General features: G+C 50.8%; 92 protein-coding genes, 1 tRNA gene and 1 pseudogene (1 of these 94 running past the window's edge). 33 read left to right on the top strand and 61 right to left on the bottom strand.

What is annotated here, in order from left to right:
* From ACN0YN_RS17685 to ACN0YN_RS17635, 11 genes are all read right to left on the bottom strand, one after another.
* A protein-coding gene (locus ACN0YN_RS17685; RefSeq protein WP_417386360.1) for a tetratricopeptide repeat protein crosses the window boundary here: on the bottom strand, positions 1 to 93 show its 5' end (the start). It extends 1,296 nt beyond the left edge of the window; 93 of the gene's 1,389 nt are visible here — the first part of the coding sequence; the start codon lies at positions 91 to 93; its stop codon lies off the left edge, out of view.
* Positions 90 to 1,391 (bottom strand): FG-GAP repeat domain-containing protein, encoded by a 1,302-nt coding sequence (locus ACN0YN_RS17680; RefSeq protein WP_417386359.1) that lies wholly within the window; start codon positions 1,389 to 1,391, stop codon positions 90 to 92. The genes ACN0YN_RS17685 and ACN0YN_RS17680 overlap by 4 nt, the downstream gene beginning before the upstream one ends.
* A gap of 497 nt (positions 1,392 to 1,888) precedes the next feature.
* Positions 1,889 to 2,368 (bottom strand): hypothetical protein, encoded by a 480-nt coding sequence (locus tag ACN0YN_RS17675; RefSeq protein WP_417386358.1) that lies wholly within the window; start codon positions 2,366 to 2,368, stop codon positions 1,889 to 1,891.
* Between the two features lie 453 nt (positions 2,369 to 2,821).
* Positions 2,822 to 3,637 carry a phosphatidylinositol-specific phospholipase C/glycerophosphodiester phosphodiesterase family protein gene (locus ACN0YN_RS17670; RefSeq protein ID WP_417386357.1) on the bottom strand — a complete coding sequence of 272 codons (816 nt, stop codon included), beginning with the start codon at positions 3,635 to 3,637 and terminating at the stop codon, positions 2,822 to 2,824.
* Positions 3,638 to 3,960: 323 nt separating this feature from the next.
* Positions 3,961 to 5,427 (bottom strand): hypothetical protein, encoded by a 1,467-nt coding sequence (locus ACN0YN_RS17665; RefSeq protein ID WP_417386356.1) that lies wholly within the window; start codon positions 5,425 to 5,427, stop codon positions 3,961 to 3,963.
* Positions 5,428 to 5,518: 91 nt separating this feature from the next.
* Positions 5,519 to 5,592: transfer RNA gene (locus ACN0YN_RS17660), tRNA-Arg, on the bottom strand.
* A 318-nt stretch (positions 5,593 to 5,910) separates the two neighbouring features.
* A complete protein-coding gene (locus tag ACN0YN_RS17655; RefSeq protein WP_417386355.1) occupies positions 5,911 to 6,309 on the bottom strand; it encodes a hypothetical protein in 399 nt (132 codons plus the stop codon).
* 490 nt (positions 6,310 to 6,799) lie between these two features.
* A complete protein-coding gene (locus ACN0YN_RS17650; protein ID WP_417386354.1) occupies positions 6,800 to 7,099 on the bottom strand; it encodes a hypothetical protein in 300 nt (99 codons plus the stop codon).
* A gap of 327 nt (positions 7,100 to 7,426) precedes the next feature.
* Positions 7,427 to 8,359 (bottom strand): fumarylacetoacetate hydrolase family protein, encoded by a 933-nt coding sequence (locus ACN0YN_RS17645; RefSeq protein WP_417386353.1) that lies wholly within the window; start codon positions 8,357 to 8,359, stop codon positions 7,427 to 7,429.
* A 142-nt stretch (positions 8,360 to 8,501) separates the two neighbouring features.
* Positions 8,502 to 10,736: an ABC transporter permease gene (locus ACN0YN_RS17640; RefSeq protein WP_417386352.1), complete on the bottom strand. Its 2,235-nt coding sequence runs from the start codon at positions 10,734 to 10,736 to the stop codon at positions 8,502 to 8,504.
* A gap of 5 nt (positions 10,737 to 10,741) precedes the next feature.
* Entirely contained in the window at positions 10,742 to 11,866 is a 1,125-nt protein-coding gene (locus ACN0YN_RS17635; protein ID WP_417386351.1) for an HlyD family secretion protein, read from the bottom strand.
* 598 nt (positions 11,867 to 12,464) lie between these two features.
* Between ACN0YN_RS17635 and ACN0YN_RS17630 the strand changes: the two genes are divergently transcribed.
* Both ACN0YN_RS17630 and ACN0YN_RS17625 read left to right on the top strand, forming a co-directional pair.
* A complete protein-coding gene (locus ACN0YN_RS17630; protein WP_417386350.1) occupies positions 12,465 to 13,034 on the top strand; it encodes a type II secretion system protein in 570 nt (189 codons plus the stop codon).
* Between the two features lie 486 nt (positions 13,035 to 13,520).
* The gene (locus ACN0YN_RS17625) at positions 13,521 to 14,357 is read left to right on the top strand and encodes an OmpA family protein (protein ID WP_417386349.1); all 837 of its coding nucleotides are present in this window, start codon (positions 13,521 to 13,523) and stop codon (positions 14,355 to 14,357) included.
* Between the two features lie 72 nt (positions 14,358 to 14,429).
* On the opposite strand, the gene ACN0YN_RS17620 is transcribed toward ACN0YN_RS17625, so the two are convergent.
* Positions 14,430 to 15,053, bottom strand: coding sequence for a MarC family protein (locus ACN0YN_RS17620; protein ID WP_417386348.1), 624 nt, complete (start codon positions 15,051 to 15,053; stop codon positions 14,430 to 14,432).
* A 32-nt stretch (positions 15,054 to 15,085) separates the two neighbouring features.
* Positions 15,086 to 16,483 carry a sulfatase gene (locus ACN0YN_RS17615; protein ID WP_417386347.1) on the bottom strand — a complete coding sequence of 466 codons (1,398 nt, stop codon included), beginning with the start codon at positions 16,481 to 16,483 and terminating at the stop codon, positions 15,086 to 15,088.
* Between the two features lie 195 nt (positions 16,484 to 16,678).
* Here ACN0YN_RS17615 and ACN0YN_RS17610 point away from each other — a divergent pair, with 195 nt between their 5' ends.
* Positions 16,679 to 17,662, top strand: coding sequence for a Gfo/Idh/MocA family protein (locus tag ACN0YN_RS17610; RefSeq protein WP_417386346.1), 984 nt, complete (start codon positions 16,679 to 16,681; stop codon positions 17,660 to 17,662).
* Here ACN0YN_RS17610 and ACN0YN_RS17605 read toward each other — a convergent pair whose 3' ends face one another.
* Positions 17,663 to 18,898, bottom strand: a complete 1,236-nt coding sequence (locus ACN0YN_RS17605; protein ID WP_417386345.1) for a lactate racemase domain-containing protein — start codon at positions 18,896 to 18,898, stop codon at positions 17,663 to 17,665.
* 240 nt (positions 18,899 to 19,138) lie between these two features.
* Here ACN0YN_RS17605 and ACN0YN_RS17600 point away from each other — a divergent pair, with 240 nt between their 5' ends.
* From ACN0YN_RS17600 to ACN0YN_RS17585, 4 genes are all read left to right on the top strand, one after another.
* Positions 19,139 to 19,726, top strand: a complete 588-nt coding sequence (locus ACN0YN_RS17600; RefSeq protein ID WP_417386344.1) for an RNA polymerase sigma factor — start codon at positions 19,139 to 19,141, stop codon at positions 19,724 to 19,726.
* 127 nt (positions 19,727 to 19,853) lie between these two features.
* Positions 19,854 to 20,408: a PspA/IM30 family protein gene (locus ACN0YN_RS17595; RefSeq protein WP_417386343.1), complete on the top strand. Its 555-nt coding sequence runs from the start codon at positions 19,854 to 19,856 to the stop codon at positions 20,406 to 20,408.
* 428 nt (positions 20,409 to 20,836) lie between these two features.
* The gene (locus ACN0YN_RS17590; protein ID WP_417386342.1) at positions 20,837 to 22,372 is read left to right on the top strand and encodes a hypothetical protein; all 1,536 of its coding nucleotides are present in this window, start codon (positions 20,837 to 20,839) and stop codon (positions 22,370 to 22,372) included.
* Between the two features lie 225 nt (positions 22,373 to 22,597).
* Positions 22,598 to 23,656 carry a BPSS1187 family protein gene (locus ACN0YN_RS17585; RefSeq protein WP_417386341.1) on the top strand — a complete coding sequence of 353 codons (1,059 nt, stop codon included), beginning with the start codon at positions 22,598 to 22,600 and terminating at the stop codon, positions 23,654 to 23,656.
* A 21-nt stretch (positions 23,657 to 23,677) separates the two neighbouring features.
* Here ACN0YN_RS17585 and ACN0YN_RS17580 read toward each other — a convergent pair whose 3' ends face one another.
* Positions 23,678 to 24,490: a class I SAM-dependent methyltransferase gene (locus tag ACN0YN_RS17580; RefSeq protein WP_417386340.1), complete on the bottom strand. Its 813-nt coding sequence runs from the start codon at positions 24,488 to 24,490 to the stop codon at positions 23,678 to 23,680.
* Positions 24,491 to 24,925: 435 nt separating this feature from the next.
* On the opposite strand from ACN0YN_RS17580, the gene ACN0YN_RS17575 reads away from it, so the two are divergent.
* The 4 genes from ACN0YN_RS17575 (at position 24,926) to ACN0YN_RS17560 (ending at position 28,554) form a co-directional block, all read left to right on the top strand.
* A complete protein-coding gene (locus ACN0YN_RS17575; RefSeq protein ID WP_417386339.1) occupies positions 24,926 to 25,438 on the top strand; it encodes a sigma-70 family RNA polymerase sigma factor in 513 nt (170 codons plus the stop codon).
* A complete protein-coding gene (locus tag ACN0YN_RS17570; protein ID WP_417386338.1) occupies positions 25,438 to 26,805 on the top strand; it encodes a FecR domain-containing protein in 1,368 nt (455 codons plus the stop codon). The genes ACN0YN_RS17575 and ACN0YN_RS17570 overlap by 1 nt, the downstream gene beginning before the upstream one ends.
* Before the next feature lie 136 nt (positions 26,806 to 26,941).
* Positions 26,942 to 27,940, top strand: a complete 999-nt coding sequence (locus ACN0YN_RS17565) for a DUF1559 domain-containing protein (RefSeq protein ID WP_417386337.1) — start codon at positions 26,942 to 26,944, stop codon at positions 27,938 to 27,940.
* A 188-nt stretch (positions 27,941 to 28,128) separates the two neighbouring features.
* On the top strand, positions 28,129 to 28,554 hold the full coding sequence (locus tag ACN0YN_RS17560; RefSeq protein ID WP_417386336.1) for a carboxypeptidase regulatory-like domain-containing protein: 426 nt from the start codon (positions 28,129 to 28,131) through the stop codon (positions 28,552 to 28,554).
* A gap of 156 nt (positions 28,555 to 28,710) precedes the next feature.
* On the opposite strand, the gene ACN0YN_RS17555 is transcribed toward ACN0YN_RS17560, so the two are convergent.
* Entirely contained in the window at positions 28,711 to 30,093 is a 1,383-nt protein-coding gene (locus ACN0YN_RS17555; protein WP_417386335.1) for a hypothetical protein, read from the bottom strand.
* Between the two features lie 387 nt (positions 30,094 to 30,480).
* On the opposite strand from ACN0YN_RS17555, the gene ACN0YN_RS17550 reads away from it, so the two are divergent.
* The 5 genes from ACN0YN_RS17550 (at position 30,481) to ACN0YN_RS17530 (ending at position 38,161) form a co-directional block, all read left to right on the top strand.
* Entirely contained in the window at positions 30,481 to 31,302 is an 822-nt protein-coding gene (locus ACN0YN_RS17550) for a sugar phosphate isomerase/epimerase family protein (RefSeq protein WP_417386334.1), read from the top strand.
* Positions 31,303 to 31,859: 557 nt separating this feature from the next.
* Positions 31,860 to 32,099, top strand: a complete 240-nt coding sequence (locus ACN0YN_RS17545) for a hypothetical protein (RefSeq protein WP_417386333.1) — start codon at positions 31,860 to 31,862, stop codon at positions 32,097 to 32,099.
* Between the two features lie 244 nt (positions 32,100 to 32,343).
* Entirely contained in the window at positions 32,344 to 34,245 is a 1,902-nt protein-coding gene (locus ACN0YN_RS17540; protein WP_417386332.1) for a DUF3857 domain-containing protein, read from the top strand.
* Positions 34,246 to 34,450: 205 nt separating this feature from the next.
* A complete protein-coding gene (gene hflX, locus ACN0YN_RS17535) occupies positions 34,451 to 35,803 on the top strand; it encodes a GTPase HflX (RefSeq protein WP_417386331.1) in 1,353 nt (450 codons plus the stop codon).
* Positions 35,804 to 35,974: 171 nt separating this feature from the next.
* Entirely contained in the window at positions 35,975 to 38,161 is a 2,187-nt protein-coding gene (locus ACN0YN_RS17530; protein ID WP_417386330.1) for a tetratricopeptide repeat protein, read from the top strand.
* Between the two features lie 49 nt (positions 38,162 to 38,210).
* Here the strand turns inward: ACN0YN_RS17530 and ACN0YN_RS17525 are convergent, their stop codons facing one another.
* Together ACN0YN_RS17525 and ACN0YN_RS17520 are read right to left on the bottom strand one after the other, a co-directional pair.
* Entirely contained in the window at positions 38,211 to 39,197 is a 987-nt protein-coding gene (locus ACN0YN_RS17525; RefSeq protein WP_417386329.1) for a ParB/RepB/Spo0J family partition protein, read from the bottom strand.
* A gap of 275 nt (positions 39,198 to 39,472) precedes the next feature.
* Positions 39,473 to 41,293 (bottom strand): ArnT family glycosyltransferase, encoded by a 1,821-nt coding sequence (locus ACN0YN_RS17520; RefSeq protein ID WP_417386328.1) that lies wholly within the window; start codon positions 41,291 to 41,293, stop codon positions 39,473 to 39,475.
* 307 nt (positions 41,294 to 41,600) lie between these two features.
* On the opposite strand from ACN0YN_RS17520, the gene ACN0YN_RS17515 reads away from it, so the two are divergent.
* The gene (locus tag ACN0YN_RS17515; protein WP_417386327.1) at positions 41,601 to 41,918 is read left to right on the top strand and encodes a tetratricopeptide repeat protein; all 318 of its coding nucleotides are present in this window, start codon (positions 41,601 to 41,603) and stop codon (positions 41,916 to 41,918) included.
* An 86-nt stretch (positions 41,919 to 42,004) separates the two neighbouring features.
* On the opposite strand, the gene ACN0YN_RS17510 is transcribed toward ACN0YN_RS17515, so the two are convergent.
* From ACN0YN_RS17510 to ACN0YN_RS17400, 23 genes are all read right to left on the bottom strand, one after another.
* The gene (locus tag ACN0YN_RS17510) at positions 42,005 to 42,862 is read right to left on the bottom strand and encodes a hypothetical protein (protein ID WP_417386326.1); all 858 of its coding nucleotides are present in this window, start codon (positions 42,860 to 42,862) and stop codon (positions 42,005 to 42,007) included.
* A gap of 57 nt (positions 42,863 to 42,919) precedes the next feature.
* Positions 42,920 to 43,525, bottom strand: a complete 606-nt coding sequence (gene clpP, locus ACN0YN_RS17505; RefSeq protein ID WP_417386325.1) for an ATP-dependent Clp endopeptidase proteolytic subunit ClpP — start codon at positions 43,523 to 43,525, stop codon at positions 42,920 to 42,922.
* Positions 43,526 to 43,607: 82 nt separating this feature from the next.
* On the bottom strand, positions 43,608 to 44,234 hold the full coding sequence (locus ACN0YN_RS17500) for a ClpP family protease (RefSeq protein ID WP_417386324.1): 627 nt from the start codon (positions 44,232 to 44,234) through the stop codon (positions 43,608 to 43,610).
* A gap of 566 nt (positions 44,235 to 44,800) precedes the next feature.
* Positions 44,801 to 45,886 carry a DUF1559 domain-containing protein gene (locus ACN0YN_RS17495; protein ID WP_417386323.1) on the bottom strand — a complete coding sequence of 362 codons (1,086 nt, stop codon included), beginning with the start codon at positions 45,884 to 45,886 and terminating at the stop codon, positions 44,801 to 44,803.
* 12 nt (positions 45,887 to 45,898) lie between these two features.
* Positions 45,899 to 46,945, bottom strand: coding sequence for a DUF1559 domain-containing protein (locus ACN0YN_RS17490; protein ID WP_417386322.1), 1,047 nt, complete (start codon positions 46,943 to 46,945; stop codon positions 45,899 to 45,901).
* Positions 46,946 to 47,185: 240 nt separating this feature from the next.
* Positions 47,186 to 48,244, bottom strand: coding sequence for a DUF1559 domain-containing protein (locus tag ACN0YN_RS17485; RefSeq protein WP_417386321.1), 1,059 nt, complete (start codon positions 48,242 to 48,244; stop codon positions 47,186 to 47,188).
* Positions 48,245 to 48,534: 290 nt separating this feature from the next.
* A complete protein-coding gene (locus ACN0YN_RS17480) occupies positions 48,535 to 53,259 on the bottom strand; it encodes a hypothetical protein (protein ID WP_417386320.1) in 4,725 nt (1,574 codons plus the stop codon).
* 82 nt (positions 53,260 to 53,341) lie between these two features.
* On the bottom strand, positions 53,342 to 54,850 hold the full coding sequence (locus ACN0YN_RS17475) for a prepilin-type N-terminal cleavage/methylation domain-containing protein (protein WP_417386319.1): 1,509 nt from the start codon (positions 54,848 to 54,850) through the stop codon (positions 53,342 to 53,344).
* 52 nt (positions 54,851 to 54,902) lie between these two features.
* Positions 54,903 to 56,228 (bottom strand): type IV pilus modification PilV family protein, encoded by a 1,326-nt coding sequence (locus ACN0YN_RS17470; RefSeq protein ID WP_417386318.1) that lies wholly within the window; start codon positions 56,226 to 56,228, stop codon positions 54,903 to 54,905.
* Positions 56,225 to 57,553, bottom strand: coding sequence for a pilus assembly FimT family protein (locus ACN0YN_RS17465; RefSeq protein ID WP_417386317.1), 1,329 nt, complete (start codon positions 57,551 to 57,553; stop codon positions 56,225 to 56,227). Before ACN0YN_RS17465 ends, ACN0YN_RS17470 begins: the two co-directional genes overlap by 4 nt.
* A gap of 4 nt (positions 57,554 to 57,557) precedes the next feature.
* Positions 57,558 to 58,634 (bottom strand): type II secretion system protein, encoded by a 1,077-nt coding sequence (locus ACN0YN_RS17460; RefSeq protein WP_417386316.1) that lies wholly within the window; start codon positions 58,632 to 58,634, stop codon positions 57,558 to 57,560.
* Positions 58,635 to 58,672: 38 nt separating this feature from the next.
* Positions 58,673 to 59,548 (bottom strand): prepilin-type N-terminal cleavage/methylation domain-containing protein, encoded by an 876-nt coding sequence (locus ACN0YN_RS17455; RefSeq protein ID WP_417386315.1) that lies wholly within the window; start codon positions 59,546 to 59,548, stop codon positions 58,673 to 58,675.
* A 239-nt stretch (positions 59,549 to 59,787) separates the two neighbouring features.
* Positions 59,788 to 61,050 carry a type II secretion system F family protein gene (locus ACN0YN_RS17450; protein ID WP_417386314.1) on the bottom strand — a complete coding sequence of 421 codons (1,263 nt, stop codon included), beginning with the start codon at positions 61,048 to 61,050 and terminating at the stop codon, positions 59,788 to 59,790.
* 66 nt (positions 61,051 to 61,116) lie between these two features.
* Positions 61,117 to 62,823, bottom strand: coding sequence for a GspE/PulE family protein (locus tag ACN0YN_RS17445; RefSeq protein WP_417386313.1), 1,707 nt, complete (start codon positions 62,821 to 62,823; stop codon positions 61,117 to 61,119).
* Between the two features lie 75 nt (positions 62,824 to 62,898).
* Positions 62,899 to 64,023 (bottom strand): type IV pilus twitching motility protein PilT, encoded by a 1,125-nt coding sequence (locus tag ACN0YN_RS17440; RefSeq protein ID WP_417386312.1) that lies wholly within the window; start codon positions 64,021 to 64,023, stop codon positions 62,899 to 62,901.
* A 397-nt stretch (positions 64,024 to 64,420) separates the two neighbouring features.
* Positions 64,421 to 66,124: a GspE/PulE family protein gene (locus tag ACN0YN_RS17435; RefSeq protein WP_417386311.1), complete on the bottom strand. Its 1,704-nt coding sequence runs from the start codon at positions 66,122 to 66,124 to the stop codon at positions 64,421 to 64,423.
* Positions 66,125 to 66,588: 464 nt separating this feature from the next.
* The gene (locus ACN0YN_RS17430; RefSeq protein WP_417386310.1) at positions 66,589 to 67,764 is read right to left on the bottom strand and encodes an aminotransferase class V-fold PLP-dependent enzyme; all 1,176 of its coding nucleotides are present in this window, start codon (positions 67,762 to 67,764) and stop codon (positions 66,589 to 66,591) included.
* A gap of 27 nt (positions 67,765 to 67,791) precedes the next feature.
* Positions 67,792 to 68,793 (bottom strand): GTP 3',8-cyclase MoaA, encoded by a 1,002-nt coding sequence (gene moaA, locus ACN0YN_RS17425; protein WP_417386309.1) that lies wholly within the window; start codon positions 68,791 to 68,793, stop codon positions 67,792 to 67,794.
* A gap of 93 nt (positions 68,794 to 68,886) precedes the next feature.
* Positions 68,887 to 69,321, bottom strand: a complete 435-nt coding sequence (locus tag ACN0YN_RS17420; RefSeq protein WP_417386308.1) for a molybdenum cofactor biosynthesis protein MoaE — start codon at positions 69,319 to 69,321, stop codon at positions 68,887 to 68,889.
* Between the two features lie 36 nt (positions 69,322 to 69,357).
* On the bottom strand, positions 69,358 to 69,612 hold the full coding sequence (locus ACN0YN_RS17415; protein WP_417386307.1) for a MoaD/ThiS family protein: 255 nt from the start codon (positions 69,610 to 69,612) through the stop codon (positions 69,358 to 69,360).
* Complete coding sequence (locus ACN0YN_RS17410) at positions 69,609 to 72,590, bottom strand: anaerobic glycerol-3-phosphate dehydrogenase subunit C (RefSeq protein ID WP_417386306.1); 2,982 nt, start codon at positions 72,588 to 72,590, stop codon at positions 69,609 to 69,611. Before ACN0YN_RS17410 ends, ACN0YN_RS17415 begins: the two co-directional genes overlap by 4 nt.
* A 231-nt stretch (positions 72,591 to 72,821) precedes the next feature.
* Positions 72,822 to 73,808, bottom strand: coding sequence for an alpha/beta hydrolase family protein (locus tag ACN0YN_RS17405; protein ID WP_417386305.1), 987 nt, complete (start codon positions 73,806 to 73,808; stop codon positions 72,822 to 72,824).
* Positions 73,809 to 73,891: 83 nt separating this feature from the next.
* Positions 73,892 to 74,407, bottom strand: coding sequence for a hypothetical protein (locus ACN0YN_RS17400; protein WP_417386304.1), 516 nt, complete (start codon positions 74,405 to 74,407; stop codon positions 73,892 to 73,894).
* 108 nt (positions 74,408 to 74,515) lie between these two features.
* Between ACN0YN_RS17400 and mazG the strand changes: the two genes are divergently transcribed.
* The gene (gene mazG, locus ACN0YN_RS17395; RefSeq protein WP_417386303.1) at positions 74,516 to 75,454 is read left to right on the top strand and encodes a nucleoside triphosphate pyrophosphohydrolase; all 939 of its coding nucleotides are present in this window, start codon (positions 74,516 to 74,518) and stop codon (positions 75,452 to 75,454) included.
* A 26-nt stretch (positions 75,455 to 75,480) separates the two neighbouring features.
* On the opposite strand, the gene ACN0YN_RS17390 is transcribed toward mazG, so the two are convergent.
* From ACN0YN_RS17390 to ACN0YN_RS17375, 4 genes are all read right to left on the bottom strand, one after another.
* Positions 75,481 to 76,437 carry an ornithine cyclodeaminase family protein gene (locus ACN0YN_RS17390; protein ID WP_417386302.1) on the bottom strand — a complete coding sequence of 319 codons (957 nt, stop codon included), beginning with the start codon at positions 76,435 to 76,437 and terminating at the stop codon, positions 75,481 to 75,483.
* Between the two features lie 187 nt (positions 76,438 to 76,624).
* Positions 76,625 to 77,581 carry a GNAT family N-acetyltransferase gene (locus tag ACN0YN_RS17385; protein WP_417386301.1) on the bottom strand — a complete coding sequence of 319 codons (957 nt, stop codon included), beginning with the start codon at positions 77,579 to 77,581 and terminating at the stop codon, positions 76,625 to 76,627.
* A gap of 102 nt (positions 77,582 to 77,683) precedes the next feature.
* Positions 77,684 to 78,637: a transketolase family protein gene (locus ACN0YN_RS17380; RefSeq protein ID WP_417386300.1), complete on the bottom strand. Its 954-nt coding sequence runs from the start codon at positions 78,635 to 78,637 to the stop codon at positions 77,684 to 77,686.
* 114 nt (positions 78,638 to 78,751) lie between these two features.
* Entirely contained in the window at positions 78,752 to 79,594 is an 843-nt protein-coding gene (locus tag ACN0YN_RS17375) for a transketolase (RefSeq protein ID WP_417386299.1), read from the bottom strand.
* Between the two features lie 467 nt (positions 79,595 to 80,061).
* Between ACN0YN_RS17375 and ACN0YN_RS17370 the strand changes: the two genes are divergently transcribed.
* Entirely contained in the window at positions 80,062 to 80,484 is a 423-nt protein-coding gene (locus tag ACN0YN_RS17370) for a hypothetical protein (RefSeq protein ID WP_417386298.1), read from the top strand.
* 9 nt (positions 80,485 to 80,493) lie between these two features.
* Here ACN0YN_RS17370 and ACN0YN_RS17365 read toward each other — a convergent pair whose 3' ends face one another.
* The gene (locus ACN0YN_RS17365) at positions 80,494 to 82,089 is read right to left on the bottom strand and encodes a sulfatase (protein WP_417386297.1); all 1,596 of its coding nucleotides are present in this window, start codon (positions 82,087 to 82,089) and stop codon (positions 80,494 to 80,496) included.
* Positions 82,090 to 82,202: 113 nt separating this feature from the next.
* Positions 82,203 to 82,910, bottom strand: a complete 708-nt coding sequence (locus ACN0YN_RS17360) for an LON peptidase substrate-binding domain-containing protein (RefSeq protein WP_417386296.1) — start codon at positions 82,908 to 82,910, stop codon at positions 82,203 to 82,205.
* Between the two features lie 133 nt (positions 82,911 to 83,043).
* Between ACN0YN_RS17360 and nth the strand changes: the two genes are divergently transcribed.
* Both nth and dcd read left to right on the top strand, forming a co-directional pair.
* The gene (gene nth, locus ACN0YN_RS17355) at positions 83,044 to 83,745 is read left to right on the top strand and encodes an endonuclease III (protein WP_417386295.1); all 702 of its coding nucleotides are present in this window, start codon (positions 83,044 to 83,046) and stop codon (positions 83,743 to 83,745) included.
* A gap of 138 nt (positions 83,746 to 83,883) precedes the next feature.
* Positions 83,884 to 84,453: a dCTP deaminase gene (dcd, locus tag ACN0YN_RS17350; protein WP_417386294.1), complete on the top strand. Its 570-nt coding sequence runs from the start codon at positions 83,884 to 83,886 to the stop codon at positions 84,451 to 84,453.
* Between the two features lie 83 nt (positions 84,454 to 84,536).
* Here the strand turns inward: dcd and ACN0YN_RS17345 are convergent, their stop codons facing one another.
* From ACN0YN_RS17345 to ACN0YN_RS17335, 3 genes are all read right to left on the bottom strand, one after another.
* Positions 84,537 to 85,559: a 2-oxoacid:ferredoxin oxidoreductase subunit beta gene (locus tag ACN0YN_RS17345; RefSeq protein WP_417386293.1), complete on the bottom strand. Its 1,023-nt coding sequence runs from the start codon at positions 85,557 to 85,559 to the stop codon at positions 84,537 to 84,539.
* A gap of 80 nt (positions 85,560 to 85,639) precedes the next feature.
* The gene (locus ACN0YN_RS17340) at positions 85,640 to 87,508 is read right to left on the bottom strand and encodes a 2-oxoacid:acceptor oxidoreductase subunit alpha (RefSeq protein WP_417386292.1); all 1,869 of its coding nucleotides are present in this window, start codon (positions 87,506 to 87,508) and stop codon (positions 85,640 to 85,642) included.
* Positions 87,509 to 88,241: 733 nt separating this feature from the next.
* A complete protein-coding gene (locus tag ACN0YN_RS17335; RefSeq protein WP_417386291.1) occupies positions 88,242 to 89,327 on the bottom strand; it encodes a class I SAM-dependent methyltransferase in 1,086 nt (361 codons plus the stop codon).
* Between the two features lie 256 nt (positions 89,328 to 89,583).
* On the opposite strand from ACN0YN_RS17335, the gene ACN0YN_RS17330 reads away from it, so the two are divergent.
* The 4 genes from ACN0YN_RS17330 (at position 89,584) to ACN0YN_RS17315 (ending at position 93,782) form a co-directional block, all read left to right on the top strand.
* On the top strand, positions 89,584 to 90,954 hold the full coding sequence (locus tag ACN0YN_RS17330; protein WP_417386290.1) for a DUF1501 domain-containing protein: 1,371 nt from the start codon (positions 89,584 to 89,586) through the stop codon (positions 90,952 to 90,954).
* Between the two features lie 23 nt (positions 90,955 to 90,977).
* Entirely contained in the window at positions 90,978 to 91,568 is a 591-nt protein-coding gene (locus tag ACN0YN_RS17325; RefSeq protein ID WP_417386289.1) for a hypothetical protein, read from the top strand.
* A gap of 98 nt (positions 91,569 to 91,666) precedes the next feature.
* Entirely contained in the window at positions 91,667 to 92,593 is a 927-nt protein-coding gene (locus tag ACN0YN_RS17320; RefSeq protein WP_417386288.1) for a hypothetical protein, read from the top strand.
* Positions 92,594 to 93,305: 712 nt separating this feature from the next.
* Positions 93,306 to 93,782, top strand: coding sequence for a hypothetical protein (locus ACN0YN_RS17315; protein ID WP_417386287.1), 477 nt, complete (start codon positions 93,306 to 93,308; stop codon positions 93,780 to 93,782).
* A gap of 49 nt (positions 93,783 to 93,831) precedes the next feature.
* On the opposite strand, the gene ACN0YN_RS17310 is transcribed toward ACN0YN_RS17315, so the two are convergent.
* Positions 93,832 to 94,134: a transcriptional repressor gene (locus ACN0YN_RS17310; RefSeq protein WP_417386286.1), complete on the bottom strand. Its 303-nt coding sequence runs from the start codon at positions 94,132 to 94,134 to the stop codon at positions 93,832 to 93,834.
* Positions 94,135 to 94,213: 79 nt separating this feature from the next.
* On the bottom strand, positions 94,214 to 95,314 hold the full coding sequence (locus ACN0YN_RS17305; RefSeq protein ID WP_417386285.1) for an alkene reductase: 1,101 nt from the start codon (positions 95,312 to 95,314) through the stop codon (positions 94,214 to 94,216).
* A gap of 322 nt (positions 95,315 to 95,636) precedes the next feature.
* On the opposite strand from ACN0YN_RS17305, the gene ACN0YN_RS17300 reads away from it, so the two are divergent.
* Both ACN0YN_RS17300 and ACN0YN_RS17295 read left to right on the top strand, forming a co-directional pair.
* Positions 95,637 to 96,614 carry a YihY/virulence factor BrkB family protein gene (locus tag ACN0YN_RS17300; protein ID WP_417386284.1) on the top strand — a complete coding sequence of 326 codons (978 nt, stop codon included), beginning with the start codon at positions 95,637 to 95,639 and terminating at the stop codon, positions 96,612 to 96,614.
* A 53-nt stretch (positions 96,615 to 96,667) separates the two neighbouring features.
* Entirely contained in the window at positions 96,668 to 97,093 is a 426-nt protein-coding gene (locus ACN0YN_RS17295) for a DUF4112 domain-containing protein (RefSeq protein ID WP_417386283.1), read from the top strand.
* Positions 97,094 to 97,102: 9 nt separating this feature from the next.
* Here ACN0YN_RS17295 and ACN0YN_RS17290 read toward each other — a convergent pair.
* Positions 97,103 to 98,512 (bottom strand): annotated as a pseudogene (locus tag ACN0YN_RS17290) (sulfatase).
* A gap of 139 nt (positions 98,513 to 98,651) precedes the next feature.
* On the opposite strand from ACN0YN_RS17290, the gene ACN0YN_RS17285 reads away from it, so the two are divergent.
* From ACN0YN_RS17285 to ACN0YN_RS17270, 4 genes are all read left to right on the top strand, one after another.
* Positions 98,652 to 99,068 (top strand): GNAT family N-acetyltransferase, encoded by a 417-nt coding sequence (locus ACN0YN_RS17285; protein WP_417386282.1) that lies wholly within the window; start codon positions 98,652 to 98,654, stop codon positions 99,066 to 99,068.
* Positions 99,069 to 99,171: 103 nt separating this feature from the next.
* Entirely contained in the window at positions 99,172 to 99,867 is a 696-nt protein-coding gene (locus ACN0YN_RS17280; RefSeq protein ID WP_417386281.1) for an SGNH/GDSL hydrolase family protein, read from the top strand.
* Positions 99,868 to 99,905: 38 nt separating this feature from the next.
* Positions 99,906 to 100,343, top strand: a complete 438-nt coding sequence (locus ACN0YN_RS17275; protein WP_417386280.1) for a nucleoside deaminase — start codon at positions 99,906 to 99,908, stop codon at positions 100,341 to 100,343.
* 4 nt (positions 100,344 to 100,347) lie between these two features.
* Positions 100,348 to 100,680: a hypothetical protein gene (locus ACN0YN_RS17270; RefSeq protein ID WP_417386279.1), complete on the top strand. Its 333-nt coding sequence runs from the start codon at positions 100,348 to 100,350 to the stop codon at positions 100,678 to 100,680.
* On the opposite strand, the gene ACN0YN_RS17265 is transcribed toward ACN0YN_RS17270, so the two are convergent.
* From ACN0YN_RS17265 to ACN0YN_RS17230, 8 genes are all read right to left on the bottom strand, one after another.
* Positions 100,661 to 101,212 carry a hypothetical protein gene (locus tag ACN0YN_RS17265; protein ID WP_417386278.1) on the bottom strand — a complete coding sequence of 184 codons (552 nt, stop codon included), beginning with the start codon at positions 101,210 to 101,212 and terminating at the stop codon, positions 100,661 to 100,663. The two genes, ACN0YN_RS17270 and ACN0YN_RS17265, sit on opposite strands and share 20 nt — an antisense overlap.
* Before the next feature lie 51 nt (positions 101,213 to 101,263).
* Positions 101,264 to 103,444: a sialate O-acetylesterase gene (locus ACN0YN_RS17260; RefSeq protein ID WP_417386277.1), complete on the bottom strand. Its 2,181-nt coding sequence runs from the start codon at positions 103,442 to 103,444 to the stop codon at positions 101,264 to 101,266.
* Positions 103,445 to 103,711: 267 nt separating this feature from the next.
* Positions 103,712 to 108,127 (bottom strand): carboxypeptidase regulatory-like domain-containing protein, encoded by a 4,416-nt coding sequence (locus ACN0YN_RS17255; RefSeq protein ID WP_417386276.1) that lies wholly within the window; start codon positions 108,125 to 108,127, stop codon positions 103,712 to 103,714.
* A 30-nt stretch (positions 108,128 to 108,157) separates the two neighbouring features.
* Positions 108,158 to 108,565, bottom strand: coding sequence for a BlaI/MecI/CopY family transcriptional regulator (locus ACN0YN_RS17250; RefSeq protein WP_417386275.1), 408 nt, complete (start codon positions 108,563 to 108,565; stop codon positions 108,158 to 108,160).
* Positions 108,566 to 108,769: 204 nt separating this feature from the next.
* Complete coding sequence (locus ACN0YN_RS17245; RefSeq protein ID WP_417386274.1) at positions 108,770 to 109,918, bottom strand: glycosyltransferase; 1,149 nt, start codon at positions 109,916 to 109,918, stop codon at positions 108,770 to 108,772.
* Positions 109,919 to 109,994: 76 nt separating this feature from the next.
* The gene (locus ACN0YN_RS17240; RefSeq protein WP_417386273.1) at positions 109,995 to 111,053 is read right to left on the bottom strand and encodes a hypothetical protein; all 1,059 of its coding nucleotides are present in this window, start codon (positions 111,051 to 111,053) and stop codon (positions 109,995 to 109,997) included.
* A 288-nt stretch (positions 111,054 to 111,341) separates the two neighbouring features.
* Positions 111,342 to 111,782 carry an SMI1/KNR4 family protein gene (locus ACN0YN_RS17235; protein WP_417386272.1) on the bottom strand — a complete coding sequence of 147 codons (441 nt, stop codon included), beginning with the start codon at positions 111,780 to 111,782 and terminating at the stop codon, positions 111,342 to 111,344.
* A 184-nt stretch (positions 111,783 to 111,966) separates the two neighbouring features.
* Positions 111,967 to 112,338, bottom strand: a complete 372-nt coding sequence (locus tag ACN0YN_RS17230; protein ID WP_417386271.1) for a hypothetical protein — start codon at positions 112,336 to 112,338, stop codon at positions 111,967 to 111,969.
* 268 nt (positions 112,339 to 112,606) lie between these two features.
* Between ACN0YN_RS17230 and ACN0YN_RS17225 the strand changes: the two genes are divergently transcribed.
* The gene (locus ACN0YN_RS17225) at positions 112,607 to 114,016 is read left to right on the top strand and encodes a cation:proton antiporter (RefSeq protein WP_417386270.1); all 1,410 of its coding nucleotides are present in this window, start codon (positions 112,607 to 112,609) and stop codon (positions 114,014 to 114,016) included.
* Between the two features lie 501 nt (positions 114,017 to 114,517).
* A partial coding sequence (locus ACN0YN_RS17220) for a serine/threonine-protein kinase (protein WP_417386269.1) occupies positions 114,518 to 115,343 on the top strand: 826 nt, incomplete at its 3' end.

The following is a 115,343-nucleotide window of genomic DNA, read 5'->3' as shown; positions in this document are numbered from 1 at the left end:
CAGAGGACGAGCCAGTCGATCTGCAATGAGATAGCCACTATATCCCAGTTCTACTAGCAGAAGTATCAGAAGGAGACGAATCAGCTGGATCATGGTTTGTCCTCCTGAAGATTCAACCAGGCGGTGATTCGACCTATTCTTTGAAATGGTTTGCGTAAATTCAATCCACCTGCGACCATGTCATCTCTGCCATCTCCGTTGAGATCCCCGGCTGCAACTGTGACGAGATGGATAGGGTTACTGTCAATCTGCCAGGTTTTAAAACCCTGTTTCCCGTCGTTTTCCAGCCAGACAATACTGGCTGTCTTAGGGTCGTACCAGTCGTTGGTCATACTTACCAGCACAACATCCAGATCGCCATCTCCATCAAAATCACCTGTATCCGCAGCGTAAGTCCCCCCCAGATCCGAAATGCGATGGGTTTCAAATTCCCAGTTACCTTTATTCTCAAACCACAGGCAGCCGTGATAAGGTTGCGGATAGGCGTCGAGGTCTTCCAGGTTATCACCGGCTGGTAGAATCAGATCTTCGTCACCATCCTGATCGAGGTCGGCATGAATCAGGCCTGCCCCTCCCAGGTCGAGATTGATTGTGAACCAGAGTCGCCTTTTTTTGAACTCACCATTTCCCAGGTTTTCAAATCCCCAGAGCTCTTCTTCATCCTGAGTGACAATGGCAGCGATATCCAGATCACCATCGCCATCGTAATCAGCGACAGGGACATGAATGGTACCAGGGGCATTTAAGAGTTCATGATCTCGAAACTGCAGGTCTCCCCGATTCTCCAGCCACAAAACGGAACCACGATTATATCCAAATACGGCCACTGCCAGATCGAGATCACCATCACCGTCGAAGTCACCAGGCTGCACATCCGCCACACGTCGGACATCATTCAGGATCACGTGTTTTTTATAACCGTCTCCCTCTCGTTCGTAGAGCTCCACGCGACCAATCACTCGATCATCGGGCATGAGATTTCCAAGAATTGAAACGATGATATCCTGATCGCCATCGGCATCGATATCAACGACGGTTACATGGCCCGGTGCGGCCAGGTCAATCAGCAGAACTTCTTCCTTCCAGGAGGCTGGTCCCTCTTTTTTAAACAGGGAAACACTGCCTCGACCGGAATCACAGCCGATGATTTCGTTCTGACCATCGCCATCGAAATCCAGAATCTGCACATTCGTAATCAGCGGTAAACCCATAGGCTCTCCGCCGACCACTGCCCGCTCAAACTTCACAGGCGAAGCAGGATACGTTGTCCCCCCCGAAAAGATTTCTGCAGGTTGTCCCAGTGAGGGTAACGTGGGAAGAATCAGCCACATGACAATCGGAATCGCAATTATCATGATGACCAGGGCGAGCGCGCGGGTTTTCAGTGACATAAAAATCCATCATTGCTTGCAGGGAGTGTAACCAGAGTTGATTAGTCAATAACAGGAATACCTTGCTGTTCCAATCATATAAACCAGACAAAGGCATCGCCATTCACTTACTACGCCAAAAACTGCGTTCATATTAGAAAAAACCGCTGAATTCATGCAACGGTTTGCAGCAATCACTGAATTTTGAATGAGATCGTATCCCGTTTTCCGATTGTCTCTTCAGGGGCATTTAAACCGAGAATCATCGTCCAGAAGACGCTACCTTAAAATGTGATGTACTTTAGAGTAAGGGACGGAACCGACCCTTTTTCCCAAAGAGGGCACTTTTGAGTTGCGAGAGACCAATATCGCCCCGCGCAGCAAAAAAGGCAGATCAGCTGAAAAATTTGCCGATCTGCCTTCATCGCGGTGTAAACCTGATCAGAATTTGCTGATCTGGTTTGCTGTAGTGCCTGCTATTTCAAGTAGCCAGTTATTTTGCCAGTGGCATCCAGTTGTTAATTGTGGCCTTTACTAAATCCGGTACCCCAGTGACCATAATGAATTCCGGAGAAATCATGGTGGCCATGTGCATGAGAACGAGTCCCAATATACTGAGTCCCATTGTAATAGCTGCCTGTGTAGGCCTGGTTTGAGCCACTGTTTCCATTTTGTGCGCTCATGGTTTGATCCGAATTGTCGAAAGTCATCGGATCAAACGGTTTCCACATCCCGTTATGATCGACCAGCCATTGTCCCTGTTTGGTCAGAAACCACCAGCGACCATTGTGGTAACGATATTGCGCACGGGTTGCGTCATCAATATTCAGATGCGCTGTTCCTGCACGTACTACCGGATCGATTTGAGTAACGGTCTGATCGGGCAACACCTTGCTGGCTGCACCAGCATCGTCAGCCTGAACTTGTGCTGATAAGAAGAGGGGGCTGATTCCCAATACTGCAGCAACGGTCAAAATTTTAAAAGTGAGCGCTTTCATGTGAACACCTTCCTTTCATTTCAGGTATTTATGATTATTCCTGACCGCGATGATTAAGTGATACGCAAACGTCATACCAGCACTGAAAGAGAAGTAAATCTACTTAGGTCTGGAATAGGGAATCTACCTACCCTCCAATGCTGCAGCACTTTTTTATAAAGAATCCGTTGAGCGGAAGTGATGAAAACAGACCCGGTTACATCACGCTCACTGGCAATAAACCGTTCCTTACCAACGTCCGGAACGGTCAATACCGAGCTCTGAGTCGAAGTTTCAAGCCTGCAAGAATTTGCCCTCGCCTGCAAAATCTTGCTCAACCAGCAGGATGATGAATGACAGAAAGTCCCTGCCGTTTATGAATGCTGTCACGGTCTACCACATTAGGATGAAGTAGAAACAGGGTTTTCCAAAGACAGCGGGCAACTCACGAAATTTTTATTGAGGCGTTCGAGGTCAATCATTCGCCTGCAGGCTCAGAAAATCATGCAGCTTTTTAAGCTTGTCAGTATTGATGTGATCCACTCCCGCGGCAACCAGTTCCTGCCAGAGTTCTTCAGATTCCGGCGTCGCCCAGAAACGCACCCTGCGCCCTGCTGCATGTGCCTGACTGACAATCTCCCGCAATTTTGTGCGTTCCGCATCAGACATTTTCCCTTTCCCTCGATATTGAAAATGTGATGTCCAGCGGTCGCTGATCAGCGGCATCAGATGAGGCGGTTTTTGTGAATCCAGATCACTCAACCGACCGTCTATTCCAACATATCGCGGGTTGTCGGCTTCGATCATTTTAACAGGTCGATCTCCTGAGATCACAACCTGCACAGAATGACGAGTTGTTTCTCCATCCTGATAAGTATCGAGGAGATCTTCATATGCCTGCAGTTGTTTACGCAAAACCTGATATACGTCCTCGCCATCAGTTTTAATATCGATCAACAGAGTAAATGGCGGAGACTTTGTATCAGGTTTCTGTACGTTCTCCTGAAAATAGATCTTCAGCGGATCGAGATATAACTTCCGGAGCGTGCGATCTTTTGAAAGCTCCTCGCGACTGTGTCCCACGAGTAATTCTCCATCGACGAGAAAAATATCTGCTTCCACAGACCAGAAGCCGTTTTTCAATGCATCCTGCAGCGGGCGTTTCTGTCTGTAGTCGTTATGGGCATGGGCTCTGAAGAGAGGCTTCTGCTGATTTTGCTGCGCCAGAACAGGCGAAGTGCTGCAAGCCAGAACCAGCAGTATGACAGAGTAGAACTTTATATGAAGCACATCACCAGCCCGTGAACTCAAGATATGTAACGGCAGCCTAGGGTTAATAAAACTCAGGATCTGAGTGAATGACCTGACTGCAACAAACTGAAAAGCACCAACTCCTTCAGAGCAAATTCGCATTAAATCAGGACACAAGCTAGTAGTCGATGAAGCAGTTTTCAAGTCCTTTCTGCTCGATTCATCATTTATTCACGATCGATGGTGGCCACCTGTTTCAGAGCAGTCTGAATGAGAGAGGTAAGTTGATGCGGCTGCTTGTACCATACCATAGTTTTAGTTTAAAACGTATAAATCGGCAGGAGTCAGATACTGAAACTTCATCATGAGTTGGGCGGTACAGGTGGTATTATGGCTCGTAAAGGAAGAACCCGATCATGCAAAGACTCCATTTCGACTCCGAGATCCTGAGCTCTTCGGAGAGCTGCTTCTTCCATTGAAATCCAGTCACCGGTTTCAGTTTTATGAGAATTCTGGGACTCCCACTCATCCGCAATCTTATGGAGCTCGGGTCGGGGAATCTCACGTAGTGCCGCCCGGCACTCGGCAGTCATCTCCTGGTCATCTGAATTACGAAGTACTGCAAGTAATTCTTCGTGGCTCCAGGGCTGATCGATCAATGCTAACGCCGAAGCAGCTATGATCCGATTATCGGGAATCATCGAGCACAACGCTCTGCGGAATAGTCCTAATGAGTCTTCAGGAAAGTATTTCAGAGCAAGAATGGCAGCATCACCGATTGCATGACCAGAGATCATGCGCAGTTTTTGTTGAATGCTTTCACGATCTGAAGAGTGCAGAGTCAGGTATTCTAAACACGTATACCAAGTGTGTGGGTGAGGGATTTCTCCATCAGGATCAGTTCTATCTAGCAGACTCCAAACTTCGTTACACCAGGCCCCATTCTCCATCTCTAAAAGGATGTCCAATGCAGCTGATACTGTGCCTGACGGGGGTAATCTTAAAGCCTGGCGAAGAATTTCATATCTCCTGGGACTTTCCATTTCAAAAAGGCTTCGAAGTGCTAACCTCTGTTGATCATCGCGTTCAAAAAACTGGATCAGATCTTGCTCGCGATCGAGCTGATTCTTGGTAAACGCATCTGAGACATCTGGACGGGAGGCTTCTCCCTTGATGAGTAATCTCCAGTCACCGAAGGCAGCTGCCAATTTTTTATGGAGTTGATCGGATGCCGCTTCTTCAAAGTGTTCGAGTAAACACAGTAACTCATTGGAGTCAAACCCCAGACGTACTACGACTATTTCGTATCCTGGATGTTTTTCAAGCAAGCCAATATCCAACAGGCCCTGAAAAGCAAGAGCCACCGTTTCCAGAGAAGGATGGAGTTCGATAACCCGTCGTTCCCAAATCTCGGGTTCTTTGAGAGATTTCAGGTACCATTCATAATAGTATCCGTTGAACCAATCCGCTGTCTCGTCATAGAAGTTGACGTCAATCAATTCGCCTGTGATGCGGTTGGTCAGACGACAACATCTACCTTGATAATCGTACTCCCAGTCTGTGTTGGCTGGTACCAGACCAGTTCGTTTGATATGAGGATGGCCAAATGCTCCGGCTTCAGCAAGAGCATTTGGATATCCGCTCAGCTTATCGCGAACAATATGCAGAACGAATTCCTGACGTTGCCGGTGTTTTACGAGAGAGCAGAGCGTCCACAGAGACCAGGGAGAAATCGGGAGCGGATTCGAAAGGCATTCTGCGATGAACGTCTCTATATTATTCGACTCCAGACAAGCCTCTAGACGAGAAAGAATATCCTGGTAAAGCATTGTTTGATTCCTTAGGACGGAACCTGAAATCAAAAAAACCCCCTGGATTGTACCTGGGTACATTCGAGGGGGCCATTTGATGTAAGTCTAGTACACCCCGCAGGGTTCGAACCTGCAACCTTCGGTTTCGTAAACCGATGCTCTATCCAATTGAGCTAGGGGTGCCTGTCCCGGATGGGAAAGCGTATTTTAGCGAGGCGGTTCTCCCTTTTAAAGCCTTTCGGAAGCTGGATTTGAATCTTTTTATCAGCTCTCGTACAGATTTCCGTCCCTGAACCTGCCGAAATCAGGTTTTTGGAGGGTGAAGAGCCATATACATCAGCCGTTCTTGATCCTTTCCAATCCTGCAGTATCTGACACCAGAAACTGACTTAGGTTCCAGACATCTACAAAAAAAGGCTCTGTTCTTGAAAACAGAGCCTGGTGGACGACTATTTCAAGCGTCCTTCGAGTGTGAGTTCCCCCCTTGGGGATCAGCTCGTATTAGTGATGTCCATGATGACCGTGATGTCCATGGTGACCATGTCCACCTCGGTATCCGCTGCGGTAACCGCCTCGATAACCACCATAATAGCCACCACGTCCGTAGCCATAGCCTCCACTGTAAATCCCGATCCCGAAGGAAGGACTACTGTAGTAGAAACCGCCGGTCCCATAGGAAGGGTAAGAATAGCCGCGGCTGTAGCCATAGCTACCATAACCGTATCCGCTTCCGTAACCGTAGCCTGAGTAGCAGCCATAACCGGCGTCTGCCTGTTGAGATGGCATCACTAACAGTGCTCCCCCCAGAACCAGTCCCATACAAACTGCCAGTTTCAGCCCTTTTCGCTTTCTGTTTGGTGTTGATCGAGCCTGGTCAACCGTATCTGATGTGTTTCGCATTGTTTCGCTCCTTGGAAAAATGAACCATAAAAGAGTGCCACAGAGATTTAATAAGCGTCCTCTCTGATTCTCTGTCACTCGAATGCAGTACGGTTGAGATTCCATCATTCATCCTCTGTTTCTCCGTCTGCCGTAATTAAAAGAATCGCTATAAGCGTGCCAGAAACAGATCTTTGGGGTGAATGTTCCTTAACTCCATAAAGTTGAACGAGTTAACAATGCGACTGGATTTTGAGTTCCTGGGAAAGCTTTGAAAACCGTCTCAAAGTCGCGTCAGTTGAGATCATTCTGACGTCAGTGAAAAACAGGTTTCCGGCAGGATCTGCCGATGAGAAATGAAATAAAAAAACAAGTCTCTCACTCAAACGGTCGGGCCGAACCATAAGAATAAGAGACTTGTGAAAAATTGCCTGCGTGAACCTGCTGAGAGGAACCGGCCCGACAAGATCAGCTAATACCTGATCGTGGCGGATCTATTAAAAAACATGGATTAGAATCCATAGTAGAATCCAAAACCGGGTGTGTAATATCCACCACGGTAGTAGTTGTTATATCCGCGATAGTAGTTGTTGTATCCACGGTGATATCCACGATTATAACGCCGATAGTTATTTCGATATCTATTGTAGCTGTGTCTGTAACTTCTTCGTGCGCGATTATAGTCGCGCTGGAAATGATTGTAGCTTCTTCTCGCCTGCTTCCAGGCTGGTGGTCTTGCTTCAGAAGTTTCGATGGCACCTATAAATAAAACACTACATGCCAGCGTGGCGATGGTCAGTGCACGTTTCATGGTCTTGTCTCCTTGATAAGAACCTGTTGTCGGATTTACCCCCGATTGAATAAATCCGACAACCAACGATGTTTCAATTTTCGTTTCTATTTCAGGTAAGACGCAAGAGGTGTGCCAATCGTAGGGAATTTGAGTTTAAAGGACTTAAATCGCATGAAACTGCAGAGTTTCGCGTATTTTTCACTTCATTCTGCAAAAGAATGCAGAGTTGAACTGTTGTAGAAACGAAAAAAGTGTGGTCGAAAAGAGAACAACAAAGCCGTTCAACGACCACACTTCAGTAAATCTGAACAAACAGATCATCAGTGTAAATTTACTTGTTTCGCTTTAAACTACCGGACTGATTAAAACTCCGATCTGTTCAATTTCTGCTTTCATCTTATCGCCGTTTTTCAGAAACTTATTCTTCGAGGCACCGACGCCACTCGGAGTTCCCGTCGAAATCACATCGCCGGGTTCGAGTTGTACAAAACTGGAGATAAATTCGATGATCGCCGCAACCGGGAAGATCATCTCAGCCGTAGATGCGTCCTGTTCCACATTCCCATTAACGGACAGTTTCATCTTCAGAGTTTGCGGGTCCGGAATATCATCTGCGGGAGTGACACAGGGGCCCATCGGGCAGAACGTATCGTGCCACTTCCCATGCTGCCAGTCGAAGAAGGTATCTTTTTCGCGCAGCGTTCGTCCTGGATTAGGTCGAAATTTTCGGTCAGAGATGTCGTTGATCACGGTGTAGCCGGCAACATAGTCGAGCGCTTCCGCTTCTGAAACACCTTTGCAGGGTTTTCCAATCACGATTCCGAGTTCGAGTTCCCAGTCGATGTAATCGGGAGAGACTTCCGGAATTTTGACCGGCTGCCCTGGATGCGTGAGCGTTGTCAGAGGCGGTTTCATAAATACATAAGGGAAGGTTTTCTGCCGTTCTTCCGCTTTCCCTCCCCCTTCTTCAATATGCTTGGAATAGTTGCCGGCCAGCAGTAACAACTTGGAAGGTTCGGGAACGGGAACCAGCAACTGTACCTCATCGGTCTGAATCGAAATGGGAAACAGTTCTTCATCCATAGACTGCTTGAGCTGGGTTTCGACGGCCAGGACCAAATCCCGTTGCGCGCCGCCAGGCAGAAACGGAAGCAGTCCCTCTGATTCATCCAGAAGAACTCCTGCCAGCTCCGCGGCTGCCGCGAAAGGGATGATGGTATCTTCCGAGTAGAAACCACAGCAGGTTTGATTTTCAAATTGATAGCGACAAAGTCTCATACTGTCAGAACTCCTGAACGGTGAAATCAAGTGGGAGGCAGCTTCCGGTTCAGCGAAGATCGCCTGGCCCGATGCCATCAAGTTCGGCACACGTTCTCCTATCCTAGCGAAAAGAAGATGACAGACCAATTCTCAGCAGCAGTTAAGAGAGCTGCTTTTGGAATCTCTTCAGACTGATTCCAATAATCGCGATGCAGCAGAGACTGAGCCCAAAGACATAAGGCAACAGATCAGTCAGGTCAGCCCCTCGCAGGACAATACCTCTGAGAATCTCCAGGAAGTAAGTCACTGGAATCATGAATGTCACCAGATAAATGGGGAGAGGCATCTGAGATCGAGGGAACATGAAGCCCGACAGCAGAACAGAGGGAAGCATGATCAGAAAGGCAAACTGAATCGCCTGCAGCTGAGTTCTGGCGATTGTGGAGACCAGCATACCCAGCCCCAGGCCGCAAATCAGAAACAATAGCGCCAGCATCAGGAGTTCCCAGAGGTTACCGTGTATGGGGACGCCAAAGAAAAAGACCATTAATGTGAGCACAATCAGTGTTTCAATGAATCCGATCAGAGCGTAAGGTGCCAGCTTTCCCAGCAACAGTCCGGACTTACTGACCGGTGTCACAAACAGTTGCTCCAGTGTTCCCAGTTCCCGCTCCCGGACAATCGCAAACGAAGTCAGAAACAGTGTCACCAGCTGCAGAATAATTCCAACCAGCCCGGGAACAAAAAAATGCGAGCTGTCCAGATCCGGGTTATATAACAGTCGTGGCCTGATCTCGATGGGTAGAGCCGCCTGTCCGTCAGCGTCGCGGGCCGGTACGACATTCAGGTTCTCTGCAAAACTTTTTGTCATGCTGGTCGAGAGATTGAACCCCAGCAGATTCGAAGCATTCAGTGCCGTCGTTGCGACCTGGGAATCACTTCCGTCAATCAGCACCTGGACCGAGACCTGCTCCCCTTTTAACAGGCGATCAGAGTAATCAGGGGGAATCGTCACCCCCACTTTGGCTCGCCCGGACTCGAACGCATTGCGAAAATCTTCATGGTTAAAAACGCGGTCTATAATCTGAAATGTGCGCGTATTGGCAAACGCATCCTGAAGTTCGCGCGAACTGGCGCGGCCATCCAGATTGAAGATCACCGTTGGAATATTTTCGATCTGGGTGTCGATGGCAAATCCAAAAATCAGCGTCTGCAGAACAGGAACCGCGAAGACAAACAGCAGTGTCGACGGCTCGCGGCGGACATGCGAAAATTCCTTAACCAGAATTGCCCAGAACCCTGCCAATATTCCCGGCGTCATCGGTTCCGCAGCAGGACGCTTCAGAGGCGGTTTCTGTTCCGGCAACGATTCCTGCTTCGCGCGATCCGGAGGTTCCGTTTCGACTTCAGGCTGTTGCTGACTCGCTGTTACCGTCGTGGGAATACTGGCACCCTGATGATTCAGTTCTTCTGCCCGACTCAAGGTGACAAACACATCTTCCAGGGAAGGCGTGATGTGCCTGACCTGAACTGTTTCTGGATTGTCTGTTACCTGACTGATGAAATCCTCTTCGGACAGACTCTGATCGGCGAGCACATGAATCGTCTGACCAAACAAAGTCGCATCTCTTACCCCCTGCATTTCCCGAAACGTCGAGAGCAGCATGGCGGGATTTTCTGTTTCAATTTCCCAACGGGCGGTTCCTTCCGGGGTCACGGTCGGTAATTGTTTGAGTTCATTCGGTTTACCACAGACGATCAGTTGTGAGTTATAAATATACCCCACATCGCTGCAGCGTTCTGCTTCATCCATATAGTGGGTCGTGACAAAGAGTGTCACCCCCTGCCCGGCGAGCTGGAACAGCAGATCCCAGAGATCGCGACGGGCCACCGGGTCGATTCCAGCCGTCGGTTCATCCAGAAATACGACCTGCGGTTCGTGAATCAACGCACACCCCAGTGCCAGCCGCTGCTTCCAGCCCCCCGACAGGTTCCCGGCCAGCTGATCCAGCCGATCCTGCAATGAAGTCAGCTCGATGATTTCCTGAAAGCGCTGCTCCAGTTTTTCAGGACTGAGACCATAGATGCGTCCATAAAATTCAATGTTTTCCCGTACGCTCAGATCCGTATACAGACTGAAGCTCTGTGACATATAGCCGATGTGTCGCTTGATCAATTCAGCGTCTTCGGCCACATCATATCCCAGAACCTGCGCCGACCCGCCCGTTGGCTCCAGCACACCGCACAGCATGCGGATAATCGTCGATTTTCCACTGCCGTTGGGCCCCAGTAAACCGAAGATGGCACCGCGTTGAACAGTAAAGCTGACCTGATCGACGGCTTTCAAAGAGCCGAAATCGCGCGACAGCTGATTCACTTCAATGACTGTGGTCATGCAATCTATTCCTTCCCATGCAGCCAGACATCGGCGGCCATACCGGGACGGAGCAGTTTGTCTTTATCTTTGATACGGACTTTGATGCGAAATACCTGTTTGGAACGTTCTTCGGGGGTCTGCACATTACGGGGTACAAACTCTGCCTGGCGGGACACAAAGCTGACGCGTCCTTTAAAGATTTTGTGGGGATAGCTGTCGATCGTGACATCGACCTCCTGATCGACTTTGATATCCAGATGATTTTCCGGTACGTAACAGCGTACCCACAGTTCATTCCAGTCCAGGATCGAAACCACGGGGACGTTGCTGCCCACCAGATCACCGGGTTGCAGGGTGACTGCTTCAATGGTTCCATCCAGCGGTGCGAAGATTTTCAGTTCTTTGATCTGATCTTCAATTGTCTGCAGGAATGCTTCCGCTTTTCTGACACTGGCGGCCGCCTGTTCAATGTCTTCCTTGCGACTTCCATTTTTCAACAGCTGCCAGGATGCTTCCGCCTGCTTTAACTGTGCCCGGGCCTCATCAATCTCTTCTTTTCGCGTTCCCTCTTTCAGGAGATCCAGGGTTTTCTGTTTGACTTCTTTTTTAGATGCGGCAACCTGCATCTCGGTATTGGCAGTATCCAGTTCATCTGCAGAAGCTGATTTCTGACCGAAGAGCGTTTCAATCCGCATCTGTTTGGCCTTTGCCAGCCGATACTCCGAATCTGCCAGATGCAGTTCAGCGACCGCCGAGTCAATTTCCTGCTGTCGAGGCCCATTGATCAGCAGTGACAGATGTGCTTTAAGCTGATCGACCTTAGCGGCTGCTTCCTCGATTTCTTCTGAGCGGAATCCGGCCACCAGTTCTGCATGTTTCGCTTTGACTTCTGCCAGCCCGGCGATTGCTTCGGTTCGTCGTTCGAGTAAATCGTAGGGCTCCAGTTCAATCAGCAGGTCACCCTGAGAGACGGACTGCCCCTCTTCGATCAGCACCTGTTTCACACGTCCTCCGACACGCGACCCGGGCCTGATATCGTCGGCTTCGATGAAACCGGAAACCCGCAGGGGAATATGACGATTCTGGCTATACACGAGTGCCACGATTAACGTCACACCGGCAACAATCAAGCCTGCTATTTTCTTCAAGTGGGTTACCTCATGCTGCTGAAACAATTCATTTGAGGATACATAAATTCATTCTGATGCGCCCGTTGTTTCCTGAACTGAAATAATCAGGATGCATCTTACTCGAAACCACAGGTAGACAGTAGTAATCCTGCCTGCTCACACAGCAAGCTGCCGGAAAAGTGGTCCAGAATCAGTAATGACCTGCCAGCCCCGCCCGTCAGACAGAGTTCAATACGGTACTCAGGGGAGGAATGTTCGAGTTTTCTGCTGAATTAGATTGCACAAGAATCGGGCAGATACCCGGTTGGCCTGCGGGAGTTTGATGATTCAAAAAATAATATACCGTGAATATGGGATATCCCAAATAGCTTTATCTTGTTATCGGGTCTCAAGATAAGCAGCTTACACCAGGTATGAGTCGTTCCGCAGAATCGGTTTGGCACGTGATTCGCTTTTCCGTATTTCACAATAATCATCAAACAGAAACATTCTCTTAAACAAGTGCCCTTATAACTCCGGGCGTTCAAAGAATGTGCTCGAAGCTGTCTGATGAGCATATTGCCAACCTGTTTTAAAAGGAGAGATGGTGTCCCACTTACCATCTAAAAGAAGAGGAATGAGAAGAGGATTTACACTAATCGAACTAATGGTAGCGATTGCAACGATCGCTGTACTGATCGCATTACTCTTACCAGAGATCCAGAAGGCAAAGGATGCCTCACTGAAAGCAAGCCAGAAAGACGGCCCCTACTGGGTTTACCGCGAATACGAATACGCGGGTGGCCCTGTTATCTCGGAAATTTCCGGAACATATAAGCATTCACTTCAGGAAATCCTGGACATGTATGCAATCAATCTGAAAAAACAGCAGAAACAGAATGAACTGGAACTGGAGCAGATTGCTGAACTGGAACGATCAGGCGACGTCGATGCTGCCATCGCCCTGAAACCGATTGATACCAAAGAATCAAAACCACAACGTGTCCCCACCTGGTACACCAGTCATTCCGAATTTGGAGATCAGGATCTCTCTAAAAAAGAGAAAATTGAGAAAACCAAACGGGCACTGAAAAACTTTAAGTTTGATCTGACCCAGAATACTGCTTCTCTGGTTGCCCGGCGGAATCTGGCTGATGCGATCAGACAGTTACAGGACGATTTGAAACAACTGGAATCGCAGGACTGAACAGGTCTTCGATTCAGCAGCTGACTACTTTAAATACGACTCTCCAGCAAAACAGGTGGGGCTTGATACGGTTATCAGGTTTCACCTGTTTTTTCATTTCCCGTGTTCCAAAAGCGTACTTTTCCAGCTGTTATTGTAGATATTTCAAACTTTTAAAAAGCAATCAATTTTAGTGATGTTGCTCTTGGCAGAAAAAAGAAGACGCATTATAAATCCGCCTCTGTCGACTTCCGAATGAGTAAAACTCTCTCACTTCACTTTACTCATTCCCAGGCACGACAGGATATGCAGTCGCATATCACATCTCGAAAAACCTACCATCCCATTCAAAACAGATTTATGCCATTCATCTTTCCTTGAATCAGCTTGGCTTTTCAAGGGTGTGTGATGATTCAGTATTTGACTGATGCGTTTGCTTCAGCATCTCTGGATTCACACTCCCGGGAAACGTGATTCTATTCAGAGATCGATAAAGGAGCACTTAAGATGCCCATACTTGTACGGGTATGCCTGCTTACCGCAGTTAGTTTATTTACGATTTCACAGTCAGCCTGTCAGCGTGGACCGAACGCCCAGTTGCGTCAGAGCATGTACCGCTCGCAGCAGCTGTATGATCAGAACTCCGAACTGGCAATGCAACGTGATCAGTTCCAGCAGTCTGCCAACGCGCTGCAGCACGAACGCGATCAACTGGCCATGCGGGCTCAGTCACTGGAATCCAACCTGAATATCGCCAATAAGCGGCTCGATAACCTGAACGCAGAACGTTCAGAAATGCAGCAGCGGTATGTCAGCCTGATGAAAAAGGCCAAGGGACAACCCAGCCCCCTGGATGGCGAAGCAACCCGTCGCTTTCAGGAACTGGCAGACAAATATCCCGATTTCGAATTTGATCCGCATACAGGCGTCAGCAAATTTCACTCAGACATTCTGTTTGCGTCCGGTAGCGATAACCTGAAACCAGCAGCTCAGGAGATTCTGAACCAGTTTGCCGCCATTATGAATGACGGGAATGCCAAACGATTGAATGTTCTGGTTGTGGGTCACACAGACGATAAACCCATTTCGAAAGCCAGTACACAGCGACAGCACCGCACCAACTGGCATCTGTCAACCAACCGGGCCAACTCAGTTGTCCTTACACTCTCCAAATTCGGTGTGAAGCAGGAACGAATGGGAGCCGCCGGTTACAGTATGTTCCAGCCTGTTGTGCCTAACCAGAACGATTCGGCTCGACAGAAAAACCGTCGCGTGGAAATCTTTGTGCTCGCACCTGATGCCGTCGTCGCCGGCTGGGATCCTAATCCCACACTGTTGAATTAATATTCAGAGCAGCCACTCATACATTAAACAGACTCGTTTCAGCGAGTCTGTTTTTTTTGTAGCATCAGCATTTCAGATCTCGAAATAGGATTTGATACCACTCAGGACACTGTCGACAGCTACGGAAGCCAGAATCAGCCCGCCAATTCGGCTGACGACACTTGCTCCCGCATCTCCAATCAGTTTCTGAATCCTGCCTGCGAGCAATAGAAATCCGAGAGTAATGACGAGAACCGAAATCATCGTTAGCGTGGAGATCAGTTGTTGCCCGATATGAAACCGATGATTATCAGTAATCAGCACAACGGCCATCATTGCACCGGGTGATGCAATCGAGGGAATTGCCAGAGGAAACACTGCTTTATTCTGATGCGCACTGACATGCGTGGACTCTTCAATTTCCGACTCCGGTTTGCTTTCACCAAAAATCATGGTTAAAGCGAACAGAAACAGAACCAGGCCTCCTGCAATCTGAAACGCAGCCAGCGGAATCTCGAGTAGATCCAGCAGAATCTGTCCGCCAACAATGAACAGCAGCAGGACCAGACCGGCGGTGATGATTGCCTGGTAAGCAATTTTTCGCTGCACCATTCTGCTTGTGCCGGCTGTCACCGCGATGAATACCGGAATCGAACCAATCGGATCAATGACGGCCCAGAGATACACAAAATCTCTGAGAATATCGTCCCACTCCATACTCTATCTCGTCTTTCCTTGAATGCTGATTCTCAATCTTCCGGGCTGTATTGGGGATTCAACGCAGAGGGAATCGCCGCCTGAACCTGTTTCTGCCAGCGATGGAGGGCCTGTGATAACTGTTCCACTTTTTCGGGATGACTCCCCGACAGTTCCCTGGACTCCCCGATATCGAGCCGCGTATTGTAGAGTTCCTGATGACCGTCTTCAAAAAACTCCAGCAGTTTCCAGTCTCCCTGACGAATCACGGAAACAGGCGTCGTGCGAAACCGCTGCTGCATGCCCTGATATTTTTGCAGGTAAGCGGGAAAGTGCCAGAACAGACTCCGTGCTTCCAGTCGAGATTGCGGATCTTTCAGGAGCGAAACCAGACTTTTACCATCTAATAACGCACTTTCCGGAACCGGTATGTTCGTCATTTCCAGAAAGGTCGGATAAAGATCGACATTAACGACCGCTTCGTCAGACGCACTTCCAGGCTGTGTGACGCCGGGCCACTTAATCAGCAGCGGAACGCGGATTCCCCCCTCATACAACATTCCCTTCGAACCGCGTAATGGTCGCATGCTGGTGGCAGGACCGTATCCGCCGTTGTCGGAGGTAAATACGATGATGGTATTCTGATCAAGCTGCTGCTCCCGTAATGTTTGCAGCACACGGCCGATACTCTGATCCATACTGCGAATCATGGCTGCATATGTCGCATGCTGATGCAGTTTCCCGGCAGGTTTGGATTTGAAATAAGCGACGTCCTGCTCTTTAGCCTGTAAAGGAGTATGAACCGCGTAGTGTGTCAGATACAGAAAAAAAGGAGACTGTGCATTGTCTTTAATGAACTGACAGGCTTCCGTCGTCAGTCGATCTGTCAGGTATTCGCCCTCTTCCCCATCGCTCAACTGCGGGTTGTTATAAGGGCTGAAATAACCGCCTCGTGGACTGCCTGTCTTATTGCCAGCGATATTGACCTGAAAGCCCTGCGAAAGTGGTGACGGTCCCAAATGCCATTTCCCCACACTGGCACAACGATAACCTGCCTGCGAAAGTCGTTCGGCAATCGTTGTGAATCGATCATCCAATACGGTTTTATTCTTCGCGGGGATCAGCTTCCGATAACGGTCATTTCCCCGGGCCGGGTCCCCCACCGTATACACGCCATGCCGGGGTGTGTAAAGACCTGACATCAGACAGGCACGACTGGGAGCACAGTTAGGTGCCGCTGAATAGGCGGCAGTAAACTTCATCGATTCGTCGGCAAGTCGATCGATGTGAGGCGTTTCGAAATAATCACTCCCCATATAGCCCACATCGCGCCAACCCAGGTCGTCAATAAAAAACAGGACAATATTCGGACGCTGTTTCTCAGCATGAGCTTGTAAGGGTAATGAGAGAAACCAGCAGAACAGCAGCGCAATCCCCAGTGTACGAGGCATCTGATTTCCTTCCAGGATGAAAAGGAGTGGTTTTTGCGGTCTTGTTTGATTACGATCAAAGTCTATTGACTATTCTAAGCATCTGCCTGCCCCCTGTCATGGCCAGCGTTGCTCAAAGAATCAATTCCCGCCGACTGCGAAATGAGATCAAAGTCGAATCCGGAACACCTGAAATCTCCTGTGAGGAAGACCGTCGTGAAGAAAATCAAAGTAGGGCAGATTGGAGTAGGACATCCGCATGCAGGTGGAAAAATGCAGGCATTTCGACAGTCGGACGAATTCGAAGTGGTCGGCGTTGTCGAGCCCGATGAAAAGCTGCGGGCTTATGCTGCTTCAACGGGTGTCTATAAAGATTTGCCATTTCTGACACAGGAACAGTTACTCAACATCGACGGACTGCAGGCAGTTGCCGTCGAGACCCTGGTCCCCGACCTGCTGCCAACCGCGGAGATCTGCATTGCAGCCGGTAAACATATTCACCTGGATAAACCCGCGGGTTTATCTCTGCCGCATTTCAAACGCATTCTGGATCAGGCAGCGCAGAAACACCTGCTGCTGCAGATGGGATATATGTATCGATATAACCCGGGAATTGTTCTCCTGCGCGATCTGCTGCAGAAAGGCTGGCTCGGCGAGCCGTTTGAAGTGCACACCGTCATCAGTAAAAAAATGGATGCCGCCAGTCGCAAACAACTCGAACCACAACCGGGAGGCATGATGTTCGAGCTGGCCTGTCATGTGATTGATCTGGTCGTACAGATTCTGGGTCGCCCCGATCAGGTCACGCCGTTTGCACAGCATGCCTCTGACATTGACGACCGTCTCCAGGATAACATGCTGGCAGTTTTCAGTTATCCACGGGCACTGGCTACGGTAAAATCGAGTTGCAATGAAGTCCAGGGATTCGATCGTCGTCATATTGTGGTCTGCGGTTCGGAAGGCACCTTCCATCTGCAACCGTTTGGCAAACCATCTGCCAGCCTGACACTTTCCCAGGCCAAGGGTAAATACCGAAAAGGCCAGCAGGAAATCTCGTTCCCAGGTTACACGCGCTACAAAGATGATGTCGCAGACATGGCGAAGATTATCCGCCGCGAAAAAGATATCGACTTTTCTTACCAGCATGACTACGACGTTCAGGAAACGGTCTTAAAATCAGCGAGTCTGCCGGTCACCTGATTATTCCTGTTTCAATTGTCCGTAGGCATACTGTGCCGAGGCGATGACAGACACAGTCTCGTCTGTTTGCAGAAGTCGGTGTACTTCGGCTTCATCCTCCAGTGGAATGACGAATAAATCTTCCACATCATCGCTACTGACTTTACTGAGTAGACAGATCAGTGCCCAGTCTCCGGCCAACGCCAGTTGTGTTGCTGCCAGAAGATCTCCAGGTTGGCTGTCACGCAAAGGCTTGATGGCATCCAGCGGTTCATGACAGCGAGACAGGATCTGCAACCCTTCGCCGAGCTCGGCTGCGATCTGTGTCAGTAAAACAATGCGCCCATCCTGTGTCACCAGATTACGGGCAGTCTCCAGCACGCTTCCCAGCTGATTCCACTGATGACCGGTAGGGCCGTCCTCGACGGCAATGATCACCATCTCCGATTTGTATTCCGGCTCCAGCTTCCAGTATTCATCCAGTAACTGTTTTGCTTTGCGGAAGCTGGCTTCGAGGCTGCCAAAGACAATTTCTGCGACCGACTGTCCACCTGCGGGGATGACCTGCAGACTGTACTGCAGCCCCAGCATCCAGCCAACCTCATCAATCAACTGTCGCAAGGGACGACTTTCGGCTGGAGTCAGTTCACGGTGTGACTGTCCGCGACTTTTGATAATTGCTTCCTGAGTGGAAAAACCCGGGTAGATCGAACTGCCGCCACCGGCATAGCCAATCAGGGGATCAAAGCCGACCTTTTCAATTGGCAAAATGAAATCCGCTTCGAGCAGATGCCGCGACAGATAAATTCGTTCTCCTCCGGCTGAAGTCCCCAGATAGCCGACGGCTTCCTGGGAATCCGGTTCATGAATCACCCACGACGCCTGCTCCTGCAGTTCGGAGTTCACAGCTGCTTTCAATTTCTCCTGCAACTCACTCGATTCTGAAGGAGTCTGCAGAATGGTCACATCACCGGCTTCGATTCCACACTCGTTGAAATAGTCCCAGACCGCGTTAATGATTTCGGCAGCCGCAGGAGCCTGGTAATCAACGGCAATCGTGATTTTATCTCCCGGTACAATCGCCAGGTCCAGAGGCGGCAATTCGAGCGGAGCGTTCAAAACCTGCTGCATCCGGGCTGCGACATTTTCAATGCCGTCTGGCGCCTGGTGATAATGGATCAGACGCTCGGAATCGATTTCACTTTGAAATGAGCCGTCAAAACCATATTTCAATTCTATTTTGACCGTTTCCGTCATCGAAGCTGTTTCATCCCGCCTGACTCGACCTGATTTTCTGCTGATTCAACTGAGAATCATGTTTTTTACGAATTGGAGAGTTGAATTCCATCAAATGGGAACCAACACTGGAATGTTAGCGGTTTAGAGGTGATTTCTACAGGATATCTGATCACAATATTAGAAAGTCACTGCAGATTGCTGCGTTAAGATCCATTCCCGTTCGAAAGAATTCGCCGGTTTCCTTACAGGAATTTCACCATGACAGAAGACGATCAACTGATGATTCGAATTCAGAGTGGTGAGCTGCGCGCGTTTGATGAACTGGTTGAGAAATATCAGGGCCCGCTGATCGGTTTTTTTTTCAGAAATACCCGCGACTCGCAGCTTTCCGAAGACCTGTCTCAGGAAACACTGTTGCGCGTCTATAACCAGTCATGGGATTATCTGCCGCAGGGACGTTTCCGGGGCTGGATGTACCGGGTGGCCCGCAACCTGCTGATCGACAATATTCGACGCCAGTCACATGATGCCTTGATCAAAGCCTATACAGGTAAGCAGGCAGATGAAGACGATTCACTCAACCGCCTGGCCAGTGAAGTCGTCTCACCGGAAGAGAAAGCCAATGTCAAAGAACTGGCGTTGATAGTCGATGAACTGCTGACAACAATCCCGGAAGATCAGCGTTTAACATTCACTCTGCATCACTATTCAGAACTGACACTGAATGAAGTCGCGGAGGTGATGGAAACGAACCTGGCCACAGCTAAAAGTCGACTGCGGCTGGCCCGGGAAAAACTGCGAGAGAAATTAACCTTGTTAGGCGTTACGGGTCCTCAAAAAAATTAAGTTACTGATATAATAAAGAGATTCTCAAAAAGAAATGAACCTGATCAAAGCAATCTGCGTTGACTCCCGCGGGCCAGCAGAATCGCTTTCTTTTCACTAACACATGCAACAGTACGGAGTAGAGGGGATGAGCTATTTCAGTCGGCTCACTGACATTGTTACCTGTAATTTGACTCACCTGCTGAATAATGCGGAAGACCCCGTTAAGGAGATCGAACAGATTATCTCTGAAATGAAAGAGGGGATCGCAGGTGCCAACCGCAGCGTGAAAACCGCAACTTCGAATGAACAGGCGATTCAGCAGGAACTGGATGATTATGAACGTCAGATCTTCCAGTGGAAAGAAGCCGCGAAAAACGCCCTGGGCATGGGTGATGAAACAGAAGCACGCAATTCGCTGGTGCGCAAACAGGAAGTGGAAGATCTGAAAGCCGGTCTGGAACAGCAGCATCGGGCTGCCGTCGCGACCTGCGAGCATTTGACCACGACCCTGCATGCCCTGGAAGCCAGATTAGCAGAAGCCCGACGCAAGCAGCTGGAATTAACAGAACAAGCCGGACTGTCAGCAACATCGGCACAAAACACACCGAATCCCGCTGAAACCGAATCACCACTGACCCCCTCCCGTTCAGAACAGATTGATTCGGAACTGGCTGAATTAAAGCGTGAACTGGGCCAATAACCAGTCAGCAGGACATCATTCACGACCAGGAAAGTCGAACACGCTATAACCCGTTTAATCGATTTGTTTTATGGAACCTCTGCCCTGACAAAGTGAACATATGGTTTGAGGCTTAAATAGTTGCTTAAGAATAGGCCATTCAACAAGATGGTACTTGCAACAGATCAGTTCTAATTTAGAATTAAAGATAGAAAACTGGGGGATCTGGCAGAACTTCTTGATCCCTGGTTCCGGTTCTGATCAGGATTTCTGGAGAAGGCTCTGGAATGGCTGATACGATTAATAGAACCCGCAAGTTCTTCGCAAAGGCCTCTGGCTAACGGGTTTCAAGTCTGAAACGACTGAAATTCCCCAGCCAGTTGTCCGATGACGATTAACACACATCCTCAATTCCTAATTTACATCAATGATGTTGGAGTCGTGCCACCATGGCCAAAAAATATCTGAACCTCGAAGAAGCCGCCGCCGAGCTGGGCATGGAAAAAGAAGAATTGAACCGCTTGCGAGAAGCGGGCGACATTCGCGGTTTTGCCGACAGAGGTGCCTGGAAATTTCGCATGGAGGATGTCGAAGAACTGGGACGTACCCGCCAGGCGGATTCCGATCCAGCGATTCCGTTGTTCAATAATGAAGACCTGGAAGACGACGACCTGTTCGACTCTGCCATTCTCGATGACGACGACATGACTCTGGAATCAGATAGCGTCATTGATGAAGACGAAGTCGGTGAGCAGGCAACTGTAATCCGTGGCAGCGTACACGATGACGATGATGAGCCTGTCGAACTCAGCAGTTCCGACAGTGATGTACGACTCGTCATTGACGATGGTGACGATCTGCAGCTGGACAGCGAACCGGAACTGGTAGCCGTCGGCGAAGATTCAGACAGTGATGTGCGCCTGACCGACGATTCCAGTATTGACCTGGGCAGTGACAGCGATGTGAAACTGGTGGAAGGTGACTCTGAACCGGACTTTGAAATCCTGGATCTGGATGCAGGCAGTGACAGCGATGTCAAACTCGTCGCCGACGATTCCAGTCCGATGGGCAGCGAAAGCGACGTCGCGCTGATTGGGGAAGACTTCGATCTGGGAAGCGACAGCGATGTAGCCCTGGTGTCTGATGACAATGACGAATCATCAATCCTCGCTGAAGACAGTGGGCTTTCCCTGGCAGAAGACAGCGGCATCTCATTAGCCTCAGACAGTGGTATTTCTCTGGCAGGTCCGCTGGACAGTGGAATCTCTCTCGAATCAGCAGATGAGAGCGGTATTTCTCTCGTCGGTGACGATGCCAGCGGCCTTTCCCTGCAGGATGATACCGGCAGCGACATTTCCATCACTGCTGACAGCGGGATCTCGCTGGAACCATTCGACGTCGAAGATGATGAGCAGACTTCCCCGATGATGGCAACTGGCGGCGGCAAAGATGCAACCATGGAAATTCCAGCCCTGGGTGACGATGATGATTTTGCCGACAGCAGTTTTGACCTGGAAGATTCTAATTCCGATACCAGCGTACTGATGCTGAATGAAGATGGCGATGCCGGCGGTTCGTCAGGATCTGTCATTCTGGATTCGGATGAAGATGAAGGCGAGTCGGCAATCTTCGATGACGACGATGACTTCGCCAGCGATGACGGTATCTCCGATGTCTTCGATGATGAAGATGACTTCGACGATATTTATGACGCTGACGACGATGATTTTGATGACTCATTCCAGAGTGGTGAAAGCCACGCTGAGTTTGTCGCACCTGCTTCTTTTGGTGGCGGACGCGGCGCAGCGATGGCAGCTCCTGAAGCGGAATGGGGAGTCGGAACATTTGTCGCATTGGGCATCTCAACATTGTTAATGAGCGTCTGTGGTCTGATGATGTATGACCTCATCCGCACGATGTGGCATTACGATGACCCCTCTGCCGTCAGTTCTTCCATACTGGATATGGTCCGCGGACTGTTTTAAACGAAGCCTGCGATCGTTCATTCCAGTTCGAGATGAGATATTTCTGATATCCAGCATTCTGCTGCGCTAAGATTCCCGAACAGTGAAATCAGCGCGGACAGTTTTTTTCCGCTTCTCACCAGATGCAGGCTTTGCAGTCGGGACTCACGCGAGGCAGGTTTCTATAATGGACGCCATGTCGTGATGCCCGCCCTGCTTCTATCTGCATTGAACTGGTGAAAGAATATGAATCAGAAATCCCTGTGTCTCCTCGTTCTCCTGACGATCTTTATTTCAACTTCCCTGCAAGCGGCTGAACGCACTCTGCGCTATCGCGATCGGAAACCGCAGGAATACAAGTTGACGGCCCGCGCCAGCAAAATTGATCCCCGCGCCAAAGAGCATCCGGAAATCGATTACGTTTTTGAAGCGAAAGGGAAACCACAGGACCTGGAACATGCGGTAGTCGACACCCGCGTTAAGCCACGTGGTAAACTGGTAATCTGGCTGATGGGATATAACAGCCAGCTGTTCGACCGACTCTCCAGCTACGGGCTGCATGCCATTCAGGTCCATTATGCAAACCGCTGGTTCTCGAAAGTCTGTCGCGAAAATCCCGTCGGCGAAACCTGCCGCGGCAATGTCCGACTGGAAGCCGCGACCGGAGAAGATTATAGCGATCAGGTGACAATCCCTAAACCTGATGGCATGAAAGAACGGGCGCTGCAGTTTGTGAAATGGCTGGCAAAAGAAAATCCACAGGGTCAGTGGGATTATTACCTGACACCGGATGGCAACGATCTCCGCTGGGAAGATGTCATCATGGCAGGCAGCTCACACGGTTCCACGACAGCGGCCCGGTTCGCGAAACATCAGAAGGTCAGTCGCGTGGTCATGTTCTGTGGTCCCCGCGATCAATATCAGAACTGGCAGGCGCTCCCTTCCGCCACACCGACCAATCGTTACTTTGGTTTTTCACACGTACTGGATGGCGGTTGGACCGGAGATCATTACTGCCGATCCTGGGAGCTGATCGGCCTGAATGAATTTGGCCCCATCGTGAATGTCGACAAGGCAAAGCCTCCCTACGGCAATACCCGGCGGTTGATCACCGACTTCGATGTCAAAAACAACGACCGACGTGCCCATTCTTCAGTCGTGCCAGGCGGAAGTGCCGGCAAGGATGCGAAAGGGCAGTACATCCATGAAGCAGTCTGGCGTTACCTGTTTACAGAACCGGTAGACAAAGTCGGTAAGCCGGTTCCCCTGGATCCAGGTTGCGAGAAAAACCAGCGGGACAGCTGATTCGAATCTCTACGAATGTATTCAGGCAAACGGTAAGCGACCCCAGACCTGCACGACGCGGGGAACTCCGGTTAAGGTTCTGGGATCGGCGGCATAGTCATTGAGTTCTCTGACGATCTTGTCAATCTCTTCGGGAGTGGCGAGGTCGTCTTCGAGGACTGCGTCGGCAATGTTCTCCATAGTGAGTCCGTTCAACAGTTTGACTTCCCCCTGCAGTCCTGTTGGCTGTACGACGGAGACTTTCAGATCCTGAATCCCACAGTCATGCAGTAGTCCTGGAAGACGCTGTCCCATGTTCGGATCACCGCCTCTATTTTGAACGACCGTGTTATACAGGTCGAAGAACCTTTGAAAGGAGCGACTTTCGGGGTGAGCGAATGAGCCACTGAAATCAATATCCTCCACAACCAGGAAACCGGTGGGACGCAGTTGTTTCAAAAATGATCTGATTGCGGAGACGGGATCCGCAAGATGAGTTAACAGAAACCGGGAGTAAACCAGATCGTATTCCGGCGCTGTAGGAATTTCCTGTGCATCGGAGAGGCGGAATTCCACATTCGTGAGTCCCTGCTCTGCCGCTTCTTCACGGGCGATTGACAGTTTCGTTTCATCGATATCAATGCCCACCGCTTTTCCGGCTGGAGCGACACGCCGGGCCAGTTCGCGTGTGACATCTCCGCCGCCACACCCCACATCCAGACAGGTCATCCCTTCAGACAGATTGACCTGATCCAGTAATGCCGCCGTGCTCTTCTGCATGACGCGTCCCAGAACCCGGAGACGTTCCCGACCTTCAATCCCACCTCGAATCACATATTGATTTTTCCGGTTCATTCGCACCCACCTGAATAAGTTTTTCTCAGTATCTCAGCCTGGATTGATATCAGATCCAGTCCTCAAAACAGGTAACGTTGAAAATCCACCAAATTCACATATTATTACATTCCTGGTATTTATATTTTTATTGAATCACCGTTGCGCCTCTATTATTTTCCACCGCTGTATACCCGCCCCTCTCGATCCTGCACTTGCACGTGGGTATCCCAGCTATCACCGTAAGTATTTTCATTTAGTCCTACCTGCCATTCCTCCGATTTTCAGCTTTAATTCAGAACACTTTAGCGAAATCTCAAAAAAAGCAGGAAATTTAAAAATATCCTGTAGTCTGACCCGGTTTACTGGAATGTAGTTAGAAGGGTCTTTGTCACTCCACATTTCTTTGAGCATGCATTTGATCAGAAACTGATTTCCCTGATGAATGAAGTCATCGTGAATAATCAATTTTTCCAGCAGCTGCTACAGCATCAGGGGCAGTTGCATGCCTATGTGCTGTCACTGGTGGGAAATACATCCGATGCACGCGATCTGCTTCAGGATATTAATCAATGCCTGCTGGAGAAACAAAGCAGCTTTACACAGGGCACGAACTTTCTTGCCTGGTCACGAAAAGTAGCCTTCTACAAGATTCAGTCTTACTGGCGCGACAAAAGCCGGAGCCGCATGTTATTCGACGATGAGTTGCTGAACAGCATGTCTGAAACCATCGACAGCATGCCCGACCTCTACCATGAACAAATCGAGGCAATGCGTTCCTGCCTCACCCAGCTACCTGAAGAAAAACGAACCTTGATGCAGCAGCGCTATGGACAGTTTCTGCCACTGAAAAGCATTGCCGAATATTGGGGGAAATCAGAAAAAGCCATCAGTGTCATGTTATTGCGAATCCGATTGCGTCTCCAGGATTGCATACAGAAAACAATCGCTGCGAGGACTCGTTATTAATGATTACAGAAAATTCCGCCAACAGGGAAGATCCGCTCCCTTCATTAGTGGCTCGTCATTTTGACAATCAGCTGAATGAACGAGAACTCTATCAGTTGCAGTCACGGTTGAAGTCTGACCCGGAAGCCAGAGTTTTTTTCATCCAGTTCTCGACATTACAGACACAACTGGAATGGGTATTCACTGATTCAACGACGCCACAGGAATGGTCGCATTTACCTGCCATCGAGAAGCCTGTCAGAAAGAACTGGAATCTGATCGGATATATCACTGTCTGTGCGTGTCTGTTAACAGCCAGCTTTCTCTTCCTGTATATGATGCACCCGGTTGCATACGTCTTTCCTCAGCCGAACAGCGAGTGGACTTCAGGCCCTGTGATGCAGGAAGAACCGGTTCGCTCCGGGTCGCAGCGACATCTGATCAAGGGCGAAATTGAAATCCGTTACAAAACGGGTTCGATCGTCAATCTCAAAGCGCCTGCATTCTTTACTGTGGATGGAGACAATTCCGTCACCCTGGACCGGGGAAAACTGGTTGCCGACATTCCTGAAGCCGGGCAAGGTTTCAGAGTCGGCACAAAAGCGGGCCGCATCGTTGACTGGGGAACCAGTTTTTCTGTGAGTGTGGACAAGAGTCAAAACGCGGAGATAAAAGTTTATCGAGGAAAAGTTTCGGTTGGTGGAGATTCCGAAAACCCGAATGCCACAGAACTGACTGCTAACCAGGCAGTGCAGATTGACTCGGCTTCGAAAAGAATACAACACAGCAACTACTCCAGCAGTGATTTTATTCCACTGATTGCGCGAGATTATGCCGTAAACCACTTTTCCGACAATGTGATTTTTCAAGAGCAACTTCCGGATCAGATTGCCCGGGGAGATTTTCAGGTACTCGAACAGGACGGGGCCATTTTTCTGTTTCCCGAAAAACGAAATATTCTGCTCTCGGAAAACTTACCTGTTTCTATCTCTCAACCTGGCAATTACCAGGCAGAGGCTCAGATTGAAAAAGCAACCGATTTTATCCCACGGGGCATGACAGTAGACTGCTATCGAATTTACTACGATCCCATCAGTAACAATCAGGACATGATTCGTGTTGAAGGAGAGGTCCATTTTCATCGCCCGGTTCTCGGCATCATCACAACAAAGAACCGACTGCTTGAAACAGATGCTGTCTTGAACCCGCTCTGTGCAAGTGGTGTGTGCCCGCCCATCAAACACCAGGAGGTTGAAGCCCGCATCTCCGAAGATGGAGGACACCAGGACATTCTGAGACTCTCGGAAGATCGTAAATCACTAAAAATCATTTTGTATACGGGTACGAAATTCGTTGACGAATTTCGTGTTCTGGTTGCCAGCCCTTAACCTTTTGTTTGCAACCGTTTTGTTTATGAAATGCTTACTTTCAATATTCACAAATTCTACCTGACTCAAAGTTGTGAGTCAGGATTGCGCCATTATCTGCCGTTTTTTCATGTTATCTGTTCACAAGGAGACATTTATGAAATCTCATCGAACTGCACAGCGTTTTCGAGGATTCACGTTGATTGAATTACTTGTTGTCATCGCCATTATTGCGATATTGATCGCCCTGCTTCTGCCTGCGGTCCAGCAGGCTCGGGAAGCAGCACGCCGCTCCCAATGCAAAAATAATCTGAAACAGCTCGGTCTGGCGTTCCAGAACTATCACGATACATTCAAAATGTTCCCTCCCGGCTATGTAGACGAACGAGGATCGGGGGGAACGCTTGCAGATAACGAAGGTCATTGGGCGTGGAGTACTATGATCTTACCGTATATTGATCAGGCTCCTCTCTACAATCAGATGAATCCGGGGCCGATTACTCCATCAACAGCTTTGAACGATGCAACCGTCCGTACCAGCATGCAACAGCCACTCGCCGCATTCCGCTGCCCTTCTGATCCCGGTCCATCTCTGAATGGAAATGCAGGACAGGAAATTCAGGCCGACAGTGGCACTAATTACGGACTTCCTGTTTCAAACTATGTCGCATCCAATAACAACCGGACCCTGCGTCAGTCCCGTTCATCAAATGGTGCCAACGGGGGATCGGGAGCCACGGGAGCATTCTGGCGCGACAGCAGTTTGAGGTTTCGCGATATCACAGACGGAGCAAGTAACACAATCCTGGTCGGGGAGCGCTCCTACAAAATGGGTACTGTTGATTTTTACGCAGGTACACTTTACGCGGCTCGTGAATTTGGTGGTACCAACGGACCGGAACAGGCAAGTGGTAACCAGGGACTGATCGCCATCTTTGGCGCTGCGACATACTCCATCAATCCGGCGAACCCGTCAAATGTCGCAACCCGCCAGGCATTCAGTTCACTTCATACCGGAGGAGCTCACTTTGGTCTCGCAGACGGTGCCGTACGGTTCATCAGTGAGAACATCAATTTGAATACGGATGATGCCGTCAACAGTACGTTGGAAAGTCTGATTGGTGTCGCCGATGGTCAGATCCTGGGTGAATTCTAAACGCCCCTCCATTGGATTGGCATACTTTCATTCACGTCTCAGAACGCGAAGGGTTCTATTCGATTGAACCTTCAAGATGTAAGAGACCTGAATTTCCCACGACGATGATTGACTACCGTTTCGTTGTTTAGAAATTTGTGCGAGAGACTACGCTCAAGGCAAAGTGTCTTTTGAAAAGGATAATTGTCATGCCGCTCAGGCTTTTGAAATTGTGTGGACTGAATTGTTTGATCTACCTGATGTTGACCGGCTGCGGAAATTCAGGCCCAGACCTCGCTACTGTGACTGGTAACATCACTCTCGATGGTCAACCTGTAGCAGATGCACGGGTTGAGTTCTCTCCGTCAGAGGGACGAACTTCGGTCGGTACCACCAATGCCGATGGCGTTTATGAATTACAGTTCTCCATCGACAGAGCAGGAGCGATGATCGGTCACCATAGTGTAAAGATCACAACAGAACGTGCGGCAACAGGAGGCGAAGGGGGTGAACCGCTGGTGCCCGGCTCCAAAGAACTGCTCCCCCCAGTTTACAATTCGAAGAGCCGACTTACTGCCGAAGTTTCACCTGGCGAAAACACCATCGACTTCTCACTGCAGAGCCAGCCCAATTAACGCGAATCGGCCCTGGCCGGAAATTTATTTGCGCTGAATTGCTTTTTGGGGAGCACCGTACCTTAAAATCGAAAAAAGGGCGGCTGATCTTGCGATCAACCGCCCTCTCGCAGTTTCAATTTTCAATTACTGAAAACTCTTCTGGCGTCTCGTTGACTAGTTCGAACAAGTCGGAGCAGGTGCCGTGCAAGTTTTAGGTGCGGGAGCCGTACAGGTTGGCTCGGGGCAACAGGTTGGCACGGGTACCTTGCGGCATACTTGTCTTGGAACACATCTTGTTTTTGTCACACAAACAGTTCGCGGTACACACTTGGTTCGAGTAACATACCGTGTGCAGCAGACCTGCTCACAGGTAGTGTAAGGAACTTTGCGGGTACAGGTTTGCTGCTCATAGCTGCAGGTGGTATAGGGAACCTTGCGGGTCCGGCATTCTGAAACCATGGTGCAAGTGGTGTAAGGAACCTGTTTGGTAACACATTCTTCTTTCCAGCAGCAGGTCGTGTAAGGAACCTTGCGGGTTCGGCATTCACGGACCATCTGGCAGGTAGTATAAGGAACCTTCTTGGTTCGTGTTTCGCACTCATAGCGAACGCAGGTGTACGGTACCTTCTTGGTAATCGTGCAGGGAACTCGCTCACATACTGTGTAAGGAACCCGTTCATGCTTGCACTCGCGTTCGTATGTTGTGCAGCAGACTTTGCGGGTGACCGTCTTGGGGCACCAGACTCGTCGGCAGATAGTAGTGCCGGGGCACTGAACCTTGACTGTTTTGCAGCAACCAGGTTTGTAGATCGGGCAGCAGGAGCTGCAATCGTATTCCCAGGTTCCTGGTTCACAGACACATTTTTCAACAACCGGTCCCGGGCAGTGCTCGGTGACTGTTTTCCATTCGCCACAGCAGACTTCTACATCATGCCAGGTATGAACGGGTTTGCAGATCGTACGGCAGACATCCCGGTAGCAGGTTTTGTAATTTGTTTTGTAGATCGTGCAGCACACATCACGGTAATGTGTTTCGCAGATCGGACGACGAACTGTGTAGCAGACATCCCGGTAGCAGGTGTTATAAACCGGCTTGCAGACTGAGTAGCAGACGTCTTTGTAGCAGGTGTTATACACCGGACGACGACGTTTGCAGCACACAGTTTTGTAGCAGGTTTTGTAAACAGGACGGCATACATTGTAGCAGACCTCACGGTAGCAGGTCTGATACACGGGTTTGCAGACCGTGTAACATTCATCACGGTAGCAGGTCTTGTACACATTCTTTGTGTATTGGACGGGAACTTTTTCACAGACAGTATCATAGACTGTCTTCTGGCAGGTGTAGTTCTGCTTTTCCCATACAGTTTCAACTACGGTTTTATAGCAGGTACTTGAGCACTCTTTGGCAGCACAGTAATCGCCACAAGAAGTACATGCCTCTGTGGGACAACACTTGTATCTACCTGCTCCCAGGTAACCTGCCTGGGCTTGCTCCCCAAAGCAGGCCATAATCATCGCGGCCGCCAGAAGGGGAATCCAGGTTGCATTTTTCATTGGTCTATTCCTCTACATGAGTTGTTCAGCATACAAAATTGAAAACTGGAAACAGTTAGAATCTACTTCGTCATCAAAGTTGACACCGCTTAACCGATACACCCATTTCTCCGCAGCTTACCACTCAACCTGTTCCCCTGAGACACCACAAACCATTCGACCACTACAATCGATACCTGTCGGCGATTCTCCAGGCTTGTCCCCCCGCTCTCTTTCAACGATTATGACTGTTATGCCGATACGAATGATCTAAGTACCTGACTGGTAATCTCCAAAAGCTGCTGGAAGATTTACCGGCTAAGACTCGATCAACGAATGCCCGCCTGCTATCCTCAAATGACTCAAGGAACCTCGAATCTGTGTTCAATAGTAAAGTGAGACATTTAAATGAAGTTTGGCATTTGTCAGGAATTGTTTGTTGACTGGGAGTGGGAAAAACAATGCGATCTGATCGCTGAGATTGGTTATAAGGGAATCGAGCTGGCTCCGTTTGCTTTTGCCGAGCGTCCCTCGGATCTTTCTGCAGAACAACGGGCATCCCTGAGAAAAACGGCGGAAGATCGCGGGCTGCAAATCTTTGGCCTGCACTGGCTTCTGGCAAAAACAGAAGGTTTGCATTTGACCACTGCTGATGCAGCTGTCCGGAAAAAAACAGCCGATTATCTGATTGAACTCGGAGACCTGTGTGCCGACCTGGGAGGCGATTTAATGGTCTTTGGTTCTCCCTTTCAGCGAAATATTGAAGAAGGCATGACGCGCGAGCAGGCATATGCAAATGCCGCAGAAGTTTTCCGGAACTGTCTCCCTGCCATTGGTGAACGTGGAGTGCGGATCTGTATGGAACCGCTGACCACCAAAGAAACCGATTTTGTGAATACCTGCGCCGAAGCAATCGAACTGATCGACATGGTGGGAGCCGATAATTTTGTGTTGCATCAGGATGTCAAAGCGATGCTCGGAGCGGAAACCGAATCGATCCCGGAACTCATTCACAAATATGACACACGAACCGGTCACTTCCATGTGAATGATTCCAATCTCCTGGGTCCCGGCATGGGTGAGACCGACTACCATCCGATCTTCAAAGCGCTGAAAGAAAGTCGATACGATGGATGGATCTCAGTCGAAGTTTTTGACTATGAACCTGGCTGTGAGTTTATCGCGCGCGAAAGTTTTCGTTATATGAAAGAGGTCTGGGAAAGCGTCTGAATGACTCAAAACAAGCGATGAGTCAAAAAAATTTTTGAAAACGTCAAAAAAATTCTACCCCCTTTTTGGCCTCGTTTTGATTTGCAGCGCGCGTGTTTTAAAACAACGTCTCTACAAGACAAAGACATTAACGCAAAAACAGAATGATCGATTTTACCCTATTTTTGTAGGGTGAAATCGATTTCTTTTTTTATGTGTTCTACACAGTGTGAGTTTGCGATGATGTTTTTTATTGCGATTTCTTTTTTAAACACTCTTGACGAGTCGGTTTACAACGCACAGAAAAGATGCTTTTCATAAGAGAATTGGCTTGCAGAATTTTTCGAAATATTTACGATGATTGCCATTAAATAGATGTAAGTCCTTAGTGCGTAATGAGTGTCAATTAAAAATTCGTTTTAGTTGAATCAACGCTCATTCAAAACGGGGACAAACATCGGAGTCTGTCAAGGTTGACAGACTTCAAATTCTTATTCGTTGTGGCAGACCTTTGCCGACTTATAGCCCGGAGCCAGCGGCAAGGCAGCCCTCGTTTAACTCTCAAAGGAGGATTTGCGGTGGCAAAGAAAAAGGCAAAGAAAGCAGCACCTAAAAAGGCAGCACCAAAGAAAGCTGCTCCCAAGAAGAAAGCAGCCCCAAAGAAAAAAGCAGTGAAGAAGAAAGCTGCTCCAAAGAAGAAGGCTGCTCCTAAAAAAGCTGCTAAGAAAGCCGCCCCAAAGAAAAAGGCAGCTGCAAAGAAAAAAGCAGTTAAAAAGAAAGCTGCTCCAAAGAAAAAAGCCGCTAAAAAGAAAGCATAGTCTTTCTGTTAGCAGCAGGAAACAACAAGCCATAACGAGTAAGAAGCGATCGGTTTTTTCGATCGCTTCTTCTATTTAAACAGCTTCCCATTCTGCGAACGTAAGTCCCTGAATCGCTCTCGCACAGCATGCGTATTCATTAATACACCACATCTCTTCTTATACTGGTACCATGACTTGATTTAACGCTACAATCAGATCTCGATTCCTTTGTGATTCTGATCAGACGGAAAGTGCCCTTGCCTTGAATCAACTCAGCACAGATCGGCCTGTAAAACCAAAACGAAAACTGTGGCGTACCCGGTTTAAGATGGCGCGAAACACATTGTGTTTTGCACCACGAATTTCATATCAGGAAATCAGTCAGCCGACTGTCTCTGAAGAAGCGTTACAGCATTGGGGCGAATTCATTTTACTCAGTGATGCAACCGCGGTTTTACATCGCGATGGAACTATTACACGACGCGCACACAACATGACCGCGTTATATTCAAATGAATCTCTGGCGCAATGGGATGAAGTCTATCGGTTTTATGATCGTCAGACAGCATTGCATAAAATCCAGGCTGCCAAAGTTTATCTGCCAGACGGCAGTGCCAGAAAAGCGAAAAAAGTGGTTCAGCCATACGGACAGACAGCGATCAATTTTTATCCGCTTCGTCCCGGCGTCACTGTCGAACTGGAAGAACAACTGGATCACTTTGTCCCGGATCGAATCGCTGCCTGCATGTGGGGACAGGAGTACTTTCAGTTTTCCATTCCCTGTCGTCGACTTCGTTATACCGTCGCGGTAGCGCAACCATTCTCACTCGAGTACCGTTTGCATCTCACTGACCTGGAACCACAAACCTGGCAGCACGGCGCCTACCAGGTCTACCAGTGGGACCTGCATGATCTGCCAGGTTACGAAACAGATGATGGAACTCCACATCCGCGCGAGGTTCTTCCGTGGGTAGACTTCACAACGCTTCCTTCCTGGCAACCAATCAACCGCTTTTATCTGAACGATCTTGAACCGCCGGAAAAGACACCTCCCCAGATTCAGAAATTGTCAGCCGAGCTGATGCAGGAAGAGCAGACTGAAGAAGAGAAAATATTCACCGCTTACAAGTATGCTTCAGAAGATGTCCGATACGGGAGACATCCGAATGAACTGGCGCTGGAAAAAACCCGCGAAGTCGGATCGATGCTCGAAGACATGCGCGGCGACTGCAAAGATAAATCTTCGCTGCTGGTCTCTCTACTCAGACATCAGGGCATTCAATCTTCAGTCGCCATTTTACTGACACGCATGAATGGTTCGACGGCATTGCTACCCGGTGCCCGTTTCGATCATGCGATTGTCTCTGTGACCACATCCAGTGGCGAACGCCTGTGGCTGGATCCCGCAGGAGGACCGGTCACGTTCAAAGACATTCCGTTTAATGATCAGGGGACACAGGCGCTGCTGCTGAATCGTGAAGGAGGCGAACTCACTACCATTCCGGAAGGAGGTCCGGAGCGGCATCAGATCAATCGCGTTTGTGAAGGAATTCTCGCTGACGACTGCAGCTATCAGTTCAGTTCGGAAGTCACGACATCCGGTGATACGGCGATGGAATTTCGTTTGAAGTATGTGAACCGCAATGAAGACTACACATCGCTGACACTGGAAAAAGAACTGGCCTCTACCTGGACGGGGGCCCGTATCGAGGAGCCACGATTCCTGAACCTGAAAGAGATTTCTGAACCGGTCCGTTACAGCTGCCGCACAACCCTCGATCAATGGGCCAGACAGATTGAAGAAATCATTCTGTTTCGAATTCCCTGGATCGGCTCCATGCAGACCGCCGGTCTGATCAACGTTCAGAAACGAAACTCGGCCCTGCAGACTCCCAGTCCGATCCGGTTCACCGACAGTCATCGCATCCAGATTCCCGCCGGATTCACCGGCTACGGCCTACCCTACGAACATCATTTTGAATGCAAATGGGGCCGCTATCAGGCAACCGTTCGCGTTGAAGATTCATTCCTGATTTGTGATCGTCAGGTAGATCATCTGGGTGGGATTGTGTTTCAAAATGAGTATCCGGATTTCAAAGAATACTGGGAATCCTGCACGCGTGCCGACGCGCTGGATATCGTCTTAATGAAACATTCTCATTAAACATCTGTATCATTTGATATCTTCAAAATGCTCCCTTACCGGCTGTCAATCGAAATCTGAACTTCCAGACAGGAAATGGTGTCAGACAGAGATAAATAGCCTATTCTCTCACTGACAACCTGTTAAAATAGAGAGTAGGAGGCAGGGCTCCAGTTGAGCCCCAATATTACTCTCCTCATTATATATTAGATAAGGTTACAACTCCTTGGCGGATCCTAAACGAGAAGAACTACAAGTCAAAACAAAACGAGCCATTCTGGTCTCCGTTGTTTCTCCCTCAAATCATATCGATAAGAGTCAGGCCCTCGACGAATTAAAAGGACTCGTGGAAACTGCTGGTGTGAAAGTCGTGGGAACTCTGGTGCAGAACCGGGAGAATCCCCATCCTGCCACCTGTCTGGGAAAAGGAAAACTGGACGAGCTCAAACAGATGGTGAAGCACGTCGATGCAGAGCTCATCATTTTTGATAACAATCTCTCTCCGTCTCAGGGGAGAAATATCGAAGAGGAAACAGGCACGATCATTGTTGACCGCAGCGAACTGATCCTCGATATCTTTGCGACCCATGCCAAAACTTACGAAGCCAAACTGCAGGTTGAGCTGGCGCAGCTGCTCTATTTCCGTCCCCGATTGAAGCGATTGTGGACCCACCTGGAGCGTATCGAAGGGGGTGTTGGCGCGGGTCGTGGACCTGGTGAAAAGCAGCTGGAAACGGACCGTCGTCTGTTGGACAAACGAGTGGCTGAACTCAAACGCAAGCTCTCGGAAGTTGAACGTCGCCGGGAACGAACCGTGTCCAATCGATTCCAGCAGCTGACCGTGTCACTGGTGGGATATACCAACGCCGGCAAAAGTACCCTGATGAATGCACTCACCGGCGCGGACGTCTATATTGCAGACCAGCTGTTTGCCACGCTCGATACGCGCACACGGCGCTGGGAGCTCCCGCACTGGGGCGAAATATTATTGAGTGATACGGTCGGATTCGTCCGCGATCTACCCCACCATCTGGTCGCTTCGTTCAAGTCTACATTGGAAGAAGCGCGACAGGCAGACCTGTTACTGCATGTGGTAGACTGCAGCAATCCGGAAGTGGAACACCATATCAAAACCGTTAACAAGGTTTTGAACGACATCGGGATCGACTATAAAAATGCGGTCCTGGTTTTCAACAAATCAGACAAAGTAGAAGACCGATCCAAGCTGGATGTGTTGCGTCTGAAATATGACAACGCAATCACCGTGAGTGCCGTTTCCGGCGAAGGCCTGGATCGACTCTCCCAGGCTGTCATCGATCGGCTGGCATCAGGTTACGTTATCGTAGAACTGGAAACTCCCGTCGGAAATGGCAAGCTGCTCTCACAGTTGGAAGACCACTCTCTGATTCTGTCGCGCGAGTATTCTCACGATGATACCCGCGTCACCTATCGGGCTCGCATCGCCAGACGGTTTCTACCTATGCTGAAAACCGGTCCCGATACCGAGCTCAAACTCCATGATGATGAACTGGCTGTCCCGGGAGATATGATTCCGGAAGAAAGCGTCAACGAATACTGAGACCGGTTCCCGACCCGGTGCGCTTTCCCCTGCCAGTAAAATTGTGTATTACTGATTCATACAGAAACGTTCTCTAAACTCAACGGAGCGATGACCGCATCATTCGGAAGTGGAAACTCCGGAATGATATCCACCCGACTTCCCGAGACAGACTGACAAAGTACCAGCGCGATGAAGAAACGATGGATTTACGGCATCATCATATTTCTGAGTATCACGTCCATCGGCCTGGCGATCGACTGGTGGTCGGCTCTGCCTGAAGGAGAACAGGCAACCTATGTCGGCAGGCAAACCTGCTTCCAATGCCATCAGAAACAAGCCCAGGAATGGAAAGGCTCTGATCACGATCTCGCCATGAACCCGGCCATCCCTGAATTCGTGCTCGGAGATTTCGACAATACTGAGCTGGAACACTTCGGCATCACGTCCAACATGACCCATGAAGGGGACAAGTATTTCGTCACCACCCAGGGGCCGGATGGAAAACGGGCGCGATTTGAGGTCAAGTACGTCATCGGCGTAAGGCCGCTTCAGCAGTATCTGGCTGAACTGGAGCGCGGCAAAATCCAGGTGCTCCCGGTGACCTGGGACACAGTAATGAAACGCTGGTACTACGCCAGTCCCGACGAACCGTTTGGTCCCGAAGACCCGCTGCACTGGACCGGATCGGCTCAGAACTGGAACCACATGTGCGCGGAATGCCATACAACCAACTGGGCAAAAAATTATGACGTCGCCACCGATGCGCATCATTTCTCTTTTTCGGAGATGCGAGTGAGCTGCGAAGCCTGTCACGGCCCGGGTTCGATTCACGTAAAGCTGGCCAATTCCCATTCGCTGTTCTGGGATCGTCGTTACGGATATGGGCTGGCGAAACTGAAAGGCAAAGACGCCACCGCACAACTGGAGAGCTGTGCTCCCTGCCATTCGCATCGCCGACACGTGGCCCCCGGGCACACTCCCCTGGACCGGTTCCACGACCACTTTGCCCTCTCCCTGCTGGATGATCATCTCTATCATCCCGACGGGCAGATCAATGAAGAGGTCTATGTCTTCGGTTCTTTCACGCAGAGCAAAATGTATCGCAAAGGGGTGCGCTGCACCGACTGTCACAATCCCCATTCGCTGAAGCTCAAGTTTGAAGGCAACAAGCTTTGTACCCAGTGTCACCTGGAAGCCAAATACGATGTCCCCGGCCACCATCATCACAAGATGGGCACCAAAGGAGCCGCTTGCGTTGAATGCCATATGCCATCCAAAACGTATATGGGAGTTGACCCGCGACGCGATCACAGTCTGCGTATCCCCCGCCCTGACCTGTCGGTCAAACTGGGGACCCCCAATGCCTGCAATCAGTGTCACACAAAACCCGAAGAGAATGCGGAATGGGCGGCTCACAAAGTGGAGGAATGGTACGGACCGAAACGGAGGGACGATCCCCACTATGGCGAGATTCTGGCAGCAGGTCGCGCCGGCAAACCGGAAGCCGAACAGCCCCTCATCAAACTGACCCGGGAAAAAGAAGTCGGTCCCATTGTCCGTGCGACAGCGGTCTCCTTACTGGCAACCCGCTACAACACACCGGAAAGTCGCGAGGTCGTCGAACGCGCTTTGAAGTCCAAAGAAGAACTGGTCCGCCTGGCGGCACTCCAGGGATTTGAAGGCTGGGCTCCCGCTTCCGAACAGGAAGCCAGCCAGATCGGCAAACTGCTGGCGGAAGGACTGACGGATTCCTCGCGTGGCGTCCGGTCCGAAGTCGCCCGCATCCTCTCCGGCCTGCCAGTCATGCCGGACACCAGTCAGAACCAGAAAGCACTGAAGCAGGCACTGGAAGAATACAAGGCGGGTCTGCTGACTGACGGTGACCAGTCTGGTTCCCACATGAGCCTGGGAATCCTCTACGCAAACCAGGGAGACCTGAAGAAAGCGGAAGACGAATTTCGAACGGCGATCAAACTCTCGCCCGCCGTCGCAGGTCCGCGTTCCAATCTGGCCCAGCTGCTGGAGCAACAGGGTAGAGCAGACGAAGTCAAAGAACTGCGGACCAAAGAAGCAGAGCTGCTGGCGCGAGATGCCAGACTGCTTCCCGATAATCCCATGCTCCAATACCGACTGGGGCTGCTCTATTATCTGCTGGGTCGGGAAGACGAAGCGGTCATCGCATTGAAGCAAGCCTGCGAGCTGGAACCGCAGTCAGCGGATTTTCGGTTGATGCTGACCCTGCTCTATGAGAAACAGCAGCAGTGGAAACTGGCATGGGAATCAGCGGCCGCGCTGGTCAGGCTGCAGCCCAACAACCAGCAGTTCCGCCAGATCTATTTGAACATGCATCAAAAAGCAAACCCGGAAGGCAAGTGAATGCCTCCCGGGTCTGTGGATGACTGAGAGTATTTGTCTGACGGATCTGTCAGGCAGATCTTCTGAGAACCCCGGTGATACGCTCGAAGGTATCATTCGAATCGAAGGGAATCAGAATCTGACCTGAGTGTTCGGTCTTGAGTTTGATCTCCACCTGGGCTCCCAGGATCTCTCGCAGTTGCTGCTGGAGATCAACCAGATGATTCGTCATCTGCGGTGGTGCCGCCGCTGGTTGCTTTGTGTTCTCAAACGGGACAGTATCAACTTCACCTTTGAGGATCTTCCTCACCTCGGCTTCAGTCTTGCGGACCGAGAGTGACTCTGACTGGATCTGCTCGCAGAGTGCCACCTGTTTGTCGTTATCCAGACTGAGCAAGGTCCGGGCATGACCGGCGGAGATTTTTTCTTCCTGCAGCGCCTGCTTGACGGGTTCTGCCAGATCCAGCAGGCGGATCATATTGTTGACGGTCGAACGATCCAGACTCAGTCGCTGAGCCAGCTGCTCGATGGTACTGTCGAATTGTGACAGATAGTTTTTGAATGCCTGCGCCTTTTCGAGAACATTCAGATCTTTTCGCTTGAGATTCTCCTCGATCGCGACTTCACAAACCTGTCGCTCTTCCAGGTTCAGCACGCGGCAGGGAACCGTTTTCAATCCGGCTTCGCGGGCCGCCTTCAGACGACGCTCGCCGGCAATCAGCTGATATGCCCCTTCGTAAGGACGGACGAGCAGAGGCTGCAAAATGCCATGCTGACGGATACTGCCTTCGAGTTCTTTGAGTGAGTCTGCCGCGAAATCCTGCCGAGGCTGGTAGGGATTGCGTTCAATCAGATCGATATCAATCTGGTCCTGCTCGGCGGGAACGAATACTTCCTGTCCCTCGGGAGCCTGGCCATCACCCTGCTGATCGGAATCGGAGTCAGCTCCGCGTCCGAGTAAAGCATTCAAGCCGCGACCTAATCGACGACGGGGGGCACCGGGAGTTTCTGCGGGATCCACCTGTGGATCTTCTGGATTCTGGTTTTGATCTTCCATGACCTTCTTCTCTTATAATTAAACTGCCTGAAAATAACGGAGGGTAACACAAGGCGCGGGATTCTATTTCGAATTTCGAAATGAAGCAAGAGGGCTTTCAAACACACCCAGGTGACTTGACTGTGTCCGGTGTTTCACGTGGAACACCCACCTTGCCTGAGTTACTTCACAGCCTACTGGAGCCTCCGTCTGAATCAGTCACGCGTTGCCCAGCAGCATTGAGTTTTGATTTATCTGAATCGGGTGTTTCACGTGGAACACCTGCCTTGCCAGAACTACCGGGCGCGATAGAGCAGGACCGGCTCAGTTTCAGTTGAGTCACCGGGTACAGATTGATTTAACCTGACCAGAAGGCTGGGTGAGTAGTCATAAGAGTGAACCAGTTCAAAACGGTCTTTCACTCTCGCGAACTGTTTCTGAAAATTCGGATCTGTCGTCGCATGGGGACCCGCGACCAGATAGGCGGGATTTTGTGACGAGAGAGAATTCAGAAACTCCAGATCAGCAACCGGACCGGTCAGAGGATGCCCTTGTGCCTTGAGGTAATAAAACAGACCAGGCTCAGCGTAGGTATAGAGAATCGCATTCTCGCTGTTGTCACCTGAATCGGACCGCAGGTCAGCGAGGATATTCTGTGCGATTGACTCGAGTCCGGTTCGCGATTGCCAGGCCACCAGAGTCCAGGGTTTGAATGCGACGACCAGCAGCACAGCCACAGCCACCACACCAACAGCTGGAGTGAAACGGAAGCGATTCTGATCTGATCTGGAGGAAGGCTGGAACAGTTCCGAGAAGGATCCCCCTGACCTCTGATCCAGCCAGCCCGCCAAGGCAGCGGTTCCCAGCCAGGCAGACATGGTCCAGGGAATCGTCAGGCGGGGATAGGGATAGTAGAGTGGTGTCGCCAGCAGCAGACCACAGAACCAGGCAGCCAGCAACCAGGTCGCCAGTTCGCGATGCAGTTCTGATTCCGGTATCTGATCTTTCTCAGATGAAATCGGAAATAGAAATCTTCCCGCAGAGAAAAACAACTGCAACAGAATCCCGATCACTGCCAACAGACCAAGCACGGGACTGATCCCCACAAAAGCAGAGAGCAAAATGGGAGCGGCAGCAAACAGCCCCAACAGGACCAGGTTCCACGTGAAACCTGGCGAGGGACCATCGGAAGTAACGGAAGCAGCAGACTCTGATTTGACTGTTCTCCAATGAACGACCAGAACACAGAGTACCAGACAGACGATGCCCAGGCTGAGAAAACCAGAGGTGCCTTCCAGCATTCGATGGTTCTCCCATTGACGCCGAAAGGAATCGAGCCAACCCGAGAACCCGACGATGTAGCGACTGTGATTAGCCGAGACGACCGAATAGCCACCCGACTTCTGCAACCCGATCAGAACGGGAGACCAGACCAGAAATCCGATGACTGCAATGACCAGCCACCGGAGAAAATATCCGGCAGGCCGCGGGAGCTGACGTCGACGAAACAGAACCCATGGAATCAATCCGGAGATTCCCACCGCCAGTGGAAGCCAGCCATTGTATTTGATCGACCAGCCAGCGCCAGTCACAATGCCCGACAGCAGGGGCCATTTCCAGTCTTCGGAAATGAAACTTTTCCAGGTCAGATAGACCGCCAGCAACAGACAGAACCCGAGTCCCACATCGGTGAGTGCGACTCGGCTGTAGAGCAGATGCAGGTCGCTCAGACTGGCCAGCGCCAGCGCGACCAGCCCTGCCGCTGGACCAAACCACTCACGGGCCACCCACCAGATCAAAAGGACCGTCAGTATTCCGAAGAGGAGCGAAGGCAGAAATACCCCCAGCGGTCCGCTTCCCAGGAAGATCATCGACCACTCAATCAGGAACGGGAAGAGCGGCGGTGCGTAATAAAATCGTCCCGGGTACTCGGCCCCCTGCTCTGCGGAGAACCACAGATTCGATGCGTAGACACCTTCGTCGAAATGCTCGATCGCTGAGTCTGAAAGAAACAGAATCCGCAGCAGGCATCCCACCAGCAGGATCGAGGCGACCATGATCATTTCCGAACGCGGGATCGATGTCGTTTTCTGAGTTGTCTGCTTGAGCCGTGCCACGTCCTGCTTTCAATTTTGATGTCGTTTTATTGATCAAATCCAAGTTTCCAAATTCTACAGGAACCGTGGTCCTGTGCCTATCAATTCCCCTGATTCGTGAATTATCATAGTCTGAGCGGAAACCAGAGCCTGAATTATGTTGACAGGACAGAACAGGATTTTTGAACTCACGTTGGGATTCTGATCTGTCCGCCTATAATACAGTGAACGATGTTATCGAATTTTCATCAGGAAGACAGCCCTGTCCGAAACGGTTCTGTCCAGGTTACCCGAACAACATTAGCACGAGAAGAGAGAGATTAATTCGATGAGTACTCCAGCGAACCTGTATGACGAAGCAGTCAAAATTTATGAAGGCGGGAATATTGAGCAAGCCGTCGAGAAGCTGAATGAAGTTCTGGCGATGGATGAGAACTTCACCCTGGCCCATTCCGCCATCGCTGTGTACTACCAGAAGCTCGGCAAGTTTGACGAAGCCATTGCCCACGCCAAGAAAGTGACCGAGCTGGAACCGGATGACCATTTTTCATATCTGCAGCTGTCGGTGATCTGCCAGCGTTGTGGACGCATTCACGAAGCAGAAGATGCACTGGCGAAATCTCACTCAATGGGTCAGGGAAAATAAACGGTTCGATTCTGACCTGATAAAACTCAAAAGCCCTCACCCGAAATTCGAGTGAGGGCTTTCTTGATTCTCAGATCACGAGTTTATCACTCATCAGTGATCACACGAAATGGTGATTCTTCTTCCGCTTGAAATGGTGAGGGGGCTGCTGGCTCTTCGCCTCGAATGACCTCAAACGGATTTTCGATTTCGGCAGAGACGGTCGCGGACTGCTGTTGAATGATGGCTGGTTTTTCATCGAATGAAATTCGTGCTGGCTCCGCGGGTGTCAGTCGTTCCCGGGAGACAGCCTGACGGACGGAAGCCGTGTTTTCAAGCTGTGCAATTTTCAGAGGCGAGGTCGTGTTAAAGAGACGACCATCTGGTGACTTCATTCGAACGAGCAGAGTCAGTTCTGAATTGCGAGGTGTGGTCTGCCAGGGAAGTTCAAAACGGAACCCGGAACCGGCAAAGCCGGAGTACCAGTGAGAGCGAACTTCCTGACTGTCGAAGGTCCACAGACCAACCCGGCGATTCTCTGCGGGCTGATTCAGATCGACCAACTCCAACTCGAATTCGGCGGGTAGCTTGACCGTTTCCCCATCAGCGTCATGGGGAGTGATGACAGTCGTCCAGAGTTCATCTCCCTGTTGGCTATCCAGGTCAACGCCCCCCGTCAGCAGGCTGTTGACCTTCACACCAGTGACCCTGTAGAGGGCTTTGGTCTGCTCAGGCAGCAGGCTGCCGTTGGATGCTTTTGCCAGTTGCTTTGACATTTCTTCAGACTGATGTCGTGCCGATTCCAGCGCATGCTGCGACTCTTTCAAATCGCGCTGTAAGGCAAAGATACTGTCTTCCTGCTGACGCAGTCGGGCTTCCAGCAAATCAGAATGACCACGACCTCCACACCCCATCAGGGTGAGAATCAACAACAACGACATCCATGTCGTAAGGTATTGCTTCATTGGAAATCAATTTCAGCAGAAGACGTCTCTTCTGCTCTCCTCTAAATCAGATTGAAATTATTCTTTGGTCCCGGGCAGTTCAAGGTGCTCCAGAACGTTATCAATCAGACCGTACGATTTGGCTTCCTGGGAGTCCATGAAGTTATCGCGGTCTGTATCCTGTTCAATTTTTTCGAGCGTCTGACCAGTGTGATGCAGCAGAATCTCATTCAGACGCCGCTTCATCTTCAGTACTTCTTTTGCATGAATTTCCAGATCGGTTGCGGTTCCCTGCATCCCGGCCAGAGGCTGGTGAATCATGATGCGGCTGTTGGGTAACGCATTGCGTTTTCCAGGGGCTCCCGCAGTCAGCAGCAGTGCACCCATACTGGCGGCCTGCCCGATACAGTAGGTCGCAACATCACAGGAGATGTACTGCATCGTATCGTAGATCGCCATCCCCGCGGTCACGGAACCACCGGGTGAATTGATGTAAAAATGGATGTCTGCTTCGGGATCATCGAACTGGAGAAACAGCAGCTGGGCGACCAGACTTTGTGCCACCTGATCGTTAACCTGTGACCCCATCATCACGATGCGGTCCTGCAGCAGACGACTGTAGATATCCATGGCCCGTTCATCGCGGCCATTCTTTTCGATCACATAAGGAGTAAGGACCGTCATATAAAACTCACTTCAATTGATGATAAATTTGATGGTTGATAATCATTCGACAGTCTCTCTGCCGACTTTTGTTGTCTTCTAATTATTCTTTATCTTTGTCTTTTTTATCGCGAACCAGCAACTCGTCGACCAGGCCGTATTCAACTGATTCGGGAGCGCTCAAAAACCGATCGCGGGAAGTATCGAGGGCAATCTGATCGATTGTCTGACCGGTGTGATCGGCCAGAATTTTGTTCAAAACTTCGCGTGTATCCAGAATGTCTTTGGCCTGAATTTCGATGTCGGAAACCTGTCCGCCCACTTCGCCGTAAGGCTGATGAATCATCATTTTAGCGTGAGGCAGAATGTAGCGTTTGCCCTTCTGACCACCGGCGACCAGGATGGCACCACCACTGGCTGCCAGACCGACACAGTAGGTGGCGACGTCGCATTCAATGAACTGCATGGTATCGTAAATGGCCATCGTGGAGGTCACGGAACCGCCGGGCGAATTCACGTACAAGTGAATGTCCTGGTGACGATTTTCAGACTGCAGATACAACAGTTTCATGACGATTAAATTCGCACTGGCATCGTTGATGACACTGTCCAGAAAGATAATCCGGTTGTCCAGCAGGAGATCGCCAATCCCCATCTGACGCTGCTGTGAATAACTTCTGGCACGCTGATTTGCCTGGGTTGGCATCTGCCCGGAAAGGGGGTCAAACATGATATGATCCTGAGATGTAATGGTTGCTATAGTGACTCGTGACGAGGTTAATTCTGATTTAACTCTCACATCATTTTGAACCACCGACTATGGCTGGCCTGCATCAGGCAGTCAAGCGGCAGCTCCATTATTTCTGTTCCCTGACAGGGAGGAAGAGAGCCCGTTTTCACCCCGTCGCGATCGCGCAGGGAGACCCTCCTGTTGAATTGAAAATTATATATCGTTCCTTATCCGATTTCCCTGTGATTCGTCAAGAGACGTTATGCAAAGTTCCCTTTCGCAGCAGTCTCAACACCGCTTTCTTTTTCTCTTTATGAAAGCTTAGGTTGTCAGCACGCCAGCAAAAAGCGTACACGCATACAGTATCACAATTAACGATAAAAAAACACCAGAGACGAAATGAATTCTGGTGTGATTTGCAGCAATCAACTGGTCAGTGAGGCGCTTTATGAAGAGTACGGTAGCCTGCCTCGATCAGACTGTATCCAGTTTTACTGTAGCGTCCCCAATTCCATTTGGGCCGAGTAGATTAGATTGACAGACGCTATGGTGAAATGTGATGCGTTCTAGAAATCACCCTCTTCGAGCTCCGCCTGTTCGTATCGCTGACCGGCAGGGGTGAGCAGTCGAGCATAGACACCAGGATCAATTGCGGGAGACAGCGACTTGCCACTCCCATCGCAGAAGATCACATTTACCACGCCGCCTGAGTGATTCGAACTGGGACGCCAGGCGTTCCCCTGCTTCGCGTTCAGATTGACCCCGATGCGCGAATTGGTTGAAGTGGTCGCATTCTTCAGATCGAATCCGGCAGGAAGTTTCAGAGATGTACCGCCGCTGGGATAGACAGCCTGCATATCAATGCCGAAGCCGAGGCTGCCCGTATCCTGATCGGCCCAGTTGCCAGCCTGCAGATTTTCAGACAGCATCAATGTCTGAGCCATTCCGTCAGCTTCCGAAATGAAATCCAGTGACATCCGCGAAGTATAAGGACGCCAGAAGACACCACTGGCAAACTTGACCGGGATATCTTCCATTGTGGTCGGATCACCATCCAGGCCGCCATCGCCGGCCGGGTGATGACCGACTCCGGTGGAGGCATCGTAGCGAACCCCCATCTTATTATAATTGGCCGTTACATATCCGATATAGACAACATACGACAATGCCCCCCGATCCGTTGCAGCTTCGTCACTGGGACAGGAAAAGACGGGGAACCGAATCGTGTTCATTCCTGCCAGCTGTTCGATCGCGGCTGTATTCGTTTTGGGGTCTGCTGCCAGCTTTGCAGTCGCATCCCAGCGCTGACGAAAAGCGACGCTGTCCAGAAAGGGCAGAACTGTCGTGCACCAGGTCAGGTCATCATAACGCTCATTGGCGTTTGGTTCCGCGTCTGTTGAAATCCGCAAATTAGGGTCGACCAGCAGCGGTAATTCGGAGTTGGACCCCGAGGAAAAATTAACCATCGCCAGGCCGACATTACGCATGTTGTTCAGGCAGGATAATTTCAGGGCGGGCCTATGAGATCGTGGCCCCATCGGCATGACCAGCGCGATGATAAAAAGTGCAACCGTAATGCACACCACGACCACTTCCATTTTTGAAAAACCGTCCCGCCGTTTTCGATTACTGCACGATGCGACTGCTTTCATCACTTTCTCCAACTAAAATGAAGTTCCGTCTACCACAGCCTGCCCATAGCGTAAACCTGCGGGAGTGAGCAGGCGGGCATACACGCCGGGATCGATGCCTGGTGTCAGTGATCTCCCACTCCCGTCACAGAAGATCACATTCACGGCACCGCTGGGATGATTCGAACTGGGGCGCCAGGCGGTTCCCCTGTCTGCCCTCAGGTTGGAACTAATGCGGGAATCCGTGTTCGCTGTTCGTAGATCAAAGTTTGCAGGCAGCTTGAGAGAAGTGCCATCGAGCACACCTTCCATATTCACGCCGAAGGCGATGTCGCCGGTGTACGTTGAATGCCATTCTCCAGCCTGCAGATTTTCCGACAGCATCAACGTCTGCGTCATGCCATCGGCGGCTGAAATGAAGTCGAGCGACATGCGAGAAGTATGCGGTCGCCAGAAAACGCCCGAAGCAAATTTCATGGGAACGTCAGTGTCGACGGAGGAATCGGAATCAAATCCCCCATCACCGCTGTCCGCATAATGAGTTGAATCTAAAGCGGTATTATAATTCGAAGTCACATACCCGGCATTGGCACAAAAAGTAAGTGCACCAGGCTCAGCAGCGTATTGCGCGTCGGGACAGGTAAAGACGGGAATCCGTATCGTCTTCAACTGGTCCAGCGTTTTTTCCGCGTCTGCTTGTGCGACGGATGTGGGTCCTGACGCCAGACGGGCCGCGGTATCCCAGCGATAGTGGAAATTCACCTGATCCAGATACGGAAGAAGGGCTATGCACCAGGATCGATTCGCATTGTGCGCATTTCCATTGGTGGACCAGATACGATCAGTATCGACCAGGAGTGGCAACTGACTATCGTCAGTGAATGAGTAATTCACAACCGCCAGGCCGATATCCCGCATGTTGTTGAGACAGGACAATTTTCCTGATGAGTGTTTTCCACTCTGAATCGCAGGCAGGGTCAGCGCGATCAGGAGGCCTACCACAACGATTATCACCACCAGTTCGAGCAGTGAAAAGCCGCTGCGGTACTGTGGTGACCGTCTGGTTCTATTGTTCTGCATGAGAGGCTCCTTAACAGCATGAGACAGGGGAAAGTCTAGCCTGTATCCAGGTTTACTGTAGCGTCTCCAAGGCCATTTAGCCTGAGTATATTAGATTGAAACACGCTATGGCAAACTGTGACGCGATCTGGAACCAGCCATAAAAAAAGCACCAGAGATCCGAAGATCCCTGGTGCCCGCATGTTTGAACCGATCTGAGAAAAAATGACTCAAATCATGGTTGCAGTCAACTTCACTCGCTTAGAAAGAAGATCCGTCAACAACAGCCTGGCCATAACGCAGACCAGCAGGAGTGAGCAGACGTGCGTAGACGGCTGCATCCATCTGTGGAGTCAGTGATTTTCCACTACCATCGCAGAAGATCACATTCACAGCACCACTGGGGTGGTTTGAGCTGGGACGCCAGGCTTCTGCTTTGTCTGCGGTCAGGTTGGCACCAATACGTGAATCGTTCCCCGAGGTCGCGTTCAGAATCGTATAGGCATTCAGTGGCAGCAATGTCATCGCGGTAGAACCACTGGGATAGACTGAGTTCATATCAATTCCAAATCCCAGACTGCCGGTATCCTGGTCAAACCATTCACCAGCCTGCAGGTTTTCAGACAACATCAAAGTCTGAGTCATACCGTCGGCTGCTGAGATGTAGTCCAGTGACATACGGGATGTGTAAGGACGCCAGAAGACACCGGTTCCAAATTTAATCGCATTATCGGCAGTCGTGGTATTGTCATTGTCCAGACCACCATCACTGTTTGGAGCGTGGTCGAAATCGTTATTCGCATTATAACTACCGGTAACATATCCAATGTTTACAACATAGGACAATGCGCCCTGGTCGGTAGAAAACTGGTCATCAGGACAAGTGAAGACCGGAAAACGAATGGCATTCAAGCTGGCCAGATTCGAAATCTGAGTTGCTGTTGCACCGGTTTTCGCAGCGAGACTGGCTGTTGAATCCCAACGCTGACGGAAACCAACATTGTCCAGGAAAGGCAGAATCGTTGTGCACCAGGAAAGGTTGTCGTTACCGGCATTGGCATTACCGGAATCATTTTCGATGTTAGGATCCACCAGCAGTGGCAACTGAGAGTTGGCACCGGATGAGAAGTTGACGACGGCCAGTCCGACGTTTCGCATGTTGTTCAGACAGGACAGTTTTCGTGCTGATGCACGGGCACTTTGAATGGCCGGCAGGGTCAGCGATACCAGGATGCCGATAATGGTGATCACCACCAGCAGTTCGATCAGCGTAAACCCTTTACGCTTCTGCAATTTTTGTTTGGTTCGACGTGTATTCATGTCATTTCTCCTCACTAGAAATACGGTTCAAACAGATTATATATTACTTATTGACAAGTATCAAAAACAAACTCAAAACATCTCGATCCCACAGGAAACCAGAGGAATCCCGGACTAATCCGCTCTACAGGAACAGACGATTTAATCGTCCACGTCCCACAGACTCTACTCACAGGCCCGCGACCAGAGCTGGTTACTAAGGCTACATGTCGTTCCCCCTCATTCCTGTGTCACTATTAACTATTATACCCGATTGTCCTGTTGTGTTGGTCAGGTAAAATCACTTATTACTAATCTTCCTGGATCGACTGAATCAGGTGACGGTAGCGAACCAGTCGTTTCCAGTGATCAAATTTTTTCGTAGCCGGCTCATAGGCTTCTTCCACGCGAGTCCGGTCGACTACAAAGAAGCCACGATAATCGGGAACATGAACAGATTTACCGTGTGCCCGGTCGCCGATCTGGACAAGTCCATCATGGGTTGTCAGGCCCGCTCCAGAAGCTTCAAAGTAAGCCACCGACATGAAGACCACAAATGTGTTACTGCGAGTAGTCATATTCCCCATGATTTTAGATAAAATCCGGTTGCGTGAATGGAAGTCAGCCGGTCCATTTTCGTGTTCTGCGCGAGTCGCTACTTCAAATAAAGAACGTGGATCATCGAAATCTGAACCTCTATCTAAGGGCAGTGATCTGAAAAGTGTATTTTCGCGAGGGTCTCGATAATTAGCTCTATTTGTATCAGGACTCGAAGCCAGAAAATCGAAACTGCGAAATGGTCGCGAACCAGGTGTACCGGGCAGAAAATTTTCTGCCTGAGCATCATATGCATCACGTGAGAGAATAAACTGCTCCCACCAGTTTCGAGCCGATCCTTCACTGGTATCATTGAGACGATGAACTTTGTATGCATTCGTCACATCAATATTGTAGGCCCCACCATCGAGGACGCTGTTCGTTGTGCCCATATCATCAATCCATGCCGCCAAGACTGAAGGGTCTCTGATGGTATTGGGATTCAATTTACCTGGTACCCGAAAATCTTTGAATGGATTGGCCAGCTGACGATGAATGCGTGTAGGAACTTCGACATACTCAAACAGTCGATACCAGTAACTATAGCTCGAACCAGGAGCAGAAGTACTGACACCAGCATTACTAAGAAATTTCTGAATACCGGCAGTTTTGATGTCGGTCCCCGACTGCTGCTGGCCGCTGTCAACCAGGGCATTTGTAATAAGCCTGCTTCTGGTTTTCGCAGGATCAGAAGAACCATCCAGATTACTCCCGTTAGGCCCTGTAGCAGAGATCGGCAATGTCTGTGAGGCCACGATTTCCTGAGTTGGACCGACAATCGGAATTGAAAACAGTTCAACCGGTGATGAAAAATCACGGTCAAAATGAGGCTGCCAGGCACTAAAGTTTCCAGTCGTACGTGAATTCTGCTGTCCGAAGGTATTACGAATATTTCCGGAAGCGATGGTATTCACGGTATCAAACGCTTGATGTAACGGCTGCGAGCGTTCCTGACTTTTCATGGCGCCCCGATCGAGCTGTGCCTGTACTGCAGCCGCTGTGTCGGAAGTGAGATTGAAATCACTTTTTGGTACTGACATTTCATCTACCAGAATCCAAGGATTATCCACATCTGGAGCAGGTGTTCCAGTTGTCAGATAGGTATCACGCCCCAGATGAGCTTTTCGGAAGAGTTTGATTTTCACATCAACAGTAGTTGCACTTAACTGAGTTCGCCCCTGGTCAAGAAAACTTCCCGCTGTCGTGGTAATATCAGTAAAGCTGTCATTCAAAATTGTGACGAGTGATTGTGTCGTAGACTGATCAGTCACCATATCGATTTTGTAATTGGTAGCGATGTCTATTGATGGTATAATTCGTTCGTTAACACCTGTGAAATCACCATTACCATCCAAATCGACTTTAAGTTCACTGTAAGGATCACCGCCACCTGAATCCAATGTATCTCCCCCACTGGAACTTAATAGCGTAAACAATCCTCCCGGATCCACACTTCTGTTTTTGGGGATCGCATAACTTACCATACTTCCATCCACTTCCAGTCCAAGCATCCATTTGCCACGAGCGCCAAAGGAGACCGTATATGGACTGTTGTTTCGCAATTCAATGGCACTAAAGAATCGCTCTTTATCCGTGCCATCCACTTTATCATCAGGAAATTGAGTCACAGCGTGGTCGCTCATCTGGTCTTCACATTGAACCAGAATAAACTCGCTCAGTGTCAGTTCAACCGCTTCCACACCCCAAACGACTTTCCGCTGACCAGTCGCCTGTTCAGCCGAGGTGTTTGTATAAGGATTGTCATCCAGTCCCCAACCATCACTTAAATCTGAATCATACTCAAACCGGGTCATGACACTGTCTGGGTCTAGCGCATCAACCAGATTGACAGCAAACTGTGCCATATGTAATTGCAAATCTCCAGTACGAAATGCAGCTGGTGACGTTGAATAATCTAAATTCAACGTACAAAGCAGTGTATAAATATCACGAGCCATCCGTTGACGGTCATAACGAGCCCAGAACTCCTGTTGTTCAAGTGTTGACGGAGGATAAGCCGGCAAATTGCTACTATTCCAGCCAGTATTGATGACCGTCGCAGGCAAGGAATCTAATACACCATTCCCATTTAAATCCTCACCGGTATCGAGTGTGCCATTATCATTTAAGTCTTCACCCGGGTGTGGTGTAAGAGGGCGATAAGACACAGTACGACCCGTTCCGGTATTTTCAAACACCAGTAACTGATTCAGATTCAACTTGCGTTGTTGTGGATTATTCAAAATCCAATTAATTGTCTCCTGGGTCACACCTGGAATTGAAATATCCTGTGGTAACCGGACTCCAAGCAATGCGACTAATTCAGGACGGTAAACCCCATTCTCGATTAAAGTACGTGGAGGGAATGTGGTATTCGGGTCCGTGGGCTTTGAAAACTGCTTGCGATCCCAACCAATTGTGGTAAACCGTTTGCGACGTTCGTAGTCGGAGCCCCCCGTGGTCCCGAAGTTTCTGGGCATCAGTGAAGCCAGACGGGAAGTGACGCCGGAGCTGACAATATCGGTTCCGGAAAGTTGCAGATGTGCCATTTCTTCCGGACCGAAGGGATCATCATAAGGGCGCTGAACTTTCTCCATGTCGACAACGATTTCATCGGAATCGTCCAGCAGGTAGTGCTCCCTGGCTGTCGTTGTATTGTTATTAAACAGGGCTGCGGGCCAGCGAACGGAATCCGGGGTATTGGATAAATCAGGACCGGCGATTTCATAATTGGCATAATAAGGCCAGGTGGCTGGTCCCCCGGTTGGAGCCTGAAGATTAGTGCGACGGTAGTTGGCCCCCGATCCCCAGGTGCGACCAGCTCCGTTATGGGCCAGCGGGTGTTTGAATGAAATCGCACCGGCACGTGATCCCTGCAGCGAACCACTTTTGTTACTTCCTTCGTAGCGGTCGGCATTATCATCAACGAGTGTCTGACCGGCACGTGGAAATGAGAGGGTCGTAGCACCGGAGGTATCTACGATGAAAATATTGTCTGTCGTGGCGTCCCGCTGTGATTCGTAAAGACGGTTCGGCTCACCCCAGCGACCATTGATCAGATCGCGGATATCGCTTTTTGTCCCGTTTGCAATCGATGAGGGAACGGTATAGTCGGCGCGTCCGTAATTCAGGAAGAAGTATTCCATGTTGGACAGTTCAGGCCAGAGGGTCGGTTCTGCGCCAAAGAACATCCGATGTTGTGTAAGAGCTGTACCGACAGGGCTGGGGATCTGCGCTGTCATGGCCCACTGCGGATTGATTTCACCGGGTGAAGAGAGGCCCTGATGTGAACGTGACAGGAAAATGAACTGGTTCGAACCGGATCCTGAGGTATTATTACCGAACGTACCGCCGGGGGCATAGTTCAGATCGACGCTTCCCGGCTGTCGCATGTTCCCCGCAGTATTCAGATTGATCAATCCATTTGTGTCATACACGGTAAAGGAAAACATGGGGATAATGTATTGCCCCGGGTTCTGCGGGTCTTCAATCGGAGGGAAGTCGAGATCCAGCCAGACCCCTTCCCGAATCGTATCTCCGTCGTTATCAACGTCGAGTGAGTATTCGGTATCCGAGGTACTCATATCCTTCGCAGTCCAAATGCCTAATGCCCCAGGATTCGTATACCCAGAGTTATCAAAAACATTGGTACTGAAGCGAGATGAAGTCGAGTCATTACCGGTTTCACGATGTATAAACGTGTGACTGTCATGAGGACGGAATACACGTGTCGAAACTGAAGCGTCTCCGTATGGATTGGTAATTAAACCACCGGAATCAGTTCTCATATACTGAGGACGATGAAATGAAGGGATAATGACCAGTCGCACATCAGTCTTATCAGTCAACCAGTTGGGCCCGGGAACGTAACCTTTATACGCCAGAAACATGGTATTGATATCAGGTGAAGAATAATCAACATCCATGTCAGGAAGATTACCAATAGCGGTATTTGAACCCGATTCACCCAGTCGTGCCGCTGGAGAAAGATTTACCCCGATCAAAGACTGATTTGAATCACCACTGCCATTAAAATCTTGATCAACATCAGGCCCACCACCATTGAGGACTACATTAAGCCCCCGACCATTAAAGGGAACTCCATCATCTCCTAACATGTTGTAGATCATTGAATGAGGAGGATAGTCTCCCCCCCAGAGGGCGCTGTTTTTGCGGTATTTGTCAGGGCCTTTGATCAGTTGTTCGAGACCCCAGTTGAAAAGGACATCTGATTGCAAGCCAGGATCGGCTTCGTTGATGGCAGCATCAGCAAAGTTTTCGGCGCTGGTCTGTTCCTGTGCAGCGAAGGTGTAGAACACCACCGCCATCAAAGCGAGAATGGCCAGCAGTGCGATCACCACCAGCAGGGTGGATCCGCGGCGTTGCTTCGTGAACTGACTGTGGTAGCTGCCTGCTTGTTTCATTAAGATGGATTTCATTTCCATACCTCCCGAAGTGTCTAATGACCGTGACCCGGACCGGCACTGGGAAAACATTGTTGGGGTTTCAATATATCAGCAATCAATCCGCCAGCAGATTGCGTAACGGATGAATGATTGTCATTTGTCGTAACTGTTGAGATGTCACATCTAAATAGCGAATGGTAATTTGAATCGCTTTCAAGGCTTTGGGATTTCCGGAGCCATCAAGGGGGCGGAACGGGGGCAGATCCTGACCTGTTGTATGGTCGCTGTCCCCGTCAGCATTGTCGACGTCGTACTGGATATGCCAGGTATCATAAATATTGGTAGCATGGGTCGAATCCGGATTGTTATTCTGGTACGCCGGAGTGGCACTGGAGGCATAGTCTACGGCGATGGAACTTCCAATGTCGGTAAACTGACCCAATGCTTCATCAAATACTTTAATATCAAAGGCAATGACATTCGGCAGTACGAGGTCTTCTGAACGACGCAAACCGTCTGCATACTGTGTCACAACATTTGTGGTGCGATCCAGAACCAGGCTGGAACCTGATGGATTCATTGGATTGGTGCCACCGGCTGTCGAAGGTGCCTGCGGATACTGGAAATCGTTGTCTGATGTTTCCTGATGGGTAAACCGCCCGATGTATTGTGCATACCCGTCGGCGTCATCCACGTACTCCCGAGGCAGTCCTGTAGTATGGTTAAAACCAAAGCGATAACGGGTACGTCCCAATGAAAAATTCGGCGACTCAAGTGTTGTATTATCCAGTGATCTTACATCATGAAAGTTCGCATAGGCGGTTGGCGTGCCATAACGATAGACTGAAAAATCAAAGTCACTCAGGAAATTGCCTGTCGTATATGTTCCGGCGCCATACAAACTGTTCGCAGGATCGAAGAACTCCAGCCCCCCTGCCGTCAGCGCATTCTGTGCTGTCTGTGGCTGGGTAGAGGCTGTGGTTTCCAGATCCAGGGGTTTGCGAATGAGCAGCGTTCTCCGATAAAGGTTACCGCCTCTCATGAAGTAACAGACTTCAGCGTAGGGAGAGACAGAGGTTGTATCTGAGTTAATTCGTGCATCATCGGTTTCAGGCTGATTAGGATGCGCAATCGAAGGTTGCTGCCCGGAAGGTGTCACAGTCCCTCCCAATACGGACGCTTTCCCGTAATAGGGTGTTGTATCCAGCAGCTTGGTTGTGATATTGGCATCGACGGTAAATTGAATCAGGTCATCCGAATCGTTATTGGGATCGTTCTCCGAGATCACCAGGTAGCCGCGTCGATCCCTGTAATCACTGATTCGAATCGGAACTGGCTCATTATAGTCGAAAGGCACGAGATTCTGAAAAGTCCGTTTATTTAAATCGGATTGAATCAGAGTGGTCAGCATGCGGGCCCGTTGATCATTTTCAGAAAGCCCCCGCTGGGCGGTAATCGAGCTGGAAGCGATCTGGAAGATCTCGGTAAACATGACCATCATCAACAACACCAGCGCAACAGACACCAGCAACTCAACGAGCGTGAAACCACGCTGAGTGATTGCGGAGTACTGCCTGCTGAGTCGTCGGGCAGTGATCTTTCTGTTACCTGCTGAGTGTTTCATATTGAATTCTCAATCCCAGTTCGATTTATCATTTTTCAAACGTGATTTCAGATCAGTTAGATGGGTCCAGCTTATTGCCCAGGGCATAAACCTGGACCACATCGGAGCGGACGATCACACCGTCTGCAGTCGTCGCGGAACCACCTGAAGTGCGAATATCTTCTGCGATGGGCTGATCCAATGTGACCAGAGCTGCCGTCGCGGTACTGTTTTCCGTAAAGTTTTGGATGCGATACCAGCGTGCGTTTTTGACATCAAAGAGATATCCGCCTTTTCTGAGAGGAGGCCTGATATCATCCACCGACATATTCAGAGGCGCACCGGTAATGTTGTTATTATAATGCAGGGTAAACTGATAGTTGGGTTCGTCATCGGAGCCTTTCCACCCCAGTTCACCACGGTCATCTGTGTTTCCATCCTGGTTATCATCAACGCCATCTACCCCGGGAGAGCCATCAGCGCCGGTGGTGTATCGCACGAAATTGCTGACACTGTGAACCACTTCACTGAGAGGGGAAAAGTCCCGTTTGAAAAACACAACGACATCGACGGCTGCCACCCGTGTTGGCTGATGCCTGACAGAAAACATATAGCTGTAGCGCTGTTCCTGGATTTCAATCCGTACCTTGGAAACGATCCCCGTCCCATCGGAGGCAACATAACGCAAATTATCTGGTAGAGCAGTAAAGCCCGTTAAAGAATGGTTCGAAATATCTGTAGGAGAAATTGACGTCAGAGGTCGTATCTGTGCCACTTTTCCTGATTCATCAAAGATCACGATTCGAGACCAGATTCCCTGTGAATAACCGTCGACCGCATTCTGGTCGATATCGGTCATGAGTTCGGTCGTCAGTTCTGTTGAATCGAATTCAAGTCCGGTCAGAGAATTTGAAATCGGGATGCCTTCAAACTGCAGTACCCAACTATCCTGCTGTGCGAAAAAATTCGGCCCGGTACCCATTGCGGTAAAACCGGCATCAAAACGGAGCACATTACCGTATGCATTTCCCTGACCATCATTTCCGAATCGTCCCTGGTACGCAGGATCATCGGCAAGCAGATAACCAATCGGATCGACCATGTATTTTCTATTGGTATAGCGGTGCTCATCGCGATTGCCGTCGTTATCAGGATCATGAAGCAAACGACCTGGGAACGCATCCAGCATGGCTTCGGCGTTATAACGTAAAATGGTTGCATTCGTCAGTTGGGTGGCCTGTGCACTCCGTTTGACGGAGATCGGAAACAGCGTTGCGAGTGGAATCACCCCCAGCCCCATGATCATGACTGACATGAGGACTTCCATCAGAGTCACACCACGACGGCTGGCAACAGCTCTGACAGCATTCTGACTGATTGTTCGTTTAAGGGATCTCATTTGGCTGTTGCTCCCGTTTCCGCATAATAAAAGACATCTGGCGGCAATTGCGTTCTGGCATCAATACCCAGGGGATATGCATTCACACTTCCGGTACGGGTAAAGATTGACAGCAGTGAAGGAGTTGTATTGTCCAATACTTCCCACTCGACTGATCCGTCTGAAGTGATGATCTTCCCCGTGTGACGGGGACCATCATCCCCGACGACCAGGAACACAGAGGCATTTCCACCACTGGTGCCTGCCTTGCGGCAGATGTATGTTCTGTCATAAGGCTTATATTGATAAGTACCTCGCGCTGGAAGCTGCACGACTGCGCCTTCCGCATAGTCAGTGTTTCTGAGCCAGGACGATTGAATATTGGCGAGGGTATCAATCACAAAATGGATTTTCCCACTACCGGCCTCACTTCCCAGAACGGAACCACGAGGTGAAAACATCAGGTCCAGCTGACTGGAGTACAAACGATAGTCGTCGGATCCCGGCCAGAGTAATTCGCCATTATCATCAGCACCACCACTGGAATCATCGTCGATACCTGCTTTGCCGGGAGACCCATCGGGCCCCTGGTTGACATGAGCCGCATCAATGGGAGGCTGCCAGCTGGCAGGGAGTAACGATCGATCCAGATCAATACCAGTATCATTGGGAAGAAGAATCGGCTCTTCACCTGACAAGACGACCGGAGGCAATTCAAGCAGATAAGTGGATGGACCACTCCCGGGAGAAAAAGCAATAACCTCATCCGGTTCGGAAGTCCCGGCGTCCCGATAAGGCGTTGTTAACCGAAATAATTCCGTCCCCCCAGAAACACCAGATCCACTGACGTCAATAACATACCAGGTCCCACTGTCATCGCCTGGAATTTTGATTCGCGTACCTTCTTTGATCATCCCACGTAAATAAAGCGTGGCCCAGTCTGTCCCATCACCGCGAACGTAATAAATATACGGTGAATCTGCGACGCCATCTGAAGGACTATTATCCGGTCGCTCCATTGTAATGATACCCTGCTGCCAGTTTGGGCTGGGGGCGATATAAACCATGCTGGTCACAGCTGTCGGATTATTGGGATCCAGCATGAAACGAACTCCACGGGGTTCTTTCGCATAAATGGCCCGGTCGCGGGCCCCCGCGAGATACGACTGCACCTGGCGCGATGCACTACGAGTCAGATCTGTTGAGAGCGCAAAGTTAATTGAAGTGACTGTCATCACAATCAGAATTGCGAGGATCGAAATCACAACCAGCAACTCAACGAGTGTAAAACCCACTCGTTTTGAAGGCCGCTGCAGAAATTGATTATTCGTTTGAAAGGCTGGCATAGGCTTACCTTCCTCCGGCACGTTGATTGTGATTGGTGATATTGTCAAAGACGCCTTCCACAGGTGGTACAGCTATAGGCTGTGCCAGCACTCCATTATTGGCAAAATCATGGGGTTCATAGATACCGAGAATTCCATCCTCACCAGCAGAGACAATTAAAGGCAGTGAGTAGGTATCCATGACTCCGTATTCACAAGGGAATACGGTCAGTGGATCGGTGTCATAATAGTAACTGGCAGAATCGTTAAAGAGGGATTGAACCAGACCACCCGAACGGGAGTTTTCATTTGCCAGTCGCCCCAGTGGATCATCTGGATCGACTTCCAGAGGATCGCGTTCGGAAGAGGATGTCGGCACTGGTGGCAAACCGATGAAAAACGCACCTGCCACATCACGTCGAATAGCACCTACGCCATAAGGGCGAAACAGACGTGATGGCCAGTGATAAAACCGTAATGGTCTGCCCCAGCCATCAATAAACTCCTTCAATCCGTCACCATCTGTATCTGCGACTTCAGAAGTGCTGAAAGCATCTTCACCCACAGGGGTAATCCCCAGTCCGTCATATTGAGTTAAAATAAAATAGAGATACTCAGAGCTGATACTGAGGCCGCCGTCTGAACCAAGACTTCCGGCAGTCCCTGATGCAACCCCTGCTTTTGTATCCATGTCAGCATTGATTCTTTTGCTGTCACCTACAAACTGCGGAAAATTTTCGCGAAAGAGATCTTTTCGAACCAGAATTTCGATGATCGGATCAGTGAGTGAATAATATTTTTTATCGCCCAACTCTGAAACAAGCTGTCCTCGTTTACTGCTTAAACGAGGTTGAATCAGTTTGTCAGACCGCTTCGATTCCAGTAGTTTCTGAAAAGCCTGAATGCGCTGACTCAAGAGGCCATTCACTTTAACGATATTAGCCATCGTCGCTTTTTCACGGGCTTTATTACCGATATTACGTACGACGAACGCTGACGTGGCAATTAAGAACAAGAGAATTGCCACGACCATCATCAATTCGACAATGGTGAAGCCATTTCGCCTGGTTCGAATATCTTGATCTGCCTGTAAACGACGCATGAAAAAACCTGACTTGTAATAAGGCCCTGATGACTTGATTATTTCAGTGATCCACTGGTGAAGTTAGTGACGTTATCTGCTTCCACAGTACGTCCCGCAGGAAAGTTCTTATCCGGGTCATAGTTTCCACCAGTCCCATATTGGGCATCGGCACCTGGTGAGATAATCTGGTATGACTTAGGCTTATAAGCAGGTCCAAGTGTTGCGCCAGGCGTCCCCTGGTGATACACGTTCTTGACATCGACTCCCAATGCTGGAATCACAGGCAGTTCACTTGTACGATAACCGCGGCCACCGTAACTACTGAAGTACAGATAAGGCAACTGCTGACTGGGAAACACATCTTTATATTCGGCTGCATTATCATTATCGATATCTGTGAAACGTGAGATGTCAAATTCGAAATAAGGCCCCTGACGGTTGGTACCGCCGCTGGCAATGGAAAATGGGTTGGCAGGATTTTTAGAAAATCCATTCGGAGTTTTTCCTGTTGAGTCGAAGACGCCTCCTAGGAAAAAAACGAGACACTCTCCACCACTGAGTTCGAATGTGTCAGTGGTATCACCGTCATTGTTGATATCTCGACTCAGGGCAAAATTAAACTGTGGCCACATCTTGCGTATCAGCGATTTACTATGCTGATCCCAGGTAGAACCCCCGGCTTCGTATAGATTGATGTAACTGGGAGGATCGATACCAAAGTCAGCCTTGAATGCGGTAATGGCTGCATCAAGATTGGAGATCTCTGCACGCACCTGTGACTGTTGTGCCCGCAGGCGGACTGCACCGATGGCAGGGATGAGCAGACCGAGCAGAATCAGGATAATGACAATTGCGATCATCAGTTCGATTAATGTGAACGCACGCCTGCTGTACTTTGACGCCGAGAGGGTAATTGGCGGCCGACGTTTCATTGCTTACTCCTAACTCTTTACGGAACAACAGTTTGAGATTAGAAAACCCTGCCTGTCAGTGTTTGAGAGTCAATTTGTCAGAGAGTTTTCTACATTATATAGGGGCAAATTTCATGCCTTGATGTCCACAATACGCATAACCTGTTATGACTGCTTACTATATTGCTATTTCACTACGTCACAGACAGGCGTTTTTGCTGGAAATTTCTGTATTATTCTGCAACACCCTATCCAAAACACTACGAAAGATCGTTCAACAGCTTAATTAGCGGCATGAAGAGGGCGATCACGATGAAACCCACAATCAGACCCAAAACGATCACCATCAACGGTTCGAGCAGACTCACCAGAGCGTCCACGAGCACGGCGACTTCTTCGTCGTACACGTCCGCAACCTTGTAAAGCATGTCGTCGAGGGCACCGGTCTCTTCACCCACGTCCACCATGTTGACCACAATATCATCCACGATGCGCGCTTCTTTGAGCGGAACCGCCATGGTTTCCCCTTCGCGAATCGCGGCGTAGATGGTGTCGAACGCTTTCTGGAATACCATGTTCCCCGCGGTGTCACGGGCAATAATAATCGCTTCGAGAATGGGCACCCCGGATGCGATGAGCGTCCCCAGGGTTCGACAGGTACGTGCCGTCACCGACTTACTGATAATCTTGCCCAATAACGGTATGCGCAGCGAGATCCAGTCGACCACGAACGCTCCCTTCTTATTCTTCCTCACAATCTTGATAAATATGTAAAACGCCAGCGGTATCGCCGGGAAGAGGTAGAAGTAGGAGACGACGATATCACTCATCGACATCAGCATCAGCGTGATGCCGGGCAGTTCCGTACCGAAATCCAGGAAGATCTTTTTGAACTTCGGAATAATCCAGTACATGATGAAACCGACGATCAGCCCCGCCACCGTGATCACGGCGACCGGATAAATCATGGCCCCCTGCACCTTTTTCTTCAGACTCTGGGCGCGTTCTTTGAACTCAGCCAGACGCTGTAGAATGACTTCGAGAGCACCGCCGGCCTCCCCGGCTTTCACCATGTTGACGTAGAGGTTGTCAAAACATTTCGGCTGTTTGGCCATGGCTTCAGAGAGTGTATTCCCCGATTCAATGTCTTCGATTACACCATCCAGAGATGCTTTGAGCGGGCCGGGCTTGGCCTGGGCTTCCAGAATGCGCAAGCTTCTGAGAATCGGCAGACCGGCGTCCTGCAGCGTCGACAGCTGACGGGTAAAGGTACAGAGCTGCTTGGGCCGCACACCACCGATGGAGAAGCCCCCTTTTTTGGGACTGGCCTTTTTCGCGCCACCGCCGCCTTTACCACCGGCCCCTTTTTTCTGTTTCTTACCGCGACCTTTTTCGGCAATCTTGGTAACGAAAAAGCCCTTCTCTTTAATGAGTGTCTGGGCATCAGCTTCAGAAGGGGCCTCGATCGTGTCTTTCACTTCGAGTCCAGTATTATCCATGGCCTCATACTGATAAACCGGCATGGCGTTACTCCGTCAAAAGTCGTCTTAAAAAAGGTTTGTATTGTTAATGAACCAGATGGTTCTCAATCAGGCAATGTCTTCCACTACAGTTTCGCGGACCACTTCGTCAATTGTAGTGACACCATCAAAAATCAGTTTCAATCCCGCCTCACGCAGAGTGGTCATTCCCTGGCTGCGGGCCATTTCGCGAATGTCATCCACCGAAGCATCTTCGGTAATCAGGTCGCGAATTTCATCGGTGACGTCCATGAGTTCATACAGTCCGGTACGACCTTTGTACCCCGAGTTATTACAGGTTGCACAGCCTTTTCCGTAGTAGAAACTGTACTGGCGTGCCTGCTCAATCGGCAATTGAAGCTCCAACAGCAGCTCATCACTGGGTTCGAATTCGGTACGGCATTCCTTGCAGATGGTTCGCACCAGACGTTGCGCCTGAATGGCTTCGACGGTAGCTGTGATAAGGAACTTGGGAATATCCATATCGCGCAGTCGGGTAATCGCCGAAGGTGCGTCGTTGGTATGCAGCGTGCTGAATACCAGGTGGCCTGTCAACGCGGACTGAACGGCGATTTCTGCGGTTTCGAAGTCACGAATCTCGCCGATCAGAATCTGGTCGGGATCGTGACGCAAAATCGCACGCAGTACGGATGCAAAAGTCACCTGAATATCGGGATTCACGGGGACCTGAATCAGACCGTCGATATCGTATTCAATCGGATCTTCGGTTGTGATAATTTTTTCTTCAATAACGTTGAGTTCGTTCAAAGCGGAATACAGTGTCGTCGTCTTACCGCTACCCGTCGGTCCCGTCACCAGCACAATCCCGTTAGGACGGTGAATCATTTCACGGAAGCGTGACAGAGTGGTGGGGTCCATCCCGATCTTGTTGAGGTCCAGCTGCACCACGGTCCGGTCCAGCACCCGCATAACCACAGCTTCACCAAACAGGGTAGGCAGCACACTGACTCGCAGGTCGACCGGGTTTCCGCCAACGTTTAATTCGATACGACCGTCCTGAGGCAGACGACGCTCCGCAATATCCAGGTCCGCCATAATTTTCACACGTGAAACGATGGCATTGGCCAGGTGGCGAGGAGGTGGCACCATTTCGTAAAGCACACCATCGGCACGCACGCGGATCTTGAATTCATCTTCAAACGGTTCCAGGTGGATGTCACTGGCCTGGTCTTTAATTGCCAGCAGAATCACCATGTTCAACAGTTTTCGAATCGGGGCGGCGTCGGCGACTTCTTCGGAGGAAGAAAGGTCATAAACCTGTTTACCCCCGTCTTCACCAAGCTCGTCTTCCATATCGCCGATCACATCTTCGATACTGTCCTGATGCTCCGAGTAGTGACGGGCAATCGCTTCTTCGACTTCTTTCAGATTCGAAACGGCACCACGGACATCATAACCCAGGAAGTTTCGCAGGTCGTCCAAAGCGGCCACATTCTGGGGATCCGCCATCGCGACAGTGAGTACGCCGTCTTTCAGAGAAACCGGCATAATCTTGTAAATAGACGCCATGGTTTCCGGCACCAGTTCGAGCACCTTGGAAGGGATGTTGGTCTCTTCCAGCTCGATAACGGGCATCCCCCACTGCTCAGCGAGCGCCTGTGTAACCTGCTCATCAGTGACCAGGCCCATACGAATACCAACCTGACCGATGATTTCACCGGGACTCTGCTTCTGCTCTTCGAGGATATCCCATAACTGATCTTCTGAGATATATCCCAGATCGACCATGATTTGACCAAGGCGTCTCGCTGCCATGTATGTCTACCTTTTCAGTTTGTTGATTCTTTCCCAAACGACTGACTTACCGCGGCGCTTCCCTGCTCCTGAATCTCAATCTTCAAAATCGTCATCATCATCTTCGTCGTCATCGTCGTCTTCGAGTAATCCCTTCTTCGCCATCGCGATTTTGGCTTTCAGTTCACCGGGATTATTCGAACGCATGATGACATCTTTTTCCTCGCAGAGTCCGTCACGCCAGAGATTAAACAGCGCGTCATCCAACAGCTGCATTCCGTATTTACGTCCGGTCTGAATACTGGAGTTGATACGATAGGTTTTGGCTTCACGAATCAGGTTCGCAATCGCCGGCGTTACCACCAGCATCTCGTAGGCAGCCACCAGCCCTTTTGGTTTTTTGGGCATGAGCGCCTGACTGAGAATGCCGATAATCGACGAAGAGAGCTGCGTTCGGATCTGGTCCTGCTGACTGGTCGGGAACACGTCGATGATACGGTCGACTGTCCCCTGGGCACCGGTTGTATGCAGTGTTCCGAACACGATGTGCCCTGTTTCCGCAGCGGTGATCGCAGCAGAAATGGTCTCAAGGTCACGCATTTCCCCCACCAGAATCACATCGGGATCCTGTCGCAGAGCACGCCGCAGCGCTTCGGGGAATGTGGGAACATCAACACCGATTTCCCGCTGGTTGATCGTCGACTTATTGTGTTTGTGATAATACTCAATGGGGTCTTCCATCGTGATGATGTGATGGTCCATCGTATTATTCATATGGTTAATCATACTGGCCAGGCTGGTCGTCTTACCACTTCCCGTTGGTCCCGTCACCAGAAACAGACCACGTGGGCGTTCCAGCAGATCGGAAATAACAGAAGGCAGACCGAGTTGTTCAAATGTCAGGAACTCGTTCGGAATACGACGCAGCACCATGCCGATCTGGCCGCGCTGTTTAAATACAGAGACTCGGAAACGGGCTTTTTCACCAAAGGCAAAACCGAAGTCGGTTCCCCCCACTTCCTGCAGTTCCTGCTGATTTCGCTCGGGAGTGATACTTTTCATCAGAGCAACTGTATCATCAGGCTCGAGGCTTTTGGTTTCCAGACGAACCATGTGACCGCCCACACGAACAACGGGGGGCTGGCCTGTGGTGATATGCAGGTCGCTCACCTTTTCTTTAACGACCGTCTCCAGCAGTTTGTCAATCTGAACTGTTGCCATCCAAAGTACTTTCTGAAAACTCTTTGATTGAAAAGTGAGCGATCACCGAATGTTCGCGGGAACGACGTTAATGACAGAAGTCGAGATCATTCTTTGAGTTGAGTATTCCATTTCCCAGAACGATTTGGCTCCTGGACATATCCCTGATCAATCGGGTCCAACAAGAATTTAGTGAAACGTAAATCAGTAAAAATAAAGAAATAAAAGATAAGACGATTTAGAAATGCTTTACTGAAATTCAGGTCGCTTTTTGGCGTTCCTGACGTAATTATCCGGTATTCTGCTGCAAAACTCAACAAATGCACGAAAATAGATCAAAGTCTTCACATGAAAGCAGAACCTGTTTCAGGCACTTTTCATGTGCAGAATCTGACCATCGATGTATTTTGAAACCCTGTTAACCCCCTTCGAGCCCCTTCGCCAGCTTCATTGCTTCCGAGAGCGTCGTGATCCCCAGCAGGGCTTTATCCGTCGCATCCTCAGCCAGCGATTTCATGCCGTGAAGACGTGCCTGCCTTCTAATATTTTGAGCCGCTTCACTGCGGAAAGTCATCTCACGTATAGAGGAATTCATCATCATCAGCTCAAACACAGCCTTGCGACCTTTGTAACCGGTATGTGAACACGTGTTACAGCCTTTACCTCGATTATGGATGGCAGTTGCGAGCTTACTTTCAGTCAATCCAAGGTACTCGAGCTCACCTGGATCGGGAGTGTAGGTCTCCACACATTTACCACAAACAACACGCACCAGACGTTGTGCCATGACCGCCATCACACTGGAAGCAACCAGGAACGGTTGCACACCCATATCGATCAGACGTGTAATAGAACCGGGCGCATCGTTCGTGTGTAGAGTACTGAATACCAAGTGTCCTGTCAAAGATGCTTGAATTGCCATCTCTGCAGTTTCTTTATCTCGAATTTCTCCCACAAGAATCACATTGGGTGCCTGTCGTAACATCGCACGAATGATACGCGAGAAATCGAGGCCGATACTATGCTTGACTTCCACCTGGTTAATCCCGGGCAGATAGTACTCGACGGGATCTTCAGCGGTAATGATCTTACGGTCAGGACGGTTCAACTCACCGAGGGCACTGTACAAAGTTGTCGTTTTACCGGACCCCGTAGGACCGGTCACCAGGAAGATACCGTTCGGGCGCCGAATGATCGTCTGGAAGCGACGGTAATTCTCTTCTGAGAATCCCAGGTTACGAATACCCACTTTGATGTTGTCACGATCCAGGATACGCATGACCACCGCCTGGCCATGGTTGGTTGGCAGAATACTGACTCGCAGGTCGTAGTCCTTGCCACCAATGGTCGTTTTGATTCGACCGTCCTGAGGACGACGTTTTTCGGCGATATCCATTTGCGCCATGATTTTGAAACGTGACACAAGAGCCATCAACAGGCGGCGGGGAGGGCTGTCGCGTTCAATCAGCACACCATCGATACGGTAACGGATGCGGATCCGGTCTTCGAAAGGCTCAACATGAATATCACTGGCCCGCATATTAACGGCTTCACTGATGATCAGGTTGGCCAGACGAATCACAGGGGCACTGTCGTCTTCTTCTGCGACATTGCTTGAGGAGGCCAGTTCGGTCGCCGTAATATCGATGGCGGTTTCCGTGAACTCCTTTAACATCGTATCGACCGACTCTGTTTCGCTCTGTCCGTAATGCCGGTTGATGGCAGCCTGAATCGATTCAATCGGAGCCATGACCACATCAATATCACGGTTAATAATGAACCGCAGTTTATCGAGCACCTCGTATTTCATCGGGTCATGTAATGCAATCTGCAGCGAATCCCCGTCCATACCCACGGGAATCACAGTGTTTTCCCGCGCCATGGATTCCGGTACAAGTTCGATGACCGACTGCGGGATTTCGAGCCCTTCCAGCTCAACAAACTCATAGCCATACATCGATGCCTGAGCTTGCGCAATGACTTCCGCACCCACGTATCCCAGCTTGACAAGTGCTTCTCCCGGTGAAATTCCCATCGAACCGGCCATACTCGAGGCTTCATCCAGCTGCGCCGGACCAAGAAACCCATCGTCTACTAACTGTTGCATCCAATCGTCGGCCATTCAATTTCTCCACGGAATAGTATCAGTTTTAAACTGCGAGGAGTCTGTTTTTCCCATATCAATCAGTGGGAATCAAGACTCCAGTCAAATCTGGATTATTAAAATTATATGAACCCCAGGAGGAATTCCACCATAGAACAGTTTCAAATCCTGCTGTTACTGTTCGCCATACCCATAGCAATTGAGCTGACTGCTTTCTGATTATCCAATGAGCCATTGGGGAAATAAGACGTTAGATATGTCGAGCGAGAATTGTTCAAAGTGCCCGAATCTGACAGTGTGAATATCCCGGAACACGTTTTCAATCGAGTTGACGGGAAAACTCTTTAACCAGCCAGAACAGGCTATTTTAATTCTGTAGTAGACATCGAAGGGTGTCAAGGATGTAAATCACGATACTGATAATACTTGAGAGAGTTTTCTCATGCCCTCTTTCCAACAGAATCGTCGTTGATACATTAGTTTCAGACTGAAAACGAGAGTGCCAGTTCCTGCATGGCAGCGACGGCTGTTTCAATTTGCTCCACTGTTGTAAAAGGCCCGGGACTGAAGCGTAGTGTTCCGCCCGCTTCCTTTGAGCCAATACAGGTGTGAATTCGTGGCGCGCAGTGTAAACCCGCTCGGATCTGAATCCCGAAATTCTCATCCAGGATGGACGCCAGTACCTGTGGTTCGGCGAACTCACTAATCAGACTGACGACCCCCACCCGGTTTTCAACCATTTCGGGTCCGGGCAACAGAAAACCATTCAGCTGCTGCAGGCCTACCAGCAGTTGTGCAGTTATTTCCTGTTCGTGCTGACGGAGTGCAGCGACGCCTTGTGCAAGAACATACTCGAGAGAAGCCCGCAAACCAACCAGCCCCGGAGCATTATGGTTACCTGATTCATATTTTTCAGGCAGTGAGACCGGTTGGGTTTCCTCTTCGCTGCGGGTGCCGGTCCCCCCCTGCCTCAAACTATCAACCTGATCAGCCAGCTCCGTTCGCAGATAAATCAGCCCCGTCCCCAGCGGGCCCAGCAGACCTTTGTGGCCGGGACAGGCCAGAAAATCGACAGGCATGCTGGATACATCCAGAGGCAGATGGCCGGCGGTCTGAGCGGCATCGACCAGAAAAAGTACACCCGCCTGTCGAGCAATTTCGCCCACTTCATTTACAGGTTGAATGGTGCCCGTCACATTCGAAGCATGATTGAGAATGATAAGCCGCGTATTCTTTTGAATGGCATCTCGAAACGCCGTCGGCTCGACCAGCCCGGTCTGATCTGCGGGGATGATGGTGATCTCCAGTCCCCAGCGGCTGCTTAACATCTGCAGTGGCCGGAGCACGGAATTATGTTCCACATCGGAAGTGATGACGTGATCCCCGGGCTTCAACACACCTTGAATGATTGTATTCAGGCTGTCTGTCCCGTTGAAAGTGAAGGCGACCTCTTCAGGGCGTGCAGCTCCCAGCAGTCTGGCAGCGAGCTTGCGACATTGATCGACGGAGGACTGCAGTTCAATCGATTTTCGATAAGCGCCTCGACCGACGGCGGCACCAGTGCTTCGGTTATAATCATCCATCGCAGCATAGACGGACTCGGGCTTGGGAAAGCTGGTGGCGGCATTATCCAGATAAATCAAAGGCTGCTCGGTCATGGTGCTCAATCAATCCACTTTCAGATTTCAGCCACCGATCGAATACATCGGGCGATCCGGTTGAATGAATCGGGCTGTGTTGATTTCATGCCCTTCTTTTTTCGCGGTAATACTACTGCGGACCGCCGCGACAATCTCTTCGTCAGCAGCATTCGCATGGAACAGTCCGCGGATATCGGTCTCGTCCAGGCTGAACAGACAGTTGCGCAACTTCCCGTCAGCCGTTAATCGAAAACGATTACAACTCATACAGAAGGGGGCACTGATTGAAGAGATAAAACCAATCCGCCCAACGCCATCCTCGAAGACAAAGTTAGAAGCAGGGGCACTCTTATCAAGCTGGTCCAGCGGCGTCAGAGGCATAATGCCCTGTGAGAGAATCTCCTGAATTTCATGCGCAAACAGGACCTTGTCACGTTCCCATTGATTATCTGCATCCAGAGGCATAAATTCGATGAAGCGAATTTCGGCTCCCGTTTCCCGCGCCAGTTTTCCGAAGGGAACGATCTCATCTTCGGTCAGATTGCGGATGGAGACCGCATTGATTTTCACGGGATCAAAGCCGGCGTCATGGGCGGATTGAATTCCCGCGAGTACCTTATCGTAATCGTCGCGGCGGGTAATCTGTTTGAACTTGGCGGCGTTTAAGGCATCCAGACTGATGTTGATCCGTCTCAAGCCGGCATCATAGAGTTTTTGTGCCTGTTCAGGCAGCAGGATCCCGTTCGTCGTAATTCCGATATCCTTGATACCCGGAATGTCGGCGATCATCTTCACCAGTTCGGGAATGTTTTTGCGCACCAGAGGTTCTCCGCCTGTCAGGCGAATTTTATCGACTCCCAGCGGCACTACCAGACGGATGAAGCGGACGATCTCCTCAAACGACATAATCTTACTGCGATGCACGAACTGTACGTCTTCGGAAGGCATGCAATAAAAACAGCGAATATTACAACGATCCGTTACGCTGATGCGCAGGTTATTGTGCACACGCCCAAAAGTATCAGTCAGTTGAGTCAGATTTTCCATCAATGCCTCTTACGATCAACGCGGGAAGTACGGCCTGCTGTCTCCCGCCGGTTCACTACTCCTATTATAGTCAGCCTCAAAGTGGAAACAGATTTATTTTGCTTCAATATCCGGATGTTCCCACTCGGTTGTGCCATCGGCCCAGTTTTCTTTTTTCCAGATGGGCACGATCTCTTTGAGCCGATCAATCAGAAAACGCCCTGCTTCGAAGGCTTCCTTGCGATGCGCGGAACTGACGGCGATCGCCACACTGATTTCTCCCAGCGTCAGATGTCCGACCCGATGCTCAATCGAAATCGCGTGCACATCCCATTGATCGCGCGCTTCGTCAACCAGCTGCTGCAGCATCTGGTCAGCCATCTCCGGATAGGCTTCGTAGTCTAATGCCACCGTCTGTTTCCCTGCAGTCATTTCACGTACGGTCCCCATAAACAGGACCACAGCACCACATTCATTCGAACGCACCTGCTCGGTGATGGCGGCGTAGTCGATGGGTTGATCTGTTATGGAAATGGAGTCTGTTTTCATAATCAATAACCAAAATACCAGGTTGTAAGATTCAATTCAGCCGCCACTGACCGGTGGAAAGCAGGCGACCTCCTGAGTTTCCGTCAGCAACTGATCTTCACCAGCGTAGGCGTTGTCAACGGCGATCAGCAGCTGTCCACTCAATGGCTGCAGTTCAGGAACCTGTTCGGCGATCGCCTGTCGCAAACGGGCGACGGTTGTGCCTTCCTGTATCTGAACTGAAATCAAATCACTGTTTGCCAGTTCGCGGGCCCGGGCAAATAACCTGACCTGAATCTGCTGGACTGTCATGACACTACCAGTTTTTTCTTTTGCGGCTGCAATGCCCGTCCCAGTTCAGGCATCAGTCCGTAAGAGAGTGCCAGCAATTTGAGAGGGTGGATGGTGGGAATCCGACTTTCCTGTTCCATCTGCATTTTGCAACTGCTGCATTCAGTCACACCCGCGTGAACGTTTGTTGTTTTCATATGATCGATCAGCTCCCGACCGATCTGTTTGGAAGTTTCAAAGGTATCGCGAGCCAGACCATAGGTACCGGCCATGCCCGAACAGCCTTTTTCAATTGTATTCACCCTCAGCTCAGGAATCAAAGCGAGAAGCGAATTTAAAGCCGAACGCGTCGATAAAGCCTTGATATGACAGGGCGTATGGTAATCTAACTCCAGATCCAGACGTCCAAAATCGGTTCGCAAACGTTTTTCTTCGTATCGCTGCCAGAGGAATGCCCCCGCTTCGCTGACCTGTTCCGAAATGACCTGACTGTCTTCTCCGGGCACTAGCATCGGATATTCCTGTTTCAGGCAGATCGCCGCTGCAGGTTCGGTACAGATAATCTGATGCCCTTCTTTGGCGAATTCCGCTAGGATTTTAATGTTCTCTTGCGCAAAGCTGCGTGCCGCGATCAAATCGCCGGCGGAAACCATGGCCATCCCCGATGCCAGCTGCTGAGGCGGGATGTAGACGGGAACCTGGTTATGCTGCAGGATCGCGAGCATCGCGTGTGCCAGTTCGGGATCGTGGTAGTTAGCGTAATAGTCAACGAAGAAGATCACCAGATCCGGGTCACTGCCGGGGCGCGGGCGTTTCAAATATTTCTTCGGGACCGATCTCAAAAATGACCGCCGCGAAAAGAAGGGAAGCTTGCGATCGCGGTGAATGCCCATCATTTTTTCCATGAGCCATCGCGCGGTAGAATTATTGATCGCCCAGTTCGCCGCCATGGAAAGCGTACTGCCTAACGCGCCGAACGAATGCGCGCGGGACAGAATCCAGTCGGTATGATCCAGTCCGTTTGCAGAGACGTAAGCGGCTTTCGCTTCGATGGCCATCTGAGGAATGTTGACTGTTGAGGGACAGTCCAACTGACATTGCTTGCAGTTGAAACAGGTATCTGCAAGATGTTTGGTCTCCGCCGAAGAGAGTTCGTTGGGATGCAGAGCACCGGAGAGCAGGCTGCGAAAGAGATTCGCTTTGGCGCGGGGAGAAGCTTCTTCGTCAGGGGCAATTCGAAAGACGGGACACATCCTGGAGCCCGCATCCTGACGTCGACAGGAACCACAGCCATTACACCGCGATGCCTCCTCCTGCAGTTCCTGCGGTGACCAGGCAAGCTGAAGATCGACCAGTTCGGGGAACTTTTCAGGAACCGGTCTTAAATTTCGAATCGTTACGTGCGGATCATCGTTGATAATTTTGCCCGGGTTCAACAGATTGTGCGGATCGAAAATATCTTTGACCTGCCGAAACACGCGATACAGATCCCCATACTGCGAGCGAATGAAAGCAGTCCGCGCCAGTCCGTCGCCATGTTCGCCACTGATCGTTCCATTCAGAGCAAATACGGTCTGATAAAGTTCGCGCGCGATCGTTTCCAGAATGGGAGCATTGCGATCGGTCAACGTCGGTAAAAAGGGGCGCAAGTGAATCTGTCCGGAGGCAGCATGGGCATATAAAGTTGCGGTCACCTGATGTCTCTGAAAGACCTTCTGGGCTTTTTGCGAGAATTCATATAGCGCTTCGGGGGGAACAGCGATATCTTCGACGAACGGCTGAGGCCGGGATTCCCCCGGAAGACGACTGAGGGAAGGAACCACTTTCTGAGGCAGCGACCAGAGAAATTCCACTTCATCGGGCTGATGGGATTCCATGGCGACAACCACCCGCGAATTGATATTTTTCACTGCCAGAATCACATTATGCAGACGCTGCTGTACCTGGGCATCATTGAAGCCCACCTGCTCGACCAGCAATGCCGCTTCGGCAGCCGGAGAAATCAGGGAAGCAAAACGGGGATCCGCCTCACGGGCCAGTGAGAGCAGCCGCCGATCCAGAAGATCGCAGGCGGAAGGCTGTTCGTGGATAATGGTCTGCACGGCTTTGATCGCAGAAGCCAGGTCACCAAACAACAGGAGCGCCACCCCCCGATGTGCAGGTAACGGGGAGACATGTACCAGCGCAGAAGAGATCAGAGCCAGTGTGCCTTCCGAACCAACCAGCATGCGGGCCAGATTCAGATTCTGTCGGCTTTTAATCCCTTTGAGAAAATAGCCACTGCAATTGGGAATTCCGGACCGCTGTTTTTCCTGAATCAATGTGGCATGATCCGTCAGCAGCTTGGAGAGCTTACTCAATATCGTTCGTTTGGCCTGTTCGCCGCGCACTTCCAGAGTCGGTTCGCCCAGAAGTGACGTCCCGGAACCGAGGGGAGAGGGCTGGTTCAGGATCGAGAGACTCTCATTCCCCGCTTCGAAACAGGTTCCATCTGCCAGAATCAATTCCAGACGATTGACGTAATCCCGGGTGGAACCTACACGAATCGCCCGGGATCCGGCAGCGTCAATCGCCAGCATACTGCCCAAGGTTGTCACTTCGGTATTCGAGGGATCGGGGGGAAAATACAAGCCCTGTGTTTTCAGATACCGGTTGAGTTCTGCATGAACGACTCCGGGCTGAACGTGAACCAGATTCTCGCTGATTAACTCAAACGCATTCATGTAACGTGCGCAGTCAATCACAATCCCATTGCCGATGGCATCACCGACCAGCCCCGTGCCTGCTCCGCGTGGAATCATGGGGACGTTCATTTCTGAAGCATACCGGGCAATCGTGATCAGGTCATTGCGATCACGGGGAGAGGCAATACAGAGCGGAGGGACCTGATACAGGCTGGCATCGCTGGCATAAATTGACAACGCAACGGGATCGCATCGCACATCACCTGCAATCAGACTGGAAAGATCTTCTGCGATTCGTTGCTGTTGACGGTCCAAAGTTACAGGCTCTCAGGTTGAATGATTCGCACGCTCATCAAAAGTTTTTGAGGCAGGTTCCATTGTATGCGATTGAAGTACCCGGTTTGAATACTCAATCGACCGAATCGGGCTGCGAGCCATTGATTCGATTGCCGGTGTGAAAGAATCCGTATAATACACGCAGCCCGCAGCCTTTATTCATCCTGCCTGGTCGACACTGCTTCTCCAGAGAGACCGTTCACGGCAGTTTCAGCGTGACTCTGGCGTACTCTTGCCGAAACCAGATGTATCTCGTGACTGTTTTGACAGCCATTCACAGGCGGGTTCCGGTAAACCTTCATGACCGCCCTGGAAAATCGTCACACGTGCATTGCCTGATTTTCGTCGGAGATGAATCTCGCGTCCGTAGGTTTCATCGGTCACCTGATCCGAGGGCTGAGGATCTTTCAGTGTTCCCAGTTCCCACAACTGTTCAATCTCCTCTTCGGAGACGGGAGTCGTGTGGTTCTTTTTCGCGAGAACATTAAATGCATTTATCGTATTGGCGAAAGGAACGGAACCTGTTTTACCGTCTGTCACACCGGCGTTGAGATCGAGTGGTAATTCCGTCGCGTTGCCGATCCAGAACAGAGGAGAGCGATCGCGGTACTCGGCATCAATCTCATCAGAAGTACCAGGTTTGTCGGTCAATGATTTTAAAATCATACGGGCATAATTCTGAGGCACACCGTCTTTCAGATGGAAGCGGTACCACTCAGCCAGATCGCTGATGCCGACCCAGGCGGAAGCAGCAGAGAAACGATCGGGATGATGACCGGCCATCAACATTGTCATGTGCCCGCCTCCGGAAGAACCGGCGAGATAAATACGGGACTGGTCTACGTCGTAGTGTTTAATGACATAATCGATGGCGTCCAGAATATCCTGACGTGCCAGCCGGGATCCACAGGCTTCGGGCTGCTGATTGACGCCCCGAAAATCAGGGTGCAGATAAATCCAGCCGCGCTGTTCTGCTTCCTGCAGCCACTTCGCATTATTCTGCTTGTAATTGCCGCTCCAGGAATGCAGAAAGACAAACAGAGGGGTCGGCGTTGTTTTCGCAGTAGCGGGAGCCCAGAGCATGGAAGGCTGTAAACTCTGATCCAGACTGCTTTTGACTTTGATGAGCTCCAGCTTTGCCGGCTTCGGTTTCGTCTCAGATCCTTTTTCCGCTGCTGACAGAGATTCCGGATTCAAAGAACAAATTCCTGAGACAAAAAGAAGTAACAATACGAGTTTTGACATGGATGCGGTTTCCCCAGTTGTTTGATACGACACGGTTATTCTTTCTCTTCCTGTGATTCTGATTTCTGGTCGGCGTATTCAATTTTACCCCAGAGATTTCCCCCCACTTTTCCATGCTGCCAGGTACCAGCATAACGGCCTTCGAAGAACATCACGCGAGACGTGAACGTTCCCAGACCTGGGATGGTCATCTCGGTCAGCGAAATGACAGGAGTGTCGCCAGCCCAGAAGACATTCAGAGGCATCGGTACGTTGACGTCGTTATTCCCATATTTAATCCGGGCAGTGATCAGCCACTGATCCCCCTGCAGTTTTTTCATGGAGGCGATCTCATAGCGTTCTTCACGGGGTGGTTTGTTGTTCTGTTTTCCATCAACGCTGAAATGCCCCACGAGCGTTGCCCCGCTCATCTGCTTTTCCAGTTTTTGTTCCAGTTTCGCCTGCTCGCTGGAACCTGCATCCTGCTCTGCAGCCTGTAATGCTTGAGAAACTGCCACAGAAGTCAGCAGCAGCACACAGACAGTCAAAAAACGATTCTTGAGAAAACTCATGATTTCGGCCTCTCATTTTCATTGTGAATTTTCAGAACGAAGTGAATTCGCTACGATACCCTAATCCTACACGATAACCGCTCACAGGTGAATCAACCGGTCAAACATATGACAGAATCCAATCAGCAATCACAGCCAGCGGGATCAACGGACGCGGGCAGCCCGCAGCCGGGGACTCCCCCTGATTATAGCATCCTAACCCCCGCTTTTGAAAAGCTTTGCGATGTAATCGCCCGCCTGCGATCTCCGGAAGGCTGCCCCTGGGATCGGGCACAGACGCTGGAAACGATCAAGCCTTATACGCTGGAAGAGACCTACGAACTGCTGGAAGCCATCGATTCCGGCAATGATGAACACATTATTGAGGAACTCGGTGATCTGTTGCTGCAGATTGTACTCGACTCCCAGATTGCCGCCGACGAAGGTCGATTTGATCTGACGCATGTCGTCGACCGACTGACTCAGAAAATGATCGAACGCCATCCGCATGTGTTCGGCGATGTCGCTGCAGAGACACCGGATGAAGTCCGTCGCAACTGGGACCAGATCAAAGAGCAGGAAAAGCAGCGACGTTCCATCTTTGATGGGCTGCCTGCTGCATTACCGGCATTGGCACGCGCCTCACGCGTGGCAGAGAAAGCAGCGAAAGTGGGATACGATTTCCCGCATCGCGACATGCTGTTTGATAAGCTGCGGGAAGAGATCCAGGAACTGGCGGATGAAATATTCCCCGACGGTCAGATTCCTCACACGCCGGCAACCGTGGATGCGGACATTGTCGCTGATACGGAACTCGCAGACCCGGAACTGCGTGAACGGGTGGAAGGGGAACTGGGCGACATCCTGTTTGTGGTCGCCAATATCGCCCGCCGCTGGAAGATCAATCCCGAGGAAGCACTCCGTAAAAGTAACAGCAAGTTTCAACAGCGCGTGCAGAAAATTGAACAGGAACTGGAACGGACCGGCGGTTCCATTCAGGAAGCATCACTGCAGGAAATGGAGCAGATCTACCAGGCAGTCAAGCAACAGGAAAAACGGGACATCTGAATGATTTATTATTCGGGACAGCTGTTTTAAAATGGCAGGTCAACGCCCAGCCCTTCTTCGAGGGCCAGTTCATAAACTTTGGCACCCATGGCGATATCTTCGACCGCCAGCCCGACGGATTTAAACAGTGTGACCTGGTCATCGGTAGCGCGGCCGGTTTCGCGTTCGGCGACAATCTCACATAAATTGTGCATCAATCGCCAGTCGGTAATGCCTTCGTCGACAGGCTGCATGAAGTCGCCTGCTTCAATTTTGCACTGCTCGATATCATCACAGACAATCACGTCAGCCCGTTTAATGGTCGTACGGTCGATTTCCCGTCGCGAGCGATGATTGGCGCCGATCACATTGAGGTGCGTCCCTTCATCAAGCACACGCCCGTCAAACAGTGGCGTTTTACTACTGGTAGCGCAGATGACGATGTCTTTTTCGGCTGCCGTCTCATCGGGAGAATGTGAGGCGGTCACCTCAACATCACACAGTTCGGTCATTTCTTCAGCGAACTTACTGCAATGTTCGTAGTTACGCGAGTAGACCGAGACGAATTCGATTTTTCGGGTTAAACAGATGGCCTGCAATTGCGTACGCGCCTGGAGCCCGGTGCCGAACAGACCGACGACTTTGGAATCGGGTCGCGCCATGTATTCGGTTGCCACTCCGCTGGCAGCACCGGTACGAAGCTGGCCGAGGAAGTCCCCTTCGATCAGCGCCCGCATTTCACCGGACTCCTGATCGTAGATGGCGACGTGGAACTGGGCTGCTTCTCTGGTCGTCGTGTATGCTTTCCAGCCGACATAACCGAGATATTCGCTGGCAGCAGACATGGTGTGCAGCATGATACCGGGAGCTTTGACACGTTGCCGGGGCTCATTATTTGCGCGACCGGCGGCAAGTTCCTTGAAGACCTTGTGTGTGATCAGCAGAGATTTCTCCATATCCATCAGAGAGCGAACGTCATCTTCGGTGATATACAGTGCCGCCATGTACGGTTACCTTTTCAAGTGTAGCTTGTGTCCAGGTTGACTGTAACATCTCCCGATTCATCTGAGCCGAATAACACAGATCGAGAGACGCTATGGTTAAATGTGGTGCGCTCCAGTACATTTCCAAAATCACAGTAGCGCGCTGCTGATGTCACCCTCAAAACCGACATCAGCATCTTATTACACGCTAACCTGAAATCCGTTGATATACAATACCAGTATCAACCTGATAGTAGCCAACCGCCTCGGCGACATTCCAGGCAACCGTATTGGTTTCATCGACATGCAGTTCAAGTTTGGTGATCAGTTCATCCTGTAGTCGGCGGGCAATTTCCAGCAGTAACGACTGGCCGTACCCTTTACCGCGTTCCTCTTGATTCACAAACACGTCGGTCAGCCCGATCACGCGTTCTTCCCATTTGGGGATGTAGAGATCCAGACCGACAATGGTCGCAGAGGCAACTGCCGGCTCACCTGTTTTGGAAGCGAGCTCAAAGTGCAATGTTTCGAGTCGCCCCATTCGAGTGAGCCACCACCAGTTGGGTGCCTGGTAATCATCGGAAATATTCAACTGCATTTTCCGGCGGATATTGACCAGGTGGAATTTGATCGGCGGTTTCTGTCCCAGCAGATCGCGCTGATAGATGCGGGTTGAGCCAACCGAATCGTAGCCGATCGATTCAAAAAATGGTGCCGCCAGCGGGTCTGACAGTAGAAAACCGGAAGGACGGGTGCCGCCATACAGGCCTACCAGGTAGGGGGAAAGTAAGCCGGAAGGTCCTGCCGTGATTTCTGTAGCCCCTTTGGATTTCAGGTAGTCTTCTGCCCGTTGAACGAGTTCGCGGCCGATTCCCTTGCGACGGAAATTCGGATGTACAATGACGGCGCAGATGACCCCTTTGGTATAGTCCAGTGCAGAACCTTTGTCATTGGCTCCGAAGCCGGCCAGCACAAAACCAATGTGTTCGCCGTTCTCTTCTGCAATGATCAGTCCTTCGGGATCGAAGTAGGGCTGCGAGAAAATCAGCACTTCGAAAGCATCATTACTGAGGCATTCCGCGGCTCCTCTACCCAGTCCTGCGGTGTGCCATAGCTTCAGCAGATGAGGCGGGTCGGTATTATGAAAGGCGCGAAACTCAGTCACAAAGTTTTCTCACAAAATGTGAATGGGACTTAGAATCAGATATTCTGACACAGGAACAGAAAAAGCCCTCTTGTAAATTCCCAAGAGAGCCAGTGTGATTCCTTACTTTACTTTTTTGACAGCTTCGACAATCGCAGCAGCAGTCAGACCATATTTATCCAGCAGCCCCTGGGGATCTCCACTTTCTGCGAAACAATCACCTACATTCACGTAAGCCATGGGAACCGGATTGGTTTGTGAAACCGCCATTGCCACCGCAGATCCCAGTCCACCGTGTGAGAGATGCTCTTCAGCAACAACAATCGCACCGGTTTCATGTGCCGCTTTCTGGATGGCTTCTACATCCAGTGGTTTCACAGTATGCATATCAATCACACGCACACTCATGCCTTCTTCAGCCAGTCTGGTAGCAGCATCCATCGCACCAGCAACCATCAGGCCGTTTGCAATAATCGTAACATCGTCGCCTTCACGAACCGTATTGGCTTTGCCGATCTCGAAGGTATCACCCTCGGAATAGATCTCGGACACTTTGGGGCGTCCCAGACGCAGGTAAACGGGTCCTTCGTGTTCGATCATCGCTGTAGTTGCTGCTTTGGTGGAAACGGCATCAGCGGGGACAATCACCACCATGCCAGGCAGACTGCAGGCCAGCGAAACATCTTCAATGCCCATCTGAGAAGGACCATCTTCTCCGATAGAAATCCCGGCGTGGGTTCCGACGAGTTTGACGTTCATATTCGGAAATGAAATCGACATTCTGATCTGGTCGTATGCATTACATAACAGGAATGCGGCAAAACTGGCAACAACCGGGATATGTCCCGTAGATGCCAGACCGCCGGCCACACTGACCATGTTGCTTTCTGCGATCCCGACGTTAAAGGACCGATCCGGATAGGCATTCGCAAAGACTTCGGTTCGGGTTGAGTTCCCGACGTCACCGTCCACCGTCACGATACCCGGATATTTATCACCCAGTTCTTTTAATGCATCACCAAATGCATCACGGGTGGCTTGTCCGATTTTCAATCCACTCTGTTCGCCTAAATACATAATAATTTAGTCTCTTTTAGTCTATGTTAACTGTAGATGTTATCTGTTTCGATCTTCCAGCGATGTTCAACTTACCGGAACCGTTTCCGTTCAGGAACACCTGCCGGCAGGGTTCTAAGCTAGAAACGCCAGTGCTTTTTCTGCCAGTTCTGGTGAAAGCGGCTTACCGTGATAGTTCACATCGCCGGTTTCTTCCAGGATGGGAAGAATTCCATACCCTTTTTTCGTCTTTGAAATAATCGCTTTAGGACGATCTGTGACCTTGGCTGCATTTTCCAGGGCTTCCACAACCGCCGCCTGGTCGTTGCCGTCAATCGTCTGTGTATACCAGCCGAACGCCGCGATCTTTTCTTCGAAGCTACCCAGATCGAGCACATCCTGAGTCGCACCAGTCTGCTGAAATCCGTTCTGATCGATGATCGCAGTCAGGTTGCCCAGCTTGAATTTTTCAGCAGCGGCTAATGCTTCCCAGACCTGACCTTCCCCCATTTCCCCGTCACCAATGATGACGAAGACGTTGGAGCCGTTGTCGTTCAAGCGTGCGCCGAGGGCCTGCCCGATGCCCAGTGAAAGCCCCTGACCCAGCGAACCTGTCGAGGCTTCAATCCCGGGCAGACGTTTCATGTTGGGGTGTCCTTCGAACGGACTGCCCAGTTTGCGGAGTGTCATCACATCATCTTCAGAGAAGTAACCAGCTTCCGCCATGGCTGCGTACAGCACGGGAACCGCGTGGCCTTTACTCAGAATGAAACGATCGCGACTTTCCCAGGTGGGGTTTGCAGGATCATATTTCATGAAGCCACCAAACCAGAGTGCATTCACGACTTCCACAGCAGACAGGCTGCTGCTGGGGTGTCCGCTGCCGGCTTCAGTGGTCATACGAATGATCAGACGACGAAGGACTTTCCCTTTTTCCTTCAATTCTTCCAATGATAAAGCATTTGCTTGAGCAGCCACTGTACTTCCTTCAATTCTTCTAAACAGACCAAAAGTCACCCTGCCCTCTACCGACTCACTTCCTTCAGTTTGCTGATGTGACGAACAGATTCTACATGACTGAAGAAGTGCGGTGCCGAAACCGGGTCACCGTAGATTGAGCGGCGACAGCATTCACGCGCCACCAGGCGCAACTTAAGCGCGTCGATGTATTAAGGGTATGCTAACGAGCAAAGCTGCCAGCGACAACCATACTGACAAGAGAAACCCGTTTGACAGACTGGAAAAGGACTTACGTCACCCGATTTTCGATAGATTCACAAGTCGCTCCTCGCACTTTGATCCGGGTCACACGCGGTCTCGGTTTTAGGGAAATACACAACTGTTTATACAAATTACCTTTAAAGCCAGAGACTGTTCCCGCATAATAGAAACAGTTCTTTCGAGCAATACAGCTCAGACTCTTTCAGCAATGAGGCCCTCAACTCATGTCAGAATTACCGTTTACAGACCAGGAACTGCTGGCCTACCTGGATGAGAATCTCTCGGTAGCGTTGATGTCTCAGGTTGAAGACGCGCTACGTCATTCTGACTCACTCCGGGTCCGCCTGGCGACGCTGTCACGCCAGCGGAATGACGGCGTACATTCAGTCGGAGAAATCTGGAGACGAAATCGCATGAGCTGCCCTTCTCGGAGCCAGCTGGGAGGCTATCTGCTCGAAACACTGCCTCCTGAGTATCATGCCTTTATCGAATTCCATTTAACAGAGACCGGCTGTCGCTACTGCCAGGCAAATCTGGAAGATCTGAAAGCGGGGCTCTCGGCAGCGTCACAGGATTCGAATCGACGTCGTCAGAAATACTTCCAGTCTTCCGCCGGCTATCTGTCTGCGGAAAATGACGCGACTTAACCGCTGATTTCAGTCAAGCGGTCCTGACTCAAAATCGGTTTCGTTAACCCAGCCGGCTTTGATTTTTTCCCCCTGCATATAGCGTTCATAAAAATTCCGCGTACGGGGATCGGAATACTGATACTTCTCAAAGACGGAACCGTTCCCGAGTACCCGCGGATCTTGCTGAACCGTCAGCTCCTCCTGCAGCTGTTTTTTCAGTGAATTCTTTACATCCTGAAATTCCGGTTTTGCTGCCAGATTCTGCATGCAGTGTGGATCTTCGCTGGTGGCATACAGTTCTTCCGCAGGTCGTCTCCCGAATGCCCAGTCCCAGAAGTCTGTCTGTTTCCCGTCGCGGCGCAGTTGCAGAATCACCGACTTGGTCGGGCTGCCATCGCAGTTGAGATATCCGGTCTCGGGATTACCGGCGGGCCAGCGGCCGGGTTCGTCATTTTTGAGATAGAGCATCCCCTGTTTCACGATGCCTCGAATCGGATATCCCTGATCATGGGGCCTGCCGATATCGTGGCGTTCTTTACCAATGAGAACGTGGTCCCGCTTCGGATTGACAATGCCAGATTTTTCGGACTGGAAAATATCTGTCAGACTGCGCCCGGTAATCGGCTGCATGCCGGCTGCTTCTGCATTCAATCCAGCGGCTTCCAGAAATGTCGGAGCGAAGTCGATGAAACTGACATAATCTTCAATCACCCGGTTACCGGTGGGAATCCCCTGCTTCCACATGATGGCCAGCGGCAGATGATTGGAACGTTCATATTCCTGTCCTTTCACTCGTGGGAACGGCATTCCATTGTCGGCAGTCACAACAACAATCGTATTATCCAGTTCCCCACGCGATTCGAGCAGATTCAGCATGCGGACCAGATGCTGGTCGAAGTATTCAATCTCGTAAGCATAGTCGAGCATATCCGTGCGAATAGTTTCGTTATCAGGCCAGTAAGCGGGAACCCGATCAATATCGCTGATCTTCTTGCCGGCATTCTTGATCCCCGCACCATATTCATAACCCCGATGCGGTTCGAAACCGCCATACCAGAAACACCATGGCTTGTTATCCCCACTTTTTTTGAGGAACAGTTCAAAGTTGGCAGCGTAGTCGATGGGTGAAATTCCGCTGGCGGGTGGCTTCGTCTTTTTCTGGTTGAACGCGGGACCTGCCAGATCACGGCGCTTGCCGTTCGCATCAACGGCAACACCAGGTGCCCAGCCCTTCGCGGTCTTCCCCACAGAGTAACCCGCGTCCGCCAGTGATTCGACGTACGTTTTAAACTCCGGCGGGAAAAACGCCATGTGGTTGCCGGCTTCTTTCAACTGCCACGAGTTGCGGCCCGTCAGAATACAGGCCCGTGACGGCGCACACTTGGCATTCGGCGTATAGGCATTGTTGAAGAGCAGACCTTCCCGCGCCACCCGATCAAAACCAGGCGTCTTGACCCAGGAACAACCATACGCGCCCATATGAGGGAAGGAAGCATCGTCGGCAATACAGAACAGAATGTTTGGACGTTTTTTCGCTGCTGTCTTTGATTCCGCTTTGACAATTCCCGTACAGAGCATGCCGAGAAGTAACAGAGTTAACGCTGCGGTCAAACGGTTTTTCATTTCAACTGTTCTCCAGTAGAGCCATCCAGGGTGGAAGCAGTGAGGTCGGTAAGATTGAACTTTTATCTTACGCGACTGGAGAAGCGGTCTCAAGAAAGAAAGGTTCGCGACGCTCAGTTACAACTGAAGTCGGTCAAGCGAGCTCCTGCTGCGGGATTCTGCTGCCGTTCACGATGCCTGTTTTTGAGAAAGCTCAACAGAAGATCACTGCGGAGGTCGACATCCTGTTCTTTCAGCAGCAGTTGGCTGAGAGCAGGTTCCAGCCTGATTGTCCCGGCGAGTGTATCACAGAGCGTGCCCAGACTGACTTCGCGGTGCAGCTGGTGATAATACAGCGGATTGGAAGCATGATCCATATAGATGCGGGCATAGAGTTCCAGCAGTTCCAGCTGTCGATGTTCGCGGTGAATGACTGGCTGATCTGGATAGCAATCGGTTTGCAGATCCAGCAGTGCTTTCGTGTAAGGCAATTCCGATTTCTGCAACACCACCATCTGTGCGCGACACAACCCCTGCAAAAGAATTGAACGGGCTCCTGATTTAAACTGATACGGCGTCAGAACAGACGCGACACAAACAGTACGAATTTCCGACTCCGTTGAAAGTTCAGCGCCGGTTGCAGGGCACGTCTGTTTGAAATCGACGGCGATAATACCATGCGTGGCGAGCGCTTCATCGATCAGCTGACAGTCGGCGGGATCGGTCAGGCGGAGTGGAATGACAGAATGCGGCAGGAGCACGAAATCGTCCAGTTTCAATACGGGAACCATTCCGGAGACGGACTTTAACTGCTGCTCGATTACTGCGTTGTCTGTTACCATTATATATTCCAACCCCGTACATTGAAAAACCAATCCGAGTGCTCCATACTGAGTCCATTCATGAATCTCAGCTGGCTGGTTCAAATCATGCCAGTCAGAGTAGCACTCCAATTTGGGAATTGTCACGCAGAATATGGCTAAAAAAAAATCGCAGGTCGCGTCAGGTTCCGGTTATAGCGACTCACTTGATGACAAAAAGAAACATGCCCGTAAAATCGCACGCGGGCTGGCAAAACTGTTCCCGGAACCAGAATGTGCGTTGATCCACGATTCCCCATTCCAGCTGCTGGTCGCGACCATTCTCTCCGCGCAATGCACTGACGAGCGCGTGAATGCCACCACGCCGACCCTGTTCAAAAAATATCCGACTGCAGAAAAACTGGCAGCCAGTAAACAGGAAGATGTCGAAAAGATTGTGTACCCACTCGGCTTCTTCCGCGCCAAAGCAACCAACATCCGCAAGATGGCGTTAGCGGTTACCGAAGAACATGCTGGCGAAATCCCCCGCACGCTCAAAGATCTGGTGGCGTTACCCGGTGTCGGACGAAAGACCGCCAATGTGGTGCTGGGAACCGCATTCGGAATTCCCAGCGGCGTCGTTGTCGATACACACGTCAAACGCATCTGCAACATCTTCGGGCTGACGACCAGCAAGAATCCGGAGATCATCGAACGCGACCTGATGGAAGTGCTTCCCAAAAAAGAATGGATCGACTTTTCCCATCGGGTCATCCTGCACGGTCGCGCCACCTGTGTGGCCCGTAAGCCGCGCTGCACGGAATGCAGCCTGCTGAAAATCTGCCCGCGGATCGGGTTAAAGCCACTCGTGGAGTGAACGCTTATCACCAGTCGCCTGCCGGTACTTGGCTCTGTTTCCGAAAACGTCCGTCTGAACTGTTGAAAGCCGGTGCGCACCGGTTTATGGTTCCAGTATGCAGAGTTTTATTCCATCCTTCACAATAATGAGAAGCCAATGATCCTGACCGGGAAAGAAATCAAAGCACGCCTGGGAACAGATATTATCATTGAACCCTATCATGAAAAATATCTGAACCCGAACAGCTATAACCTCTGCCTGCATAACGAGTTGATGGTCTACGAGGAAATCGTGCTGGATATGGCCCGCCCGAACCGCCTGGGGAAATACATCATCCCCGAAGAAGGCATGGTGCTCTATCCCGGACAACTCTACCTGGGACGGACTGTCGAACGGACTGAAACCCACAACCTGGTGCCGCTCCTCGAAGGACGCTCTTCCATCGGACGTCTGGGAATTTCCGTACACGCGACTGCCGGTGTCGGCGATATCGGGTTTTGTGGTTACTGGACCCTGGAAATCACGGTTGCTCAGCCCGTTCGGATTTATGCCGGTGTAGCCATCTGCCAGATCATTTACAACACGGCGATTGGAGAAATTGTCGCCTATAACAGTGACAAGTACCAGAACAATAAAGGCATCCAACCCAGCCTGTTGTTCAAAGAACTGGACCCGGCGGAATCACGCCAGATGCGACTTTCATTCGGCGAAGAGGCTTCTCAGTAGTCTGCTCTTACGGAAAACATGCAAACAAAAAAGGCGCTACAGAATTGACTGTAACGCCTTTTCTTATTTTGGTTCTGAACCGTTTACACGGTCCAGGTATCACCGGTGTTGAACAGTGCTTCCAGATCCCCTTCGCCGTTTCGTTCGGTGGCGGATTCCACCTGATTGTAGACGGCTTCGTTGTAGGTTGGATGTTCGACACAGCGGAAGACTCCCATCGGTTCCGGCATTTCCGGATACCGCATGCTGGCCAGCAGAAACGCCAGATTCATATCTTCTGACTTTTCATCGTGGAACAGCAGATCGTCTTCCGTGACTCCTTTACCCAGTTCGACCACTTCCGGCTGGTCGTGACTGTTGAGGCGAACGCCTTTATCGCGATTTTTACCAAAGATCAACGGCTTGCCATGCTCAAGATAGATCACGTTCTCTTCCTTCTCTCCCTTTTTGGAAGCAAAGGCAAACGCACCTGAGTTGAACACGTTGCAGTCCTGATAGACTTCCACAAAGGCAGAACCTTTGTGATTTGCTGCCCGTTCGAGAACGTAGCAGAGGTGTTTGATATCGACATCGACGGAACGGGCTGCGAATGTCGCCCGGGCACCGATGGCAACCGACAGCGGATTCAAAGGCCGATCCACTGAACCGAAAGGAGTACTCTTGGTTTTCGTACCAGTCGGACTGGTGGGAGAATACTGACCTTTGGTCAAACCATAAATCTGGTTGTTGAACATGATCACTTTCAGATCCACGTTACGACGCAGAACGTGCATGAAGTGATTTCCGCCGATCGACAGCGAATCGCCGTCACCGGTGATCACCCAGACCTGCAGATCGGGGTTGGCCAGCTTCACTCCGGTGGCAACCGCAGGAGCCCGACCATGAATACTGTGCATGCCGTAGGTGTCCATGTAATACGGGAACCGGCTGGAGCAGCCAATTCCGGAAACGAACACGAACTTCTCTTTGGGAATACCCAGAGTCGGCAGCACTTTTTTCATCTGGGCGAGAATAGAGTAATCGCCACAGCGTGGGCACCAGCGGATTTCCTGATCGCTGGCAAAATCTTTTGGCGAGAGGACAGGCAGTGTGACATCAACGCTCATTTTTAACTATCCTTAAACGCAATAACTCGTTTTTTAAACTGGTTTCTATATGGTATCAGATCAGATGACGTTCATTGAGATCAGCTCTCTTTGATCATCTCTCTGATTTTATTTTTGACTTCACTGATCAGGAACGGTTTCCCCTGAACTTTATTCAGGCCAACGGCATCAGCCAGGTAAGTTCCGCGAATGATCATCCTTAACTGTCCGGTATTCAACTCGGGAATCAGGACTTTCTTATAGTTCTTGATCACATCACCCAGGTTGCGGGGGAACGGATTCAGATAGCGGATATGGGCATGTGCTACTGACAAACCTTCCTGTATCGACTGTTTCACAGCAGTGCGGACGGCACCGTAAGTTCCCCCCCAGCTGATCACCAGCAGGTCTCCCGATTCAGGACCTTCGACCTCCTGCTCAGGAATGAAGTCGGCGATCCCGGCAATTTTTTCAGCCCGGAGCGTCGTCATATACTGGTGGTTTTCGGGAGAGTAATTCACGTTACCTGTGACGTCTGATTTTTCCAGGCCTCCCACGCGATGCTCACAGCCGGGTGTGCCGGGTACGACCCAGGGACGGGTTTTCTTTTCATTCCGCAGGTAAGGCATGAATTCCCCATCCGTCTGTGTATTTTCCTGGACGACGGGAATTGGTTTGAGCGAGGAGATCTCGGGAATCTTCCAGGGCTCGGCACCATTGGCAATGTAACCGTCACTGAGCAACAGCACGGGTGTCATGAATTCCACAGCGATCCGCAGCGCCTCTTGTGCCATCTCGAAACAGTCTGCTGGTGTCGCAGGTGCAACCAGAGGCATCGGGCAGTCACCGTTGCGGCCAAACATGCACATATACAGGTCCGACTGTTCTGTTTTGGTAGGCAGCCCGGTACTGGGTCCGCCGCGTTGCACGTCGACTACAACCAGCGGCAATTCCATAATCGCTGCCAGTCCAATCCCTTCACCTTTAAGTGCGATGCCGGGACCACTACTGGCTGTAATCGCCAGATCGCCGGCGTAAGAAGCACCGACAACACTGGTAATCGCAGCGATTTCATCTTCCGCCTGGAAGGTAACCACATTGAAGTTTTTCAGCTTGGAAAGTTCGTGCAGAATATCGCTGGCGGGAGTAATCGGATACCCGCCATAGAACAGCTGCTTGCCGGCCAGTTTAGCGGCAGTGACAAAACCGAATGCCAAAGCTTCGTTACCGGTTACCTTGCGATAATTACCGGGTGGCAGATCCGCAGGATCGACGCGGTAATGCACGGTAATCGCTTCAGTTGTAATACCGTAGTTATAACCGGCGTGCAGTGCTTTCAGGTTCGCTTCGACCAGTTCCGGTTTTTTGGCGAATTTGCTTTTGACCCACTCTTCGGTCGGGGTCGCATCGCGCTGATAGAGCCAGTAGACCAGACCCATCGCGAAAAAGTTTTTGCAGCGTTCAGCTTCACGAGGCGAAAGTCCCAGCTCGGCGACAGCATCGCGCGTCAGGCTGGTCATTGGCACTTTCTGAAGCTGGTAGGCAGCCAGAGATTCTTCGTCGTCCAGCGGGTTACTGTCGTAACCGGCTTTAGAGAGATTCGATTTCTCGAAGGCATCTTCATTGACGATCAGCGTCCCGCCCCGCTTGAGATCGACGAGGTTGGTTTTCAGCGCCGCAGGATTCATGGCAATTAAAGTATCGACTTCATCGCCGGGTGTGTAAATGTCTGAGCTGGAGAAACAGATCTGGAAACCACTGACTCCGCCCAGAGTACCGGCGGGTGCGCGAATTTCTGCAGGAAAGTCAGGCAGTGTGCTGACATCGTTACCGAAGACGGCGGACACATTCGTGAACTGCGTGCCGGCAAGCTGCATTCCATCGCCACTATCTCCACAAAAACGAATTACAACAGCATCCAGTTGTTCGCTGATTTTGCCATTAGCACCAGACACATCAGTGGTCGACATTCTTTTGTTTACTCCCCGGTAGTCGCCTGACTTCAGGCGGTACAGTCTCAGTTGAATGAAAAAATATTTTTAATGTTCTGGCTCCCCGGTGATGGCTACTGCCGTTCGTTCAAATAACGGATTCGCTGGTCTGGTCCTGTTTCTCTATAACGAAAAACCAGACACTTCATCACTGAAAAGTTAAAACCGTGGAAAACGCGATGTGCTCTCTCGGACATGGCTCGAGTCTGAATTGCTTCAGACTCGATAGAAGGAGGGAAATATGCAGGAGTAGGCCACACTTGGTTTTCACAATTTACATGCATTAGTTCGTATGTCGGGCGATACCTTTCAATCCCTTTCGAGTATTGAAGTTCCGGCTCCAGACATCCGTGCTTTCTATCACGGCCTGTTTACCATCACTCCATTGAACGGCAAACTCTACGTAACAGATTTATTCCTTATAATCGGCATTTTTGCACTATATTCAACACTTGGAAAGGCCTTAAACATCACATTCTTTCCTGATTCTTCAGATTTTCTCTCATGAGATGCGACAGACCTGCCCTCAATTAAAATTATAGGCAGACATTTCATTCATCCAACTTAAATTAAACCATATTATCCAATTTTTGGTTCTCAATCCGTTTTCAGATCAAGGTCTGCGAAATCAATGCCCCTAAGTGCAATGAAAACAGGGAGTAGAAACATAACGCTTCTACTCCCTGTTGAGACACGGTTCACAACAACCAGTTCAACTCATTTTCGTCATCGTGTAAAAATAATTCATAATATCGTGAGGCAGCTCCTGAACATCGATATTATTGAAGCCTGCATCTTCCAGCATCGAACAGGCCAGCTCTTTCCCCCAGCAGGTCCCCAGCCCCGCGCCCCCCTGTGCCAGTGATACGGTCATGCAATGCATGGTCGAGATCGTATAGAACATCGGCCCCAGAGGATTGGTGATGTTCTGCTCCACATTGCTGGAGGCAGCGATGTCCTGCATCAGGAAAGTGCCTCCCGGTTTCAGAGCGGCATTCACTTCACGAAGCACCTGGTCCGGTCTGGCCTGGTCGTGAATTACATCGAAGGCAGTGATCAGATCAAAGGTGTCCGTCAGATTCATCTGCGAGACATCCTGCACACGGAACGTGACATTAGTCACGCCCCGGCCGGCGGCTGAAGCCTGAGCCCGGCCAATCGACTCTTCGGAAATATCGAAGCCGGTAAAGCGGCTTTCGGGAAAAGCGGCTGCCATTTCAATCAATGCCAGGCCGCTGCCACAACCGATATCCAGCACATCAATGCCGGTTTTCAGCCTGTCTTCCAGCCCGGGCACCAGTGGCAGAATATGTTCGAATAACCCACAAACGACCGAGTTATAACTCTCCTCGGCCATTACTTCATGGAAGCGGGCAAACTCGGAATAAGGAACCCCGCCCCCTGCACTGAAGCAGTCAACGATCTGATCTTCCACAGAACCGAGCACGGAAAACCACTGCATGGTCGTCGCAAAATTGTTGGAACCGGCGGCCCGTGTCAGCAAAGCAGCATGCTCGGCGGGAAGAAAATAGGTTTTCAAGACCGGGTCGTATTCCATGATGCCACCGGTAACCATCGCTCCCAGCCACTCGCGGACATAACGTTCATTCAGGCCGGTCTGCTCTGCGATGGCCTCGCTGGTGGCATGTTCCATGTCGCTCATGATGTCAAACAGCCGGGCCCGGTGACCGATGGAAAGCATGAAAGACAACGCACTGTGATTGACGATCTGCAGCAGTTTCTGTCCGAATTCGTCTGTTCGCTCCGCATCAATATTCAGATTACAGTTGTTACACATTTTGAATCCCTTTCTGATTGATTCTGTTGATTTAACCTTTTTCCTGTTCACAGGGGCCCAGACAATCCCGCAGTTAAACTACTGAGCGAAGAAGCTGGCCGAATGTTACCGCTTATTTTGAAAAAAACGACCCGAGATCCCACTTTCTCCGTCAGATACATAAAGAACCGCTTGCGCGATAGACTTACACAGGTGTCGAGTGCTAAAATAGAGCCTCTTCCGCAACCGGAAACCATCCGAAAACTGGAGATCGCGAATGCCTGGCAGACTATCAGACCGACTCTTATCACGGCGCGAACTATTGAGAGTAGGCGCGCTCGGTACCGCCGGTCTTACCCTGCCTCAACTGCTGGCTTCTCAAGCGGCCAGCGCGGAAGGCCCGACGAACAGACCTGCGGCGAAAGCCGATGCCTGTATCATTCTGTTTCTGAACGGCGGCCCCAGCCATCTTGATATGTGGGACATGAAGCCGTCCGGCCCGATTGAAATTCGGGGCGAATTCAATCCCATCGCCAGTTCGCTGGAGGGGGTTCAGGTTTGCGAACACCTGCCGCTGCTGGCGCAACAGATGCATCACACGACTCTGATTCGTTCGATGAATCACAGTGTCAACAATTCGCATGCGGCTGCCGTCTATGCGGCACTCACCGGACACGATCGCGGCGAACAGGGGGGCGGTGCGAAACCGGACGATCATCCCTGCCCGGGAGCGGTACTCGCAAAACTCCGACCGGCGCCCAATGGATCGCTGCCTTATATCTCACTTCCCTACAAAACGAAAGAAGGAGCCGCCGGTCCGCTGCAGCCCGGATTTCTGGCGGGCTTCATGGGGGCGACCTACGATCCATTCTGGGTGCTCGACGATCCGAATCAACCGAATTTTCATGTGCGTAACCTGGCACTGCCGGAAGGTCTGGCCATGGAGCGCATGAACAACCGCCGTGGCCTGCTCTCATCACTCGATCAGGGTTTGAACCTCAATGCCAATCAGACGCTGGCCTCGATGAATGATTTCCAGAGACAGGCATTTGATCTGCTCACATCCAACAATGCCCAAAAGGCATTCAAACTGAGCGAAGAACCGGACTCTGTCCGCGACCGCTACGGCCGCAACATCTACGGACAGAGCGTACTGCTGGCGCGCCGACTGATTGAAGCCAACACGCGTGTCGTCACCATGTCGTGGGCGCCGCATGCGAATGCCACCTGGGACTCGCACGGTCAGAACTTCAACAAACTGAAAAACGAGCTCCTGCCTCAGTTCGACGCCGCCTGTAGCAGTCTGATCGCCGACCTCGCCGAACGGGGAATGTTACAGCGCACGCTGGTTGCCGTGCTGGGCGATTTCGGCCGCACCCCGAAGATCAATAACAATGCCGGTCGTGATCACTGGAATTCGTGTTATTCAATCATGCTGGCCGGCGGCGGGATCAAGCCCGGCTTCGTCCTGGGAGCCAGCGACCGCTCAGGCGCGGTTCCCACTCACAGCCCCGTCTCTCCTGGCGACATCGTCGCCACCATGTATCGCCTGCTGGGCATCGACCATCAGCATCTGATCTACGACACCCTCAACCGCCCGCACACGGTTGTTCCCGAAGCCCGACTCGTGCCCGAAATTATTGCGTGAGGTTTTGCAAAACGGAATGTACCATGTTGAACCTCACGATTTCCCATGCTATGTTCAAACTGACTTGCCTGGGTTTAATGTCAGCTTTCCTCATCACAAGTCTGCTCTCCTGCAGTTCTGAAACGGCACAGCATTCCTCGAAAGAGACCTCCCTCAAACGACTGCAGCAGTTGAAAGCCGAATTATCGTTCAATGCGCAGGGGCAACTGATCGCCATTGATCTCTCTGAACGCGATCTCGCGGATGCGGATTTGCCCGACCTCTCGCCGTTTGTTGAACTGCGTGAATTCCATGCCATTTACACATCACTTCGCGGCCAATGTCTCTCCTCACTCAGTCAGTGCCCAAAACTCGAAGTACTCAACCTGTATGCGGCACCGATTGAAGATTCACACTTAAACCATCTGGACAGTGCCACCAGTCTCAAAAAAGTCAATCTGGCAGGATCCAGCGTTTCAGATAAAAGTATCTCCATCATCAAATCCTGGAATAATCTGGAAGAACTGGAACTCGGAGATTCCAGCTTCACCTTTGAGGCAATCGAAAAATTACACAGAAAACTACCGGAAGTTGAAATTTACCCAACGCCGTCCTCTTTACCAGCAGGCATGTGAGCAAAATGGCTTCCACTCGCTCACCTCTTATCCGACAGCGCTTTGTTCTGACAGGGATCACGCTTGTCTGTCTCTGTAGTTTCATTGCCTGGCAGATCATGAAACCCAGATATCTGTTATCAGGTGTTACCAGATCATGCTTCAATGCAGAGTATATCGCGCCTGAAACCTTACTTGCCGTTGGAAATCGAAAGCTTTATGAATTCAAAGGCCAGAACTATTCAGAGACAACAATTCTCTACTCTTCGGAATCACGGTTATATTCTCTGGGAACACATCGCGATTCCCCCGTGAAAGTCATCGTTGGTGATTTAGAGGGTAGGATTCACTTCCCAGAGACTGATCTGGCTCCAGTGAAAGCCATTGGGGGGGTTGTCTTTGCCTGTGGCATTAAAAAATCCCGAGATTCTTCTGAATGCACCATCATCGCCGCAGGACATGACGGCGTCCAGGATATGGGATGGGGAGGAAATGTTCGCCTGATTCGATACAACGGCAAAACGCTTGAACTCGGGAAGAACTACGAATTCGAATGGACGCCAAAGAGCTTATGTATCGCCCGCAAAAGCAACACGATCATTGTCGGCTGTGGTCGTGGTGAAATTGTAAACATTGACCTGGATACTGATACACGCAAAACGTTTCGCGTGGAAGGAAGTGCTAGACACTGCGTCTTGTCGCACGATGAAAATCTGCTCGCGGTCGACGAATACGAGTCTGTGACTGTACGGCGTGTTGCGGACCTTGAAGATGTCATCGCACGCTTCCCCATTCAAAAAAACGAGAAGTGGATTCACACATGTATCCGCTGGCATCCGTCACAACCAGAGGTACTGATGATCGCAGAAGCCGGAGTCGGTATTAAACTGCTCAATGTTTTCAGCCCGGAAATTCAGCTTATCAAAAACCCGAACATTACAGAGCCAACCACGATCTGGTTTTCAGAACACGATCACACTTTCAATATCCTGCAGAGAGACTGGCGTTTCATGACGATGAAACTGAAAAATCAAAATGACCATTGATTCCCCGCGAGAATCGGTACAATGCAAGTCAACCGGCTTTCTACCAACGGAAAGGTAAATGCCATATGGCTGACTTACATAATTGATATCAGAATTATATTCAAATCTTCCTGATGCTCTTATGTGGTATTCCAATGACAGGCTGTTCCAGCGAATCAGAAAATGAGAAGGCTACTTTGGGTATTGTCGGTACCTGGCAATGTCCGAGTCCTGGCAAGCCTCCGCTGAACGGCGAGTGGGGTCCAATGTGGGAAACTTGTGTAATACATGAGTCAGGGAAAATCGAGTGGATCTTGTCAGATGAAGCATTGAGCCTGTGTGCGCTCAAGATAATCGAGTCAGGTATTTTCTCGCAGCAGAGAATTTAATTCATCACCAACTGCGAAGAATTGCTTCCAGTCTGGAACTGTTCTGATCTGGTCCGCAGTCCATGTCTCAGTGCTCAATCTAAACCAGATTCTGCGAATCTCTTCACTCAGGGAAACAGCTTCGCTGTTGATATTCCCCGCAGTGAATAATTTTTGCAAACTGTCTTGGTGAAAGTACGACGTCACATCGATGTCGAACTCTTCAAAGAGCTTGTATTCCAGCTCACAGTTTTCCAACATAATAACCTGTGAATTACATTTCGCTGCGGTCTCCAGGTACAATTCATAAAGTTGCTCCAACGTAATTTCGTTCATCAAACTCACCTTCACATAGATGTTTCACAATGTCAAATACGATTCCTGGATTTGTAGAATTCTCGCAGCAGCCTGATATATCTCATCAGGAACTGGTGTCCCGACTGGAAAAGAGTTCCGGCCTGGGTGTATCTCTGATGGATCCGAGCAAACTATATAATTTTCCAGACAGCCATCAGCCGAGTGACTCTGCGCTGGTATTTCTGATTTCAGACTATCCGCGCAGCAAAAACGCGACTTACCTGATTGACGGTCTGGATTTTGCGCCGGAAGCAGACATTGACTTGCCACTTCGCAGCCGGGATCGTCTTGAGTTGATCCTGTTACTAATTGAGTCGCTGTTCGAGATTTACAATATTTCCCGGCTCTGTGTTGCCTTTAGTGACATGGATCAGATTGAAGCGGTCATCAAAACCAGTCAAGCCAATCTGCGTAAGACAATTTTAGAGGATTGCGAATCCAATATCATGCCCCCCTGCTCTCTCTATGACATCACCGTAGATTGACTCACGTACAAACTGACAATCAGGAACACGAACAGGCTCCCTCCCCCGGTCAGCTGTCTTGATCTCGACCCACAATTTTGCGAAAGACAAAATCTATATCGTCGCGTTGCGACAGCATACCCAGTTCGACCAGCATGGATAGTGTGCGATAGACGGTTGAGCGCGAGCAGCGCCGTTGCTCTACCTGCTTTGCCTGCGGCGACTGGACATCTTCGACCAGATCCTCGGCGGTAAACTCGTCCGGCTGACGGGCGATCGCTCGGGCCACCATCAGGCGTTCCCGGGTCAGCCTGAGCCTTTGAGACATTTCGTGCGACTCAAAGCGTGCCTGCAGTTCGTCTTCAAAGTCCATGCCTGGCTCCCGTCATGAAATCGCAGCAGGAACGGTTGTCTCCAACTGCTGTTTTAGTCTCCTCTGAGTACACCCCCCTTCACGCCTCTTCCGCGACAGGAAAATCGGTATAACCTTTGGCACCGATGGGGCTGTACCAGTCCTGCATGTCGGCTTCAGGCGCAAGTTCCAGGCCTTCCGCGAAGCGATGGACCAGATCCGGATTGCTGATAAACGGGCGGCCGAAGGCGATCATGTCGGCATCACAGGCAGCGATGGCTGCTTCGGCAGACTCCTGTGTATAACCGCAGTTGCCGATCAGCGGGTTGTGGAAGACTTTGCGGAATTCGGCTAGAGTCATCGGCTCACCCAGTTCATGAAAACCGAATCCCAGACCATCCATGACGTGCAGGTAAGCCAGACCGAACTGGTCCAGCTGCGAGGCGACGTAAGTAAACTGTTCGCGATAGTCGGGGGACCCCATATCGTTAAATACGCCATTAGGAGAAAGCCGCACACCCACACGACTGGCGGGCCAGACTTCGGTCACCGCAGTAACGACTTCACCCAGCATGCGATACCGGTTCTCCACACTGCCGCCATACGCGTCTTCGCGGTGATTGGTTTTCGACTGCAAAAATGTGTCGAGCAGGTAGCCGTTGGCAGAGTGAACTTCAATGCCATCAAAGCCAGCCCGTTTTGCCCGTTCCGCTGCGTTTCGATAATCGGCGACGACAGCCGACAGCTCATTGGTTTCCAGCGCGCGGGGAACTTCATGTGGTTCTTTACCTTTCGGCGTATGAATATACTCGGCGTCGATCGGAATTGCAGAAGGTGCAACATGCTTTTCCCCATTATGGAAACTGGGGTGCGAAGCCCGGCCGCAATGCCAGAGCTGCATGAAGATCTTCCCCTCCTGTACATGGACGGCGTCAGTAACGGGAATCCAGGCCGCTTCCATTTCGTCCGTATAGATGCCGGGGCTTTCATTCCAGCCATTCGCCTGCGAAGAGATTGTTGTCGCTTCCGTAATCAACAGACCAGCGGCAGCGCGCTGGGCATAGTATTCCGCCATCAGGGAATTGGGAATCCGCTCTGTTCCCGCACGGGACCGTGTCATGGGTGCCATCGCAATCCGGTTGGGCAGTGTCAGATCGCCAATAGAGACTGAAGAGAACAGATGAGGTGCAGACAGATCCATGAGAGATACCTTCGTGACAGGCCAACGAAATGAGAGCGCCAGGAGAATGTTTTTTAACACCAGTCAGTGTACGCAGCAGGTATCAGGAAGGAAAGGAGCTGCAATCCACTTCGCCAGTAGAGTGTATTTTCGAAGTCGTACGCACAGCCGCGAATCACTCGCATGCATAGCGAAACTGGCAGTTCACAAACCAGTTCGCAGGCTGAGAACACAATGTTCAGGCATTTTTTCACCCTGAAAACGACTCTTAAGCCACTGGCATGTGAATTGCTTATATTACTAATGAAGCACTCCCTGTATCAATTGAGAAGATTAGAGCCCCATGAGAATTCACCGACTGCGTAATGTATTGAAAAAGACCGGTTCCGAATTCGTCGCTGACGAATGCATGGGTAGTGGCGCTGCGATTGCGTACTACACGATATTTTCACTCCCCCCTCTGCTGGCAATTGTGTTCGCAGTATCAACACAGTTCTGGAGTGCCGAGCAAGTGTCCAGCGTGATCAATTCCCAGTTGGGCTTACCCATTGAACAAAGCGTATCTCAAGCTGATGAGAAATCGAACTCGACAGCATTCAGCCTGACCAGTGTTGCGGAACGCGCTCATCCCGGACACAAACCGGAGCATCCCTGGTGGGCGCGGATTCTGGGGATCGGAATTCTGATGCTCTCCGCCAGTGGTGTTCTGGCCCAGTTGCAGGGTGCTTTGAACAAAGCCTGGAATGTCGAACCCGATCCTCAACAGGGGGGACTGATGTCCTTTCTCAAAAAAAGATTGATCTCTCTGGGCATGCTCATCGTTATCGGACTGCTGCTGCTCGTATCCCTGGTGCTGACAACGTTTGTCGATGAGTTCACCCGCTGGATTCAACAGGGCGAACCGACGGGGGGCATGCTGGCAGGTATGATGGTCATCAATGGCATCTTGACTTTCGCTCTGGCAACCTTACTATTTGCTGCCACTTTTAAAGTGCTGCCTGATGCAAGGATTCAGTGGCGCGATGTGTTTGTCGGGGCGGCTGTGACGGCGTTTTTGTTTGTCATCGGTAAAACCGGGATCGGCTGGTATCTGCAGTTTTCCGAAGCAGGCTCCAGCTGGGGGAGTGCCGCGACCTCGATGATTGGAATTCTGATCTGGGTCTATTACTCATCCCTGATCATTTTGCTGGGCGCCGAATTCACACAAAACTGGGCCATCGAATTTGGCAGTGGCCTGAAACCCGCGCCGGGTGCCATCCTGGTTACTGAAGAAAAAAAGTATCACCGTAGTGAAAGTGAAGTCCTGCTTCACAAAAGTTGAATCTGTAGAACCGTTATCCCCTCCATGATCACCTGTATTGAAAGGCCTGTATCATGATTCAGAAAATAAAACGCAGCCAGACATCCCCTGTCAAACCTGTCATTATGCCCGCCAGTGACAGCGTGTACCGTGCGGAACGCGTTGATCGCTTCGCGCAGATTGAAAAGCTGACCCGTTTTCTGGATGATGCCATCAAAGTGCCGGGAACCAACCTGCGCATCGGCTGGGATTCCCTCATCGGACTTGTGCCCGGACTGGGCGATGTGATCTCCACTGCCTTATCCGGTTACCTGATCTACCAGGCGAAACAGCTGGGCGCGTCCAACTGGGTGCTGGCCCGCATGGCGGGTAATGTGGGGCTGGACTTCCTGATCGGTGCCGTCCCCGTTGTAGGTGATGTCTGCGACGTCTTCTTCAAAGCGAACCGCCGCAATTCCCAGCTGCTGAAAAAACATCTGGACCGTCGCAACGCCGGTTGAACGAGGAATTCAATTCTTTAAATTAGGGACCGGCATTTGCGCACCGACCTGTTTCAGATGTTCCTGCAGCTTCTGTTTTAACCGGGCTGTCAGTTCCGGATAGGTCTTTGAGATGTCAGTGGTTTCGCTCAGGTCGTCTGCCAGGTTGTTGAGTTCAGCGTGGTCGTCTTCGTAATAATGGATCAGCTTATACTCACCGACACGAATGGCGGAATAAGGAACGCCGATAAAAACATTGTAATGCGGGTAATGCCAGTACAATGCTTCGCGGTCGAGTGTCGCCTGGGGATCTTTCAACAAGGGAACCAGTGAGAGTCCGTCGACGTTCTGGTTGTGTTCTGCATTGCCGGTAACGCCGGTGATGTTCAGAATCGTCGGATAAAAATCCATGGTGATGATCGGCTCCGCGCAGACAGAGCCGGCCGGTGTGACACCGGGCCAGAGCACGATGGCAGGTACGCGGGTCCCCCCTTCCCAGTGTTGTCCCTTTTCGCCACGGAGTGGATCGTTATTACTGGTTTTGCGACGGACGCCCCCATTGTCGGAAGTGAAAATCATCAGCGTGCGGTCAGCAATGCCACTCTGTTTCAGTTATGCTCTTACGCGGCCGACGGCTTCATCAACGCTTTGAATCATGGCGGCGTACTCGGGATTTTTATGACGTTTGCCGGCGGGCAGCCCTTTAAACTTCTCGACGAGATCGGGGCGTCCCTGAATGGGCGCATGCACGGAATAAAACGAGCAGTACAGAAAGAAAGGTTTATCCTGCTGTCGACGGATGATAGCGACCGCTTCGTCAGCCATGCGATCGGTAAGATAACGATCCTGCCGCTGTGCTTCCGTGAGACTGCTGTCCCATTTCATCGCATCGCCACCATAGGGGAAGTGATAGCTGCGGGGCAGCCCGCGATTGGTGCCACTGATGTTGACGTCGAAGCCGTGATCCTGCGGAAGATTTCCCGCCCCGCCCAGATGCCATTTTCCCACATGAAATGTCTGATAGCCGGCTGCATGCAGCGCCTCAGGCAGTGTCGTGTATTTCTGATCCAGATGCTGTTTCCATGCGGGTGGCTTCAGTGGGAAATCGGTGTAGGACTTCGCCCAGCCGGGAATCCAGTCTGTCAGATGTGTGCGTGCGGGATACATGCCGGTCAGCAGCGCACCGCGTGTCGGCGAACAGGCATTGCAGGCGGAATAGTTCTGCGTGAACTTCATCCCTTCAGCAGCAAGTTGATCGATGTTCGGACTCTGATAGTAATCGCTGCCATAACAGCCCAGATCGGTCCAGCCCAGATCATCCACAAGGAAAAAGACCACGTTCCAGGGCTTTTCGTCTGCAGCGTGTGACGTTTCTGTGACAGCAAACAACGTCGTTGACAGGATCAGAGCCTGTAACACCAGTATCGGCCTGAGGGACATCATCGGTTCTTTTCTCACTCCTGGCTGGAACTCAGAGATCGGACTTGAACGCAACCTGATCTGACCTATCATAACAGGTCGGAATTGAAGAAGCATGCAGCAAACAATAGAAAAAAGATGATCGGAAACAGGAGCGGCAGTGAATTATCAGATTTCGGAAGCACACGGGGAACCAGTTGAAACTGCGGTCACAGCGATTCTGTCGGAGAACTCCCGATCGACTGGGTTTCCGTATGCGCCAGAGCCTGTGAAACTCAAGATTGTCGAGAACGACGAGATCATTGCCGGGCTCGTTGGCTTCACACTCTGGGAGTGGCTGTATATCGAGACGCTGGCAGTTGATGCAAACCATCGCGGGCAGGGACTGGGACGTCGGCTGGTCCTGGAAGCAGAACGCATTGCCCGTGCGCGAAACTGCCATGCGGCCTGGGTCGATACCTTCAGTTTTCAGGCACCCGAGTTTTACTCACGTCTGGGTTATACTCCGTTTGGAACGCTTCCCGATTTTCCCGATGGTCAGCAGCGGATTTTCTTTCGAAAAGAACTCGCCGGGTGAATTATCTGTATTGGAATTGTCGACGACCTGCCGTTTCGGTTAGCATGACGGAAGTCAGATAAACCCGCCGTGAGATTACTGCTCCATTCGAAAGTCCGCACCCATGTATCAGACCTGTTTTCTGTTTCTGCTCTCCTGTCTCTGCCTGATCCCGACGCAGGCGACTGCTGCGACTGTCATTAATGCAGGTGTGGGCGGAAACCGGAGTTCACAACTCCTGAAGCGGCTGGACCGCGATGTATTGACGAAGAAGCCGACAACCGTGGTTTTGATGGTGGGCACAAACGACCGGCTGAATTCAGGCGGGTTCATCAACATTCAGTCCTATCGGAAGAATGTGGAATCGCTGATCGATCAGATCGAAGCGGGCGGCGCGAAAGTTCTGCTGATGACGCCACCCACGTGCCTGCCCGAACTGCTTTTCAGTCGGCATGATCGGAAGAAGTATGACGATCAGTCACCGGTCGAACGGATGCAGGAAGTACGAACGGTGCTGCTGGAGGTGGCCCAGCAGAAGAAAGTCGCTCTGCTGGATTTCCACGATTATCTGCTTCAGCACAAACTGGTCGACGATCAGAAAACGAGCCTGCTCCGCAACCCGGCCAACAGTGGCGTCAAGGATGGCGTGCATCTGATTCCCGCGGGATACGAGCTGCTGGCGAAACTGGTGGCCGAGAAATTGAAAGCGGGCAAGTTCGACACGACGACGGTCGTCTGTTTCGGCGACAGTCTGACAAAAGGTTCTACGAAAGCAAATTACCCGGCGTATCTGCAGGCAATACTCAACAGGGAACAATGACAACAGGCTTGCTGGCTTAGTCAAAAGGAGCGCACACGATGGATGAATTCATGCAGGCAGCGATTGAAGAAGCCGAGAAAGGACGCGATGAAGGGGGGGTGCCCATCGGGTCGGTGCTGGTTTACGAAGGCAAAATTATCGGCCGCGGACACAATCAGCGACAGCAGAAAGGGAGTGCCATTCTGCACGGCGAGATGTCTGCATTGGAAAATGCGGGCAGGCAGCCGGCACGCGTGTATCGCAACAGTGTGATTTACACGACGCTCTCCCCCTGCCCGATGTGCAGCGGTGCGATTCGCCTGTATCAGATCCCCCGCGTCGTCATCGGCGAAAACCAGACCTTCCTGGGAGACGAACGCCTGCTGCTGACCAGTGGCATTGAACTGGAAGTCCTGCAGGACCCGCGGTGCATTCAACTGATGGAAGACTTCATCGCCGCCAACCCCGAGATGTGGAATGAAGATATCGGGGAATGATGAAATGGAACAGACAGAAAAACAAGTTCATTCATCCCGCCTCTTTAAGAAGGCTACTGCGTTCGTTTCGCTGATGATTTTTTTGCAATGGTGTGTACTGGACTTTTATGTTGTGCGCATGATTCCCTACCCGGAACAGGTTCATGACAACGACTGGACGATTCTGATCATACCGATCCTGCCCTCGCTCCTGTTGATTGCATGGTCGAAATGGTCACACAGTCTGCTGACACCTGGTCAGATCACAGGCGCGATTGTATTGGGAATAATACTTAGTATTCCGCTGATTCTGTTTTTCGGTGTGAATTTTCATCTCTCTATTGGTGGTCAGCTTTAATCGGCCCTGAATTTTGATCAAGCACTTCGTGAATGGCTTTCACCAGTTCGTCGATGGTACGAAGACTGGTTGTTGAAAACCCGAAGGGTTGTGGTTCCTTCTGCCTGGAGGTAATGGCCGGTCTGACGACAGCGAACTGGAAAGTCGGCTCTAATTGCTCGACGTGCAGATCACTGATCAGGTCCACGTCCCGTGCCACCTTAAAAACAGGGACATCAAAGAATTGTGCGATTGCTTCTCTTAGCTCGAGTAACAACGAAGGATCTTCCACTGGCCGGGCAGACAGAAACTGCTCTTCTGTTGTATCCGGACTGTTAAGTAAGTTCTTACGTATGTCCTGCATCGTGGCAGAGTACCTGACAGAATCCCGAGTGAAGAGAAGAATCGCCGCAAAAAATGTGCAGAAGGCAGGTATCATTGCCACCCCCAGTCGTTCGATCCAGGTCAGGTCTGGAATAAAGAGTGAGGCCACGAAACCAATCACGAACGCCACAACAGCTAACAGACCGGATAAAATCAGGAGAACCCGCACGATCAGTCTTCTCCTGTCAGACGTACCCTACTGGATAAAAACCCGTTCTTGCTACTGAGTCTGCACCAGCACGCGCAACCGTTTAACTTCGTATTGTGAGGCGTTCGACATGAAGGTCCAGTCACGGGTGCGGCCGGTGCTGTTGCCGATGCCGATGTCTGCCGAGGGGCCCCCTTTCCACTGGTTGATCGCGAAAATCGTCTGCTTTGCCTCATAGTTGTGGACCTGCATGCAACCATAACCGTCTGAGGGCTCGGATGGTTCATCGCCGAAATCCCAGAGGGTCGCGCTGGCGTTAGGAATGTTCTTTGCATTCAAAGGACCATAGTTGCTCGGCCAGAATTCAATGTTGCCGCCGGGCAGACCTTTACCCGTCACGATGCCGGGCACATTGGATATCACATTGAGATTGCTCACTTTCGTTTGAAAGCTGGCTTTGCTCTCAAACGTGGGCACAGCAATTTTAGTGATATCAGTGGTGAAGGCGTCCATGGAGACATACACGTATTGCGTTTCTTCACCGATCTTCTGCAGCTCCAAGAAGTAGGCGATGCGGCCATAAGGCGTGGTAAAATCCCGACTCGAATTGAAAGTGTAATTGATTTTGCTGCCCAGGTTTTTCAAATCAAGATCGTAGACCAGCGTGTACTCTTTGGATTCTTCGACTTTAAGCGACATCCAGTCCCGTTCGGGAACTTCGCCTGCCCGGAACGGAGCCGCCGGCAGACCTTCTTTGTTGGAGAGATTGGGTTCTGCCAGTTTATTCCAGCCAAACCGCATGGCGGCGGCCTGCTTGACTTTGGGGGAAGACAGGATCACCGAGTCCCCTTCAATGACGGCGTCTGCAGGTACGAAGTCAGTTTCTTCGCCGATGATTTCAAACCAGTTCAACGGTTTACCGTCGCGCGACACCAGACCGCTGCCGACGTGGTCGAAAGTGACGCGCAGTTTGGCGCCTTCTTTCTTGAGTGATTTGAAGACCGGTCCGGAATAGACGAGCCCTTTCTGGCCGTATGTCTGTGCCAAAGCGATCAACGCCAGGCGAGCGCCGACGTCCTGTTTGTTCGTGGGATGGATGTCTTTCAAATCGCCGATATCGTGAATGACAACCTGACCGGTGTGTGGAATTTCCAGCGACTTGTTCTGCGCTTCCCAGAAAATCGGTAGGATACTGGGGGATTCACTGCCGTACTGGAAGGGAGCAATCTGTACGTACAGGAAAGGGAATTCCCCCTGATTCCAGACTTCCCGCCAGCCGCCGATGAGCGCTTTCATTTTTTCATAATACAACATGCCCTCGACGTGATTCGATTCACCCTGATACCAGATGGCACCACGAATCGCATAAGGGACGAGCGGATGAATCATGCCGTTATAAAGCGTGGTCGGCGAAGTGTGACTGGTGAGCGGTTGAATGGCGGAGGGATAGGCCGGAGGCGGCGCGAGCGGAGTTTCTGCTTTCAATGCCGTTTTTGCTTCCGCGGTCCAGCCTTCCAGATTTTTCAGATAAGCGCCCAGCGTCGTCTGGTACGCGGCGTTCGCAGGGTTGGTGAGATCCACCTGTTTCTCAATGTCGGCCAGCGCGGGAACCTGGGCAAATCCGGCGGGGGGTGTCCAGGGTTCGATGCGGGTGCCACCCCAGGAGGAATTGATCAACCCGATCGGGACATTGAGTTCCTTGTGTAATTTACGGCCGAAGAAGTAACCGGCTGCGGTATAGCCGCCGACCGTGTCAGGCGAACAGACGGTCCAGGTGGCATTGACATCATTCTGTGGGAAACCTTTAGGAATCCGGGGAATTTTGATGTGACGAATCAGCGGGTAATTGGCGGCGGCTTTCTCTTCTTCGAAATTGTTACTGCGGGAAACGGGCCATTCCATGTTGGACTGTCCGGAACAGAGCCAGACTTCGCCGATCAGCACGTCTGAAAATGTGACTGTGTTTTTTTCTCTGACCTCCAGCGTGACGGGATCGCCGACCTGCTGAGGCGGCAGCTTCACCATCCATTCGCCTTTGTCGTTCGCGACGGTGGAAGTCATGGAAGTTCCCAGTTTGACCGAGACCTCATTGCCCGGATCGGCCCAGCCCCAGACGGGAATGGACTGACCACGCTGCAGGACCATATGGTCGCCGAAAATGTGAGGCAGACGGACTTCCGCCTGAATCTGCGTGGTGATCGAACAGAGCAGTAAACAGGTCACAGCGAGCAGTGAGACACGTTTAGATTTCATTATGATTTCAATTCGTCTGGAGTGATTCTTGAGTTGTTTGCAGGATCAGGAAAGCGGACTTGATCCTGCTTTCTTTTCAAATGATCACCAACTTTGAGAGAGGACGCAAGGGAAACGTCTGAGATTTGCCGGGTTCGATCAAGACAGAACCAACGTGCGCACGGGTGCCCTGAGTTGCGAGAAATGCTCCGACGACTTTGCCCGGATGATCGGCTCGTCGCTTTGTCGGATCAGATTGGGAGTCAATCCACCTGCAGTGCTGCCGTTTTATTTGTCAAGCGGTTTAAGACGGAGCGTGAGGACGACCGTATCGGGATAACGTCCGTCAACACCGGAGGTGATCAATTCGACTTGTTGACGCTGCGTTGCGAATCCCGGATACGATGCAGTGAGTTCATACATCCCCGGAGTCCCGATGAATGAATATCTTTCATTCTGCTGGCTGTGCAGCGAGAGTGTTTCTGCGCCGTTTTTCAGTTGCAGATCACAGCCCGGCAGCGGGACCCCATCCTGTGTGAAGACGTTGACCACGCGGAATCCCATTTTCCCGGACGGATTTTTAATATCGTCGGGAGTCAGGTTCAGGGATTTCGTTTCCTGCGTTTTGAGAGAGACCGGCATTGTCTCGGTAGGATTTCGCACATCCTGACTGGTTAGAAAATAGTTGCCCGCAGGAATATGGCGCGCCGCAAAGTTCCCCTTTTGATCAGGATAAATGTGCGTCAGCAGTTGTCTGTCCTCACTCCATAATTTGAGCGAACTGCAGCCACCCGGACCACAGAGCGATTCGTCCAGTTTTCCCTGCAACGTTGACATACCGTCTGGTAAAGCCAGCGTGACAGTAGCGTTTAACGTTTCGGGGGTGATGCGGATCTGCTTTCGGACTGCTGGAAAACCGGGACGCTGGGCGATTAATTCGTATTCTCCCGGCGGAACCAGATTGAAGACATAAGGTTCGTTTTTATTCTGGCGCGGTGCGAGGATGCCCGTATCCAGACCGAAGGTCCAGACGGGGTTATAAGTCTGAAGTTTGAGCCGCAGCTTATCGGTCGCCTCTGGAGTGCATTTCACTGTGAGCTTACCGATTTTCTGTTCGATGGTGCCAAGATCCTGGGCTTTCGCGAGCAACTGAAATGAGTCGACACGAACCCATTCGTTGTGCTGGTCTGCGACCTCATAGTACAACGTCCGTTTGGCGGGACCGGCTCCATAGAATTGAAAAGCACCATCGCCGTCCGTAATGGTATACGCGCGAAAGATGCCAAAATTCGGAGTATCGCCGGCAAGCAGCAGACGCGTTTTTGACAGGGGAACGCCGTTGACGTTCAACCGACCTGTCAATTCGGGTTGACCGCCCAGGTTGAGTGTGCTGGTCTTACCGTTTTCCGGCAGAATAGCTTGACGCACGACGCCATTCGAGTTCCATTCTTCGGCTCGGAGTACATAACAGAGCTGTTCAGGCAGATGCGCGACAGAGTACTCCCCTTTTTCATCGGTAATCACAGTCGCTAATCGTCCGGCATCTCTAGGAGTATTTCCGCTGTAGCCAAAATTGTCCTGGAAGAATAAGGTCACGTTCGGTTCGGGCTTGCCTGCCATATCAGTAACGAGCCCCTGGACCGTACCGCCACGTTTGAGAGTCACCTTGATGTCAGGGATCGGACTGGCTGCCAGATTGATCTCTTTGACAATCACAAAGGTATAGTCCGGGTGAGTGACTTTCAGGGATTCCGGACCGGCATCGAGGTGCGTCAGGGTAAATTTTCCGTCAACAGTTTTAACGGCACCGACCTCCGTGGTAAACATCCCTGTTGCAGGCGGCATCATGCCTCTGGACCTGGAGAGAGGAATCACGGTGGCACCGTTAACCGGCTGCCCCTGTTCATTCACAACGGTCCCGGAAAGCGAAACCCCTTTTGTCAGTTTGACCTGGATCGGTTTCCCCTGATATTCATCGGTATTGATCGGTTCGCTTAAGGTCTGTGCAAAACCACTGGCGGCGACTTCGACCCTGTAAATTCCCGGTCCGTTCACTTCGACTTCAAATTTGCCATTCACATTGTCGACATCCTGCCAGCGGGGACTCTGCACAAAATTGGGACCGCGCAACGTCCTGATTTTGATCGCGCGAACCTGATATTTTTTTTGCAGCCGGGAAGGATTGCCGCTCACGACGGTCCCTTCCAGTTTTGGTTTCCCCTTGACCACCACATCCAGCGTGATATTTTCAGACGGCGCAGAGACTTCGCGGGGCCCTTTCAACTCAAAATTGGGGGACTGAAGTTCGAGTCTGTATTTGCCGCGCTGAATGGGATCCAGGCGAAATTCTGTTTTCCCTGGCGGAATGTAGATACTGCCTCTCCGTCGCGGGTCGTCCGATTCTGCGAAGATCCAGAAGCCACGATGCTCCTGAGGATCGCCCGAAAAGTTGATCTTACCGGAAAGCGAGACCAGAGAAGCGGGCGACGGGTAATCCAGTTTTAAAGAGAGTGGTTGCTTCTCTTTCAACAGAGAGGAGGAACTGAGGACTGCCCTTGGGGAAAAACCCCTTCCCCCTGAAGGAACAGACACCGTAACGTTATAGACATCATCGACAATGTGAGGCAGTGAAAAGGATCCATCCTTACTGATTTCATAACCACTGGGAGATCTACCGTAGGTCCACCAGTCAGGGAGTGCGATGATTTTCCACCCGGCGGGAGGTTTGCCGTCCGAACAGAGTACCTTGCCCTTCACGTCGGTTCCCTTGCGTTGAACAATCTGTCGCTTGACGATTTTTTCAGGATCGTCGAGTTTGATTATCAGTTTTTCAAACCCATAATCTGGCGAAGAGGTCGCGATCTGGTACTGGAACTCAGACGGTTTCAAGCCGAGTCTCACCTGACCTGTACGATCAGTGCGGTTGGTTTCAGGACTGTATCCTCTGGTGTCCGTCAATGATTTGGCATAAACGGTGACATTGGGCACAGGCTTGCCCTGCTCATCCACGGTTTCGATCTGCAACCGGCAGGCACGTTCGAGTGTGACGTCCTGTACGGTATTCCTGTTGAACGAGAGAACAACGCGCGGACAGTCTCGACTGTGTTCGACCCCCACCCACCGCTGTGATTTGATCATCATCCGGTACTCTCCCGGCTTATCGATCTTTGCAAACAGATAACGTCCTTCCTGATCTGTTTTTGTTTGAATCAGCCGCCCTCCATTGCGATGGAGGAGCGTGACCTCGGCATCAGTCACAGGGGCGCCGGTTGGATCTACAATGCGTCCACTGAGGATGCCTTGCGGCGCAGGTGATGCTACTTCACTTTTTTTCGGTTGTGCTGGAGGCTCTGATTTCCGGTCTGGCTCCTGTTTCGTCGTCGTCGTTGCTGCTGTAGGACCGGACTCAGGTTCCTGTCCCGATTTCGTTGTCTTTGCTGCATTGTCCTGTTTCGATTCCGGCTCAACTGCCGCCTGAGAACGATCCAGCCGAGACATGGGCAGTAGTAGGACACCGGCAAACAGAATCGTTGCGAAACCGACCAGTCCCAGTCTGGCAGACCTGGGAACAGGTCGCGATATAATCCGTCGAATCCGCTGCGCAAGGGGTTTACGCGGCTCGAGAATGCCAATTAACTGCAGGCTGAGTCTGTCCGGAAAAGAGGTCAGGGCTGCAATATCCAGCAATGTGGACGAGTAGTGTTGTGACTGTACTTTGAGTGTCACGAGCACGGCTTCGTCAACCGCCTGTTCGCGTAAGCGTCTGAGCATACTATGCGCCAGCCACACCAGTGGATTGTAAAAATACAGAATCAGCAACAGGGTCTGTAAACAGTTCAGCTGCAGATCAAAACGTTTCCAGTGTGCGAGTTCATGTACGAAGACCTGACGCAGCTGATCGTGGTCGAGTTGATTCAACAGATGACGAGGCAGGATGATGGTCGGTTTCCACAGACCACAGATCGCGGGGCTGCCTGCCCGATCAGAGATTTTCAATCGGACGACATGCTGCTTGAGACCGGACAGCTGACAGCAATCATTCATCAGTTCGAGCAGTTCAGGAGACGCTTCTTCTGCCTGGTGGATGAGTTGGCGAACCTGACGTGTGCGGCGGACGACGAAACCGCACAAGACAACTACAACTGACATCCAGGCAATCAACAGCATAGCCGCGGGATTCAATCGCTGATAGGGAACCGGAATTGCTTCGCGGGTTTCTGCAACGCGCAGCGGGGGAACCGATGCGGTACTGGAAACGGTTGGGGGTAACTTCGCAGGCGCTGGTGTCACCTCGGGAACCATAGCTGGTGCAGACAACCGGTCTGAGGAAAGAGACTTCGATTGTATGGCCTGAGGTTTGAAAGCCTCTGTCGGCTCGACCTTTACTACGACAGGTGAAGTTTCAACAGGGGCAGCTTCGAGAGGCGCTGATGCAACGGGTGCGGTCTCAGGCAGATAGTCTGTCAACCAGTACGCGATACTGGCGGGTGAGTACAGAGTGACTGGCAAAACCAGTTTGATCAGTACCAGAGACCAGAGCCAGTACCGGGTGACGGCACGCACTTTCTGTCGCAGACACAAATCCACCAGAAACAGCACGACGACCAGAATGCAGACCTGCACAAACATCGCACTGCTGAAGTTCCAGTATCTTTCGCCATAGTGATTGAGCAGTGCGGTGATCTTATTCAATGATTCAGCCATATCTCTGACTCCCGATGCGAACTGTTTGACTTACTCTGGCTGCCGATCGGCACGGTTGATGATCTTGCGGAGCTGTTTGATTTCTTCGGCGGAGAGTTCTTCTTCGTCGACGATGAATTGCAGCATGGGTGTCAATGCACCATTGAACGCGCGGCTGAGTAAGCGCTTCAACTCACCACGCCTGGCATTGTCCGGACTGATGGCAGAACTGAAGAGATTCAGGTTACGGATTGACTTTCGGGTCAACAGGCCCTTGGTCACCATCCGATCCATCGTGGTCTTCACCGTGCTGTAAGCCCAGGCGTAAGTTTCTGCCAACGCTTCCTGAACGGTTCCCGCGGCACAGGGTTCGTGCTCCCAGACCACGTTCATGATGACCCATTCGACGTCAGTCATGGTTGTTGACGGTTCATTCGATTTCGCTTTTTTGCCCATCATTTTCTCCTCTTGTACGACACGTGCCGACTCTACACTACATTTGTCGAACTGTCAAGAAAATGTTTCACAGAATTATCGAAAAGGAATTCAGCACTGATGAAACAACGAGAGCAAAAGCGGACTGATTGCCCGCACTCCGATTGCTATGGGGAGTTGATGGTCATCCCGCTGGAGCGCATTCAGATTGAGAATTGATCGCTGCTGTTAAAGCAATCGATCCAGGAACTGAGCGAGCGGTGCACCATAGCGTGCGGCATCGTAATGAGATCGCGCGTTCCAGGCGGCTTCGCGCAGTTGCGCAACCAGCGTGCGGTCAGCCAACATCTGTGCAAGTTCGTCAGCCGTATCGAACTCGAACATAGGGTATCCCTGCAGGTAGCTCTTGATGGCACCGTAACCGTGCCTCGGAATTGCCACGGGGACACCAGCAGCCACACTGGTGATTAATCGGTCGGGAATGGTCAGGTAGAACCGGTCATCGCGGGCACAGGCCTCTGTGTTATACGCGATCAGGCTCGCATCATACTCGCCAATCTTGCGAATCAGCTCTCGCATGGGGAGTGGTGTGAAATGACGTCGATGCGGGTGTCCATCGTCTGTCTCAGGTGAGCGGGCATGGTATAAATCAATGCCCGCATCCAGAATGCTGCTCATCAGCGGACGCACATCGTCGGCGGCAGTCGCCGTGGGGCTGCTCATGTCTGTTCGCCCGACGAAGATCAGATTCGGACTCTCCGCTGTGGGACGCAGTTCACCAGTTGCCTGAAAGCTTTGTGGCCAGCAGGGAGGAATCACAACCGATGCTGGAAAACCGGAGCGAAAGACGCGACCACGCACACACCCCTCGGTCAGGTCCGATGGAAAGATGATTCCATCCAGAAATCGGGCGGCTCTGCGCAGATAAAAGTCCTGACGGAGAATCCCCCCCTGTGTCAGAGCCAGCGGGTAGCAGAGCAGCAGCAGTACCACCTTGACATCCGGGCGGGCCTTTTTGATCGCCAGCAGATCCGGCAGTGGCAGTGTTCCCCAATAGCCAATCACAATTTTCGATTGAGTTTCGTCAAGCGTAGACAGTACGGACTTCAGGTAGGCAGGATCACTGGTTCCCCAGAGCTGATCTGTCAGCCGGGAAATTTTCGATCTCCAGTTTCTCCGTTTCTTTGTCGCTCTCTGGGAATCCGGTAGAGATCCAAAGCCGGCCACATAACCGCCGAGCATCGCCTGCAGACTGTCGGTGTGTTCGCACTGCGTGTCGGTACCGAGTACCGTGACAATGGTTCTCTTAAGCGGAGAACCATCGCTCATGGTTTCATGCTGAGATTTCTGTGATGGCTTCTTAATTACTAACTGCATTCGATCTACTCTGAAATAAGCAGCATTGAAAAATATTAATTCCTGTCAGCGCGGAGATAAAACATCATTGATTCTGTTACAGCAGTTCGGCATTCGTCAGGTGCCAGCAGTTGGAGTCATTCAGGGCTTCCAGTTGAAAGTCTTTAAACTGGGGATTGTCATGCACAAAAACCTGGGTCGTTGAGTTACGCTGGAAGAAACCAAATCGTGAGAGTGTGTTCGCGATCTCTGTTCGACCAAAATAATTGAGGATGATCGTTTCCATGTTGATCTGACGGCAGTGCCTGGTGAATGCTGCCAGCAGCTGCTGGAACGATTTCTGGTCACGATAGAAAAAGTCCTGAATTCCGGCTGCATGGTCACCACCTCGACCGGTATCCCCGATCACATAAACCAGGTAACCCAGCAGTTCCTGCTCACGGTTCTCCAATGTCATGATCTGGAAATGGGTCGACGGTTCATTACAGAAACGCCATTCCAGAAATTCGCGAGTACGTTCGACCATGATTAAATTGTGCGCGTGCTCTTTGAAAAGCTGATAAAATCGTTCATCGATCTGTGCATCATTATTTACCTTAAGATGACGCGGCAGAAATGTTCTGGATTCGAGAGAGTAAAAACGGAGCGCCAGATCAACGAGCGCTGTCGCTCCCTTTCTGAGAATTCTGTTGGAGATATAATCCTTGAGCTTGTATTCACTGCGCAGCGGTTTGACCCAGTGCTGGAACGTGCCAATTTGTTTGTAACGACATCGTTTAAAGACCGCCGCCGCACTTTCCGTCATGCCGTAGATAAAATGAAAGTCGGTTTCGGGGAGGTGAGAGATTAAGGCACGTTGCAGTTTCAGCGCTGCCTGAGCCGATCGGTGTGCTTCATCGATGTTGATGGCTTCAGCCTGACCAACGGCAAAGAGTTCGCCTTCATAGTTCATGCGTCTTCGAAACAGGCCGGTCGATCCGATGAGTTTGTCGGCTGTTTCTTCCCGGGCCAGCCAGCAGAGGTTTTCACCGAACGGATTCTGCTGCTGGTACCAGTTAAACCACTGAGAATCTTTTTTCTTAAGATTCCGATTAATCAGGGAGATCAGTTCTTCCTGATCGTCACTCGGTTGAGCCCGGGTGATAGAGTAACCCATGTTATTTCAGCCTGCTTTTGAAAACGAAAATTACAATCCAGCTAGAGACAGATGATGCAGAAGCTTAGGTCATGGGAGTGGAAAGTCAAATCAGGAGATCTGGCCGGCGGCCGGCCTGCAGACGATATACGGAGAAGCCCTCCCAGGCGATTACAGGGGAGAATGAACAGAAATCTGCCACGCCGGGGTTTCGGAATGGGTGTTATGAGAGGAAAAAGTAGATTTCATTGGTATTTGATAAGAATGAAATCATACCTGCAGTCTAAGATCGAAATTAATTAAACCTTTTCAAGTATTTAGTTTAAGACAAACTCTTCGTAGATATTCTTCAAAGGTGGTCGCGATTTCAGACACACCATCAAAATCATGATCATATATAAATACTTTACCATCAGCAGCCATACCGATGGGGTTTCCTGCATGGTCTTCTGAAATCATAATCCAATGATTGGCATTATCGATTCCCATCTGCCTGAGTTGCTTTGTGACTTCGACCACTGACCAATTATCTTCATCCATTACATGCGCAGCACGAAGTCCGAAAATCGGGTAGGGGCCGACCACTGCGCCACCATATTTCAGAATGAATGCTCGAAAATCTTGTGGGAAGGGGACACCTATCTGTTGCTCAGCAATATCAACTTCTTCATTTGATGGTACTTCTTCAGCACACATGACTGGTGATTCATTAAACAGAGTATCGAGTCGTTCGATTGTATCTGCTGTCATGGCGTTAGCACTCTACCAGGGAAATCTTCAATGAGTCTCGATTTCCACCAGACAGTTCAAAAAGTGTGTAAGGAATACTCTGTGGAAAAGGTCGTGAACGGCTAAAAGATCATGATATTATGCGGTTAGCTCTGTGTAATAACCATTTGAGGTCTTATTCAATAAAAAAATTGTCTCTATGAATCTAGCTCTCATGAAAGCCAGCAGGAGTATTTGAAATCACTCTTAGTTTCGGTGTTCCAACATTTTCTACCAATTCAACAATATTACCTATTCGTGTAGATTTGATTTCCTCTAAAAACACCTCAAGGTTCGCCAGACACTCTTCCACATTTGATATCTTGTGACCGATATCAACAAGTTTCGCAAAAAGATCATTCTCGATCACATTTTTACTCGTCAGTACCACAAGTCCGTATGATACTAATTTACCAGAGTTGCTTCCAAGAAAAGCAAAACTGCCTTCGTTTATTTTAACAGGAACTAAAAAATTGCTTGACCGCTTATCCGGTTGCTTAGGATCAAATGCAACTAATATCTTCTTTGACTGAGCCATATATGATAATTCCCATGGTCTGTATTCAGAATCATTTATTTTATATCTAATTTTAAAGTTCACTCTCAAGAGATTATTTGACGTAGCCCAAGTTTCTTCATTGCGTTATGATCCATTTCAACAAAATAGCTTCCTGAGAGTAGCTCTTCCGATACGACAACTCCCAGAAGACCAGCAAGATTAACATTCATTCCAACAGCAGGCTTAGCAGAAATTCCCCCTATTGTATTGCGAACTTTCTGCGGGCAAAGTACGTATAGTAATCGCCATGAACTTCTTCGATATCGCCGGCATCCTCGTGGCCCTCGCAGCGGCCTTCGCGTTCATCAATCACAAACTGCTCAAGCTGCCGACGACAGTAGGCCTGATGTTGCTGGCGATGCTGCACGCAATCACTCTGCTGTTGATCGATCGGTTTGTCCCGGGGTCGGTCGTACTGACTTCTGCCGAGACGCTCATTGGTTCGATCGACTTCGACCAGACGCTGATGCAGGGCATGCTCGGCTACCTGCTCTTTGCCGGGGCGTTGCATGTCAACCTCAATGACCTCAAGCAACAAACTGCGGTCATCGCCCTGCTGGCGACCGTCGGCGTCCTCGCTACAACGTTCATTGTCGGCGGGCTTACCTGGTTCATCACCGGCTGGCTCGGCATTGAGGTCCGCTTCATCTACTGCCTGATCTTCGGCTCAATCGTTGCTCCCACCGACCCGATCGCGGTCTTGGGGATCTTCAAGAGCCTTGGCGCCCCCAAATCGCTGGAGACCAAGATCGCGGGTGAATCGTTATTTAACGACGGCGTGGGCGTGGTGGTGTTTATTGCGCTCCTGGGCATCGCGGGGTTGGGCGGGCATGGCGAGTCGCACGCAGATGGAAATCAGCAGGAAGAGACAAGCCGGGTCGTTCAGCAGAGCGAACAGGAACAGCCACACGAGGAGGTTCAAGCAGGCGGGGAAGTGACAGAGACGAACGCGAGCGACGTCGCGAAACTCTTCGCCCTCGAAGCTGGCGGCGGGATCGCACTGGGCTTTGTGCTGGGGGTGCTCGCATTCCTGCTGTTGCGATCCATTGATCACTACGCGACGGAGATTTTGATTTCGCTGGCGGTGGTGACGGGTGGGTATGCGCTGGCGATGAAGTTGCACCTGTCCGGGCCGTTAGCGATGGTGGTCGCGGGGCTGATTCTGGGAAATCATGGCCGCACGCTGGCGATGTCCGACAGAACGCGTCAGCACCTGGATACATTCTGGGAACTGGTGGACGAACTTCTGAATGCGGTGCTGTTTGTGCTGATCGGTCTGGAGGTTCTGGTGCTGTCGTTCCATGAAAAGTATCTGCTGGCCGGGGCGCTGGCCATCCCCGCGGCACTGCTGGCGCGATTCCTGTCCGTGGGCACGGTGGTAACCGTTGTGAAGAAGGTGACCGGCCGGGAATTCACACCGCATGCGATTAAGGTCATGACCTGGGGCGGCCTGCGTGGCGGGATCAGTGTGGCCCTCGCGCTCTCGCTCAAGGAAGAGATCCACGCTCAGCAGTCGCAGTACGACAACGTCGGCGAACTCATCCTGACCATGACCTACGTCGTCGTCGCCTTCTCCATCCTCGTCGGCGGCCTGACCATCGGCCCGATGCTGAGCCGCCTGGGCCTCACGGGGCAGAGCAAAACAGACTCGCATTAACTGCGGAGAGCGGGTCACATTATTAAAACTGGACTCTATTTCGAGCTTAGATCAGATACCGTCTCCAGCCAACTCGGAAGTTTCCGCTGAAAAGAGTTCCAGTATGCCTGGCGTCAGACAAACTTTGTTTTCCGGAACCGCATCCAGAACTTGATATACTAATCAGGATTCTGGATAACTTTTTCACTCCAGCTTTTTCTTAACCCCATCTACTGCCAACACGACTCGAAAACCAAAGAGGTAAAAACGGCTAGTTTCGGGCTGATCCAGACGCCTGGAATCAACGTAAGTGACTACTTTGGGCTTGTGATCAGTTGTGAACATGGTCAGAATGATAACTTCAGAAGAATATTAGCGATTTACATTCTGGTTCGCCCTATTCCATTTTGTGGTATCAGGTTAGATGCTGAATGGGTTGGCTGCGTCGGCGCCGGAATTCCAGATATTATCAATCAGCGCTTTCATTGAACACCATCAAGATCAGGAAATCAGGCTGCAGGTATGAGCGACCCACCTCCAGAGACTGACGGGCAGAGTTTGAATATCGATCAGCTGATTGCTGATTTCAAAGCGCGCACCAAGGCTAGTGAACAGTTCTCCTTTGAGAAATTGCTCGAGGCACATCCCGAACATACCGCTGAACTCACACGCTATTTCCAGCAGTGGAAAGAAGCGGAAAATGACACGTCGTCAACGGAAACCAGTGCGCCTGACAAAATCTCATTCGAAGATGCAACTGCTCACACGATGATCCAGGGAACAGGTGATTCAGAATCATCACTCACCCGGGACTTTCAACAACCGAATCCGGAAGCAACCTCTGAAATCGAAATCTCAAAGACGTTCAGTCGCTATGAGATTCAAAAGGTGCTCGGCCAGGGAGCGATGGGAGCCGTTTATCTTGCTAAAGATACGCAGCTGGATCGTGATGTGGCTCTGAAGATTCCCAAGTTCGGTGACGGGAACGGTGTGGATGAAGCAGAACTGCTGGCACGCTTCTATCGCGAGGCCCGGGCGGCAGCAACACTGCGGAGTCCCAACATCTGTCCCGTCTATGATGTCGGCGAAATCGATGGTCAGCACTACATCACCATGGCGTTCATCGAAGGCCGACCGCTGAAGGATTATACGAAGTCGAAGAAGACCCATTCCGAAAAGCAGATCATCACCACCATCCGGAAACTTGCGCTGGGGCTGTCCGAAGCACACGAAATTGGTGTGATACACCGTGATTTAAAACCCGCGAATATCATGGTCGATCGAAAAGGGGAACCGGTCGTCATGGACTTTGGTCTGGCGCGACGCAGTTCGAGTGATGATGTGCAGG

This window comes from Gimesia sp., from assembly GCF_048260065.1.
Taxonomy (GTDB): domain Bacteria; phylum Planctomycetota; class Planctomycetia; order Planctomycetales; family Planctomycetaceae; genus Gimesia.
Note: the sequence above shows the minus strand (reverse complement) of the source record. Positions and strands in the feature narration are given on the sequence as shown.

What these genes read in the sequence shown, in the direction of transcription:
- ACN0YN_RS17340 (WP_417386292.1), bottom strand. Translation starts at nt 87,508, where the DNA reads ATGTCGACCACTGATGTGTCTGGTGCTAATGGCAAAATCAGCGAACAA.
- ACN0YN_RS17580 (WP_417386340.1), bottom strand. Translation starts at nt 24,490, where the DNA reads ATGAACCGGAAAAATCAATATGTGATTCGAGGTGGGATTGAAGGTCGG.
- ACN0YN_RS17245 (WP_417386274.1), bottom strand. Translation starts at nt 109,918, where the DNA reads ATGCAGTTAGTAATTAAGAAGCCATCACAGAAATCTCAGCATGAAACC.
- ACN0YN_RS17490 (WP_417386322.1), bottom strand. Translation starts at nt 46,945, where the DNA reads ATGCAGAACAATAGAACCAGACGGTCACCACAGTACCGCAGCGGCTTT.
- ACN0YN_RS17525 (WP_417386329.1), bottom strand. Translation starts at nt 39,197, where the DNA reads ATGGAAGATCAAAACCAGAATCCAGAAGATCCACAGGTGGATCCCGCA.
- ACN0YN_RS17255 (WP_417386276.1), bottom strand. Translation starts at nt 108,127, where the DNA reads ATGGCTGAATCATTGAATAAGATCACCGCACTGCTCAATCACTATGGC.
- ACN0YN_RS17650 (WP_417386354.1), bottom strand. Translation starts at nt 7,099, where the DNA reads ATGAAACGTGCACTGACCATCGCCACGCTGGCATGTAGTGTTTTATTT.
- ACN0YN_RS17415 (WP_417386307.1), bottom strand. Translation starts at nt 69,612, where the DNA reads ATGACAGTCCAGCAGATTCAGGTCAGGTTATTTGCCCGGGCCCGCGAA.
- ACN0YN_RS17680 (WP_417386359.1), bottom strand. Translation starts at nt 1,391, where the DNA reads ATGTCACTGAAAACCCGCGCGCTCGCCCTGGTCATCATGATAATTGCG.
- ACN0YN_RS17365 (WP_417386297.1), bottom strand. Translation starts at nt 82,089, where the DNA reads ATGAAAAACCGTTTGACCGCAGCGTTAACTCTGTTACTTCTCGGCATG.
- ACN0YN_RS17530 (WP_417386330.1), top strand. Translation starts at nt 35,975, where the DNA reads ATGAAGAAACGATGGATTTACGGCATCATCATATTTCTGAGTATCACG.
- ACN0YN_RS17565 (WP_417386337.1), top strand. Translation starts at nt 26,942, where the DNA reads ATGAAATCTCATCGAACTGCACAGCGTTTTCGAGGATTCACGTTGATT.
- ACN0YN_RS17400 (WP_417386304.1), bottom strand. Translation starts at nt 74,407, where the DNA reads ATGAGTTTTCTCAAGAATCGTTTTTTGACTGTCTGTGTGCTGCTGCTG.
- clpP (WP_417386325.1), bottom strand. Translation starts at nt 43,525, where the DNA reads ATGACGGTCCTTACTCCTTATGTGATCGAAAAGAATGGCCGCGATGAA.
- ACN0YN_RS17420 (WP_417386308.1), bottom strand. Translation starts at nt 69,321, where the DNA reads ATGAAAACAGACTCCATTTCCATAACAGATCAACCCATCGACTACGCC.
- ACN0YN_RS17260 (WP_417386277.1), bottom strand. Translation starts at nt 103,444, where the DNA reads ATGAAATCTAAACGTGTCTCACTGCTCGCTGTGACCTGTTTACTGCTC.
- ACN0YN_RS17345 (WP_417386293.1), bottom strand. Translation starts at nt 85,559, where the DNA reads ATGAGCGTTGATGTCACACTGCCTGTCCTCTCGCCAAAAGATTTTGCC.
- ACN0YN_RS17295 (WP_417386283.1), top strand. Translation starts at nt 96,668, where the DNA reads ATGATTCAGAAAATAAAACGCAGCCAGACATCCCCTGTCAAACCTGTC.
- ACN0YN_RS17310 (WP_417386286.1), bottom strand. Translation starts at nt 94,134, where the DNA reads ATGGACTTTGAAGACGAACTGCAGGCACGCTTTGAGTCGCACGAAATG.
- ACN0YN_RS17240 (WP_417386273.1), bottom strand. Translation starts at nt 111,053, where the DNA reads ATGGGTTACTCTATCACCCGGGCTCAACCGAGTGACGATCAGGAAGAA.
- ACN0YN_RS17305 (WP_417386285.1), bottom strand. Translation starts at nt 95,314, where the DNA reads ATGGATCTGTCTGCACCTCATCTGTTCTCTTCAGTCTCTATTGGCGAT.
- ACN0YN_RS17300 (WP_417386284.1), top strand. Translation starts at nt 95,637, where the DNA reads ATGAGAATTCACCGACTGCGTAATGTATTGAAAAAGACCGGTTCCGAA.
- ACN0YN_RS17460 (WP_417386316.1), bottom strand. Translation starts at nt 58,634, where the DNA reads ATGCGTCGTTTACAGGCAGATCAAGATATTCGAACCAGGCGAAATGGC.
- ACN0YN_RS17370 (WP_417386298.1), top strand. Translation starts at nt 80,062, where the DNA reads ATGTCAGAATTACCGTTTACAGACCAGGAACTGCTGGCCTACCTGGAT.
- ACN0YN_RS17335 (WP_417386291.1), bottom strand. Translation starts at nt 89,327, where the DNA reads ATGTGTAACAACTGTAATCTGAATATTGATGCGGAGCGAACAGACGAA.
- ACN0YN_RS17465 (WP_417386317.1), bottom strand. Translation starts at nt 57,553, where the DNA reads ATGCCAGCCTTTCAAACGAATAATCAATTTCTGCAGCGGCCTTCAAAA.
- ACN0YN_RS17605 (WP_417386345.1), bottom strand. Translation starts at nt 18,898, where the DNA reads ATGACGGAAACGGTCAAAATAGAATTGAAATATGGTTTTGACGGCTCA.
- ACN0YN_RS17590 (WP_417386342.1), top strand. Translation starts at nt 20,837, where the DNA reads ATGGCCAAAAAATATCTGAACCTCGAAGAAGCCGCCGCCGAGCTGGGC.
- moaA (WP_417386309.1), bottom strand. Translation starts at nt 68,793, where the DNA reads ATGGAAAATCTGACTCAACTGACTGATACTTTTGGGCGTGTGCACAAT.
- mazG (WP_417386303.1), top strand. Translation starts at nt 74,516, where the DNA reads ATGACAGAATCCAATCAGCAATCACAGCCAGCGGGATCAACGGACGCG.
- ACN0YN_RS17445 (WP_417386313.1), bottom strand. Translation starts at nt 62,823, where the DNA reads ATGGCAGCGAGACGCCTTGGTCAAATCATGGTCGATCTGGGATATATC.
- ACN0YN_RS17665 (WP_417386356.1), bottom strand. Translation starts at nt 5,427, where the DNA reads ATGCTTTACCAGGATATTCTTTCTCGTCTAGAGGCTTGTCTGGAGTCG.
- ACN0YN_RS17250 (WP_417386275.1), bottom strand. Translation starts at nt 108,565, where the DNA reads ATGATGGGCAAAAAAGCGAAATCGAATGAACCGTCAACAACCATGACT.
- ACN0YN_RS17330 (WP_417386290.1), top strand. Translation starts at nt 89,584, where the DNA reads ATGCCTGGCAGACTATCAGACCGACTCTTATCACGGCGCGAACTATTG.
- ACN0YN_RS17480 (WP_417386320.1), bottom strand. Translation starts at nt 53,259, where the DNA reads ATGAAATCCATCTTAATGAAACAAGCAGGCAGCTACCACAGTCAGTTC.
- ACN0YN_RS17595 (WP_417386343.1), top strand. Translation starts at nt 19,854, where the DNA reads ATGAGCTATTTCAGTCGGCTCACTGACATTGTTACCTGTAATTTGACT.
- ACN0YN_RS17475 (WP_417386319.1), bottom strand. Translation starts at nt 54,850, where the DNA reads ATGAAACACTCAGCAGGTAACAGAAAGATCACTGCCCGACGACTCAGC.
- ACN0YN_RS17630 (WP_417386350.1), top strand. Translation starts at nt 12,465, where the DNA reads ATGAGAAGAGGATTTACACTAATCGAACTAATGGTAGCGATTGCAACG.
- ACN0YN_RS17585 (WP_417386341.1), top strand. Translation starts at nt 22,598, where the DNA reads ATGAATCAGAAATCCCTGTGTCTCCTCGTTCTCCTGACGATCTTTATT.
- ACN0YN_RS17550 (WP_417386334.1), top strand. Translation starts at nt 30,481, where the DNA reads ATGAAGTTTGGCATTTGTCAGGAATTGTTTGTTGACTGGGAGTGGGAA.
- ACN0YN_RS17230 (WP_417386271.1), bottom strand. Translation starts at nt 112,338, where the DNA reads ATGGCTCAGTCAAAGAAGATATTAGTTGCATTTGATCCTAAGCAACCG.
- ACN0YN_RS17555 (WP_417386335.1), bottom strand. Translation starts at nt 30,093, where the DNA reads ATGAAAAATGCAACCTGGATTCCCCTTCTGGCGGCCGCGATGATTATG.
- ACN0YN_RS17495 (WP_417386323.1), bottom strand. Translation starts at nt 45,886, where the DNA reads ATGAAAGCAGTCGCATCGTGCAGTAATCGAAAACGGCGGGACGGTTTT.
- ACN0YN_RS17455 (WP_417386315.1), bottom strand. Translation starts at nt 59,548, where the DNA reads ATGAAACGTCGGCCGCCAATTACCCTCTCGGCGTCAAAGTACAGCAGG.
- ACN0YN_RS17510 (WP_417386326.1), bottom strand. Translation starts at nt 42,862, where the DNA reads ATGAAGCAATACCTTACGACATGGATGTCGTTGTTGTTGATTCTCACC.
- ACN0YN_RS17360 (WP_417386296.1), bottom strand. Translation starts at nt 82,910, where the DNA reads ATGGTAACAGACAACGCAGTAATCGAGCAGCAGTTAAAGTCCGTCTCC.
- ACN0YN_RS17675 (WP_417386358.1), bottom strand. Translation starts at nt 2,368, where the DNA reads ATGAAAGCGCTCACTTTTAAAATTTTGACCGTTGCTGCAGTATTGGGA.
- ACN0YN_RS17235 (WP_417386272.1), bottom strand. Translation starts at nt 111,782, where the DNA reads ATGACAGCAGATACAATCGAACGACTCGATACTCTGTTTAATGAATCA.
- ACN0YN_RS17450 (WP_417386314.1), bottom strand. Translation starts at nt 61,050, where the DNA reads ATGCCGGTTTATCAGTATGAGGCCATGGATAATACTGGACTCGAAGTG.
- ACN0YN_RS17225 (WP_417386270.1), top strand. Translation starts at nt 112,607, where the DNA reads ATGAACTTCTTCGATATCGCCGGCATCCTCGTGGCCCTCGCAGCGGCC.
- ACN0YN_RS17655 (WP_417386355.1), bottom strand. Translation starts at nt 6,309, where the DNA reads ATGCGAAACACATCAGATACGGTTGACCAGGCTCGATCAACACCAAAC.
- ACN0YN_RS17280 (WP_417386281.1), top strand. Translation starts at nt 99,172, where the DNA reads ATGTATCAGACCTGTTTTCTGTTTCTGCTCTCCTGTCTCTGCCTGATC.
- ACN0YN_RS17600 (WP_417386344.1), top strand. Translation starts at nt 19,139, where the DNA reads ATGACAGAAGACGATCAACTGATGATTCGAATTCAGAGTGGTGAGCTG.
- ACN0YN_RS17380 (WP_417386300.1), bottom strand. Translation starts at nt 78,637, where the DNA reads ATGTATTTAGGCGAACAGAGTGGATTGAAAATCGGACAAGCCACCCGT.
- ACN0YN_RS17430 (WP_417386310.1), bottom strand. Translation starts at nt 67,764, where the DNA reads ATGACCGAGCAGCCTTTGATTTATCTGGATAATGCCGCCACCAGCTTT.
- ACN0YN_RS17275 (WP_417386280.1), top strand. Translation starts at nt 99,906, where the DNA reads ATGGATGAATTCATGCAGGCAGCGATTGAAGAAGCCGAGAAAGGACGC.
- ACN0YN_RS17615 (WP_417386347.1), bottom strand. Translation starts at nt 16,483, where the DNA reads ATGCCTCGTACACTGGGGATTGCGCTGCTGTTCTGCTGGTTTCTCTCA.
- ACN0YN_RS17315 (WP_417386287.1), top strand. Translation starts at nt 93,306, where the DNA reads ATGTCAAATACGATTCCTGGATTTGTAGAATTCTCGCAGCAGCCTGAT.
- ACN0YN_RS17640 (WP_417386352.1), bottom strand. Translation starts at nt 10,736, where the DNA reads ATGACCACAGTCATTGAAGTGAATCAGCTGTCGCGCGATTTCGGCTCT.
- ACN0YN_RS17470 (WP_417386318.1), bottom strand. Translation starts at nt 56,228, where the DNA reads ATGAGATCCCTTAAACGAACAATCAGTCAGAATGCTGTCAGAGCTGTT.
- ACN0YN_RS17270 (WP_417386279.1), top strand. Translation starts at nt 100,348, where the DNA reads ATGGAACAGACAGAAAAACAAGTTCATTCATCCCGCCTCTTTAAGAAG.
- nth (WP_417386295.1), top strand. Translation starts at nt 83,044, where the DNA reads ATGGCTAAAAAAAAATCGCAGGTCGCGTCAGGTTCCGGTTATAGCGAC.
- ACN0YN_RS17325 (WP_417386289.1), top strand. Translation starts at nt 90,978, where the DNA reads ATGTTGAACCTCACGATTTCCCATGCTATGTTCAAACTGACTTGCCTG.
- ACN0YN_RS17500 (WP_417386324.1), bottom strand. Translation starts at nt 44,234, where the DNA reads ATGTTTGACCCCCTTTCCGGGCAGATGCCAACCCAGGCAAATCAGCGT.
- ACN0YN_RS17620 (WP_417386348.1), bottom strand. Translation starts at nt 15,053, where the DNA reads ATGGAGTGGGACGATATTCTCAGAGATTTTGTGTATCTCTGGGCCGTC.
- ACN0YN_RS17625 (WP_417386349.1), top strand. Translation starts at nt 13,521, where the DNA reads ATGCCCATACTTGTACGGGTATGCCTGCTTACCGCAGTTAGTTTATTT.
- ACN0YN_RS17440 (WP_417386312.1), bottom strand. Translation starts at nt 64,023, where the DNA reads ATGGCAACAGTTCAGATTGACAAACTGCTGGAGACGGTCGTTAAAGAA.
- dcd (WP_417386294.1), top strand. Translation starts at nt 83,884, where the DNA reads ATGATCCTGACCGGGAAAGAAATCAAAGCACGCCTGGGAACAGATATT.
- ACN0YN_RS17560 (WP_417386336.1), top strand. Translation starts at nt 28,129, where the DNA reads ATGCCGCTCAGGCTTTTGAAATTGTGTGGACTGAATTGTTTGATCTAC.
- ACN0YN_RS17515 (WP_417386327.1), top strand. Translation starts at nt 41,601, where the DNA reads ATGAGTACTCCAGCGAACCTGTATGACGAAGCAGTCAAAATTTATGAA.
- ACN0YN_RS17390 (WP_417386302.1), bottom strand. Translation starts at nt 76,437, where the DNA reads ATGGCGGCACTGTATATCACCGAAGATGACGTTCGCTCTCTGATGGAT.
- ACN0YN_RS17485 (WP_417386321.1), bottom strand. Translation starts at nt 48,244, where the DNA reads ATGAATACACGTCGAACCAAACAAAAATTGCAGAAGCGTAAAGGGTTT.
- ACN0YN_RS17645 (WP_417386353.1), bottom strand. Translation starts at nt 8,359, where the DNA reads ATGAGACTTTGTCGCTATCAATTTGAAAATCAAACCTGCTGTGGTTTC.
- ACN0YN_RS17320 (WP_417386288.1), top strand. Translation starts at nt 91,667, where the DNA reads ATGAAACCCAGATATCTGTTATCAGGTGTTACCAGATCATGCTTCAAT.
- ACN0YN_RS17435 (WP_417386311.1), bottom strand. Translation starts at nt 66,124, where the DNA reads ATGGCCGACGATTGGATGCAACAGTTAGTAGACGATGGGTTTCTTGGT.
- ACN0YN_RS17570 (WP_417386338.1), top strand. Translation starts at nt 25,438, where the DNA reads ATGATTACAGAAAATTCCGCCAACAGGGAAGATCCGCTCCCTTCATTA.